The organism is Streptomyces sp. cf386 (assembly GCF_900103585.1).
Classification (GTDB): Bacteria; Actinomycetota; Actinomycetes; order Streptomycetales; family Streptomycetaceae; genus Streptomyces.
On record NZ_FNHV01000015.1, the window covers coordinates 113926 to 227352 of the forward strand.

103 protein-coding genes, 2 pseudogenes and 1 riboswitch (2 of these 106 cut by a window edge) are annotated in these 113427 nt (G+C 70.8%); of the genes and pseudogenes, 35 read left to right on the forward strand and 70 right to left on the reverse strand.

Features of this window, described 5'->3' with window-relative positions:
* The 4 genes from BLU79_RS33110 to BLU79_RS33120 form a co-directional block, all read right to left on the reverse strand.
* Positions 1-163 carry the start of a hypothetical protein gene (locus tag BLU79_RS33110; protein ID WP_093909670.1) on the reverse strand. The gene continues 2003 nt to the left of window position 1, outside the view, so only the first 163 of its 2166 coding nucleotides appear in the window; its start codon is at positions 161-163; the stop codon falls past the left edge of the window.
* Positions 164-405: 242 nt separating this feature from the next.
* The gene (locus BLU79_RS49350) at positions 406-771 is read right to left on the reverse strand and encodes an SCO4225 family membrane protein (protein WP_256333547.1); all 366 of its coding nucleotides are present in this window, start codon (positions 769-771) and stop codon (positions 406-408) included.
* A gap of 35 nt (positions 772-806) precedes the next feature.
* Positions 807-1028 carry an SCO4225 family membrane protein gene (locus BLU79_RS49355; RefSeq protein WP_256333548.1) on the reverse strand — a complete coding sequence of 74 codons (222 nt, stop codon included), beginning with the start codon at positions 1026-1028 and terminating at the stop codon, positions 807-809.
* A gap of 356 nt (positions 1029-1384) precedes the next feature.
* Positions 1385-1852 (reverse strand): winged helix-turn-helix transcriptional regulator, encoded by a 468-nt coding sequence (locus BLU79_RS33120; protein ID WP_093909671.1) that lies wholly within the window; start codon positions 1850-1852, stop codon positions 1385-1387.
* A gap of 92 nt (positions 1853-1944) precedes the next feature.
* Between BLU79_RS33120 and BLU79_RS33125 the strand changes: the two genes are divergently transcribed.
* A complete protein-coding gene (locus tag BLU79_RS33125) occupies positions 1945-2445 on the forward strand; it encodes a PaaI family thioesterase (protein WP_093909672.1) in 501 nt (166 codons plus the stop codon).
* Positions 2446-2508: 63 nt separating this feature from the next.
* On the opposite strand, the gene BLU79_RS33130 is transcribed toward BLU79_RS33125, so the two are convergent.
* Both BLU79_RS33130 and BLU79_RS33135 read right to left on the reverse strand, forming a co-directional pair.
* Entirely contained in the window at positions 2509-3057 is a 549-nt protein-coding gene (locus BLU79_RS33130; RefSeq protein ID WP_093909673.1) for a DUF1062 domain-containing protein, read from the reverse strand.
* A gap of 277 nt (positions 3058-3334) precedes the next feature.
* On the reverse strand, positions 3335-3730 hold the full coding sequence (locus tag BLU79_RS33135; RefSeq protein WP_093909674.1) for a RidA family protein: 396 nt from the start codon (positions 3728-3730) through the stop codon (positions 3335-3337).
* Between the two features lie 137 nt (positions 3731-3867).
* Here BLU79_RS33135 and BLU79_RS33140 point away from each other — a divergent pair, with 137 nt between their 5' ends.
* Positions 3868-4842 (forward strand): helix-turn-helix transcriptional regulator, encoded by a 975-nt coding sequence (locus tag BLU79_RS33140; RefSeq protein WP_093909675.1) that lies wholly within the window; start codon positions 3868-3870, stop codon positions 4840-4842.
* A gap of 15 nt (positions 4843-4857) precedes the next feature.
* Here the strand turns inward: BLU79_RS33140 and BLU79_RS33145 are convergent, their stop codons facing one another.
* From BLU79_RS33145 to BLU79_RS33165, 5 genes are all read right to left on the reverse strand, one after another.
* Positions 4858-5319, reverse strand: coding sequence for a hypothetical protein (locus BLU79_RS33145; RefSeq protein ID WP_093909676.1), 462 nt, complete (start codon positions 5317-5319; stop codon positions 4858-4860).
* Between the two features lie 757 nt (positions 5320-6076).
* A complete protein-coding gene (locus tag BLU79_RS33150; RefSeq protein WP_256333549.1) occupies positions 6077-7036 on the reverse strand; it encodes a chromate transporter in 960 nt (319 codons plus the stop codon).
* A gap of 345 nt (positions 7037-7381) precedes the next feature.
* On the reverse strand, positions 7382-8425 hold the full coding sequence (locus BLU79_RS33155; RefSeq protein WP_093909677.1) for an ABC transporter ATP-binding protein: 1044 nt from the start codon (positions 8423-8425) through the stop codon (positions 7382-7384).
* The gene (locus BLU79_RS33160; protein ID WP_371131988.1) at positions 8422-10032 is read right to left on the reverse strand and encodes an ABC transporter permease; all 1611 of its coding nucleotides are present in this window, start codon (positions 10030-10032) and stop codon (positions 8422-8424) included. The genes BLU79_RS33155 and BLU79_RS33160 overlap by 4 nt, the downstream gene beginning before the upstream one ends.
* A gap of 6 nt (positions 10033-10038) precedes the next feature.
* The gene (locus BLU79_RS33165; RefSeq protein ID WP_093909679.1) at positions 10039-11085 is read right to left on the reverse strand and encodes an iron ABC transporter substrate-binding protein; all 1047 of its coding nucleotides are present in this window, start codon (positions 11083-11085) and stop codon (positions 10039-10041) included.
* A 257-nt stretch (positions 11086-11342) separates the two neighbouring features.
* On the opposite strand from BLU79_RS33165, the gene BLU79_RS33170 reads away from it, so the two are divergent.
* Positions 11343-13910: an AMP-binding protein gene (locus BLU79_RS33170; protein ID WP_218137806.1), complete on the forward strand. Its 2568-nt coding sequence runs from the start codon at positions 11343-11345 to the stop codon at positions 13908-13910.
* A gap of 131 nt (positions 13911-14041) precedes the next feature.
* On the opposite strand, the gene BLU79_RS33175 is transcribed toward BLU79_RS33170, so the two are convergent.
* Both BLU79_RS33175 and BLU79_RS33180 read right to left on the reverse strand, forming a co-directional pair.
* Positions 14042-14683 carry an ATP-binding cassette domain-containing protein gene (locus BLU79_RS33175; protein WP_093909680.1) on the reverse strand — a complete coding sequence of 214 codons (642 nt, stop codon included), beginning with the start codon at positions 14681-14683 and terminating at the stop codon, positions 14042-14044.
* Positions 14680-15417, reverse strand: coding sequence for a class I SAM-dependent methyltransferase (locus BLU79_RS33180; protein WP_093909681.1), 738 nt, complete (start codon positions 15415-15417; stop codon positions 14680-14682). The genes BLU79_RS33175 and BLU79_RS33180 overlap by 4 nt, the downstream gene beginning before the upstream one ends.
* Between BLU79_RS33180 and BLU79_RS50105 the strand changes: the two genes are divergently transcribed.
* A complete protein-coding gene (locus BLU79_RS50105; protein ID WP_371131993.1) occupies positions 15313-15807 on the forward strand; it encodes a MarR family transcriptional regulator in 495 nt (164 codons plus the stop codon). The two genes, BLU79_RS33180 and BLU79_RS50105, sit on opposite strands and share 105 nt — an antisense overlap.
* A 227-nt stretch (positions 15808-16034) precedes the next feature.
* Here the strand turns inward: BLU79_RS50105 and BLU79_RS33185 are convergent, their stop codons facing one another.
* Together BLU79_RS33185 and BLU79_RS33190 are read right to left on the reverse strand one after the other, a co-directional pair.
* On the reverse strand, positions 16035-17018 hold the full coding sequence (locus tag BLU79_RS33185) for an NADPH:quinone reductase (protein WP_093909682.1): 984 nt from the start codon (positions 17016-17018) through the stop codon (positions 16035-16037).
* Positions 17019-17038: 20 nt separating this feature from the next.
* Positions 17039-17617, reverse strand: coding sequence for a PadR family transcriptional regulator (locus BLU79_RS33190; RefSeq protein ID WP_093909683.1), 579 nt, complete (start codon positions 17615-17617; stop codon positions 17039-17041).
* A gap of 124 nt (positions 17618-17741) precedes the next feature.
* Here BLU79_RS33190 and BLU79_RS33195 point away from each other — a divergent pair, with 124 nt between their 5' ends.
* The 4 genes and pseudogenes from BLU79_RS33195 to BLU79_RS49365 all read left to right on the forward strand — a co-directional run.
* Positions 17742-18134: an ester cyclase gene (locus tag BLU79_RS33195; protein ID WP_256333550.1), complete on the forward strand. Its 393-nt coding sequence runs from the start codon at positions 17742-17744 to the stop codon at positions 18132-18134.
* 444 nt (positions 18135-18578) lie between these two features.
* Entirely contained in the window at positions 18579-19649 is a 1071-nt protein-coding gene (locus BLU79_RS49360; protein ID WP_256333551.1) for a hypothetical protein, read from the forward strand.
* 208 nt (positions 19650-19857) lie between these two features.
* Positions 19858-20004, forward strand: a pseudogene (locus tag BLU79_RS50110) (hypothetical protein); the annotation flags it as partial.
* Positions 20005-20169: 165 nt separating this feature from the next.
* Positions 20170-20434, forward strand: a pseudogene (locus BLU79_RS49365) (DUF6233 domain-containing protein); the annotation flags it as partial.
* 91 nt (positions 20435-20525) lie between these two features.
* Here the strand turns inward: BLU79_RS49365 and BLU79_RS33215 are convergent.
* Positions 20526-21428, reverse strand: coding sequence for a helix-turn-helix domain-containing protein (locus tag BLU79_RS33215; protein ID WP_093909685.1), 903 nt, complete (start codon positions 21426-21428; stop codon positions 20526-20528).
* Entirely contained in the window at positions 21425-22165 is a 741-nt protein-coding gene (locus tag BLU79_RS33220; protein ID WP_371131989.1) for a peptidoglycan-binding protein, read from the reverse strand. The genes BLU79_RS33215 and BLU79_RS33220 overlap by 4 nt, the downstream gene beginning before the upstream one ends.
* Positions 22166-22553: 388 nt before the next feature.
* Between BLU79_RS33220 and BLU79_RS33225 the strand changes: the two genes are divergently transcribed.
* The 4 genes from BLU79_RS33225 to BLU79_RS49370 all read left to right on the forward strand — a co-directional run bounded on the left by BLU79_RS33225 (position 22554) and on the right by BLU79_RS49370 (position 25130).
* Positions 22554-23000: a peptidoglycan-binding domain-containing protein gene (locus tag BLU79_RS33225; protein WP_093909687.1), complete on the forward strand. Its 447-nt coding sequence runs from the start codon at positions 22554-22556 to the stop codon at positions 22998-23000.
* Positions 23001-23224: 224 nt separating this feature from the next.
* A complete protein-coding gene (locus tag BLU79_RS33230; RefSeq protein WP_093909688.1) occupies positions 23225-24313 on the forward strand; it encodes a peptidoglycan-binding domain-containing protein in 1089 nt (362 codons plus the stop codon).
* An 86-nt stretch (positions 24314-24399) separates the two neighbouring features.
* Positions 24400-24648 carry a nucleic acid-binding protein gene (locus BLU79_RS33235; protein ID WP_256333552.1) on the forward strand — a complete coding sequence of 83 codons (249 nt, stop codon included), beginning with the start codon at positions 24400-24402 and terminating at the stop codon, positions 24646-24648.
* A 2-nt stretch (positions 24649-24650) separates the two neighbouring features.
* Positions 24651-25130, forward strand: a complete 480-nt coding sequence (locus BLU79_RS49370; protein WP_256333553.1) for a hypothetical protein — start codon at positions 24651-24653, stop codon at positions 25128-25130.
* A 206-nt stretch (positions 25131-25336) separates the two neighbouring features.
* On the opposite strand, the gene BLU79_RS33245 is transcribed toward BLU79_RS49370, so the two are convergent.
* Positions 25337-26665, reverse strand: a complete 1329-nt coding sequence (locus BLU79_RS33245; protein WP_093909690.1) for a class I SAM-dependent RNA methyltransferase — start codon at positions 26663-26665, stop codon at positions 25337-25339.
* 98 nt (positions 26666-26763) lie between these two features.
* A complete protein-coding gene (locus BLU79_RS33250; RefSeq protein WP_093909691.1) occupies positions 26764-28812 on the reverse strand; it encodes an APC family permease in 2049 nt (682 codons plus the stop codon).
* A 483-nt stretch (positions 28813-29295) separates the two neighbouring features.
* Between BLU79_RS33250 and BLU79_RS33255 the strand changes: the two genes are divergently transcribed.
* Complete coding sequence (locus BLU79_RS33255) at positions 29296-29967, forward strand: potassium channel family protein (protein ID WP_093909692.1); 672 nt, start codon at positions 29296-29298, stop codon at positions 29965-29967.
* Positions 29967-30644, forward strand: coding sequence for a potassium channel family protein (locus tag BLU79_RS33260; RefSeq protein ID WP_093909693.1), 678 nt, complete (start codon positions 29967-29969; stop codon positions 30642-30644). The genes BLU79_RS33255 and BLU79_RS33260 overlap by 1 nt, the downstream gene beginning before the upstream one ends.
* Before the next feature lie 94 nt (positions 30645-30738).
* On the opposite strand, the gene BLU79_RS33265 is transcribed toward BLU79_RS33260, so the two are convergent.
* The 8 genes from BLU79_RS33265 to BLU79_RS33300 all read right to left on the reverse strand — a co-directional run bounded on the left by BLU79_RS33265 (position 30739) and on the right by BLU79_RS33300 (position 38576).
* Positions 30739-31506, reverse strand: a complete 768-nt coding sequence (locus BLU79_RS33265; RefSeq protein WP_093909694.1) for a DUF3159 domain-containing protein — start codon at positions 31504-31506, stop codon at positions 30739-30741.
* A 3-nt stretch (positions 31507-31509) separates the two neighbouring features.
* Positions 31510-31908 (reverse strand): OB-fold nucleic acid binding domain-containing protein, encoded by a 399-nt coding sequence (locus BLU79_RS33270; protein ID WP_093747537.1) that lies wholly within the window; start codon positions 31906-31908, stop codon positions 31510-31512.
* A gap of 20 nt (positions 31909-31928) precedes the next feature.
* Positions 31929-32612 (reverse strand): response regulator, encoded by a 684-nt coding sequence (locus BLU79_RS33275; RefSeq protein WP_093909695.1) that lies wholly within the window; start codon positions 32610-32612, stop codon positions 31929-31931.
* A complete protein-coding gene (locus BLU79_RS33280) occupies positions 32609-35197 on the reverse strand; it encodes a sensor histidine kinase (protein ID WP_093909783.1) in 2589 nt (862 codons plus the stop codon). The genes BLU79_RS33275 and BLU79_RS33280 overlap by 4 nt, the downstream gene beginning before the upstream one ends.
* Before the next feature lie 138 nt (positions 35198-35335).
* Entirely contained in the window at positions 35336-36502 is a 1167-nt protein-coding gene (locus BLU79_RS33285) for an alginate lyase family protein (protein ID WP_093909696.1), read from the reverse strand.
* Between the two features lie 172 nt (positions 36503-36674).
* Positions 36675-37433 (reverse strand): DUF3710 domain-containing protein, encoded by a 759-nt coding sequence (locus BLU79_RS33290; protein WP_093909697.1) that lies wholly within the window; start codon positions 37431-37433, stop codon positions 36675-36677.
* 1 nt (position 37434) lies between these two features.
* Positions 37435-37995 carry a dUTP diphosphatase gene (gene dut / locus BLU79_RS33295; protein WP_093909698.1) on the reverse strand — a complete coding sequence of 187 codons (561 nt, stop codon included), beginning with the start codon at positions 37993-37995 and terminating at the stop codon, positions 37435-37437.
* Positions 37992-38576, reverse strand: a complete 585-nt coding sequence (locus BLU79_RS33300) for a PaaI family thioesterase (protein WP_093909699.1) — start codon at positions 38574-38576, stop codon at positions 37992-37994. The genes dut and BLU79_RS33300 overlap by 4 nt, the downstream gene beginning before the upstream one ends.
* A gap of 58 nt (positions 38577-38634) precedes the next feature.
* Between BLU79_RS33300 and BLU79_RS33305 the strand changes: the two genes are divergently transcribed.
* A complete protein-coding gene (locus tag BLU79_RS33305; RefSeq protein WP_093909700.1) occupies positions 38635-39096 on the forward strand; it encodes a DUF3093 domain-containing protein in 462 nt (153 codons plus the stop codon).
* Between the two features lie 103 nt (positions 39097-39199).
* On the opposite strand, the gene BLU79_RS33310 is transcribed toward BLU79_RS33305, so the two are convergent.
* The 4 genes from BLU79_RS33310 to BLU79_RS33325 all read right to left on the reverse strand — a co-directional run bounded on the left by BLU79_RS33310 (position 39200) and on the right by BLU79_RS33325 (position 42746).
* Positions 39200-40126, reverse strand: a complete 927-nt coding sequence (locus BLU79_RS33310; protein ID WP_093909701.1) for a hypothetical protein — start codon at positions 40124-40126, stop codon at positions 39200-39202.
* A 13-nt stretch (positions 40127-40139) separates the two neighbouring features.
* Complete coding sequence (locus BLU79_RS33315) at positions 40140-40436, reverse strand: DUF4193 domain-containing protein (RefSeq protein WP_005481602.1); 297 nt, start codon at positions 40434-40436, stop codon at positions 40140-40142.
* Between the two features lie 405 nt (positions 40437-40841).
* Positions 40842-42086 (reverse strand): sensor histidine kinase, encoded by a 1245-nt coding sequence (locus BLU79_RS33320; protein WP_093909702.1) that lies wholly within the window; start codon positions 42084-42086, stop codon positions 40842-40844.
* Positions 42087-42092: 6 nt separating this feature from the next.
* A complete protein-coding gene (locus BLU79_RS33325; RefSeq protein ID WP_007385219.1) occupies positions 42093-42746 on the reverse strand; it encodes a response regulator transcription factor in 654 nt (217 codons plus the stop codon).
* A gap of 417 nt (positions 42747-43163) precedes the next feature.
* On the opposite strand from BLU79_RS33325, the gene BLU79_RS48405 reads away from it, so the two are divergent.
* Positions 43164-43328, forward strand: a complete 165-nt coding sequence (locus tag BLU79_RS48405) for a hypothetical protein (protein ID WP_177001273.1) — start codon at positions 43164-43166, stop codon at positions 43326-43328.
* A 71-nt stretch (positions 43329-43399) separates the two neighbouring features.
* Here the strand turns inward: BLU79_RS48405 and BLU79_RS33330 are convergent, their stop codons facing one another.
* Together BLU79_RS33330 and BLU79_RS33335 are read right to left on the reverse strand one after the other, a co-directional pair.
* On the reverse strand, positions 43400-44215 hold the full coding sequence (locus BLU79_RS33330; protein WP_093909703.1) for an inositol monophosphatase family protein: 816 nt from the start codon (positions 44213-44215) through the stop codon (positions 43400-43402).
* 8 nt (positions 44216-44223) lie between these two features.
* Positions 44224-45351 (reverse strand): ferrochelatase, encoded by a 1128-nt coding sequence (locus tag BLU79_RS33335; RefSeq protein ID WP_093909704.1) that lies wholly within the window; start codon positions 45349-45351, stop codon positions 44224-44226.
* Between the two features lie 248 nt (positions 45352-45599).
* On the opposite strand from BLU79_RS33335, the gene BLU79_RS33340 reads away from it, so the two are divergent.
* The 3 genes from BLU79_RS33340 (at position 45600) to sepH (ending at position 49615) form a co-directional block, all read left to right on the forward strand.
* On the forward strand, positions 45600-46838 hold the full coding sequence (locus tag BLU79_RS33340; protein WP_093909705.1) for an MFS transporter: 1239 nt from the start codon (positions 45600-45602) through the stop codon (positions 46836-46838).
* Positions 46798-48117, forward strand: coding sequence for a D-arabinono-1,4-lactone oxidase (locus BLU79_RS33345; protein ID WP_093909706.1), 1320 nt, complete (start codon positions 46798-46800; stop codon positions 48115-48117). The genes BLU79_RS33340 and BLU79_RS33345 overlap by 41 nt, the downstream gene beginning before the upstream one ends.
* A gap of 463 nt (positions 48118-48580) precedes the next feature.
* Positions 48581-49615 (forward strand): septation protein SepH, encoded by a 1035-nt coding sequence (sepH, locus tag BLU79_RS33350; protein WP_093909707.1) that lies wholly within the window; start codon positions 48581-48583, stop codon positions 49613-49615.
* 108 nt (positions 49616-49723) lie between these two features.
* Here the strand turns inward: sepH and BLU79_RS33355 are convergent, their stop codons facing one another.
* Complete coding sequence (locus tag BLU79_RS33355; protein ID WP_093909708.1) at positions 49724-50575, reverse strand: sulfurtransferase; 852 nt, start codon at positions 50573-50575, stop codon at positions 49724-49726.
* A 295-nt stretch (positions 50576-50870) separates the two neighbouring features.
* On the opposite strand from BLU79_RS33355, the gene BLU79_RS33360 reads away from it, so the two are divergent.
* Complete coding sequence (locus tag BLU79_RS33360) at positions 50871-51674, forward strand: VOC family protein (protein WP_093909709.1); 804 nt, start codon at positions 50871-50873, stop codon at positions 51672-51674.
* 41 nt (positions 51675-51715) lie between these two features.
* On the opposite strand, the gene BLU79_RS33365 is transcribed toward BLU79_RS33360, so the two are convergent.
* The 4 genes from BLU79_RS33365 to BLU79_RS33380 form a co-directional block, all read right to left on the reverse strand.
* Positions 51716-52363 carry a thymidine kinase gene (locus BLU79_RS33365; RefSeq protein ID WP_093909710.1) on the reverse strand — a complete coding sequence of 216 codons (648 nt, stop codon included), beginning with the start codon at positions 52361-52363 and terminating at the stop codon, positions 51716-51718.
* Positions 52364-52444: 81 nt separating this feature from the next.
* The gene (locus tag BLU79_RS33370) at positions 52445-53638 is read right to left on the reverse strand and encodes an alkaline phosphatase family protein (protein WP_093909711.1); all 1194 of its coding nucleotides are present in this window, start codon (positions 53636-53638) and stop codon (positions 52445-52447) included.
* Position 53639: 1 nt separating this feature from the next.
* Complete coding sequence (locus tag BLU79_RS33375; protein WP_093909712.1) at positions 53640-54236, reverse strand: DUF5998 family protein; 597 nt, start codon at positions 54234-54236, stop codon at positions 53640-53642.
* A gap of 74 nt (positions 54237-54310) precedes the next feature.
* Positions 54311-57157 (reverse strand): bifunctional acetate--CoA ligase family protein/GNAT family N-acetyltransferase, encoded by a 2847-nt coding sequence (locus tag BLU79_RS33380; RefSeq protein WP_093909713.1) that lies wholly within the window; start codon positions 57155-57157, stop codon positions 54311-54313.
* Positions 57158-57334: 177 nt separating this feature from the next.
* Here BLU79_RS33380 and BLU79_RS33390 point away from each other — a divergent pair, with 177 nt between their 5' ends.
* Positions 57335-57616, forward strand: a complete 282-nt coding sequence (locus BLU79_RS33390; RefSeq protein WP_016432192.1) for an HPr family phosphocarrier protein — start codon at positions 57335-57337, stop codon at positions 57614-57616.
* Positions 57617-57793: 177 nt separating this feature from the next.
* On the opposite strand, the gene BLU79_RS33395 is transcribed toward BLU79_RS33390, so the two are convergent.
* From BLU79_RS33395 to BLU79_RS33410, 4 genes are all read right to left on the reverse strand, one after another.
* The gene (locus BLU79_RS33395) at positions 57794-58489 is read right to left on the reverse strand and encodes a GntR family transcriptional regulator (RefSeq protein ID WP_093909714.1); all 696 of its coding nucleotides are present in this window, start codon (positions 58487-58489) and stop codon (positions 57794-57796) included.
* Positions 58490-58742: 253 nt separating this feature from the next.
* The gene (locus tag BLU79_RS33400) at positions 58743-59528 is read right to left on the reverse strand and encodes a M23 family metallopeptidase (protein WP_093909715.1); all 786 of its coding nucleotides are present in this window, start codon (positions 59526-59528) and stop codon (positions 58743-58745) included.
* A gap of 12 nt (positions 59529-59540) precedes the next feature.
* Positions 59541-59705, reverse strand: a riboswitch (cyclic di-AMP (ydaO/yuaA leader).
* 214 nt (positions 59706-59919) lie between these two features.
* On the reverse strand, positions 59920-61308 hold the full coding sequence (locus BLU79_RS33405) for a M16 family metallopeptidase (protein WP_093909716.1): 1389 nt from the start codon (positions 61306-61308) through the stop codon (positions 59920-59922).
* Complete coding sequence (locus tag BLU79_RS33410; RefSeq protein WP_093909717.1) at positions 61305-62648, reverse strand: M16 family metallopeptidase; 1344 nt, start codon at positions 62646-62648, stop codon at positions 61305-61307. The genes BLU79_RS33405 and BLU79_RS33410 overlap by 4 nt, the downstream gene beginning before the upstream one ends.
* Positions 62649-63043: 395 nt before the next feature.
* Here BLU79_RS33410 and BLU79_RS33415 point away from each other — a divergent pair, with 395 nt between their 5' ends.
* On the forward strand, positions 63044-65500 hold the full coding sequence (locus BLU79_RS33415; RefSeq protein ID WP_093909718.1) for a DNA gyrase/topoisomerase IV subunit A: 2457 nt from the start codon (positions 63044-63046) through the stop codon (positions 65498-65500).
* A gap of 48 nt (positions 65501-65548) precedes the next feature.
* On the opposite strand, the gene BLU79_RS33420 is transcribed toward BLU79_RS33415, so the two are convergent.
* The gene (locus tag BLU79_RS33420; protein WP_093909719.1) at positions 65549-66667 is read right to left on the reverse strand and encodes a CobW family GTP-binding protein; all 1119 of its coding nucleotides are present in this window, start codon (positions 66665-66667) and stop codon (positions 65549-65551) included.
* A 321-nt stretch (positions 66668-66988) separates the two neighbouring features.
* On the opposite strand from BLU79_RS33420, the gene BLU79_RS33425 reads away from it, so the two are divergent.
* From BLU79_RS33425 to BLU79_RS33440, 4 genes are all read left to right on the forward strand, one after another.
* Positions 66989-67540: a DUF6082 family protein gene (locus BLU79_RS33425; protein WP_093909720.1), complete on the forward strand. Its 552-nt coding sequence runs from the start codon at positions 66989-66991 to the stop codon at positions 67538-67540.
* A gap of 134 nt (positions 67541-67674) precedes the next feature.
* On the forward strand, positions 67675-67911 hold the full coding sequence (locus tag BLU79_RS33430) for a hypothetical protein (protein WP_093909721.1): 237 nt from the start codon (positions 67675-67677) through the stop codon (positions 67909-67911).
* 344 nt (positions 67912-68255) lie between these two features.
* On the forward strand, positions 68256-68612 hold the full coding sequence (locus BLU79_RS33435) for a hypothetical protein (protein ID WP_093909722.1): 357 nt from the start codon (positions 68256-68258) through the stop codon (positions 68610-68612).
* Between the two features lie 51 nt (positions 68613-68663).
* Entirely contained in the window at positions 68664-69047 is a 384-nt protein-coding gene (locus BLU79_RS33440) for a hypothetical protein (protein ID WP_093909723.1), read from the forward strand.
* 60 nt (positions 69048-69107) lie between these two features.
* Here BLU79_RS33440 and BLU79_RS33445 read toward each other — a convergent pair whose 3' ends face one another.
* Entirely contained in the window at positions 69108-70274 is a 1167-nt protein-coding gene (locus tag BLU79_RS33445; RefSeq protein WP_093909724.1) for a citrate synthase/methylcitrate synthase, read from the reverse strand.
* 108 nt (positions 70275-70382) lie between these two features.
* On the opposite strand from BLU79_RS33445, the gene BLU79_RS33450 reads away from it, so the two are divergent.
* From BLU79_RS33450 to BLU79_RS33465, 4 genes are all read left to right on the forward strand, one after another.
* The gene (locus BLU79_RS33450; RefSeq protein ID WP_093909725.1) at positions 70383-71639 is read left to right on the forward strand and encodes a citrate synthase; all 1257 of its coding nucleotides are present in this window, start codon (positions 70383-70385) and stop codon (positions 71637-71639) included.
* A 60-nt stretch (positions 71640-71699) separates the two neighbouring features.
* Positions 71700-72641, forward strand: a complete 942-nt coding sequence (locus BLU79_RS33455; protein WP_093909726.1) for a sucrase ferredoxin — start codon at positions 71700-71702, stop codon at positions 72639-72641.
* 183 nt (positions 72642-72824) lie between these two features.
* Positions 72825-74501, forward strand: coding sequence for a sensor histidine kinase (locus BLU79_RS33460; protein ID WP_177001274.1), 1677 nt, complete (start codon positions 72825-72827; stop codon positions 74499-74501).
* Positions 74498-75178 (forward strand): response regulator, encoded by a 681-nt coding sequence (locus tag BLU79_RS33465; RefSeq protein WP_093909728.1) that lies wholly within the window; start codon positions 74498-74500, stop codon positions 75176-75178. Before BLU79_RS33460 ends, BLU79_RS33465 begins: the two co-directional genes overlap by 4 nt.
* Before the next feature lie 155 nt (positions 75179-75333).
* On the opposite strand, the gene BLU79_RS33470 is transcribed toward BLU79_RS33465, so the two are convergent.
* The 3 genes from BLU79_RS33470 to BLU79_RS33480 form a co-directional block, all read right to left on the reverse strand.
* Entirely contained in the window at positions 75334-76926 is a 1593-nt protein-coding gene (locus tag BLU79_RS33470) for a solute symporter family protein (protein WP_093909729.1), read from the reverse strand.
* A complete protein-coding gene (locus BLU79_RS33475; RefSeq protein WP_093909730.1) occupies positions 76923-77384 on the reverse strand; it encodes a DUF485 domain-containing protein in 462 nt (153 codons plus the stop codon). Before BLU79_RS33475 ends, BLU79_RS33470 begins: the two co-directional genes overlap by 4 nt.
* Positions 77385-77559: 175 nt before the next feature.
* The gene (locus BLU79_RS33480; protein ID WP_093909731.1) at positions 77560-79683 is read right to left on the reverse strand and encodes a DNA gyrase/topoisomerase IV subunit B; all 2124 of its coding nucleotides are present in this window, start codon (positions 79681-79683) and stop codon (positions 77560-77562) included.
* Between the two features lie 445 nt (positions 79684-80128).
* Here BLU79_RS33480 and BLU79_RS33485 point away from each other — a divergent pair, with 445 nt between their 5' ends.
* Entirely contained in the window at positions 80129-80359 is a 231-nt protein-coding gene (locus tag BLU79_RS33485; protein ID WP_030945102.1) for a DUF7455 domain-containing protein, read from the forward strand.
* A gap of 99 nt (positions 80360-80458) precedes the next feature.
* Here BLU79_RS33485 and BLU79_RS33490 read toward each other — a convergent pair whose 3' ends face one another.
* The 20 genes from BLU79_RS33490 to BLU79_RS33585 form a co-directional block, all read right to left on the reverse strand.
* Positions 80459-81307, reverse strand: a complete 849-nt coding sequence (locus BLU79_RS33490; protein WP_093909732.1) for a serine protease — start codon at positions 81305-81307, stop codon at positions 80459-80461.
* Between the two features lie 133 nt (positions 81308-81440).
* Complete coding sequence (locus tag BLU79_RS33495) at positions 81441-82973, reverse strand: RNA polymerase sigma factor (protein ID WP_093909784.1); 1533 nt, start codon at positions 82971-82973, stop codon at positions 81441-81443.
* Between the two features lie 426 nt (positions 82974-83399).
* Entirely contained in the window at positions 83400-84287 is an 888-nt protein-coding gene (locus tag BLU79_RS33500) for a FadR/GntR family transcriptional regulator (protein WP_093909733.1), read from the reverse strand.
* A 163-nt stretch (positions 84288-84450) separates the two neighbouring features.
* Positions 84451-86487, reverse strand: a complete 2037-nt coding sequence (locus BLU79_RS33505; RefSeq protein WP_093909734.1) for an ABC transporter ATP-binding protein — start codon at positions 86485-86487, stop codon at positions 84451-84453.
* Positions 86488-86628: 141 nt separating this feature from the next.
* Positions 86629-87387 carry an NUDIX hydrolase gene (locus BLU79_RS33510; protein ID WP_093909735.1) on the reverse strand — a complete coding sequence of 253 codons (759 nt, stop codon included), beginning with the start codon at positions 87385-87387 and terminating at the stop codon, positions 86629-86631.
* 162 nt (positions 87388-87549) lie between these two features.
* On the reverse strand, positions 87550-89469 hold the full coding sequence (locus BLU79_RS33515; RefSeq protein WP_093909736.1) for a glycogen debranching N-terminal domain-containing protein: 1920 nt from the start codon (positions 89467-89469) through the stop codon (positions 87550-87552).
* A gap of 851 nt (positions 89470-90320) precedes the next feature.
* Positions 90321-91811: a DUF4192 domain-containing protein gene (locus BLU79_RS33520; RefSeq protein ID WP_093909737.1), complete on the reverse strand. Its 1491-nt coding sequence runs from the start codon at positions 91809-91811 to the stop codon at positions 90321-90323.
* Positions 91812-91887: 76 nt separating this feature from the next.
* Entirely contained in the window at positions 91888-92853 is a 966-nt protein-coding gene (locus BLU79_RS33525; RefSeq protein ID WP_093909738.1) for a Gfo/Idh/MocA family protein, read from the reverse strand.
* Complete coding sequence (locus BLU79_RS33530) at positions 92853-94238, reverse strand: NDP-hexose 2,3-dehydratase family protein (RefSeq protein WP_093909739.1); 1386 nt, start codon at positions 94236-94238, stop codon at positions 92853-92855. The genes BLU79_RS33525 and BLU79_RS33530 overlap by 1 nt, the downstream gene beginning before the upstream one ends.
* A complete protein-coding gene (gene rfbH, locus BLU79_RS33535; protein WP_093909740.1) occupies positions 94235-95539 on the reverse strand; it encodes a lipopolysaccharide biosynthesis protein RfbH in 1305 nt (434 codons plus the stop codon). Before rfbH ends, BLU79_RS33530 begins: the two co-directional genes overlap by 4 nt.
* 72 nt (positions 95540-95611) lie before the next feature.
* Positions 95612-96187 (reverse strand): dTDP-4-dehydrorhamnose 3,5-epimerase family protein, encoded by a 576-nt coding sequence (locus BLU79_RS33540; protein WP_093909741.1) that lies wholly within the window; start codon positions 96185-96187, stop codon positions 95612-95614.
* A gap of 40 nt (positions 96188-96227) precedes the next feature.
* Positions 96228-96827: an NADPH-dependent FMN reductase gene (locus tag BLU79_RS33545; RefSeq protein ID WP_093909742.1), complete on the reverse strand. Its 600-nt coding sequence runs from the start codon at positions 96825-96827 to the stop codon at positions 96228-96230.
* Between the two features lie 5 nt (positions 96828-96832).
* On the reverse strand, positions 96833-97606 hold the full coding sequence (locus tag BLU79_RS33550) for a cyclase family protein (RefSeq protein ID WP_093909785.1): 774 nt from the start codon (positions 97604-97606) through the stop codon (positions 96833-96835).
* Positions 97607-97611: 5 nt separating this feature from the next.
* Positions 97612-98982 (reverse strand): FAD-dependent monooxygenase, encoded by a 1371-nt coding sequence (locus BLU79_RS33555; RefSeq protein WP_093909743.1) that lies wholly within the window; start codon positions 98980-98982, stop codon positions 97612-97614.
* Positions 98983-98992: 10 nt separating this feature from the next.
* Positions 98993-99763: an SDR family oxidoreductase gene (locus BLU79_RS33560; protein ID WP_093909744.1), complete on the reverse strand. Its 771-nt coding sequence runs from the start codon at positions 99761-99763 to the stop codon at positions 98993-98995.
* A 79-nt stretch (positions 99764-99842) separates the two neighbouring features.
* Positions 99843-100109, reverse strand: coding sequence for an acyl carrier protein (locus BLU79_RS33565; RefSeq protein WP_093909745.1), 267 nt, complete (start codon positions 100107-100109; stop codon positions 99843-99845).
* Between the two features lie 52 nt (positions 100110-100161).
* Positions 100162-101445, reverse strand: a complete 1284-nt coding sequence (locus tag BLU79_RS33570; RefSeq protein ID WP_093909746.1) for a ketosynthase chain-length factor — start codon at positions 101443-101445, stop codon at positions 100162-100164.
* The gene (locus BLU79_RS33575) at positions 101442-102710 is read right to left on the reverse strand and encodes a beta-ketoacyl-[acyl-carrier-protein] synthase family protein (RefSeq protein WP_093909747.1); all 1269 of its coding nucleotides are present in this window, start codon (positions 102708-102710) and stop codon (positions 101442-101444) included. The genes BLU79_RS33570 and BLU79_RS33575 overlap by 4 nt, the downstream gene beginning before the upstream one ends.
* The gene (locus tag BLU79_RS33580) at positions 102707-103576 is read right to left on the reverse strand and encodes a thioesterase II family protein (RefSeq protein ID WP_093909748.1); all 870 of its coding nucleotides are present in this window, start codon (positions 103574-103576) and stop codon (positions 102707-102709) included. Before BLU79_RS33580 ends, BLU79_RS33575 begins: the two co-directional genes overlap by 4 nt.
* A gap of 137 nt (positions 103577-103713) precedes the next feature.
* The gene (locus BLU79_RS33585) at positions 103714-104532 is read right to left on the reverse strand and encodes an AfsR/SARP family transcriptional regulator (RefSeq protein ID WP_093909749.1); all 819 of its coding nucleotides are present in this window, start codon (positions 104530-104532) and stop codon (positions 103714-103716) included.
* Between the two features lie 213 nt (positions 104533-104745).
* Here BLU79_RS33585 and BLU79_RS48410 point away from each other — a divergent pair, with 213 nt between their 5' ends.
* The 4 genes from BLU79_RS48410 (at position 104746) to BLU79_RS33600 (ending at position 110316) form a co-directional block, all read left to right on the forward strand.
* The gene (locus tag BLU79_RS48410) at positions 104746-104889 is read left to right on the forward strand and encodes a hypothetical protein (RefSeq protein ID WP_177001275.1); all 144 of its coding nucleotides are present in this window, start codon (positions 104746-104748) and stop codon (positions 104887-104889) included.
* A gap of 78 nt (positions 104890-104967) precedes the next feature.
* The gene (locus tag BLU79_RS33590; protein WP_143052543.1) at positions 104968-107247 is read left to right on the forward strand and encodes a TOMM precursor leader peptide-binding protein; all 2280 of its coding nucleotides are present in this window, start codon (positions 104968-104970) and stop codon (positions 107245-107247) included.
* A 59-nt stretch (positions 107248-107306) separates the two neighbouring features.
* Complete coding sequence (locus BLU79_RS33595) at positions 107307-108890, forward strand: SagB/ThcOx family dehydrogenase (RefSeq protein WP_093909750.1); 1584 nt, start codon at positions 107307-107309, stop codon at positions 108888-108890.
* Between the two features lie 136 nt (positions 108891-109026).
* Positions 109027-110316, forward strand: a complete 1290-nt coding sequence (locus BLU79_RS33600) for a sensor histidine kinase (RefSeq protein ID WP_256333554.1) — start codon at positions 109027-109029, stop codon at positions 110314-110316.
* Here the strand turns inward: BLU79_RS33600 and BLU79_RS33605 are convergent.
* The 3 genes from BLU79_RS33605 to BLU79_RS33615 form a co-directional block, all read right to left on the reverse strand.
* The gene (locus tag BLU79_RS33605; RefSeq protein ID WP_093909751.1) at positions 110258-110863 is read right to left on the reverse strand and encodes a response regulator transcription factor; all 606 of its coding nucleotides are present in this window, start codon (positions 110861-110863) and stop codon (positions 110258-110260) included. The two genes, BLU79_RS33600 and BLU79_RS33605, sit on opposite strands and share 59 nt — an antisense overlap.
* Before the next feature lie 76 nt (positions 110864-110939).
* Positions 110940-111755 carry a 4'-phosphopantetheinyl transferase family protein gene (locus tag BLU79_RS33610; RefSeq protein WP_093909788.1) on the reverse strand — a complete coding sequence of 272 codons (816 nt, stop codon included), beginning with the start codon at positions 111753-111755 and terminating at the stop codon, positions 110940-110942.
* A 46-nt stretch (positions 111756-111801) separates the two neighbouring features.
* Positions 111802-113427: the 3' portion of an acyl-CoA dehydrogenase family protein gene (locus BLU79_RS33615; protein WP_107489323.1), read on the reverse strand. It continues 222 nt past the right edge of the window; the window shows 1626 of its 1848 coding nt (coding positions 223-1848); its start codon lies off the right edge, out of view; it ends in the stop codon at positions 111802-111804.

Below are 113427 nucleotides of genomic sequence, written 5' to 3' on the forward strand. Positions count from 1 at the left end.
GCAACCGCCCCTTGCCCATGCCCGGTCCACCGGTGAGCAACACCACCGGAAGATCGGAGCCGTACAGCGGCTCCCGACCGGCACCCGACGGCGACCGCGCGAACAGCCGCGCGAAAAAGCCCTCCTCGCCGAGGAGTTTCTCGAACCCCAGGTCTTCACACACGGACCCCCCACGAAGAGCTCGCCCGCCCTGGAGCGGATGACCGGTGACCGATGTGCCAGAAAACAACCAGTGGAACACGAGTCCTGCGGCCGGACAACGATGCCTACGTGGAAAAGCAACGGAGCATACGTGGAAGGGGAGTTGAGGCACGATGCACGCGATCCGGGAGGTGCCGCGAACGCCCCCACAGGGCCTCGCCGCACTCCGGCGCCGAGCCCCTCGTCGTATACCGGAAGTGCCTGTCAGGCCGCCGGGTGCGGCTCCCGTGCCGTGAGCCGGTGGGCGAGCAGGCCCAGCAGTACGGCGTTGACCAGCCCGCACAGGGTCGTGCCGGCGGAGAAGAGCAACGGGCTCAGCCAGTCGAGCGAGGAGTCCCACGCGGGGGCCACCGCCATCAAGGGGATGCTGACGAGCATGCTGAGCGGTGCCGTGGCCATGAGCGGCCAGATCCCGGCGAACCCCGGGTCCGGCGACAGGTACACGGCCCACAGGAAGAACCCCAGCGACGCCGCGACCACCGCGAGATAGCCGCGTGCGAGCCAGTTGTCCACGGCGGGCGCCAACAGGGCCCGGACCCTGTGCAGTCGGGGGCGTGCGGATCGCGCCATGTCCGTTCCTTGTCTCTTCGGAGTGGTGTGGGGGTTCACGCGTGCCGGGTGGCACGGAGGTCGCGGACGTGGTGGGCGAGCGCGCCGACCGCGGCGGCGTTCACGAGGGCGCACGCGAGGAGCCAGACACCCGCGACGCCGGAGGCGACCACCACGGCCGGCCCGCCACTGTCCTCGACGATGCCGGGACCGACGGGGAGGACCATGCCCAGGAGGGAGAGAGGTTCCGTGAGCAGCAGAGGGGTGGTGGCGTACACGCTGTCCGGGAACCACCAACGCGACCGGTACGGAGGCGGCGAAGACCGCGAGATAGCCCCGGGCGGGCCAGTTGTCCGCGGCGAGCGCGAGCAGCCGGCGCAGCCGCGGGAGGCGGCGCGGGCGGGAGGCGTTCGGCATCGCGGGTCCTTCGGGTCGGTCCGTGGGTTGTGTTCTCCAAGGTGGACCGGGACGCGCGATCAGGCATGAGTACGGGTGCTCATCTCCGCGGGGACTTCCACCCACGCCGGCACTTCCGCCGTGCTGTCCCGTGGCGCCCGATCACCTCGCGGCCGCCACGGAATCCCGGACCGCTTCCGCCGCGCAACCCCACTCCCCCCACCCTGCGCGGGGAGCCTCACACCCGACGGCGTGCGCCGGGGCCCGGCCGGGCGGAGACGTCCTTGGGGGTCAGGGCGGCATGTTCCTCGGAGCATGCGACGACGACACGGACCGGTGCTCCGCACTCGACGTGGCGCATGTCCAGGACCGGGCCTTCGGGGTCCGGGGTGTACATGTCGCCCCACTGACGCAGAGCGACGAGCACGGGCCACAGGTCCCAGCCCTTGCGGGTCATCCGGTACTCGTTGCGGGAGCGGCTGCCCGGCTCCCGGTAGGGAACGGTGGTGAGGATGCCGACCGCGGTCAGCTTCCGGAGCCGATCACTGAGGACCGCCTCCGACAGGCCGATGTGGCGCCGGAAGTCGTCGAACCGGCGTACTCCGCCCGCGGCATCGCGCAGGATCAGCAGCGTCCACTTCTCCCCGACCAGATCGAGGGTCCGCTGGACGGGGCAGTTCTCCGTGCTGACCTCAAGCCACTCCATCCCTCCATGCTAGGCACTGGCTTCATCTTTGACAGCCAGCGGAACGCAGGGCTAGCTTCAATCAACGAAGTCAGCAGGGAGGATGCCAAGCCATGGGCCGGACACGCACCTACGAGTGGGACGACCCCTCGATCACCGCCACCGCAGTGGGTCGTTCCTCCGGCCTGGACTTCCTGCGCGAGATGCAGGCGGGGCACCTGCCCGGGCCGCCCATCACTGCCACCCTCGACTTCGCCCTCGACGAGGTGGACGAGGGCAGGGTGGTGTTCTCGATGACACCGGGCGAGGAGCACTACAACCCGATCGGCAGCGTGCACGGCGGCGTCTACGCCACCCTGCTCGACTCGGCGGCGGGATGTGCCGTGCAGTCCACCCTCCCGCCTGGCATGGGATACACCTCGCTCGACCTGACCGTGAAGTTCCTGAAGCGGATCACCGCCGACACGGGCAGGGTCCGGGCCATCGGCACGATCGTCAGCCGAGGCCGACAGACCGCCCTCGCCGAGGCCAGGCTGATCGACGCGGAAGAGCGCCTGCTGGCCCATGCCACGAGCAGCTGCATGCTGTTTCCGGTGCCGGCCTCGGCGGTGTGAGGGCGGGCGTGTAGGGCCTGCCCGGCGGATCTTGCCCGGACAGGCCCTGGTCCCGGGGAGGACTCAGCGCTTGAGCATGAAGGTGAAATCCCCGGAGAGCTTGCCGCTCAGCCGGGCCGCCGAAACGATCTTCCCCGCCACGATCAGCCTCTCGACCTCCGCCCGCGAAAGACCGCACCCTTCGGCGATCAGTCGCACCGGCCGGACAGGGATCCGCGCCGCGAAGCGGACCGAGACGTCGATCACGTCGCCGTCCGGGTGATCCGATCCACCGGTGTCGAGGCGCCAGGCGTCGCCCCAGTCGAGGGCGATGCGATTACGGCGCCGCACGACCGGATCCTGGAGCAACTCGGCTGCCAGGCCGGGGTCGTTGGCATGCATCCGGTCCAGCAGCTCGGGCCTTACGGAGCGCACATTCATCCGCTCCAGGACCGTGAGCTTTGCCGTTTCCCCGCAGCCGGTACAGAGCACGAGGAGCCAGGCATCGATGAGCTTGTGGTTCGCGTTGACGCGAAACTTGCCGTTTGCCCGGAAGCGCTCGGACGCGCATGTGTGGCAACGGCGCAGAACGAGCGGCAGGCAGGTGGGCGCGACCACCCAGATTTTGAGCACAGAAGTACACCGGTTTCAGTGAGAAGTCCGCAGCAAAAAGAAGCGCGGCGCACATGCGCGACGCGCGACAGATCAGCGCTTGGGAGGTCTCACAGGGTGTACAACGGCACGTCCTTCGCCAGACGACTCGGTTCGGCAGCACGGTAGTGGCGCACAGCGGAGCTTCTCCACTGGTTTTCGGATGGTTTTCGAACGCCTCTGGGCACGGACGATCACCCACCTGCCTGCTGCTCATACCGGTTCAACCGGCATGAGCAGCAGGGGCGGTGAGGTCGCATCACGCGACGGCGGTGCCCTCGAGCTCGACCATCTGGCCGGGGATCGCCAGTCGCGTCACTCCGAGCATCGTGGTGGTCGGCGCCACCCCTGCGGCGCCCAACCGCGCCGCCAGCACGCCGTAGTGCTGGAACAGCAGATCGACGTCGGTCGTGTAGACGTTGAGCCGGACGAGGTTCGCGAGAGCCATGGCGGCCGCGCCCAGCACGGCCTCCAGGTTGTCGATACTCAGCGTCAACTGCGCCGCCATGTCACCGTCATGCCGGGGCTTGCCGTCACCGCTCATCGCGGTCTGCCCCGAGATGTACAGAGTCCGTGTGTGCCCGGAGACGACCTCACCCTGGTTGAATCCCATCTCCGCCGACCACGTCACCGGGTTGACCGCCGTTCGTTCCACTGCCACGTCAGCTCCATTCGATTCACAGGGCGTCCGTACGTCCATCTGCTCGGTAACCGGCAGCATGTGACGCCTCGTCAACGAGCCTGCCAACAAATCACGACACCCTTAGTCACGTATTTCGATAAAGTTCTCGAATGCGCGCCGACCGCTTGGTCTCCCTGGTGCTACTGCTGCGACAGCGCGGTCGGCTGACAGCGGACACGCTGGCCCGCGAGCTGGAGGTATCCACCCGCACGGTGCTGCGCGACATCGAGGCGTTGTCCGCGGCCGGTGTCCCGGTCTACGCCGAACGCGGCAGGCACGGCGGGTTCGCGCTGTTGCCCGGTTTCCAGACCGAGCTCACCGGACTGAACCACGACGAGGCCCTCGCCCTGCTGACCGCCGGATCGGGGCGCGGCGAGCAGGTCTTCGGCCTCGGCTCGGCGCTCGCTTCGGCCATGCGGAAGGTGGTCGACGCGCTGCCCGAAAGCCACCGGGCCTCCGCGAGCGACGCGGCCCAGCGATTTCTCGTCGACCCGGACACCGACCTGCTCTCGCGCCGGCTGGTCATGGACGAGGTGCCCGACACCACCATGATCGAGGTCAGACGCGCGGTGCTCGCCGGACACAAGCTGCGCATCCACTACGCGGCCACGGGCCGGACAGCACAGTGGCGCACGGTGGACCCGATCGGCCTGGTCACCGTGCGCGACCGGGGCTACTTGCTGGCCACGAGGTCCGGCGCGGACCGCACCTACCGGCTGTCGCGGGTGTTGGCCGCCGAGGAACTCCCCGAACCGGCACAGCGGCCGAACCGCGTCGACCTGGACCGGATCTGGCGGGAACGCTCCGCGCAGTTCCTCTCCGGCGGCGACCACATCACCGTGCTGGTACGGGTGAACCCGACCCGACGGGAGGACCTGCTGGACACCGCGCTGGCAGTCCGCGCGGAAGAACCCGACGCCGACGGCTGGCTGCGACTGGAGGTGACCTTCCAAGACTCCCGACACGCCGAATGGGCGCTGTGGCAGCTCAACATGGACGCGGAAGCCCTGGCCCCGCAGTCGTTGCGCACCTGCCTACGCGACCGCGCCGCCGCGATGGCCGCCCGCTACGGAGACTCATCCTGAGCGGGAGAAGCCAACTCATTTGGCCGGCGGATCATTTCGGAATGACGTGGGTGCACCCGGTTCTGCTGTGGTGGCCGAGATCCCCGTGCTGATACGTCGGTAGGCGGCACGTGCATGGGCGACGCGGGCCAGCACCGTACCCACGAGGGCAGCCGTGAGCAGGCAGGCGAGCCAGAACGGGTCACGGGAGCCGGCCCAAGTGAGCGTGCCTGCGGGTGGGATGGCGAAACCGTTGAGGAACAGCCAGCAGAGTACGGCTGTGCCGGGAGCCGCGCTGAAGCGTGCGCACAGGCCGAGCAGGACAGCCAGCAGGGACAGCGCGGTCAGGGCGAATGAAGGACGGCCCGGGCCCACCACGGTGTTCAGGAGCGCCACGAGGACCAGCGCACCGCCGAAAGCCCCGGCCCATACCAGCGCTGTCGGCGCGGGCGGCGGGACAGGCCTGGCTCCGGCGCCGAGGGACACCCATCGGATCACTCTGATGCTTCCTTCCCGTGCTCCCCTGCCGGCCAACGGGAACAGGACCTCCCGGTTGCCACGGCACATGAAACTGAGCAGGGATTGTCCCACTGGCCCCGCTCCGGGCCTGGCGTCCGGTTCCGGAGCTACTCGTCAGGGTGGGGTCAACGGCTCTCCAGGAAATATGCAAATCAGCCAGTCCACGCCGCCTCGGCCCGCGATGGACGGGAGCCGGCACCGGCGACCGAGATGGGTGTCCACCCCGATGCGCGAGGATGCCGGGGCGCGTGATGGTGAGGTGAAGAGCACCGCCCGTGGCTTGATCAGGACGCTCAGCCTGATTCGCCGTGCCTCTCACCGGGCCTGCGCGCTTGCCGTTGCGGCACGAACGGAGTCCGCGCCGATGACGACCTCAGCTGCTTCCCTCCACCGCCCGCCACGGCCCGTCCGCGCCGGCCCTGAGGCATGGCCGGTTCGGTCATGAGCGTCACGGCGTGGTTGGCGATCGTGGTCTTCGCCGCGGTCTATCTGCTGATCGTGACCGAAGGGGTGCATCGCGTGGCGGCGGCGCTCGGAGGCGCGGTGGCCATGCAGCCCCAGGCATCCGAGCAGTCCGGCCGCCGAGCCTTCGTCCAAGCCGGGGCGTCCGACCTGCAGTTCACGCACCGGCAGGTATCCGGCAGGTCACGTCGTCGAGCAACAGCGCGGAGGAGCGCCGTACGGTCACCCCCTGCAGGACGAGGACAGGACTCTGCTCCCCGGACACGGACACGGATCAGCTTCCGGTCAGCCCGGCAAACGCAGCTACCAGGCCGAGGCCGGCGCACACGCCCAGCGTGCGCAGAACACTCCAGCGCACCCGGAAGATCAGCACGACGGCGACGAGCGCGATCCCGAGGGCGACGGGACGGAAGGACGCAAGGTCCGGCACGGCGAGGTGCAGTGGGCCGAAGGTGTGGTCGTCCACCGTGGTGAAAAGGGTGTGCTCGGCGAAGTAGAGCGCCAGGTTGGCGATGACGCCGACGACGGCCGCGGTGATGCCGCTCAGCGCGGCGGAGACGTGCTTGTTGCCGCGCAGGCGCTCGATGTAGGGGGCGCCGAGAAAGATGAACAGGAAGCACGGCACGAAGGTGACCCAGGTGGTCAGCAGCGCCCCGAGCAGAGCGGCCGCCCAGGGATTGAGGGCACCCGGGTCGCGGTAGGCGCCGAGAAACGCGACGAACTGCACCACCATGATCAGCGGCCCCGGGGTGGTCTCGGCCAGTGCGAGACCGCGCACCATCTCCCCCGCGCTCAGCCAGCCGTACGTCTGCACAGCCTGCTGAGCAACGTAGGCGAGGACGGCATAGGCGCCACCGAAGGTGACCAGGGCCGTGCCGGAGAAGAACACGCCCTGGGTGGTGAAGACACTCCCCGTGCCGGTAAGGACGACGAACGCGGCCACTGGGACGGCCCACAGCAGCAGGCCGACCAACAGGATCCGCGAGGTACGGCGGCGGCTCGGACGCTCGTGGTGCAACGCGTCGTCAGGGATCAGCGGGGCCGGACCGTCGCCGCCGGAGCCGTGCGCGGCGGGCTTGAATACGCCGGGCGCCCAGCGGGCGATCAGCCATCCGGCCACTCCGGCTGCAACGATCACCACCGGGAAGGGGACCTGGAACAAGGCCAATGCCGCGAAGGACGCCACCGCGAGCCCGACCAACAGCCGCCCCGGCCACCGGCGCGGCCCGGCCACGGCTCCGCTCCTGACGCTCCGTGCTGGATGGAGGTGTCCGGCACCGGCTTTGCTCATGAGTTGCCGGTTCTGGCTCGCTTTCCGGATACAGAGCCCGTACTCGCGTACAGAGCCACCGGCACGGTCACGACAGCGCTGATCGCCATGTTCCTCGTGCTGCACCTCACGGGCAGCGGGTTCGAACCCGGCGTGCACGCGGGCAGCGGTGGCGATGGCGCCCGGCCCGCACAAACCGGCGCTTGTGGAGCCAGGTGCCCTCTGCGTGCCCTGAGTCGGGGTGAAACGCCTGCCGAGGCGGCCTTCGGGCTCGAACTCGGGCGGGGCGAAAGCTGTAGTGGACCGTGGCTACGGGTGGAGGGCGGCCTCGCCCACGACGCGGATTCCCGTCTCCTCCCCCGGGTGGACGGACAGGGGGCCCGCGACCCGGATGCCGACCGGCGTGTCATGGCCGTGGACGGCCACGGTGACCATGGCGTCGTGGCCGTAGTACGAGACGTCGGTCACCGTGCCCCTGACCGAGCCCTCGGAGTCCGTGTCGGTCAGCAGGAGTTGTTCCGGGCGCAGCAGGACCGTGCCGGCGCGGAGCCCTTCGGGCGGAGCGGCGAGGGGTACGGCGCCCAGGGCGGTCAGGGCCGTGCGGTCGCCTTCGACGGTGCCGGGGAGTAGCACGGCGTCACCGACGAAGTCGGCGATCCAGGGGTCGGCGGGGTGCCGGTAGAGGTCCTGCGGGGTGGCGCACTGGGCGACTCGGCCGTCTCGTACGACGGCGACGAGGTCGGCGGTGGACAGGGCCTCCTGCTGGTCGTGGGTGACGAGGACGGCCGTGGCGCCGGTCGCTCGCAGCGCGGCCCGTACGTCCGCCCGCACCCCCGCCCGCAGCGCGCTGTCGAGGGCGTTGAACGGCTCGTCGAGCAGCACGAGCCCGGGTCGCGGGGCGAGCGCGCGGGCCAGGGCGACGCGCTGCTGCTGGCCGCCGGACAGCTCGTGCGGCATGCGGTCGCCATAGCCGGCGAGACCGACGAGTTCGAGCATCTCCTCGGTGATGCGCCGCCGTTCGGCCCGGTCGACGCCGGTCAGTCCGAAGGCGACGTTGCGGGCCACACTCAGGTGCGGGAAGAGGGCGCCTTCCTGGGGCACGATGCCGATACGGCGCCGCTCCGGGGGGAGGTGGACGCCGGACCCGCTCAGGAGCCGGTCGCCGAGGCGGACGGTGCCCGCGTCGGCCCGCAGGAACCCGGCGACGACTCGCAGCATGGTGGTCTTGCCGCAGCCGGAAGGGCCGAGGACCGCCGCCAACGCGCCTGCGGGGACGGCAAGTTCGAGGCCGCGCAGGACCGACTCTCCGGCGCCGTAGGACTTGGTGAGCCCTGCGATGTGCAGTTCGTTCATGTCCGGTGCCTGCCTAGGAGGTACGAGGGGACCGCGGCCAGCAGGATCAGTGCGGCGGCGTAGGGAGCGGCGGCCGCGAAGGATCCGGCGCCGGTCTCGGTCCACAGCCGGGTGGCGAGGGTGTCCATGCCGGTGGGGCGCAGCAGGAGGGTCGCGGGGAGTTCCTTCATGCAGACCACGAAGGTCAGCGCGGCCCCGGCGGCCACGCCGGGCGCGGCCAGCGGCACGGTGACCTCGCGCAGCACCTGCCACGGCCGGCGGCCGAGCGAGCGGGCGACGTCCTCCAGGACGGGCGGTGCCTGGAGCACGGCCGCGCGGGTGGCGGCCACCGCGACCGGCAGGAAGAGGACAGCGTACGCGCCGACCAGCAGCGGGAGTTGCTGGTACAGCGGGTAGGCGTAGCGCACGGCGAAGAAGACCAGCGCGAGGGCGACCGTGATGCCGGGCAGCGCGTGGCCGGCGTACGCCGCCTGCTCCAGCAGCCGTGCTCCGCGGCCCTTGTGCCGGGCGGCGATCACCCCGACCGGCAGTGCGAGGGCCGTGGTGAGGCCGGCGCCCGCCGCCGCGACCCCGAAGGTGGCCCAGGCGGTGTCCGCGAGCGTGCCCAGGTCCCAGGTGGCCGAGCTGCCGACGGTCAGCCAGTAGCCGAGGGCGCCCAGCGGGAAGGCGACGGCGACGGCCGTCACCGCCCCGCACCACAGCAGAGCGGGCAGCCGCCACCGGCCGAGGGCGACTGGAACGGCCGGGCGGGCGGTGCCCGTTCCGGTCCTGGCGTGCCCGGCCCGGCCCCGGGTGCGGGCTTCGGCGGCGACGAGCGCGATCGTCATGACGACCAGGACGACGCTGAGGGCGGCGGCCGGGGTTCGGTCGAAGGACGCCCGGTAGGAGGTGTGGATGGCCCGCGTGAAGGTGTCGTACCGCATCAGTGACACCGCGCCGAAGTCGGAGAGCACGTACAGCGCGACGAGCAGTGCACCGCCCGCGGCCGCCGGTCGCAGCTGGGGGAGCGTGACGCGGACGAAGGTTCGCAGCGGCCCGTGCCCGAGGGAGCGTGCCGCCTCCTCCTGCGCCGGGTCGATGCCCCGCAGTGCGGCGGCGACGGGCAGATGGACGTACGGGAAGCTGACCAGGGTCAGGGCGAGTGCGGCGCCCCCGAACCCGGCGAGGTCCGGCTCGGCCGACAGCCAGGCGAACGCGGCCACATAACTCGGCACGGCCAGCGGCAGCGTGGCCAGCACCGACCAGGCGCGGGCTCCGGGCAGTGCGGTGCGCACGGTCAGCCAGGCCAGCGAAACACCCAGCACCAGACATGCCGCCACGACCACGGCGGTCAGGCCGAGACTGCGGCCGAGCAGGTCCAGCGTCCGCTCGTCGGCGACGACGTCCCAGGCGAAGGCCGGGCCGCGTTCCAGGGCGCGGACGGCGAGGTAACCGAGGGGCAGCAGGGCGAAGAGGGCCGCGACGCAGGCGGGGACGAGCAGGACCAGGGGCGGCCTGGTGCTACCCGGCGCCCTGAGCGAACGCGGCACCGCGCGGGCGGGTACGCCCTCGCGCCCGGCCGGGGCAGGGGCTCCGGTCGGGCGCGAAGTGGTCGGCGGTGTGGGCACGGTGGGTCAGACCAGTCCGACGTCCTGGAGCATGGCCAGTGTCTCCTGGAGGGACTCCAGCTTGCCGAGGTCGATGTCAGGGGACTCGAGCGAGTCGAACGGAGGCAGGCCCTCCACGGTGGTGGTGACGCCCGCGGCCAGCGGGTACTCCTTCGTGGTGTCGGCGAAGTAGGTCTGCGCCTCCTTCGACAGCAGGTAGTCCACGGCCTTCTGGGCGGTCGCGCTCTGCCCGCTCTCCTTGAGGATGCCCGCGCCGGCGACGTTGATCAGCGCGCCGGGGTCCTTGCCGGGCAGGAAGTGCAGCTTGGAGTTGACCTTGTCCTCGCCCTTCTCGGCGACCCGCTCGTACCAGTAGTAGTGGTTGACCAGGCCCAGTTCGACCTCGCCGGCCTCGACGGCGTCCAGGGTGGCGAGGTTGTGGGCGTACGTCTTGGCGCCGTTCGCCTTCAGGTCCTCCAGCCACTTGCGGGTGACGTCGTCGCCCTTGAGGACCCGCATGCCGGTGACGAAAGCCTGGAAGGAGGCGTTGGTGGGCGCGAAGCCGACCTTGCCCTTCCACTCCGGCTCGACCACGTCGAAGACGCTGTCCGGCACCTCGGCCTCGGTGACCTTGTCCGGGTTGTAGGCGATCACGCGGACGCGCCCTGAGAGACCCACCCAGTCACCCTCGGAGCCGCGGTACGCCGCGTCGACCTTGTCGAGGGTGGCCGTGGGCAGCTTCTGCAGCACGCCCTCCCGGGACAGGGCGCCCAGCGCGCCGGCGTCCTGGGAGAAGAACAGCCCTGCCTTGGTGCGGTCGCCCTCCTCCAGGATCTGCGCGGCCAGTTCGGCACTTTCGCCGTAACGCACCTCGACCTTGGTGCCGACGGCCTTCTCCAGCTTGTCCAGGAGCGGCTTGACCAGCTTCTCGTTGCGGCCGGAGTAAATGACGAGGGAGGAGCCGCCGCCCTCGCCCTCGGCGTCCTTGTCGTCGGAGCCGCACGCCGCGAGGGCGGGGAGCAGCAGAGCGGCCGCGACCAGCGCGGTCATCCGGCGAACCGAGGGGCGTCGCATGGTGTGTGCCTTCCTGCAGGGCTCGCCTTTACGCCGCCGGTCACGTCGTTGGAGAGCGAGGGACGAAGCGATCCTGTGGCTTTGCTGTGGCTTGATTATGACCATGCTATGAATAAGGTAAAGCTTACCTAATCGTCAAGGGTCATGTGCTAACAGCGGACGTTGCCGCGGAAAGGGCGCGCCCCGTGATCCACCTCTCCGGATCCCTCCCGGCACCTGCCGTCCCCCACTCACCCTCAGCACCGTGGCCGAAAACCGTGCCGTTCACGCGCGGACTCGCGGCGTACGGCGACCGCGTCGCGCTCATCACGCCGGACGAAGAGCTGTCCTATCGTCGGCTGGCCGACCGGGTCACCGCCACCGCCGAGCGCCTCGGGCCCGTACGGCGGCTGGTGCTACTGGCCGGGGGCAACCGCGCCGACGCGCTCGTCACATACTTGGCCGCCCTGTCCGCCGGTCACCCCGTCCTGCTCGTCCCCGGCGACAGCGAGAGCACGATCCGCTCGCTGACCGAGGCGTACGCCCCCGACGTCGTGGCCCGCCCGCACGCCGACGGGACATGGGCCCTCGACGAACGGCACCCCGAGAGCGCCCACACCCTCCACCCGGACCTCGCCCTGCTGCTGAGCACCTCCGGCTCGACCGGCTCGCCCAAACTGGTACGGCTCTCGCACGAGAACCTCCAAGCCAACGCCGAGTCCATCGCCACCTATCTCGGCATCGACGAAACCGACCGCGCGGCCACCACGCTGCCCATGCACTACTGCTATGGCCTGTCCGTCATCCACAGTCACCTGCTGCGCGGCGCCGGCCTGATCCTCACCGAGCGGTCGGTGTCCGAGGCGGCCTTCTGGGAGGAGTTCCGCGCCGGGCGCGGCACGTCACTGGCGGGAGTGCCGTACACCTTCGACCTGCTCGACCGGGTCGGCTTCGAGCGGATGGAACTGCCACAGCTGCGCCGCGTCACCCAGGCCGGGGGCCGACTGGCGCCGGAACGCGTCGCCCGGTACGCCGAGTTGGGGCGCCGCTCGGGCTGGGAGCTGTTCGTGATGTACGGCCAGACCGAGGCCACGGCCCGCATGGCCTACCTCCCGCCGCAACTCGCCGCCGAACGCCCCGAGGCCGTCGGTGTGCCGATACCCGGCGGCTCCTTCCGGCTGCAGCCGGCCGACGGCCACAGCCCGGACGTGGGTGAACTGGTCTACTCGGGGCCGAACGTGATGCTCGGTTACGCCGAGAGCCCGGCCGACCTCGCCCTCGGCCGGACCGTGCAGGAACTGCACACCGGGGACCTCGCCCGGCGCGCCTCCGACGGGCTCTATGAGATCGTGGGCCGCCGCAGCCGCTTCGCGAAGATCCTCGGACTGCGGATCGACCCGCAGCGCGTCGAGTCCCTGCTGGCGGAGCACGGGGTCACGGCGTACTGCGCGGGGGACGGCGAAGCGCTCGCGGTGGCCGCGCTCGGAAGCGCCGGTGAGCAGGCACGGATCCGGCGGCTGGTCGCGGAGGAGTGTGGGCTGCCGTCCCGTGCCATACGGGTCCGCGCTCTCGACCGACTCCCCCGCCTGGCCACGGGCAAGCCCAACTACGAGGCCGTACGAAGACTGACGCGCCCACCGGAGGAAGGGCCACCCGGCCCGGGTCAGGACCTCCGCCGTCTCTACGCGGAGATCCTCGACCACGGCGACGTCAGCGAGGACAGCAGCTTCGTCAGCCTGGGCGGTGACTCACTGTGCTACGTCGAGATGTCCCTGCGCCTGGAGGAGGCCCTGGGCCACCTGCCCACCGACTGGCATACGAGGACGATCCGCGAGCTGCAAGCCATGGCGGCGCCCGCGGCGGAAGGGACGGTAGTGAAGGGCGGGCCGGAGCCGCGGCCCGCCCGGCCGACCTCGGGACTCCGCAGAGCACTACACGCCTGGTCCAACCCTCAGTCCTGGCGGACCCGCCGCACTCTGGAGACCGGCATCGCCCTGCGCGCCGTCGGGATCGTCCTCATCGTCGGCTCGCACGTCCAGGTCTTCGAGATCAAGGGCTTCGCCCACATCCTCATCTGCGTCGCCGGCTACAACTTCGCCCGCTTCCAACTGACCTACGCCGCACGCCGCGAACGTGTCCGGCACATGTGGCGCAGCACCGCCCGCATCGCGGTACCGAGCATGGTGTGGATCACCGGCGCGGTGCTCCTGACCGACTTCTACGACCCGGCCAACGCCGTACTGCTCAACAGCGTGCTCGACCAGGGCAACGACCGCTTCGACTGGGCCTACTGGTTCGTGGAGGCCCTGGTCTACTTCCTCGTCGTCCTCGCCGCCCTCATGGCCGTACCGCTGCTGGATCGGCTGGAACGGCGGTTCGCCTTCGGCGTGCCGCTGGTGCTCATGATCGTCGGCCTGGTGGGCCGCTACGACCTACTGGGCCTGGCATCCACCCGCCCCCAACTGAGCCCCACAGTCGTCTTCTGGCTGTTCGCACTCGGGTGGGCGGCCGCGCGGGCCTGCACCGTGCGGCAGCGGGCGCTGCTGACAGCGATGTTGCTGCTCACCTTGCCCGGCCTGTTCCAGGACCAGCCCCTGCGCACGACCATCGTGCTCGTCGGATTGGGGCTACTGATCTGGATACCAACCCTGCCCAGCCTCGGCCCGCTCAACACGCTCGCCGGCGTCCTGGCAAGCAGTTCCCTCTACATCTACCTGACGCACTACCAGGTCTACCCCTATCTCCAGGAGGACTTCCCTCTCACCGCCCTGTTCGCCTCTCTCCTGGTCGGCGTCGGCTACGCGGCGGTCGTGACCCGGGCAACGCGGACGGTCCGGTGGCTGTGACCGCGACCCTCCGACGCGTCGTGCAGCATACGCGGTGCCAGTCATGATGCGGTGTCGCTAGGTGTATGAGGGCTCGACGTTGGTGACGCTCTCGCGGAGGCGTGCTGCTGGCGGCTTTTCCGGCGGCAGCACTATGCACAAGCCGCCCCTCGATTGATGATGACGACGCGGTCCACCAGCTGCTGCATCTCGGACAGGATGCGGCTGGAGACCCGGACGGTGCGCCCGTCGGCAGCCAGCCCTCGCAGGAACTGCCGCAGCCAGGCGATCCCTTCCGGATCAAGGCCGTTGGCCGGCTCGTCCAGGATCAGCACTCCTGGATCACCGGGCAACGCCGCCGCGAGGGCAAAGCGCTGACGCATACCGAGCGAGTAACCGCCCGCGCGGCGCCGCGCCGCCTCGGCGAGCCCGACAGCCTCGAGAACGTCGTCGGCCCTCCGCCGCGCGAAGCCTCCCACCGTGCACAGGATCTTGAGGTGATCGCGGCCGCTGCGGGCGGGGGGGAACCCGGTGGCCTCCAGTGCCGCCCCGACCACCCGGCCGGGAGCGGGCAGCTCCGAATAGGGCACACCACCGATCGTCGCCTGCCCGGCGTCCGGAGTGACCAGGCCGAGCACCATGCGCAACGTGGTGGTCTTTCCAGCACCGTTCGGGCCAAGGAAGCCCGTGACGGAGCCCGCCTCGACGGTGAAGCCGAGCTCGTCCACCGCCCGCACCCGGCCGAACGTCTTGACCAGCCCCCGGACTTCGACCCGTCCGGCGCTCGCGGTCACGACGCCGCCCGCCGGGCCGAGCCGAGGATATGCGTGGCGGCAGGTAGGGGGATCTTGGTCGCGGGGAAGGCGAACCGGTCCAGTTCGGTGATGGTGAACCCGGCCCTGGTGATGGCCGCGGCGGTGTCGCGTCCCGTGTGGCAGCCACCGCAGAGCAAGGGCCACACGGTGGCGTCCACGAGACGCTGAACCCGCCGCATCGCGCGTGAGTCGGCACGTACGTGCTCGAAGAAGCGCAGCTGACCACCCGGCCGCAGAACGCGGCGTGCTTCGGCGAGCGCGGCATCCGGATCTGCGACCGAGCACAGCAGCATGGACATCACCACAGCATCCACCGAGCCGTCAGGAGCGGGGAGTTGCCCGGCGTGCCCGTCGACGACGTCCACGCGTGCACTGCGCGAGGGCAAAGCCGACGCCGCCGAGCGCAGGCGCGGTTCGGGCTCGACAGCGATCAGCCGGGTGACCTCGGCCGGGTAGTACGGAAAGTTCAGGCCGTTACCCGCGCCGACTTCGAGTACCTCACCGCTCAGCCCGGCCAGCAGCCTCGTACGGTGCTCGTCGATATGGCCGAGCGCGGCTTGACCCTCGCGCGCGCCGGAGTGCTGTGGGGCCTGTTCCACGACGGCCCGATTACGCAGCGCGCCTTGGCCGCATCGCGCGCCGTCACGCCCCGCAACATCACCGGTCTCCTGGACGCGCTTCAGGAGGAGGGCCTCGTCGCCCGGGATGCGCATCCCACCGACCGGCGCGCGACCTTGGTCTCCCTCACCCGCAAGGGCCGGGAGTTCACCTCCGGCCTACGCGGGGGGGCGCGACGAACTGGCCGCTCTGCTGTTCGGGGACCTGTCCGGAGAACAGCTCGAAACTTTCGCCTACACACTGAACCTCGCCATCGAACGCCTCAAGGACATCGACCCCACCACACACGCGTGACCTGCAGCCCGCGCATCGAGGGTGAGCCGCTCTGCGGTGTTGTCGATCGAAGCGGGGCCCGCGATGGTCGCCAGCCTGGGTCGAGTCCGTTGCGACGGAGTCGATCCGTGCCGGCCAGGAGCATTGCACTGGCGTGGCGCCACCCAGGTTCGAAGCGCTGGATCACTGCGAGGAAAAGGCATCGCCCCTGAGACAGAGAAAGCCGTGGCCGCGGTGAGACAAACCAAAAGGCCGCAGGTTACCGGCAGCAGGGGGGTGCCGCTCGAGCTGAGATCCCACACATCCAATCGAGTCGTTTGACAACGAACCCAGTCGTTTCGGCTTCTTTGACAGTGAACCTAGTCGTATGGGGTGAGCGATCCAGCAGCCGTCAATGAGACGGGGGTTGCTGGTGATGGGCCGGTGTTCCGAGTCTGCGCTACTGGGGGAGGGTGACCAGGATGCGACCGTGGACACCGCCGGTGTCGACGTGGTCGTGGGCCTTGGCGATTTCGTCCAGCGGGTAGCGGTCGCGGACGTCGACGGTGAGGGCGCCGACGGCGGCTGCGGAGGTGAGGTCTCGGGCGGCCTGGCGCTTGGCCTCGGCAGGGAAGTCGTCGCTGCCGAGCAGCCGCAGGGTGACGTTGTTGAACAGCAGGGGCCAGAAAGGGATCTCGGTACGGTCCGCGCGTGTGGCGTAGGCGGCGACGACGGCCTCGTTGGCGGCGATGGCGTTGTCGAGGTCGGCGTTGTCGGACAGCGCGACCTCGATGATCCGGTCGACGCCCCGCGGCGCGTACGAGCGGATGGCCGCGGCGGGGTCGCCGGTGTCCAGGGCGACGGCGTGGGAGACGACGGCCGGGTCGACGTGGTCGAGGTCGGCGGTTCGGCGGACGGTGGCAATCACGGTCGCGCCGGCCCAGTGGGCGAGCTGGGCGGCCAGGGAGCCGACGCCGCCAAGGACTCCGTGAACCAGGACCAGTCGGCCGTCGACCGGGCCGTCGGTGAAGACGGTGCGGTGGGCGGTGATGCCGGGGATGCCGAGGCTCGCGCCCAGCTCGTCACTCAGGTGGCCGGGCAGGGGTGCGGCTTGGTGGTCCGGTACGACGGTGTACTGGGCGGCGGTGCCGATGGGGCGGTAGGACTGGGCGCCGTACACCCAGACCCGTTGTCCGACGCGGCGGGCGTCGACTCCGGCGCCCACGGCGTCGATGACTCCGGCGCCGTCGCTGTGCGGGATCACCCGCGGGAAGGGCATGGACGAGCCGAGCCAGCCCCGCCGCTTCTTGGTGTCGCCGGGGTTGACGCCCGAGACGCGGACGCGGACGCGGACCTCGCCGGGACCGGGGAGGGGATCAGGGAGTTCGCCGACGTGCAGGACATCGGCGGCGGGACCCTGGTCGTCGTACCAGGAAGCAAGCATCGAGGTTCCTCCGTGGGCGGTCAGTTCGCGGGAGCAGCGGGCGCATGTGGTTCGCTCTCGGTGCGTGTGGTGTGGAATGCGGGCGGTTTCTCGCCGAGGGTCTCGCGCAGCCAGGTCCGTTCGGCGCGGCTGGTGGCGCGGGCGGTGAGCAGCATGCCGCGCCGGTAGGGGTCGGCGATCTCCTCGGCACGCAGGGGCCGCTCGTTGTCGTAGAAGAAGCTCGCCGGTTCTTCCAGGAACTCCAGCCGTCTGCGCAGCACCGCGTGCTGTTCGGCCACGTCGGGCAGGTGGGAGAGGAATGCCAGGACGATGTAGAACCGGGTGAAGTCGGTGATCTCGTGGTCGGCGGGCTTGCGTAGGCGCTGGAGCATGTCGGCCCGGCCGGCCGCGGTCAGGCTGAGCACGTACCGGGCCGCCCCCGCGGCCGGGTCTGCGCGCCGCTCGATCAAGCCCGCCCTGGTCAGACGATTGATCGCCGGATACAGGCTGCCGTCACTGACCGGCCGCGTGTAGCCGGTCAGCTGTGAGACGCGGCGGCGCAGCTCGTGTCCAGGCAGGGGTCCCTCGGCCAGGAAGCCGAGTATCGCGAGTTCCAGCATGAGTCCATCTTCGCACGCGAACATCGAATCGATGTGGACATCGATTCGATGTAAGCTGCCCGGTATCCACCCACCGTCTTGGGAGAGGCACAGCAAGATGCCGCCACTGTCCAGCGAGTCAGTGATGAACCGCTTCGTGGAGTTCATCAACACGGGCGACGAGGGTCTCGCTCGCGAGGTCATTTCTCCGGACGCGGTGTTCCACGCGCCGAGTCACCCGGAACCACTGCGGGGGCCCGATGGGTACATGGAAGTCCTTGGGATGATGCGCAGCGCCTTCCCGGACGTCCAGTGGACGCTGGAGGAGACGGTCACCGAAGGCGACACGGTCGCCGCGCGGTTCACCATGCGGGGAACCCACGACGGTGAATTCTTCGGGATCCCGGCGAGCGGCAACAAGATCTCGGTGCAGGCCATGAACTTCTACTACCTGGCCGACGGCCGGATTGTCGGCGAACGCGGCCAGCCCGACCTCCTCGGGGTGATGCAGCAGATCGGTGCCGTACCGGCGCCGTGAACCTCGTTGTGCCGCGTGAGCCTGCTATCGCGCGGAACTACCGCTGCCGGGAGGTACGTCGCCGCGGCAGAGGGGGAAGGCTCACACCGGGGCGCGGGCGGCCGACGCGGGTTCACTGCAAGAGGTTGGTCTTCCACATGACGTTCCTTGCCATCCAACCCAGTCGGCGCAGGCGGCCAGGGGGGCCGGGCCGAAGGAAGCGTCACGCGACTGCGTTGACAGCGAAGTTAGTCCGCGCAGGTCAGCGACTTCGGCCCGACTAACTTCGCTGGCAAAGGACAAACTTGTCCGCGTCATCCCATCGAGGCTCATTCCGTTTCGGAACACCAAGGCGGTAACGGAACACCGGGGCCGTTCCGAAACGGAACATGAGACCTTTCGGGAGGTCGGGGTTCCGCCCACGCCTGCCAGGCCACCAAGTCACGGCGCGGATCGGCGTCCTGGATGAGCGACGACAGCGTCTCCAGGGGCACTCTGTCGGAGAACCAGGAATCCATGGCGGTGGTACGAGGCCGAACCAAAGAGCTGCACGGAAGCTGGTGCCGTGACGGCCATGAAATCCGGCTCGTCGACACACCCGCCTGGCGCTTGGCCACGCTGACACCCATTCCGGTACCGGCACGACTCGTGCAGCCGCATCCAGTCGTCAAAGCGCTGCAGGGTCTCCCTCATCCCATGGGGCTGACCAAGTCCGTGCAGAACAGGGCTTTCCGTCTCATCCATGCCCTGCTCACTGCAACTCAGAGGGCGGGGCACACCGTCGCAATCGGCAAAGCGAATGCAGCACCGCTACCGCATCGCCGGCGAAGCGGCCCACCTCACTTCACGATCACGTCACAGGGCCAGACATGCGAATTCCTCCTCCTACAGGAACAGGACCGGGTCGAGCACGCCCCCACACAGAAGGAACTCACCGACACCGAGAAGCACTCCTGGGTCAGGATCCCTCGCTACGACTACTCCCCCGCTGACCGCTTGAGAATCTGTGTCAGCGGTGGGCTGCCGCACCGGGCCAGCGAGTGGGCCGACGTGGCCGCACGCCCTCTCGAAGACCAACTCGCCGAGATCGTGCAGGAGGTCGGTCTCCGCGGACAGGCAGCCGAACACAAGCGTCTGGCTGACCTGGAGGAAGCTCAGCAGAAGCGCCTGCGGTGGGAAGCCGCGAAGCGACAGGCCACGACCGAATACGCAGAGGCATACCGCGTCCGCCACCTCGAGGCACAGCACGCGGCGTGGAGGCGCGCAGCTAGCCTCGTCGAGCACATCGGCGCACTGCGACTTCATGCAGAGGGTCTGCCGCCCGGGCCGGACAGGGACGAAGCCGAGGCATGGATCGCGTGGGCCGAGAGCCACGTGAAACGCCTGAATCCGCTCAACGGTTCACCGCTGCTACCGGAAATCTGTGAACCAAATACACGTGGAAGGAAATGGCAGGTCAGAGCCCTGTGCTCCATAAATCGGACACGGAGTCGATGTGCATTACGTGCAGAGTGGGCGGTACGTGCAAAATGTTGACGCTCAATTTGCCGCCCAAACGTCACTGCGCACGCTCGCGGTCCCGGCGGGCGAGGCGGACGCCAGCCCCTTCGGCGTCAGCGTGATCACCGACCAGATCGGCCTCGACATTGCCGCCTGCTCACCGGCGAACAGGACCCGGCTCCCCTCCCCACACGGGAGTCGAATACCGCCTCACTGCACTGGCCACCGAACCTGCCAAGCCGGCATGGTCCGCGTCGGCCCGAAGGCCGGCAGCGCCATCAGCGACGAACGCTGGGCCCTGCCACCAGCCGCACTCGGCCGTTTCCTCGCGGCGCTGCCCGCCCTCATGTCACTCGGTCGCATCCAACTCGATTCCGGGCCAGCATGCAATCATATCGTCACCACCCGTGCACCCTCCGTCCCGGCCCACAGTGCTGGAGCGGAGATACGTGACATGAAGAGCAGGGGCGCACCGCCGTCATCGGGGCGTCAGCCGCCACGCGAACGCCTCATGCAGGAGGCGCTGTCCCGTGACTGCGGGCACTTCCCACGACCCGTCCCCACGACCCGCCTGCCGCCGCCTCCCCCGCAGGAGCGGATCCTTGGGCCGCGTCGGCCGTCGGGCTGGGTCCTGCAGAAGCTGGACTGCGGCCGAGGTCCCAGCCGGGGCGTCATCCACCGTCGACTGCGCGGAAGCACCCGCCGGGGCGTCGGCGCTCAGCCTGGACAAGGCGCTGGGCGCCGCAGAACTTCCGGGCACCCGGCTGTGCTCTCTGTGCGGCGCGGCCCAGGAGTTGGATCCCCTCTTGCGGGGGTTCGAGGCTGGCTTCGACCACCACCGACGGCGCCCCACCCGCCTACCTCCCACTGAGAATTCCCGACTTCGGCATGGACGCGCCCGAGGGCCGGACGCTACTCGCGAGGGCCTGACGCTACTGGTGGTGAGGGCGGCCGGGTCGTGGTGGCGGCCCCGCCCACGCGGGCCTCGAAGCACTCCCGTTCGCCGTCGGCCGACGCGGGCCGGAAGCAGGCCCGGACGGTGCTGCCGGGACGGACTTCGGTCATCTCGGTATAGATGAAGGTTGCCGCGTCGTCCTTGTTCCTGATGCGCACGCCGTGGGTCGGGCCGCCTGCCGTGACGTCCACCCAGTCGCCGATCTCGGTACCCCAGATCCGGGCCCAGCTCGCGCCGCACTTCTTGTTGTAGCGCAGCTCGACGTGGGCGCCGGTGGCAGTGCGGTACGAGGCGAGGGTGTCGGGGCCGATGCCGCAGATCAGGCGCATCGGGTCCCGGCCCTCGCAGGCGGCTCCATGGCATTGGGGAGCGAGGGAGAACGGGACGGAGGCCGGCAGCGGTTCGTCCTCCTGAGCCTGCGAGTCCGGCAGAAGGAAGAACAGCAGGGCCGCAACACCACCGACGATCACGGTGTACGCCGACGCCAGCACCACCAGGAGCCTGCCCCCGAGCCTGCCCCCGCGCAGGTGCCGCCGCCCGGCTCCGGCGGGCGACGGCGTCTCCTGGGGATCTGGCCGCGGCGACTCGTCCGTGGGAGGGGCGGGCGCGGGGGCCACCGCGCGTCCGCTCCAGTGCGACTCGGAGATCTCCCACAGGGCCAGCAGCCGCCCGTCCGGTTCGTTCGCGAGCCGGCACAGTTCCTGTACGGCCTGGCGAGGAGGCAAGCTCTTGCCGTTGAGGTAACGCTCCCACGAGGACTTGCTGTACGCCGTCCGCTCCGCCAGCGCCGCCAGGCTCAGCCCCGCACCGGCCCGCAGCTCCCGCAGCGCCGCGAACAGCCGGGTGTGTTCCGCGGTCACTTCGGATCCGCCTCCCGCAGGGCCTGCCAGGTGGGCGGGTCGATGACTCCGTTCACGATCAGCCCGTTCCGCTTCTGCATGAGCTCGACCGCCCGCCGCGTCTTCGGGCCGAAGACGCCGTCGATCTCCCCCGGCGCGGTGCCCGCCCGGCGCAGCAGGCACTGCGCCTCGGCCACTTCGAGCCCCACTTGGGTGTTGGACAGGAGGATGTCCGTGGTCCGGCTCAGGCCCGCGGACCAGCGGCCGTCACGCTGCTCAAGCCGGCAGGTGTAGATGACCGGCACCAGGGACTCCGACACGGTGGCCGGGGCCGTCGCGACAGCATCGCCGCGGTCGTGCGCGAGCTGGGCACGGGCCTCGGTGAGCCGCACGGCCAGCAGGAGCGCCGCGGAGACGGACAGCACCGTGACCACGGCTCCCGCCGTGACCGCGGCGCGCAGGTGACGCCCGTACGGCTGCTGCTCCGTCGGGGGGTGTGCCGGTGTCGTGGAGAGGTTCTCGGGGGCGTCGGTGGTGACCACCCGTCCCTCCGCCCAGCGTTGGGCGGCGATCTCGTGCATCACCAGCAGCCGGGACGGATCGTCACCGCCGACGCGGGCCATCGCCTCGACGGCCTCCCGGGGCGGCAGAGACCTGCCGTTCAGATATCGCTGCCACGACTTCGCGCTGTACCCGGTCTTCGCGGCCAGTTGACGGGTGCTCAGTTCGCTGCGGTCCTTCAGTTTGCGCAATCGCACGATCAACTGGTGAACGTGTGGATGCAGTTCAGCAGGCAGCTCTTTCCAACGCGACATGTTCCCCCGCTCGCGCCAGGGCCGCTGGTCCGGCCCCCGTGTCCCGGTCTCATTCTGCATCAGCTGTCACGGGGATCACAGAGCGGGCACGCCGCCCTGGTGCGACCCAGCCCTGGCGCGGAATCAGCCATTCCCTCTCACCGCAGTCCCGGCGCAGTCCCGCCGCAGGGACTCGCGGGCGACATCTCCGCAGGTCAGTGCACGGGACGTCCCGGGATGAGGTCACTTCCGCGTCAGCTGTGGCTGAACACCGCGCCGAACCCGCAGTCTCGTTGCGGAGCCGGCCGGTGCGGTCGGCTCCGACCAACGCACGTCAACGGAGGGGAACAGCATGCGAGCTCTCACCAAGGCACTCGTCAGTGTCACCACCGCCGTCGGGATCGCCGCCGGCGGCCTGGCCACCGCGGGCACGGCCATGGCGGCTCCCGCGCCGGCCCAGCAGCAGGCGGCGAGCGACGAGGTCGTCGCGCCGCTCGCGGTGGAGAACCTGGGGCTGACCCGGGCGGAGGCCAGGAACGTCCAGCGCTGGCTGGCGACGCACTGGGACTACAACGACGCGATCGACGGGTACCTCGGCACCAACAGCTGGAAGGCGTTCCAGCGCTGCCTGGCGAAGTACTGGGACTACAACGACGACATCGACGGCATCGTCGGCCCCAACACGATCAAGGCGCTGCAGCGCCTGCTGAAGGCCAACGGCGACTACAACGGCGCGATCGACGGCATCGCCGGCGCCGGGACCAGGTCGGCGTTCAAGACGTGGGCCAACAGGCTCTGACGGACCAGCCGTCCCACGAACCCACCGCGGCCCGTCCCCTCATGCAGGAAGGGACGGGCCGCGTGCGTCCCTCCGGTCCGCCCGGTGATCCGGACGAAACCGCCTGGCGGGGTCCCGTCCTTCGCCATCACTCCTGCAAGTGAAGATCCGCTGACGACAAGCATTCCAAGCCCTGGTCGGCCCACTCGGCTCGGCGTGCCACAACAAAAGGAATACGGGGAATCATGTCTCTTCGCAGCCGACTCACGCGCCGCGCGCGGGTCACTCTCATAGGCGTCGCCGCCGGAGGTGTCGCGGCCGCAATCGCCGTCGTACCGTCGCTCGCCGACAGCGACTCCTCGGAGCTGGCGACGGTCGCCGCCCAGAAGGAGACCGACTACGGGCCCGAGCCCGAGGCCGACAGCAAGCTCGTCACCCAGGTCAGCGAGCTGTCGACCATGGCCACGTCCACGCTCTCGGGCGACACGATGATCAACCGGGCCCGTACCTGGCTCACGGCAGACAACGGAGGCCCGGTCCCCTACAGCATGGAGCGCACTTGGAAGGACGGCTACCGCCAGGACTGCTCCGGCTATGTCTCCATGGCGCTCGGGCTGGGGCAGCCCGGCCTGAACACCGTCGGGCTGGCCGACTCGCGCGTCACCACGCGGCTCAGCAGCGTGAGTCAGCTCAAGAAGGGTGACCTGCTGATCGACTACAGCACCACTGACGGCGATTTCCGTCACGTGGTGATCTTCGAGAAGTGGGCCGACACGTCGCACAGCGCCTACTGGGCGTACGAACAGCGCGGTACGTACGGCACGACCCACCGGCAGCTCAGGTACGGGATCGGCAGTGACAACTATGACCCCTTCCGCCCGGTCAAGCTGGGTGATGGCGGTGGCGGCGGGCAGCTCCCGTCCCCGGGTGTCTCCTGGCCGATTCTCCAGAGCGGCTCCAAGGGTGCGGACGTGCGGTCCGCCCAGCAGCTGCTGACCGCGCGGGGCTACACGGTCGAGGCCGACGGCATCTTCGGCCCGAAGACCCGCTCCGCGGTGATCCAGTTCCAGGAGTCCCGGTCCCTGGCCGCTGACGGCGTCATCGGCCCGAACACCTGGTCCAAGCTGATCGAGACGGTGCAGTACGGCTCGTCCGGCCAGGCGGTGAAGGCAGCGCAGACGCAGCTGAACGTCTACGGCTACGGCCTCGCGGTCGACGGCGCGTTCGGCTCGAACACGAAGTCGGCGGCGGTCGCCTTCCAGGAGAACCACCACTTGCAGGTCGACGGCGTCCTCGGCCCGGAGACCTGGCGCACCCTGCTCGGCACCCGCTGACACGAGCGGTCCCGGCGGCCGACCGACGGCTCCTTCCCACTGCGCCCACAGCGGGATGGAGCCGTCGCTGTACATCCGTGGAGCCGATGGAAGCGTGGCAGCGTCCCGAGGGCTACTGGCTGGGCACGGCACGCTCGTTCGCCGACTCGCCCATCTGGTCGGAGCAGGAGCAGAAGGAGGTCGCGGTACTGCGGAAGTGCGCACGCGAACTCGTCGGCGCGATCGTCACGCACGCGTTCTGGAGCGAGGTCGATGGACCCGAGCGGCCCGATGCCCGCTCCAAGCTCAAGCACGCCCTCGGCACCGAGGACGGTGAGGGCCAGGAGGCGACGTAGCCGTGGCGGACACGCCGCCCGAGCCACCGAATGGGCCGACACCCCTCGACCGCCCCCTCGAAGACCAACTCACCGAGATCACACAGGAAGTGACCCTCCGCGGAGAAGCCGCCAAAGGCAAGCGACTGGCAGACCTGGAAGCGGCCCGACAGCAGCGACTGCGCTGGGAAGCCGCGATGCAGCAGGCTCGCATCGACTACGCCGAGGCATACCGCGTGAAGCACCTCGAAACCCAGGCGGAAGCGTGGCACCACGCGACCCGGCTGGCCGAATGCGTCCCCGCCCGAGCCCAAGGAGAAGCTCTGCCGCCCGGCCAGGAGAAGAGCACAGCCGAGGCATGGCTCGAGTTCGCCGACGCCCATCTCGAGCGCCTCAACCCTCTGAACACGAGTCCCCAGCTACCCGACGTCCCAGAACCCCGCCCTGACGACCTGCGGCCCTTCCTCCGCCGCTGGAGCCCGCACGGCCCCCACTCCTACTGACTCGGCAAGGTTTCGGTAAGCCCTCAGTCAGATCCCAGCCTTCGCGAGCTACTGACCTGCACCCAAGAGACCTGATGACACGTCAGAACGTGCGTCAAACGTGCGTCAAACATGCGCCGCGTGCGTCAAACGTGCGTCAACCGTGCGTCAAGATATCGCCCATAACGCCCACAGCGCACCTAACGCACATCACCCGAACCTGCAGGTCAGGCGCCCTTTGCCGCAGGCTCAAGGATCGCCACGCACTCAACGTGGTGCGTCATCGGAAACAAATCAAACGCCCGCAACATCCGCACCCGATACCCCCCCTCCCGGAAATACCCCAAATCCCGCGCCAACGCCGCCGGATCGCAAGCGACATACGCAATCCTCCGCGCCCCCAGCGCCGCCAACTGCGCCACCGTCCCCCGCCCCGCCCCCGCCCGCGGCGGATCCAGCACGATCAGGTCCACCTCGGTGATCCCGGTGCGCGGCAGAACCGCCTCCACCTTGCCCTGTTCGATCCGTACCCGGTCGAAGGCGGCGAGGTTGTGGCGGGCGTCCTCGACCGCGCGCTTGCCGGACTCGATGCCGAGGACCGCGCCCTTCTCGCCGAGACGGTCGGCCAGGGCGCCGGCGAAGAGACCCACGCCGCAGTAGAGGTCGAGCGCCATCTCGCCCTTGCGGGGCAGCAGGCCCTGCATGACCGCCGTCACCAGGGTGTCCGCGGCCTTCGGGTGGACCTGCCAGAAGCCGCCGCTGCCGACCCGGTGGGTACGGCCGTCCGCGCGCTCGCGGACGAAGGGGCGGCCGTGGACGCGGTGGGTCCCGCCGTCCTTCTCGCCGATGCGCATCACCGACACCGGCCGGTCCAGCTCGACGATCGGGAGGCGGGCGCCCGGCCGGGGCGTCAGGATCACCTGTCGGTCCTGTGATCCCGTCGCAGCGATCGCCTCCACCGAGGCCATGCCCGTCCAGTCCCGCTTCTCGATGCCTAGTTCGCTGACACCCTCGGCGGCGATCATGCAGTGGTCGACCGGCTCCACCTCGTGCGAGCGGTGCCGACGCAGACCCGCACGGCCGTCCGCGTCGACCGCGTACTGCACCCGCGTCCGCCACTGCGGCACCTGCCCGGCCGGCAGCTTGTCACCCTCGGCCGGCATCACCGTGCCGTCCCAGCCGACGTCCTCCGGCGAGAGCCCCGCAAGCCGCTGGAGCTGCTCGACGATGACCTCGCCCTTCATCCGGCGCTGCGCCCCCGGCTTGGCGTGCTGCCAGTCGCAGCCGCCGCAGCGGCCGGGGCCGGCGTAGGGGCAGGGCGCCTCGATGCGGTCCTTGGACGGCGACAGGACCGTCACCGCGTCCGCCCGCAGGAAGCGGTCGCCCTCCTCGCCCTCGGTCACCCGGGCCACGACCCGCTCACCGGGCAGCGTGTGCCGGACGAACAGCACCTGGCCCTCGTCGGTGCGGGCGATGCAGTGCCCACCGTGGGCGACGGGGCCGATCTCGACCTCGTACTCCTCCCCCACCAGCGACTTCTTCTCTTCTGCCTGCATGGTGGGGTGACTCCAGATCGAGAGGGGGGCGCGGCCCTCACCAGAGGTCTCCGGAGGGCCTGACAACAGCCCACCAGTCTACGTGCTCCCGACCCCCGTCATTTCCGGGCTTCGGTCTCCTTGGCCCGCTCCTGCGCCGGCCCCCGTCGCACCGCGCCCGGCGCGTTCCACTCCCCGCGCTTGCGGGCGCGGACCTTCGCGGCCTCCGAGGACTGGAGCTGGTAGGGCACCGAGGTGACCATGATGCCGGGCGTGAACAGCAGCCGGCCCTTCAGCCGCAGCGCGCTCTGGTTGTGCAGCAGATGCTCATACCAGTGGCCGACCACGTACTCGGGGATGATCACCGACACGGCGTCGCGCGGGGACTCCTTGCGCAGCCCCTTCACGTACTCGATGATCGGCCGCGTGATCTCGCGGTACGGCGAGTCGAGCACCTTCAGCGGTACGTCGATGCCGCGCCGCTCCCACTCCTCGCGCAGCGCCTTGGTCTCCGCCGGGTCCACGTTGACGCTGAGCGCCTCCAGGGTGTCCGAGCGCAGCAGCTTGGCGTAGGCCAGGGCCCGCAGGGCGGGGCGGTGGATCTTGGAGATCAGGACGACGGAGTGCACGCGGGACGGCCGTACGCTGTCGTCGCTCGGGCCCTCGGGGGCGGCGAGTTCCTCGGAGACGTGGTCGTAGTGGCGGCGGATGGCCGTCATCGTCACGTAGAAGATCACCATGCCGAGCAGGGCGACCCACGCGCCGTGCGTGAACTTGGTGACGAGGACGACGACCAGGACCAGCCCGGTGAAGAAGGCGCCGAAGGTGTTGATCGCGCGGGAGCGGATCATGTGGCGGCGCTTGGCCGGGTCCGTCTCCGTCGCCAGGTGGCGGTTCCAGTGGCGGACCATGCCGGTCTGGCTGAGCGTGAAGGACACGAACACGCCGACGATGTACAGCTGGATCAGGCGGGTGGAGTCGGCGCCGTAGATCCACACCAGCAGGATGGCCGCGCCCGCCAGGAGCACGATGCCGTTGGAGAAGGCCAGGCGGTCGCCTCGGGTGTGCAGCTGGCGCGGGAGGTAGCGGTCCTGGGCGAGGATCGAGCCGAGCACCGGGAAGCCGTTGTAGGCGGTGTTGGCCGCCAGGAACAGCACCAGCGCGGTGGCCGCGGCGAGTACCAGGAAGAAGAAGCTGCCCTTGCCGAAGACGGCCTCGGCGACCTGGGTGATCACCGGGTTCTGGACGTAGTCCGCGCCGACCGCGACACCGTCCTTCAGCAGGTCGACGGCCGGGTTCTCGGCCATGCGGACCTTGGTCACCATGGCGAGCCCGATGATGCCGCAGAACATGGTGACGGCCAGCAGGCCCATCATCGCGAGCGTGGTCGCGGCGTTCTTCGACTTGGGCTTGCGGAAGGCCGGGACACCGTTGGAGATCGCCTCGACACCTGTGAGCGCGGCACAGCCGGAGGAGAAGGCGCGCAGGAGCAGGAAGACCAGCGCGAAGCCGGCGAGGCCCTCGTGCTCCGCCTTGATCTCGTACGACGCCGTGGGCGCCCGCATGGTGTCGTCCAGGACCAGCCCGCGGAACGCGCCCCACGCGATCATGATGAAGACGCCCGCGACGAAGACGTACGTCGGGATCGCGAAGAGGTTGCCGGACTCCTTGACGCCGCGCAGGTTCATCAGCGTCAGCAGCACGATCACACCGACCGCGCACTCGACCTTGTGCTCGACGACGAACGGGATCGCGGAGCCGAGGTTCTCGATACCGGAGGAGATGGAGACGGCGACGGTCAGGACGTAGTCGACGAGCAGGGCGCTCGCGACCGTCAGGCCCGCCTTGGGGCCGAGGTTGGTGGTGGCCACCTCGTAGTCGCCGCCGCCGCTCGGATAGGCGTGCACGTTCTGCCGGTAGGAGGCGACGACCGTGAACATCAGCACGACGACCGCGACCGCGATCCAGGGGCTGAAGTGGTACGCCGACACGCCCGCGATGGAGAGGACCAGCAGTACCTCTCCGGGCGCGTACGCCACGGAGGACAGCGGGTCGGAGGCGAAGACGGGGAGTGCGATGCGCTTCGGCAGGAGCGTTTCCGCGAGCCGGTCACTGCGCAGCGCGCGCCCGATCAGAATCCGTTTGGGCACGTCGGTCAGTTTGGACACAACAGTGAATCGTAGGCCCCCTGCCTGGAGCGGAGCACATCCGGGTGAAATCGCGCGAGGCGCGGGGGTGAATTCCGTGCCGCGCTCGCGCCGGGCACCGGTCCGGACGGCGCGCGCGTGCCTCCATGACGTGCGTCGGTACGCTCATCACATCCGGGAGACCTCATGTCGCAGACGACCGCTCAGCTCGTCGGAGCCCTCGTCTCGCTCGCCGGACTCGGCGGCCTGGTACTGGCCAGTCTGCGCAGCTTCAACCGCCGTTGAGGGCTCGTACGGGACACGGCGGGCCGAACGTTACGGTGGACCGAGGCATAGGCGAGCCCACGATCCGAACCGCGAGGGATCATCCGCGGAATTCCCCGGCATGATGTTGCCCAGCGGTCCGCGACCGGCCCGCGCCTGTTGCCCGGCGAACCGAGAGAAGGATATGAGCACCACGTTCACGCAAGTCAGACGCCTCACGAGGAGTGCGGGGTAAGCGCCGTGCACATCGTCATCATGGGTTGCGGAAGGGTGGGCTCCGCTCTGGCGCAGACCCTGGAGCAACAAGGGCACACGGTCGCGGTGATCGACCAGGACCCCACCGCGTTCCGCCGGCTGGGCCCCGGCTTCGGGGGCCGTCGGGTCACCGGCGTCGGCTTCGACCAGGACACCCTGCGCGAGGCGGGCATCGAGGAGGCGGGCGCCTTTGCCGCCGTCTCCAGCGGTGACAACTCGAACATCATCTCCGCGCGCGTGGCCCGCGAGATGTTCGGCGTGGAGAACGTCGCGGCCCGTATCTACGACCCCCGCCGCGCCGAGGTCTACCAGCGCCTGGGCATCCCCACCGTGGCCACGGTCCGCTGGACGGCCGACCAGATGCTGCGCCGTCTGCTGCCCTCGGGTGCCGAGCCACTGTGGCGGGATCCCACCGGTGGCGTCCAGCTCGCCGAGGTGCACGCGTCCACCGAGTGGGTGGGCCACAAGATCAGCAGGCTTCAGGAGGAGACGGGCGTCCGCGTGGCGTTCGTCACCCGGCTCGGCGAGGCGATCCTGCCCACCTCGCAGACGGTGTTGCAGGAGGGCGACCTGGTGCACGTCATGATGCGCACCGACGAGGTCGACAAGGTCGAGGCGTCCTTCGCCAAGGGTCCCGAAGAGGAGGGCGGTCACTGATGAGGGTCGCCATTGCCGGTGCCGGTGCGGTGGGTCGCTCCATCGCGGGCGAACTGCTGGAGAACGGCCACGAGGTCCTGCTCGTCGACAAGGCGCCGACCGCCATCTCGGTCGAGCGCGTCCCGCAGGCGGAGTGGCTGCTGGCCGACGCCTGCGAGATCACGTCGCTGGACGAGGCGGCCCTGCAGCGCTGCAACGTGGTGATCGCCGCGACGGGCGACGACAAGGTCAACCTGGTCGTGTCCCTGCTGGCGAAGACGGAGTACGGCGTCCCGCGCGTCGTGGCCCGCGTGAACAACCCCAAGAACGAGTGGCTCTTCAACGAGTCCTGGGGCGTGGACGTGGCGGTCTCCACCCCCCGCCTGATGTCGGCCCTGGTCGAGGAGGCGGTGAGCGTGGGCGACCTGGTCCGCCTGCTGCGCTTCAGCCACGGCGACGCCAACCTCGTCGAGCTGACCCTGCCGGAGGAGTCGGCCCTGGCCGGCACCACGGTCGGTGACGTGGAGTGGCCGGAGGACACGTCCCTGGTGACGATCATCCGCGGCACCCGCGTCCTCACCCCGTCCCGCGAGGACTCCCTGGAAGCGGGCGACGAGCTGCTGTTCGTGGCCGCCCAGGCCCGCGAGGAGCAGCTGGAGGACCTGCTGTCGGTGCGGCGCGAGGACACGGCGGGCTGAGCCCTTCGGGGAGTACGACGCCAAGCCCTTCAGGGGGTACGACGACGGAGGGCGCCCCGCGTGTGCGGGGCGCCCTCCGTCGTCGTACGGGAATCTAGGCCTCTCGGCGGTGCCGGGCGCCCGCGGCCTCCTCGCGCTCCGCGGCCAGCGCCGCCTTGCGCTCTTCCTCGGCCTTCTCCTCCGCCTCCATCTCCGCGAACACGTCGATGGGAGCCGGCGCCTTCGCCAGGAACACCCACGTCAGCCACACGGCCAGCAGGAACGGCGGGATCTTCAGGGTGACCAGGACCCAGCCGAACTGGGTGGTGTCGGCCCACCAGTACAGCGGGAAGAGGATCGCGCACTTGGCGAGCAGGATCAGGCCCCATGCGTAACTGGCCTTCGCGTACGCCTTCTTGCGGCCCGGATTGCGCGTGCGCCAGGAGAGGTTCTCCTTGAACACCGGCCCGAGGATCAGGCCGATCAGCGGTACCCCGCAGAGGGTCGTGATGATGTACGCGAGCCCCAGCCCCAGCGTGTAGAGCATGCCGGGCAGGTAGAAGTCCTTCGCGTTGCCGGTCATCATCGCGAACACGACACCGAAGGCGACGCCGAAGACACCGCTGAACGCGTGCTTGACGGTGTCCCGCATGACCAGGCGCACCACCACGAGCAACAGGGACACCCCGAGCGCGGCGATGGCCGACAGGTGCAGATCCTTGTTGATCGTGTAGATGGTGACGAAGAGCAGACCGGGCAGCACCGTCTCGATCATGCCGCGCAGGCCGCCGAAGGCCTCGAACAGCGCGGCCTCGGTCACCGCCCGGGCATCGCGCTCGGCGTCTGCGGTGGTGTCTTCAGTCGGCTTGTCGAGCGACGTCACCGGCTACTCCCGTCCGAGGGGTCTCAGTTCGTATTTCGGGTTGAACAGCACCCGGCGGCCCCGGCTCATGGAGATCCGGCCCGATGCGATCAGTCGGCGCCCCGGCTCTATGCCGACGATGGAGCGCCTGCCGAGCCACACCACGTCGAGGGCGGCGGAGCCGTCGAACAGCTCGGCCTCCAGGGCCGGCACTCCCGCACGCGGCCGCAGGGTGACCGTGCGCAAGGTACCAGTAACCGTCACTATCTGTCGGTCACGGCAGTCACCGATCTTGGTACAGCCGGCCGTCTCGGCGTCTTCGCGCAGCTCCTCGGACTCCAGGTCCTCCTGCGACGAGGAGAGCCGGTCTAGCATGCGCCGGAACCGGCCCACCGACTTTTCGGAACGAGGAACAGCACTCATGCCTTGAAGCCTACCGGGCATCACTTCTCGAACCGATAGCCCATCCCCGGCTCCGTGATGAAGTGCTTCGGGTGCGACGGGTCCGCCTCCAGCTTTCTGCGCAGCTGGGCCATGTAGACCCGCAGATAGTTCGTCTCCGTCCCGTACGACGGACCCCACACCTCCTGCAGCAACTGCCGCTGGCTGACGAGACGCCCCGTATTGCGGACGAGCACCTCCAGCAGATGCCATTCGGTAGGTGTCAGCCGGACGTCCTTCCCGCCCCGGTTGACCTTCTTCGCGGCCAGGTCGACGGTGAACTCCTCGGTCTCCACCATCACGTCGTCCTCGCCGCCCCCGGTGGGTTCGGCCCGGCGGACGGCGGCCCGCAGCCGGGCCAGCAGCTCGTCCATGCCGAAGGGCTTGGTGACGTAGTCGTCGGCGCCGGCGTCCAGCGCCTCGACCTTCTCGTCGGAGGAGTGCCGGGCGGACAGCACCAGGATCGGCACCCGGGTCCAGCCGCGCAGCCCCCGGATCACCTCGACGCCGTCCATGTCGGGCAGGCCGAGGTCGAGGACGACCACATCGGGGTGGCGGGCGGCGGCGAGTTCGAGGGCGGTGGCCCCGTCGTGGGCCGCGTCGACCTCGTACTTGCGGGCCTTGAGGTTGATCACGAGGGCGCGCACGATCTGCGGCTCGTCGTCGATCACCAGCACCCGGGTCATGTGGTCTGCCTTTCGGGTCGTACGGATTGCGAGAACTCGTCGGAGTGAAGAGGCCGGTCGAAGGGGCCGGGTTCCCCGCAGGGCGATGCCGCCGCCCGAAGGGTCAGCACCATGGTGAGGCCGCCTCCGGGTGTGTCCTCGGCGTTGAGCGTGCCGCCGTTGGTCTCGGCGAAGCCGCGCGCCACCGCGAGTCCGAGGCCCACTCCGGCGCCGCGCGGGGCGTCACCGTAGCGCTGGAAGGGCGCGAAGATGCGTTCCTTCGCCTCGTCGGGTACGCCCGGCCCGCGGTCCACGACCCGAACCTCGACCCGGTCGGCGATGGCGCTCGCGGAGACGAGGACGGTGCTGTCGTCCGGGCTGTACTTGACGGCGTTCTCGACCAGGTTGGCCACCGACCGCTCCAGCAGTCCCGGGTCCACGGCGACCATGGGCAGCGTCTCCGGAATGTCCAGCTCCACGCTGTCCTCCGGCACCCCGCCCAGCGCCATCGGCACCACCTCGTCGAGGTCGATGTCGCGGATGAGAGGCGTGACCGTGCCGGTCTGCAGCCGGGACATGTCGAGGAGGTTCCCCACGAGGTGGTCGAGCCGGTCTGCGCCCTCCTCGATGCCCTCCAGCAGCTCCGCCTCGTCCTCCTCGGACCAGGCCACGTCGTCGGACCGCAGGGAGGAGACCGACGCCTTGATGCTCGCGAGAGGGGTACGGAGGTCGTGGCTTACGGCGGCCAGCAGGGCCGTGCGGATGCGGTTGCCCTCGGCCAGTTCCTTGGCCTGGCCGGCCTCCCGTTGCAGCCGCTGGCGGTCGAGGACGACGGCGGACTGCGCGGCGAAGGCGGCGAGCACCCGGCGGTCCTCGGCGGGCAGCACCCGGCCGGTCAGCGCGAGGGCCATGTGGTCGCCGACCGGTACATCGACGTCCGCCTCCTCCGGACGCGCGAGCTCGCGTCCCAGGCCGACCCGGCCCGCGCAGGTCCACGGGTCCACGTCGCTCGCCCGCTCCAGCAGGGCCGCCGACTCCATGCCGAAGGTCTCCCGGACGCGTTCCAGCAGCTCCTCCAGGCCGGTCTCGCCGCGTAGCACGTTGCCCGCGAGGAAGGAGAGGATCTCCGACTCGGCGCGCAGCCGGGCCGCCTGCTGGGTGCGGCGGGCGGCGACGTCGACCACGGAGGCGACCGCCACCGCCACGAACAGGAAGATCACCAGCGCGAGGAGGTTCTTCGGGTCGGCGATCGTGAGGTGGTGCACCGGTGCGGTGAAGTACCAGTTGAGCAGCAGCGAGCCGACCGCCGCCGCGGCCAGTGCGGGAAGGAGCCCGCCGAGCAGGGCCGCCGCCACCGTCAGGGTCAGGAACAGCAGCATGTCGTTCGCGAGCCCGAGATCGGCGTCGACGTGGGTCAGCAGCAGGGTGAGCAGCACCGGGCCGCCGACGCCGACGAGCCAGCCCCACAGAATCCGGGACCGGCCAAGGCGCGCCCCTCTGGCCACGGGCAGTCCGCGCCCCTTGGCGATCTCCCCGTGCGTGACGATGTGCACGTCGAGGTCGGGGCCCGACTCCCGGGCGACCGTGACGCCCACGCCCGGTCCGAGGACGTACTGCCAGCTCTTGCGGCGGGAGGAGCCGAGCACTATCTGGGTGGCGTTGGCACCGCGTGCGAAGTCCAGCAGCGCCGCCGGGATGTCGTCACCGACGACGTGGTGGAAGGTTCCGCCGAGGTCCTCGACGAGGGTGCGCTGGACGGCCAGTTCCTTGGGTGAGGCGGAGGTGAGGCCGTCGCTGCGGGAGATGTAGACGGCGAGCACCTCACCGCCGGCACCCTTCTCGGCCAGCCGGGCGGCCCGGCGGATCAGCGTCCGCCCTTCCGGGCCGCCGGTCAGCCCGACCACGATCCGCTCGCGCGAACCCCAGATCTTCGACACCCGGTGATCGCTGCGGTACTGCTTCAGGTACTCGTCGACCCGGTCGGCGACCCACAGGAGCGCCAGCTCGCGCAGGGCGGTGAGGTTGCCCGGGCGGAAGTAGTTCGACAGGGCCGCATCGACCTTGTCCGACTTGTAGATGTTGCCGTGCGCCATGCGCCGCCGCAGCGCCTGAGGCGACATGTCGACAAGCTCGATCTGATCGGCCCGGCGCACCACCTCGTCGGGCACGGTCTCCTGCTGCCGTACGCCGGTGATGGACTCGACGACGTCGCCCAGCGACTCCAGGTGCTGGATGTTGACGGTCGATATCACGTCGATCCCGGCGGCGAGGAGTTCCTCCACGTCCTGCCAGCGCTTGGCGTTGCGCGAGCCGGGGATGTTGGTGTGGGCGAGCTCGTCGACGAGCGCCACCTGCGGGCGCCGGGCCAGGACGGCGTCGACGTCCATCTCGGTGAAGGCGCTCCCCCGGTACTCCAGTTTCCGGCGCCGTGTCTGCTCCAGCCCGTGGAGCATCACCTCGGTGCGTGGCCGGTCGTGGTGCTCCACGAAGGCGACCACGCAGTCGGTGCCGCGCTCGGCACGGCGGTGCGCCTCGGACAGCATCGCGTACGTCTTGCCGACGCCCGGTGCCGCACCGAGGTAGATCCGAAGCTTGCCGCGTCCCATGGTCCCCATTGTGTTCCGGTCACTCCTGCCTACGCAGCGTCGACCTTACGACCAAGAATCGCGACAAATGGGGCCGGGTACGGCGGCGGGGCCGTCTTTGACAGAACTCTGACGCTCCCGCCGCCGCTCCACCCCGCCTCAGCTGGGGTTGTCGCCGTGGGTGAGGGTCTCCCAGGCCACGAAGAGGTTGTTGCTGCCGGCCGGGCGGTTGCGCTCGTTCAGCGCCCCGGTGTTGGTCATGGCATGGCCGAGACGATTGGCCAGGGCGTTGTGCCCGACCTCGGTGATCGGACCGAGCCCGAGCTTCAGCGAGCCCCGGCACAGCCAGCTGGGCACGGCCCCGCCGAGCTCGTACTTGGCCTGGAACCCGAGCGCGTGCCGCAGCCGCTCGCCGACGTCGGTGCCGTACAGGTCCTGCCCCTGGATCCTGCTGGTCTCCGCCACGTGCGAGATCGCGGAGATGCCGTATCCGGTGTGCGTGAGATCGCGGCAGGTCTCCTGAGTGAGGCCGTTGACGAAGGTGGACTGCCCCTGCCAGTAGTTGACGATCTTCTCGCGGGTGTCGAGGTTCTGGCTCGGCACGGTCTTCGGCAGGTCGCCGTCGGAGGACAGATAGACGTAGGCGGCGGTGCGGGTGCGGAACTTCGCCATAGCCTTGTCGTACGACGCCTTGTCCTCCAGGAAGACCGAGATGCCGACGGCGGCCTCCATCATCGACAGCTCCCAGTTGCCGTTGGAGTTGGAGCCGTTGATGATCTCGGGCAGATAGACGGTGCGGAGCATGGTGGCGAACCGGCCGGAGTTCGCCCAGTTCCCGGTGTACGTGTACTTGATGATCTCGGCCGCCTTGGGCCAGGAGGAGCCGGCCCAGCCCGTCTGCAGGGGCGCGTTGCTGTTGGTGTGGTCCCTGATCACCGCGGACCAGGCGTCCATCAGCTCGATGGCCTTCTTCGCGTGCCGCTCGTCCCGGGTGATGTACCAGGCGAGGGCCTGCGTGTAGGCGGCTATCGCGTCCTCGCGCTCGTCGGTGCAGCCGTAGTTGGGGTTCGAGTACGAGCCGCACTCGACGACCGCACGGGGCTTGGGGGCGCGGTTCAGATCGGCGTACTTGCTCGCCATCATCCGGTCGAAGGCGCCCTTCCAGGGCTGGGCGCCGGCATCGACCTTGGAACGGGTGAAGTCCAACTGGCCCTTGGAGACGGTGACTCCGGGGTGGACGAAGGTGGTGGGCGCGGCGTCGGCGGGCCAGGCGAGAACACCGGCGACGAGGGCGGCCGAGGCGGCGAAGAGTGCGGTTCTGCGCATACGTGGGGGGCCTTCCGTTCTCATATATGAACGCGAAGCGCCTTTATGAACAGACGCGTTGGCCGGAGACAGTAGGTACAGACCAATGCACCGTCAAGAGTTCACACACGAGAAAAGGCATGAGAAAGGGCCGCACCCCTGAGGGGTACGGCCCTGGTTGTCTCTACGAAGCTCAGCGCACCTCGGTGATCTCCGGCCCGCGCTGGAGCTGGCCCATGCCACCGGAGAAGCGCGAACCGGCCTCCTCCTGCTGGACGCCCTCGGGCACCATCTGGGCGTCGTTCGGCAGCTGCAGGACGATCGGGTCGCGGGGAGCCATCGGACCCTCGCCGCGGAGCACGACCGTGTCCCGGAAGATCTGCTCAAGCAGACCGGCCGCCTGCGGCTGCACCGCGCCCTGGCCCGAGATCACACCACGCAGGAACCAGCGGGGACCGTCCACACCGACGAACCGCACGACCTGGAAACCACCCGTGCCGTCCGGCAGCTGTACCGGCACCTGGGCCCGCAGCTCCCAGCCCAGCGGCCCCTCGACCTCGTCGATGATGCCACCCTGCTGGGTGATGCCGGAGCCGATCTCCTCGCGCACCTCGCCCCAGATGCCCTCGCGCTTGGGGGCGGCGAAGGCCTGCAGCTGAATGGCGCTGTCACGCAGCACCACGGTCGCCGCGACGATCGCGTCGCCGGCGACCTCGACGCGCAGTTCCATGCCGTCGACTCCCGGCACGAGCAGGCCGCCCAGGTCCACCCGGCCCTCGCCGGGATCGCGGACCTCTGAACTGTCCCAGGGCCCGTCGGGCCGCGGTTCCGGCTCGAGCCGTACGCGCTCGCGCGTGCCGTCGTCGTCCGCCTCGGTGTCGATGTCGACGACCTGCTCGGGCTCGCCGGCCGCGTCCTCGGCGGCACCCTTCTTCTTGCGACGTCCGAACACGTCACTGTCCTTCCCGGTCGGATACGACCGAAGCGTATCGATTCCCGCCCGCCCGGCCGCCGTCGGCGGCCTGACCGCTTGTGCTGCTTGCGCCGCCCACCGCGGCATGGCCACCGGAGGACCCGAAGCCCCCTTCGGCCCGTACCGAATCGGGAAGCTCCGCGACCTCCTGGAAGCGAACCCTCTCGACTTGCTGGACGACCAGTTGGGCAATCCGGTCGAAGCGCTCGAACCGCACGCTCTCGTACGGGTCGAGATTCACCACGATCACCTTGATCTCCCCACGGTACCCGGCATCAACCGTCCCCGGGGCATTCACGAGGGCGACACCGAGGCGGGCGGCGAGACCGGAGCGCGGGTGCACGAAGGCCGCGTACCCCTCCGGCAGCGCCACAGACACCCCGGTGGGCAGCACGGCCCGCTCCCCCGGCTTGAGTTCGCGGCTCTCGGTGGTGCGCAGATCGGCTCCTGCGTCACCGGGATGCGCGTACGTCGGAAGCGGTACGTCCGGGTCGACGCGGCGGATCAGCACGTCGAGTTCTCGACGGGGCTCTCGGCTCACGGGTTCACCTCGAAGGCACGGGCACGCCGGACCTGGTCCGGGTCGTCCATGGCGGCCCGGATCTCCTCCGGGCGGCCGTTGTCGATGAAGTGGTCGACCTTCACCTCGACGAAGAGGGCGTCGGCGCGGACGGCGACGGGCCCGTCGGGGCCGCCGATCCGCCCGGTGGCGGAGGAGTAGATCTTGCGGCCGGCCACCGCCGTCACCTCGGCCTCCAGATACAGCACCGTGTCCACCGGAACCGGCCGTACGAAGTCGGTCTCCAGCCGCCCGGTCACGGCGATCGTGCGCAGCAGCCAGTTGAGCGAGCCGAGGGTCTCGTCGAGGGCGGTCGCGAGCACACCGCCGTGCGCGAGCCCGGGTGCGCCCTGGTGAGCGGGCTGCACGGTGAACTCGGCGGTGAGGCTGACACCGTCCCCCGCCCGCGCCTCCAGATGCAGCCCGTGGGGCTGCTCGCCGCCACAGCCGAAACACTCGCCGTAGTGGGCCCCGAGAAGCTCTCCGGGCGCGGGAGCATCCGGGTGCCGCACGGGTTTCACGGCGTCGGCCGGGGGCTTAAGAGCTGCGGAAGTACCTCTCACAGCCGCAGACCTTACCCGCGCGTCGGACGTAACCGGACACCGTGCCAAGCTTGGCTCCATGCAGCTCTCCGCCGCCCCGTACGAAGAACGTCTCACCGCCCCCCGCTCCTGGTGGCTGGTCTCGTTCCTGGCCGGGGTCTCCCTGGCTCTGATCGTCCTGCCCTTCGGCACGCTGCCGATGATCGCCGGCCTGGTCGGCGGCACCGCCGCGGCGGCCGTCGTGGCCAGCTCGTACGGCTCGCTCCGCATCCGTGTGGTGGGCGACTCGCTGATCGCGGGCGAGGCGAAGATCCCGGTACGGGCGCTGGGCGAGGCGCATGTCCTGGACCCGGAGGAGGCCCGCGCCTGGCGCACCCACAAGGCCGACACCCGGGCTTTCCTCCTGCTGCGCGCATACATCCCCACGGCCCTGCGCGTGGAGGTCACGGACCCCGAGGACCCGACCCCCTACCTGTACCTGTCGACCCGCGAGCCGGAGCGGCTGGCGGAGGCGATCAAGGCGGCGAAGGCGTCGCTCTAGCACACCCGAACGGGCCGTCACCGGTCCGGTCAAGACTTGGCCTGCCGGTCGCAAAAACTTCGCCGCGCCACTAAAAACGCATGGCCTTTCGGCTGCCGGAATCTCAGCGGCCCCCGAGTCCCTTGCGTCTGCGCGGCCGCATGATCTCCCCCATCTCCAGCGGTTGTGCGGGGCGCTCCAGCGGGGGCAGCTGCGGCAAGTCGTCCCACGGCACCTGGACCTTCCGCAGGTCCGCGCGGATCCGCGCCGCGAGTTTCTTGGTGTCCCGGCGGTTCATGACCGCTCCCACGGCGGCGCCCACCAGAAAGGGCATCAGGTTCGGCAGGTTCCGGACCATCCGCTTCATGATCTGCTGACGCAGCTCCCGCTTCATCTGCCCGCCGAGCGCGGCGTTGACCGTCGCCGGTTTCCTCGGGTCGATTCCGCGCTCCTCGGACCACGAGGACAGATACGCGGTGCTGCGGTCCTTGAGATTGCCGGGCGGGCGTACGCCGTACACCTCGTGCAGCTCGGCGATCAGCTTCAGCTCGATCGCCGCCACACCCGTGATCTCGGCGGCCAGTTCCGTCGGCATCGCGGGCGGCACCGGCAGCATCGCCACCGCGCCGACTCCCGCGCCGACCGTCGAGCTCGCGTTCGCCGCACCCGCCACCAGCTTGTCCGCCAGCTGCTCGGGCCCGAGGCCCGGGAACTGCCGGCGAAGCGTCGCGAGGTCGCGTACGGGGATACGCGGGGCGTTCTCGATGATCCGGTCCGCCAGGTACCCGAGACCCGCCCTGGCGCGGCTGCCGCCCTTACGGACGCCTTCCCGGGCCTTCTCCCGGATCACCGCGCCCCTACGCCTGACGACGGGCGCGGGCACCTCCGCCTGCGCCTGGAGGTCGGCCCGGCCGGACATCGGTTCGAGCGAGGCTCCCGCATCGGGTGAGCCCCGCCCGTCGTCACGCGCGCCGTGCGGGCCGTCGGACGGCCCTGGGTCCGCTTCCCTGAAGGGGAAGCGGCGCTTCCGAGGAGGGGTCGAGCCAGTCATGCCCGACCCGACCTCAGTCGCAGTCGCGGCAGATCGGCTGACCGTTCTTCTCCCGGGCCAGCTGGCTGCGGTGGTGCACCAGGAAGCAGCTCATGCAGGTGAACTCGTCCTGCTGCTTGGGCAGCACCCGGACGGCCAACTCCTCGTTCGAGAGGTCCGCGCCGGGCAGCTCCAGGCCTTCGGCAGCCTCGAACTCGTCGACGTCCACAGCGGACGTCGACTTGTCGTTCCGCCTGGCCTTCAGCTCTTCAAGGCTGTCCGAGTCGACGTCGTCGTCGGTCTTGCGTGGGGTGTCGTAATCCGTTGCCATGTCGCTCTCCCCCTCTGGGTGTCTGCGGTGTCTCCAGCGCACGTAACGCGTGAGAGGCCGGACTTGTGCCCGACCCGAGGCGGAGATTTTGCCTCACATCAAGGTCTGTTACTCAATCGACACCCAACCGGACTCCTCAAGAGTGATCGGCTTGGATGGCGAACGGGACCGTACACGGTCCTAATGCCGCAGTTCAAAGGCGTCTCACCGTGTACTTCCCGTGATCAAGACCCCCGAAAACCCGGATTTTCCCGGCTTTCCGGCTGGCCACATGATCACGGAGAGTAGATGGCCGGAAATTCGCCCTTGTGATCGATCACACACGGGGGTGCTCGATGATTGCCCAGAAAATTCCGCGCAAAGCGAACATCCCCGTGCGCCCGGCATGTGTCGGCGCACATGGTCTCAGATCGGGAGGGTGACCCGCATCACGAGTCCTCCGCCCTCACGTGGCCGCGCCGAGATGTGCCCGCCGTGCGCCCGCGCCACGGACCGCACGATGGACAGTCCCAGGCCGACACCCTTGTCGCTGCCCGTGCGCTCGGTACGCAGGCGCCTGAACGGCTCGAAGAGGTTGTCGATCTCGTACGCCGGCACCACGGGCCCGGTGTTCGACACGAGCAGGACCGCCTGTCCGTGCTGGACCTCGGTGGTGACCTCGACCCAGCCGCCCTCCGGAACGTTGTACCGGACGGCGTTCTGCACCAGGTTGAGCGCGATCCGCTCCAGCAGCACGCCGTTGCCCTGGACGACCGCGGGTTTCTGTTCGCCGCGGATCACCACACCCTTGGCCGCCGCCTCCGCGTGCACCTGGTCGACGGCCTGCTCGGCCACCTCCGCGAGGTCCACCGGTTTGCGCTCGACGATCTGGTTGTCGCTGCGGGCGAGCAGCAGCAGGCCTTCGACGAGCTGCTCGCTGCGCTCGTTGGTGGCCAGCAACGTCTTGCCGAGTTGCTGGAGCTCCACCGGCGCTCCCGGGTCGGACAAGTGGACCTCGAGAAGCGTCCGGTTGATCGCCAGTGGTGTGCGCAGTTCGTGCGAGGCGTTGCCGACGAAGCGCTGCTGGGCGGTGAAGGCCCGCTGCAATCGCTCCAGCATGTCGTCGAAGGTGTCGGCCAGTTCCTTCAGCTCGTCGTCCGGTCCGTCCAGCTCGATACGCCGGGACAGGTCCGAGCCCGCCACGGCGCGCGCGGTGCGGGTGATCCGGCCGAGCGGCGACAGGACCCGGCCGGCCATGGCGTAACCGAAGGCGAAGGCGATGATCGCCAGGCCCAGGAGGGCGAGGAGAGAGCGGCTGAGGAGATCGTCCAGCGCGATCCGGCGCTGGTCGTCGATGCAATTGCTGATCGCCTCGTTGAACTGGGAGATCGTGAGGCCTGCCTTGATCGCGGGGCAGTCCTCGCTACTGACCTGGAGTTCCCTGCCGTCCACGATCTTGAACAGGGGTTCATTGCCCGTGTTGATCGCCTGCGCGGCCAGCAGATAGATGATCGACAGCAGCAGGATGCCTGCGATCAGGAACATGCCGCCGTACAGCAGGGTGAGCCTTATCCGGATGGTGGGGCGCAGCCATGGGAAGTTGGGCTCCACCCTCCGGGGGTCCCAGGTGGGCTTGGGGGGCGCCTGCGGAGGCGCGGGAGTCGCTGCCATGGTCGATCAGATCCGGTACCCGGAGCCGGGCACGGTGACGATGACCGGCGGCTCGCCCAGCTTGCGGCGCAGCGTCATGACAGTGACCCGGACGACGTTGGTGAACGGGTCGGTGTTCTCGTCCCAGGCCTTCTCCAGGAGTTGCTCGGCCGAGACGACCGCGCCCTCGCTGCGCATCAGCACCTCCAGGACGGCGAACTCCTTGGGCGCGAGCTGCACCTCCTTGCCGTCGCGGAAGACCTCGCGGCGGTTCGGGTCGAGCTTGATGCCGGCGCGCTCCAGGACGGGCGGCAGGGGCACGCTCGTACGGCGGCCGAGGGCACGCACACGTGCCGTCAGCTCGCTGAAGGCGAAGGGCTTGGGCAGATAGTCGTCGGCGCCGATCTCGAGCCCTTCGACACGGTCGCTGACATCGCCGGAAGCCGTGAGCATCAGCACGCGGGTGGGCATGCCGAGTTCGACGATCTTGCGGCAGACGTCGTCGCCGTGCACCAGCGGGAGGTCGCGGTCGAGGACGACCACGTCATAGTCGTTGACGCCGATGCGTTCCAGGGCGGCCGCACCGTCGTACACGACGTCGACGGCCATGGCCTCCCGGCGCAGTCCGGTGGCCACCGCATCGGCGAGCAGTTGCTCGTCCTCGACGACGAGTACGCGCACGTCGCTTGTCCTTCCTGTGTCCACCCGCGTAGCGCTGGTCCGGCGCGCGGGCAGGGTCTTGTCGGTGTGGTTCTGGCCTCCATCCTGCCCTTTTCCGCCATAAGTCGGCGGTAAGACGGTGGGCGGGCAATGAAGGGCGGGTGTGAAGCCCGGGAATGCGAGATTTTCTCGTCCGGTTGAGGTTTCCGCGGAAGGGAGCGGGGGGAGGACGGCTTGTACACCCCGCGATCACTCTCTGCATGTACCGCACCACCATGCGGTACGGCGCAATCCGCTTTCCGCAGAGTGGCTGTGGGTGTCCGGCACCGTCGCCGCCCAGCACGGGCAGCGCTGGGCATCTACTGGAGACGTGATCGCCCCTTCCGAACGGCACACCCCCGTGCCACCGACCCACGACCCAGGACGAGGGGGCGCAGCATGGACGCATTCACCGCAGGACTTCTGCAGCGCATAAAGGCGACCGAATCCGACCTGACGCGGGCTCGTGACGAGGGCGACGACTTCCTCGTCGAGGTGGAGCAGGGCGAGCTCGACGACCTGCGCCGCCTCGCCGCCGAGCACGGTGTGGAAGTCAGCGTCTAGCGTCTGACCGGCGTGTAAGCACTGCAGCGGGGTCCCGGTGAATCCAGCGCCGGGGCCCCGCTCTTTTGCGCTCAGTCGTGCCAGGCGCCGAAGTCCTCCAGGAGCTGCTGGAGGGGCTCGAAGACGCCCGGGGTGGCCGCGACCGCCAGGTCGGTGGACGGGCGCTCTCCGGGGCGTCCACCCGTGAGCGCGCCCGCTTCCCGTGCGATCAGGTCGCCCGCGGCCATGTCCCAGGCGTTCAGTCCCCGCTCGAAGTAGCCGTCCAGGCGGCCTGCCGCGAGGTCGCACAGGTCGATCGCGGCCGAGCCGCCCCGGCGGATGTCGCGCAGCAGCGGGATGAGCCGGCGGGCCACGTCGGCCTGGTGGGTGCGGACCTCGGTGACGTAGTTGAAGCCGGTCGAGACCAGGGCCTGCTCCAGGGGTGCCGTGGGGCGGCAGCTGAGTCTGCGTTCGCCGTCCCAGGGTCCCGTGGCCCAGGCACCGCCGCCACGAACCGCGTGGTACGTCTCACCGCGCATCGGCGCCGCCACGACCCCGGCCACCGCCTCGCCGTCCTGCTCGGCGGCGATGGAGACGGACCAGGTCGGCAGTCCGTAGAGGTAGTTCACCGTGCCGTCGAGCGGGTCGATCACCCAGCGGACGCCGCTCGTGCCCTCGGTGGAGGCGCCCTCCTCACCGAGGAAGCCGTCGTCCGGGCGGTGCTCGGAGATCAGGTCGGTGATCAGCTTCTCCGCCGCGATGTCCATCTCCGTGACCACGTCGATCGGGCTCGACTTGGTCGCGGCGACGGCCAGGTCGGCCGGGCGGCCGTCGCGCAGCAGCTCACCCGCGCGACGGGCTGCCTCCTGGGCCAGTCCGAGCAGTTCCGTGTGCAGGGCGTCGGTCACGGGGCTCCTCATGCGTAGGGGCTGTCGGCGCCCGCGGCGGCGGGCCTGGGCGCGCGGGCCGGGCAGCAGCCCACCGGGCAGAGGTTGTGGCTCGCGCCGAGCCCGCCGAGGACGCACGGCGTGACCTCCTCGGCACGCTCCACCGCGGCGCGCTCCAGGACGAGGTCGCGGATCGCCGCGGCGAACCGCGGGTCGTCGCCGACGGTGGCCGAGCGGCGCATCGGCAGCCCGAGCTCCTCGGCCTTGGCCTTGGCCTCGGTGTCGAGGTCGTAGAGGACCTCCATGTGGTCGGAGACGAAGCCGATGGGCGCGATGACGACGGCCGGTGCGCCGGCCTCGTGCCGCTCCTCCAGGTGGTCGCAGATGTCGGGCTCCAGCCACGGGATGTGCGGGGCGCCGGAGCGGGACTGATAGACGAGCTGCCAGGGGTGGTCGACGCCGGTGCGCTCGCGGACGGCCTCGGCGATCAGCCGGGAGACCTCCAGGTGCTGCTCGACGTACGCGCCGCCCTCACCGTGGTCCTCGACGGGGCCGGAGGCGTCCGCGGAGGCATTGGGGATCGAGTGGGTCGAGAAGGCGATGTGCGCGCCACCGCGGACGTCCTCGGGCAGGTCGGCGAGGGACTCCAGCACGCCGTCGATCATCGGCTCCAGGAAGCCGGGGTGGTTGAAGTAGTGCCGCAGCTTGTCGATCTCGGGGAGCTCCAGGCCTTCGGCCTCCAGGGCGGCCAGCGAGTCGGCGAGGTTCTCGCGGTACTGGCGGCAGCCCGAGTAGGAGGCGTAGGCGCTGGTGGCGAGGACCAGGATGCGGCGCCGGCCGTCGGCGACCATCTCGCGCAGGGTGTCCGTCAGGTACGGCGCCCAGTTGCGGTTGCCCCAGTAGATCGGCAGATCCAGGCCGTGCTCGGCGAAGTCCTTGCGGAGGGCGTCGAGCAGGGCGCGGTTCTGGTCGTTGATGGGGCTGACTCCGCCGAACAGGAAGTAGTGTTCGCCGACTTCCTGCAGGCGTTCCTTGGGGATGCCCCGCCCACGGGTGACGTTCTCCAGGAACGGGATCACGTCGTCCGGGCCCTCGGGGCCGCCGAAGGAGAGCAGGAGCAGGGCGTCGTAGGGGGTGGCATGGCGCGCGTCTGGCATGGATCGATCCTGTCATCCGGTACTGACAGCCGGGAAACGGCGGGGTGACCACCCGGGTTCCCGATTCGTCCGGACAGGTGCGTTAGGGTCACCTAACTCGTAAGCTGTATCGGCCACCCACGCGCCTTACCGAGTCGCCCCTGAACTGCCGTTGCGCTGCCCCGAGTTGCTTCTGATGTGCCCTCGTTGTGCCCCTCATTCGCCTGAGCCGCCGCCGTCCAGCTGCTTCCGCCCGACCGGAGACCCCCGTGCCCAGCCCCTACCGCGCCCTGTTCGCCGCCCCCGGCAGCAAGGCCTTCTCCGCCGCGGGTTTCCTCGGCCGGATGCCGCTGTCGATGATGGGCATCGGCGTGGTCACGATGATCTCCCAGCTGACCGGGCGGTACGGCCTCGCCGGTGCCCTGTCGGCCACCATCGCGCTCGCCGCGGCGGTGGCGGGCCCTCAGGTCTCGCGACTGGTCGACCAGTACGGGCAACGGCGGGTGCTCCGCCCGGCGACGCTGATCTCGCTGCTCGCGGGGGCGGTGCTGCTGTTCGCCGCGCACTACGGGTGGCCGGATTGGGTGCTGTTCGTGGCCTGCGTCGGCATCGGCTGCGTGCCCAGCGTCGGGGCGATGACCCGGGCCCGCTGGGCCGCGCTGTACCGGGGGACGCCTCAGCTGCACACCGCGTACTCGCTGGAGTCCGTGGTGGACGAGGTGTGCTTCATCTTCGGGCCGATCATCTCCATCGGCCTGTCCACGGCGTGGTTCCCGGAGGCCGGGCCGCTGCTCGCCGGCTGCTTCCTGGCGGTCGGCGTCTTCTGGCTGACCGCGCAGCGGTCCACCGAGCCCGCGCCGCATCCGCGTGAGCGAAACAGCGGCAGCTCCGCCCTGCGCGCCCCGGGGCTGCAGGTCCTGGTGGCCACCTTCGTGGCGACCGGAGCGATCTTCGGGTCGGTCGACGTGGTCACCGTCGCCTTCGCGGACGAGCAGGGGCACAAGAGCGCCGCGAGTGTGGTCCTCGCGCTGTACGCGGCGGGCTCCTGCGCGGCGGGACTCGTCTTCGGGCTGTTGCGCTTCAAGGGGGCGCCCGAACCTCGCTGGCTGCTGGGCATATGCGCGATGGCCGTGAGTATGATCCCCCTCCTACTGGTCGGAAACTTGCCGTTTCTGGCCGTGGCGCTGTTCGTCTCGGGCATGGCCGTCGCTCCCACGATGATCACCACCATGTCCCTGATCGAAGAGCACGTACCACGCGCGCAACTGACCGAGGGCATGACCTGGGTGAGCACCGGGCTCGCGGTCGGGGTCGCGCTCGGCTCCTCCGTGGCCGGCCTGGTGATCGACGCGGCCGGTGCGGACGCCGGGTACGGGGTTCCGGCGGTGTCCGGTGCCGTCGCGGTCGCGGTCGGTTTCCTGGGGTACCGCCGGCTCAGCAGGCCGGCGCCGGGTCGGGGAGGCACCGTTGAGCAGCACAGCGAGCGGGAAGAACGGCACGTGGCGTAACTGGGGCGGCAATGTCGCCGCCCGCCCCGCGCGGGAGGTCACTCCGGCCTCGGTCGACGAGTTGTCGGCGGCGATACGCCGGGCCGCCGAGGACGGCCTGAAGGTGAAGGCGGTCGGCAGCGGGCATTCCTTCACGTCCATTGCCGCCACCGACGGCGTGTTGATCCGCCCTCAACTGTTGACCGGCATCCGCAACATTGACCGCGAGGCCATGACCGTCACGGTCGAGGCCGGCACTCCGCTCAAGAGACTCAACCTGGCCCTGGCGCGCGAGGGCCTGTCGCTCACGAACATGGGCGACATCATGGAGCAGACGGTCTCCGGCGCCACCAGCACCGGTACGCACGGCACCGGCCGCGACTCGGCCTCGATCGCCGCCCAGATCAAGGGACTGGAGCTGGTCACCGCCGACGGCTCGGTACTTGCCTGCTCCGAGAAGGAGAACCCGGAAGTCTTCGCGGCCGCCCGCATCGGCCTCGGCGCACTCGGCATCGTCACCGCGATCACCTTCGCGGTGGAGCCCGTCTTCCTGCTCACCGCGCGTGAGGAGCCGATGCCCATCGACAAGGTCCTCGCCGAGTTCGACGAACTCTGGGCCGAGAACGAGCACTTCGAGTTCTACTGGTTCCCGCACACCGGCAACACCAACACCAAGCGCAACAACCGCAGCGCGGGCCCCGAGAAGCCGGTATCCCAGCTCCAGGGCTGGTTCGAGGACGAGTTCCTCTCCAACGGCGTCTTCCAGGTGGCCCAGTGGGTCGGCCGCGCGGCGCCCGCCACGATCCCCGCGATCGCCCAGATCTCCAGCAAGGCCCTGTCGTCGCGGACCTACACCGACATCCCGTACAAGGTCTTCACATCGCCGCGCCGGGTGCGCTTCGTGGAGATGGAGTACGCCGTCCCACGCGCGGCCGTCGTCGAGACGTTGCGCGAGCTCAAGGCCATGGTCGAGCGCTCCGGCCTCAGGGTCAGCTTCCCGGTCGAGGTGCGCACCGCCCCCGCCGACGACATCACGCTGTCCACCGCCTCGGGCCGCGACAGCGCCTACATCGCCGTCCACATGGTCAAGGGCACCCCGTTCCAGCGGTACTTCACCGCCGCCGAGCGGATCTTCACCGCGCACGAGGGGCGGCCGCACTGGGGCAAGGTGCACACGCGGGACGCCGAGTACTTCGGCCAGGTGTACCCACGCTTCGGCGAGTTCGCCGCCCTGCGGGACCGACTGGACCCCGACCGCCGGTTCCAGAACGACTACCTGCGAAGGGTGTTGGGGGCATAGCGCCGGACCGGCCCGATCCAGCCGTTCGACCAACCGCGCGGCAGGGGGACGTACGCACGAAACCATTAGTTCCGTTTCTGCGGATTGCGTGAAGTGCGCCACGTAAAAGATCGGATAACCGCTCAACGGACGGCCGAGTCACGCTTCTTGCCAGAAGTTGGGCGGCGTGCCAATCCACGCACGTGGCCCAAATGGAGTACTGTTGCGAGCCCTGGGTCCGGTCTCCCGCCAGGGCGTCCGTGGCCTTCAAGGACCGCCGGGAGGGGGCTAGTTGCACAGGGTGACGGAGTTGGTCACTTAGCGTTGCGAATAGGTAACCGTGCCATAACGGCGATCCAGGGCCCGTGCCCGACACGCCGGGCAACTCGGCAAGGTTGTGGCAGGCTGCACCCGGGCAGGCCACACTCGACTAGCGGAAGCAGCGACGCACGTGACGTCGGCAGGCACCACCCGGGAGGTCCCCATGCCCGAACTGCGTGTCGTGGCCGTCTCGAATGACGGCACACGGCTGGTGCTCAAGGCTGCCGACGCGACGGAGTACACCCTTCCGATCGACGAGCGGCTGCGCGCCGCTGTGCGCGGCGATCGGCCCCGCCTCGGCCAGATCGAGATCGAGGTGGAGAGCCATCTCCGCCCGCGTGACATCCAGGCGCGTATACGAGCGGGTGCGACGGCCGAGGAGGTCGCGCAGCTCGCCGGCATCCCTGTCGACCGGGTACGTCGCTTCGAGGGCCCCGTCCTCGCGGAGCGGGCCTTCATGGCCGAACGCGCCCGCAAGACGCCCGTCCGCCGGCCCGGTGAGAACGCCGGTCCGCAGCTCGGCGAGGCCGTCCAGGAGCGGCTGTTGCTGCGCGGCGCCGACAAGGACACCGCCCAGTGGGACTCGTGGCGCCGCGACGACGGCACCTGGGAGGTCCTGCTGGTCTACCTGGTCGCGGGCGAACCGCACTCGGCCAGCTGGACGTACGACCCGCCCCGGCGGCTCGTCCAGGCCGTCGACGACGAGGCGCGCTCGCTGATCGGCGAGTCCGACGACCTCGCCGCGCCGGAGCCCAGCTTCCCGTTCGTGCCACGGATCGCCCGGCTCCCGCGCGAGCGCTCGATGGACCGCGCTCTCGAGACCGCGCGGCCGAGCCTGCCGGCCCAGGCCTCCGAGCCGGTCGAGGAGACCACGGAGGAACGGGACTCGCTGACCAGCCTGCTGGAGGCGGTGCCCAGCTTCCGTGGCGACCTGGTGGTACCGGAGCGCCCCGCGGAGCCGGTCGCGGAGGAGCCCCCCGCCGAACCGGAGGCGGAGGAACCTCCCGCCCCCGCCGCCTCGGCCGGTTCCGCCTACGCGGACGTCCTCATGCCCCGCTCCGTCGGCAGCCACCGCGACCGCCTCATCGGCTCCACGGACCGTCAGGCAGAAGCGGACGGCGTCCGCCCGGGCCGCCGGGCCGCCGTCCCGAGCTGGGACGAGATCGTGTTCGGGACGCGCAGGAAGAAGCAGGAGTAGGCAGCAGAAGGAGTGGGTCGTACGGCTGTGGATTCGGCCGTACGACGACGAGGGCCGCGTTGTTCGCAACGCGGCCCTCGTGCCGTTCGGGCCGTGTGGCGCCCTGCCCTACTGCGGATCCGGCCCCACAGCCACCGGCCGGGACGCATCCGACGACCACTCCGACCAGGAACCGACGTACAGCGCCGCCGGAATCCCCGCGACCGCCAGGGCCAGCACCTCGTGAGCGGCGGAGACACCCGAGCCGCAGTACACGCCGACCTCGGTGCCCTCGGAGGCGCCCACCGCCTTGAAGCGGGACCGGAGTTCCTCGGCGGCGAGGAAGCGGCCGTCGGCGCCGACGTTGTCGTTCGTGGGTGCGGACACCGCGCCCGGGATGTGGCCGCCCACCGGGTCGATCGGCTCGACCTCACCGCGGTACCGCTCCCCCGCACGGGCGTCCAGCAGCACCCCTGAACGGGCGAGCGCCGCGGCGCCGTCGGCGTCGAGCAGACCCGTCGGTCCCGGCGCGGGATCGAAGTCGCCCTCCGCCGGAGTCGGTACGGACGTCTCCCGCGGCCCCTCCCAGGCCGCCAGCCCACCATCGAGGACCCGCACATCCGGGTGCCCCGTCCAGCTCAGCAGCCACCACGCCCGGGCCGCCGCCCAGCCCTGCCCACCGTCGTACACGACGACCGGCGTCCCGGACGACACGCCCGCGCGCCGCATCGCCGCGCCGAATTCGGCCAGGTCCGGCAACGGGTGACGGCCGCGCGCACCGGGGGCGGAGGCCAGTTCGCGATCCAGGTCGACATAGACCGCGCCGGGGATGTGCCCGGCCTCGTACGCGGTGCGGCCGTCGAACGGCGGCTCGCCGGGCGTCTTGGCCAGGCTCAGCTGCCAGCGGACGTCGAGGAGCAGTGGCGGGTTCTCGCCCGCCAGCGCGCTCGCGAGTTCGGATGCGGAGATGATGGCGTTCATGGCCACCATCCTTGCGCACGGGGTGGCCGCATCGGCCCGCTCCGGATACTCTGCCCGCCGGACAGGCCCGATCACGAGGCGTACGGGACCGGGCACATGCTGTACAGCCGATCGACGTCCGTCGTCAATCGCACGGAAACGGGCGGTAAATCGCACACCGGGCATCCTCCGGGCACCGGCCGTCCTGCGCGGCGCGCCCGCAGCGCGCGCGGCCACGGCTGGTGCGAGCATCGGCACGGGGGTCCGGACAGCGGAAGCGACACGGCCACCGCGAGGGACCGAGGAGAGAGTGACGATGACCGAGGCACGGGGGTCGGCCGGCCCGAACGGCGCGACGCACGCCCGGCACGCGCCCGGCACGCCCAGCTGGGTGAGCCTGATGGTGCACGGGCTGGCCGCGACCGAGGACTTCTACGGCGCGCTGTTCGGCTGGGAGTTCCAGCCCGGCCCCCAGCAACTCGGCCCCTATGTGCGGGCCCTGCTGAACGGCCATGAGGTGGCCGGCATCGGCCAGTTGCCGCCCGACCGCCACCTCCCCATCGCCTGGACGCCGTATCTCGCCTCGAACGACGTGGATCTGACCGCCGAGACGGTACGGCTGTGCGGCGGCACGGTCGGGGTGGGGCCCCTGGACGCCGCCGAGGCAGGCCGGATGGCGATCTGCTCCGACCCGGCCGGCGCGGTCTTCGGCATCTGGCAGGCGGCGGCCCATCTGGGCACGGCGGTCACGGGCGTGCCCGGCACCCCGGCCTGGAACGAGCTGCTGACCTTCGAGTCCGTGAACGTCGCCAAGTTCTACGAGAGCGTGTTCGCCTATGAGGAGGAGCCGGTGGTCTCCGCCGACTTCGACTACGTCACCCTGCACATCGGCGGCCGGCCGGTCGCCGGCATCCACGGCGTCGGCAACGCCCTGCCCCGCGACCGGGGCCCGCACTGGGTGACGTACTTCGAAGTCGCCGACACGGACGAGACGGTGGCCCGGATCGTCGACCTCGGCGGTCACGTCATCAAACCGGCCCACGACAGCGCCCATGGCCGCGTGGCGACGGTGTCGGACCCGGAGGGGGCTCGGTTCTCCCTCATCGAGAATCCGCGTTGACGCGCCCGGGAGCGGGGCCGGCTGCCGGACGGAACGGCGGTTCAGGCCGGCTGCACCGGCAGGACGTCGGGTGACAGCGCCGCGGCGCGTGCGCCGGCCGCCGTCATACGGCGGAGATGGTGACGGCGGCACAGGACCTCGTAGCCGACCGCGTCCGCCTGGTTGACGTCGCCGACGACCACCTGGGCGCCCTCGACGACCATCTCGCCGCCTATCGTGCGGGCGTTGTGGGTGGCGCGGGCGCCGCACCAGCACAGGGCCTCGACCTGGAGCACCTCGACGCGGTCGGCGAGTTCCACCAGGCGCTGGGAGCCGGGGAACAGCTTGGTGCGGAAGTCGGTCGTGATGCCGAAGGCGTAGACATCGAGGCCCAGGTCGTCGACCACGCGCGCGAGTTGGTCGATCTGCTGCGGCGCGAGGAACTGCGCCTCGTCGGCGATGACGTAGTCGGCGCGGCCGCCTCGGGAGAGGTGGTCGACGATGTAGGCGTACAGGTCCCTGCCGTCCTCGACCTCCACCGCGTCGGTGACCAGGCCGAGCCGGGAGGACAGCTTGCCCTCCCCCGCACGGTCGTCCCGCGTGAAGATGATGCCCTGCAGACCACGCGCCGAACGGTTGTGCTCGATCTGGAGAGCCAGCGTCGACTTCCCGCAGTCCATCGTTCCGGAGAAGAACACCAGCTCGGGCATGTTGAGTTGAGCACCTTTCGGCAACCGGGAGGACTGAACGGAGCGGACTTGGCAGGTGGGGCGGAGGGACTGAGGGACGCTTCAGGAGCGTACTTCGAGCAGGGGGACGAACTGCTCGGCGGGGGTCATCGAGCCGTGGTTGCCGACCATCGCCGACTCCTTCGGCTCCCGCTCGGACGCGATGATCAGGACGTCGTCCCGCGCGGCCGCGACCACGTCGCCCAGGCGGTCGTAAACCCGCTCGTCGATCCGCGGCCCGAACCAGCCCGCCGCGATCGCCTCGTCCCGCGAGGCCACCCAGAACTGCTCGCCGAGCACCTCGCGCCAGCAGGTCAGGACGTCCTGCGCGGCGCCGGGCACCGCGTACACGTGCCGCGCCCGGCCCTCGCCGCCCAGCAGGGCGACGCCGGCGCGCAGCTCCCAGTCCTCGTCGAAGTCGATGCGGTGCTCCTCGTCGAAGGGCACGTCGATCATGCCGTGGTCGGCGGTGACGTAGAGCGCGCTGTGCGGCGGGAGCTGCTCGGCGAGGCGCTGGACGAGGCGGTCGACGTACATGAGCTGGCCGCGCCAGGTGTCCGATTCGACGCCGTAGCGGTGGCCGGCGCCGTCCAGTTCGGCGTAGTAGGTGTAGACCAAGGAGCGGTCGCCCTCGGCCAGTTGTTCGGCCGCGAGATCCATGCGGTCCTCGCCGGTCAGCCGCCCGTGGAACGTTCCTCCACTCAGCGCGACCTTGGTCAGCGGGGTGTTCTGAAAGGTGGGCGACGACACCTGGGCCGCGTGCACACCCGCCTGCTGTGCCAGCTCGAAAACGGTGGGATAGGGCTGCCAGACATGCGGTGACGTCCACGGCTTCCAGCGCAGCTGGTTCATCAGCTCGCCGGTCGCCGGGTTGCGCGCGGTGTATCCGGGCAGGCCGTGCGCGCCCGGTGGCAGGCCGGTGCCGACGGAGGCGAGGGAGGTCGCGGTGGTCGCCGGGTAGCCGGCGGTGATCGGGCGTCCGGTGCCGCCGCGGGAGCTGCTGAGCAGCGAGCTCATGAAGGGGGCCTCGTCCGGGTGCGCCTTCAGCTGCTCCCAGCCGAGGCCGTCGATCAGGAACACGCAGTTCCGGTCGGCGGGGGTCAGCTCGGGGATCGCGGCGGTCATGCCCGGTACGGCCATGCCGGCGGCCAGTGTGGGCAGCAGGTCGGCGAGTGAGCCGCTGCCGTACTCGGGGGGAGGCGCGGAGTCGACGGCGAGAGGTTCCGGGTGGGAGTCCCAGGCGGTGGATTGGATCATCTCAGTGGGCGACGTCCGCCGTCGCCTCGGAGAGCGACTGCGCGAAGGCGAGCGTCTGGCGCACCGTCTCCGGGCCGTCACCGGCCTCGCTGACACGCAGGCTGAGGTCGTCCGCCGTGGAGCTGCCCGTGTAGCCGTGGTCGGCCTCGCAGTTGGGGTCGCCGCAGGCGGCGGGCTCCAGGTCGATACGGGAGACGGCACCCCAGCCGATGGTCAGCACGACCTCGCGGGGCAGCGTGCCCGGGCTGTACTGCTCCGGGTTGGCGACGACACGGCTGACCACGACCGACGAGATCCGGCCGAGCTTCACGGATTCCGTGGACGTCGTGGCGTACGGCGTCGGGGAGGTGCTGTCCGCGGCCTGCTCGTCGGTGTGGCTGACGATGAAGCGGTTGCCGGTGAGGACGAGGACGGTGACGTGCCGCCGCACCTCGTTCTGGTCGAACGTCGTCTCCTGGTGGACCAGGTACGACCGGATGGCGTCGCCGCCTACAGCGGCCTCCACCGCCTCGGCCACGAGGGCCGGGTAGTAGCCGCTGCGCTCGATCGCCGCTCGCAGCCCCTGGGTCGTCGTACTGGTCTTGGCCATGACGTCCATCCTACGGGGGCGCACTGACTGCGAGGCACCGCTCGGCGCTGTCCGCGCGGACGTCTCAGGGGACGGGCAGCGGGTCAGTAGACGGGCAGCGTGCGCGGGCCCAGGTCGTCGCGGGCGGGCGGCGGTGCGAGCCGCACGGAGGCACCGAGCACGCTCAGGCCGTGCGTGGCGACGACGACCGGCTCCAGGGTGACCGCGACGACCTCCGGGTGATCGTCGACCAGCCGCGACACCCGTAGCAGCAGTTCCTCCAGGGCGGGGGTGTCGACGGGTGCGGAGCCGCGCCAGCCGAACAGGAGCGGTGCCGTCCGGATCGACCGGACGATCGAGGTCGCCTCGCGGTCGGTGACCGGAATCAGCCGGTGCGCCGTGTCCCCGAGCAACTGCGAGGCCGCTCCGGCGAGCCCGAAGGACAGCACGGCGCCGGCCGCCGGGTCGATCACGGCCCGTACGACGGTGTCCACGCCGCGTGGCGCCATGCTCTGCACGACCGGGCGCAGTTCCTCCGGCTTCCCGAACAGCGCGGTCAACTCTGCGTACGCCCGCCGCAGTTGCTCCTCGTCCGTGAGATCGAGCCGGACGCCGCCGAGGTCGGCGCGGTGCCGCAGATGGGGGGCGGTGGCCTTGAGGGCGACGGGGTAGCCGAGGGTGCGGGCGGCGTCTGCGGCGGCGTCGGGGGTGGGTGCGTGCAGGGCGCGGTGCACCTGGATGCCGTACTTCCCGAGCAGGTCACAGGTCTCGTCGGTGCCGAGCGTGAGCCCCTGCCCGCGCGCGAGCAGCCCGTCGATCAGCTGGGCGGCCCCCCTCTCGTCGATGTCCTCGTACTCGGGCACCTTGCCGGGGTCGGCCGCCTCGCGTCGCCACTGGGAGTAGTTGACGGCCTCGGCGAGGGCGCGGACGGCGCGCTCGGCCGCGGGGTAGGCGGGGATGAGGCGCGTGGGGCTCTCCGAGGTGTCCGGCTGCTCGGGCGGTGTCTCGGGCAGGAAGTCGAGGGGGCGGAAGGGGTGGGGACGGAGGGCGGCGCCGGGTGACTTCGCGCTCACCCGTGGTGCGGTGCTGGCCGCGGCCGACAGGGCCTCGGCGAGCCCGCCCAGCTCCACGTGCACCACCAGCACCGGCTTGCCCGGCATCCGCTCGGCCGCCGACCTCAGGGCCTCCGCCAGCTCGGCGTCACCGGTCGTGGCATCGCCGATCGCGGGTATGGCGGTGACGACGACCGCGTCACACGTCTCGTCGGCGAGCGCGCGCGACAACGCCGCGTGGAAGTCCGCCGCCGACGCCCCCGTGGTCAGATCCAGTGGCGGCAGCGGGCGCAGCCCCTCGGAGAGGCAGGCGTCGTAGGTCAGCAGCCCCAGCGACTCGGAGTTGCCGAGGATCGCCACGCGCGGTCCGGCCGGCAGCGGCTGACGGGCGAGCAGCAGCCCCGCGTCCACCAGCTCGGTGATCGTGTCGACCCGGATCACCCCGGCCTGCCGCAGCAGCTCGGACACCGTGGCGTGCGGCAGCCGCGTGGCCCGTACGGCGTGCCCCTGCGGCGCCGCGCCGCCGTGCCGCGCGCCCTGGACGACGACCAGGGGTTTCGCCGCGGCGGTGCGCCGGGCGAGGCGGGTGAACTTGCGCGGGTTGCCGATGGACTCCAGGTACATCAGGACGACTTCGGTGTCCGGGTCGTCGTACCAGTACTGAAGGACGTCGTTGCCGGACACGTCGGCCCGGTTGCCGGACGAGACGAAGGTGGACACACCGGTGACCCCGGTCACCCCGCCGCCCCGTCGGTGCAGCCGCGACAGCAGCGCGATCCCGATCGCTCCGGACTGCGCGAACAGGCCGATCCGGCCCGGGCGGGGCATCTGGGGCGCCAGTGAGGCGTTCAGTCGGACATCGGCGGCGGTGTTGATGATCCCGAAGGCGTTCGGCCCGATGATGCGCATGCCGTACGCACGCGCGTGCCGTACGAGTTCGCGCTGCCGCTCGCGGCCGTCGGGACCGCTCTCGGCGTACCCGGCGGAGACCACGACCAGCCCCTGCACGCCGTGCTCGCCGCACTCGGTGACCACCTCGGGGACGTACTCGGCGGGCACGGCGACCACCGCGAGGTCGACGTGCTCCTCGATGTCCCGCACGGAGCGGTGCGCGGGCACCCCGTCGAGCTCCTTGAGGTCCTCCGGGAACGCCCTGTTCACGGCGTACACCCGCCCCGTGAACCCGGCCTCCCTGATGTTGCCCAGGACGCCGCGGCCCACCCCGCCGGGCGTGCGGCCGGCTCCGATGACGGCGACGGAACCGGGCACCAGCAGCCGCCGCACGGACCGGGCCTCGGCGCGCTGCTCGCGCGCGTACTGCACGGCGAGCGAGCGGTCGGTCGGCTCCAGGTCGAACTCCAGGCGGACGACGCCGTCCTCGAAGCTGCGTTTCTGGGTGTATCCGGCGTCCGTGAACACCTTGATCATCTTGGTGTTGGCGGGGAGCACCTCGGCGGCGAAGCGGCGGATGTCACGCTCGCGTGCGACCGCGCCGATGTGTTCGAGGAGGGCGGAGGCGACGCCGCGCCCCTGGTGGGCGTCCTGGACGAGGAAGGCGACCTCGGCCTCGTCGGCGGGTGCCGACGCGGGCATTCCGTCGGCGCCGATCCGGTCGTAGCGTACGGTTGCGATGAACTCGCCGCCCACCGTGGCCGCGAGTCCCACCCGGTCCACAAAGTCGTGGTGCGTGAAGCGGTGGACGTCCTTCGCGGACAGTCGCGGGTAGGGCGCGAAGAAGCGGTAGTACTTCGACTCGTCCGACACCTGCTCGTAGAAGCTGACCAGGCGCTCGGCGTCATCAACGGTGATGGGGCGGATGCGCGCGGTGCCGCCGTCGCGCAGCACCACGTCGGCTTCCCAGTGGGCGGGGTACTCGTGCCGGTCCGAGGCGCTCTGCATGGGGCCCAGAGTACGGCTCGCGTACGACAACGGCGCGAGGCAGTCTGTGGAGGACGTATGACGGGTCGAGGCCGCGACCCGACAGTCACCTGAGGGGGACGATTTGTCCCTCCCGGCATGCTTCACGGGTGTGGGAAACTGGTCTAGACAACCCTGAACACCGAAGGGCAGCATCACATGGCTGAGCGCCGCGTCAACGTCGGCTGGGCCGAGGGCCTCCACGCCCGCCCCGCTTCCATCTTCGTCCGGGCCGCCACGGCCGCAGGTATCCCGGTGACGATCGCCAAGGCCGACGGCAACCCCGTCAACGCGGCCTCCATGCTGGCTGTTCTGGGCCTGGGCGCCCAGGGCGGCGAGGAGATCGTCCTCGCCTCCGACGCCGAGGGCGCGGACGCCGCGCTCGACCGCCTCGCGAAGCTGGTCTCCGAGGGCCTCGAGGAGCTGCCCGAGACGGTCTGAATGACCTGAGCGGGTCTCCGTAGCAAACGGTGAAGCCGCGTCCGCCTTTCCGGCGGGCGCGGCTTCAGTGTTTTCAGGAAGCTCCCATGGAATTCACGACGCGAGGCCGCACACCTGAAAAAGGGCAGCAGAAATTCCCCGCCACCGAATTTCTCCTCTTTGTATACGGCGCCCTTGTTAATGCCGCAGGCTCGGCATGTTTACGGGATGTTGCGAATTCCTCACACGCTCCGCGCGATCACCGCCGGAGCCGAACCGCAGCCGGTGGGCGGAGGTCGCGCGCTCGGTATGCAGCGCCGTGATCGCGCGGGCTCGTTCACTGTCGCCGCGCGCCACCGCGTCCACGATCGCGCCGTGCTCGGTCCAGGACTCCGCGGGGTTGGCCGACGAATCCACGGCGTACATCCAGGCGATCTTGTGGCGCAGCTGGGTCAGCATCGAGGTCAGCGCGGGGCTGCCGGAGGCCTGGGCCAGCGTCTCGTGGAACCAGCCGCCCAGGGAGCGCAGATCCTCGCTGTTTCCGCGCCTGGCCCGCTCCTGGCCCAGCCTGACCAGGCCGCGCAGCACCTTCAGATGGGCCTCGGTGCGCCGCTGTGCGGCCCGGGCGGCGCCGAGCGGCTCCAGGAGGGTGCGCATCTCCAGCAGGTCGGCGGCCTCCTGCTCGGTCGGTTCGGCGACGCAGGCGCCCGCGTGCCGCCGGGTCACCACGAAGCCCTCCGCCTCCAGGGTGCGCAGGGCCTCCCGGACGGGGACGCGGGAGACGCCGTAGCGGCGCGCGAGGAGTTCCTCGGTGAGCCGGCCGCCACGCTCGTAGACACCGGCGACGATGTCGTCCCGGATCGCCGTGCACACCGAATGCGCCGGAATACGCATGACCGACCTCCGCCTTAATCCCCGTGAAACGTCGACGAATGACGTGTGTTCAGTGACTCTATTGCAACCGGCCGGAATTTCCGACGGCGGGCCGGAATCCATGGATATTTTTTGGACAGCAAGTGGTGCGAAACGCCGAAAGCCCCGGCTCGGGGAGCCGGGGCTTCTGGGAGCGGAGTGCGCTTGGCGGAGCCGAGTGTCCGTCGTCAGACGATCACGGGGGCGTCGAGCGCCGCACGCGCGCGTGGAGGCGTCAGAGGTTCACGCCGTGCGAGCGGAGATAGGAGACGGGGTCGATGTCGGAGCCGTACTCCGCCGTGGTGCGGGCCTCGAAGTGCAGATGAGGTCCGGTGACGTTGCCGGTGGCGCCGGACAGGCCGATCTGCTGGCCGGGGGTGACGGTCTGGCCCACAGAGACGCCGATGGACGACATGTGGCCGTACTGGGTGTACGTGCCGTCATTCATCTTGATCACGACCTGGTTGCCGTACGACCCGCCCCAGCCGGCCTCCACGACGGTGCCGGAGCCGACCGCGTGGACGGACGTGCCACTGGCGGCGTGGAAGTCGACGCCCGTGTGGCTGCCGGAGGACCAGACGGCGCCGCCGGCCTTGTAGCCGGTGGAGACGTACGAGCCGGAGATCGGGGCGATGTAGGACAGCAGGCGCTTGCGCTCGGCCTCGCGGGCGGCGCGCTCCTTGGCCTCGCGCTCCTGCTCGGCCTTCTCGGCCGCCTTCTTGCGCGCGGCCTCCTGGGCGGCCTTCTTCAGGGCCGCGGCCTCCTTGGCGGCCTGCTCCTGCGCGGCCGCCTGGGCGTCGATCTGGTCGGCGATCGAGTTGTCGACGCTGATGACGGGGATGAGGCCGGTCTGCTCGGCGGCGGGCTCCGCGGCGAGCGCGGGGGCGGCCAGGGTGCCTATGACGCCGGTCGCGGTGAGAGCGGCGACTCCCGCCGCACGGGCCGTGGAGCGCTCGATCCGGCTGGGACGACGGTGCTTCCCGGTGGGACGACTCGTCCCGGTGGCGCAGCTGAACGCCATGAAGTGGCTGGTCCTTTCCTTCCCTCTCGCCTACCGGGTTAGCTGACGGGTTCGGAGCAGGAAGGTCTCCTACGGGCCCCCTCGCGTTCGCGCGGGCGTCCGATTCACCCCAGGGACTACGGGTGGGTCCCCGGCTCCCCTGGCTCGCGCCATAGGGGGACTCGGCGATGGCTGTCCGGTGCCGCGGACGCGGCGCACTGCCTGACGGACAGCCCGGAAGACGCTAAGCGGGACATCTTTCAATCCCCAAACGGATCCCAGCTTTTGTAGCGCATCCCACAGACCAGACAGGCAACCTCTCCCTCAATTCGGGCATAAGGGAGCCCTGGTGACTCTCCGGTCACCAGGGCCCCTACGCGCGCGTGCCGTCGCCCGGCGCTGTGTCGGTCCTCTACTCGGCCGACACGACGGTGACTTCACCGATACCGAGGGCCTCGACGGGCTCCCGGATCTCGGCCGCGTCGCCGACGAGGATCGTCACCAGACGGTCCGCCGGGAAGGCGCTCACGGCCGCGGCGGTGGCCTCGACGGTGCCGGTCGCGGCGAGCTGCTGGTACAGCGTCGCCTGGTAGTCGTCGGGCAGGTGCTGCTCGACCTGGTCGGCCAGCGTGTTCGCCACGGAGGCGGCGGTCTCGTACTTCAGCGGCGCCACCCCGACGAGGTTCTGCACGGCGAAGTCCCGCTCGGCGTCGGTGAGGCCACCGTCGGCGACGCCCCGCAGCACCGTCCAGAGGTCCTGCAGCGCGGGACCGGTGTTCGGAGTGTCGACGGAGCCGCTGATGGCCAGCATCGCCGCGCCCGTGCCGTCCGGGGCGGAGCGCATGACCTGCCCGAACGCGCGCACACCGTAGGTGTAGCCCTTCTCCTCGCGCAGGACCTTGTCCAGGCGGGAGGTGAGGGTGCCGCCGAGGCAGTACGTGCCGAGCACCTGCGCGGGCCACACGCGGTCGTGCCGGTCGGCGCCGATCCGGCCGATCAGCAGCTGCGTCTGGACGGAACCGGGGCGGTCCACGATGACGACGCGGCCGGTGTCGTCCGCGATCACCGGCGGGACGGGCCGCGGCTCGGCCGGGGAGCCCGTCCAGGCGCCGACGGTGTCGCCGAGCAGGGCGTCGAGATCGACGCCGGTGAGGTCGCCGACGACCACGACGGTGGAGGTGGCGGGGCGGACGTGCCGCTCGTAGAAGGCGCGTACGCCCGCGGAGTCGATGCCCGAGACCGTCTCCTCGGTGCCCTGGCGCGGGCGGGACATCCGCGAGGTCGCCGGGAACAGCTCCTTGGAGAGCTCCTTGGCGGCGCGGCGCGAGGGGTTGGCCATCTCGTGCGGGATCTCGTCGAGCCGGTTGTTCACCAGGCGCTCGACCTCGGCGTCGTCGAACGCGGGCGCCCGGAGGGCGTCGGCGAGCAGGCCGAGTGCCTTGGGCAGGCGGGAGACGGGCACTTCGAGGCTGACGCGGACGCCGGGGTGGTCGGCGTACGCGTCGAGCGTGGCGCCGCAGCGCTCCAGCTCCGCGGCGAACTCCTCCGCCGTGTGCTTGTCGGTGCCCTCGGAGAAGGCACGCGCCATGATCGTGGCGATGCCGTCGAGGCCCTTCGGCTCGGCGTCCAGGGGTGTGTCCAGGAGCACCTCGACGGCTACGACCTGCTGGCCGGGGCGGTGGCAGCGCAGGACCGTCAGGCCGTTGTCCAGCTTGCCCCGCTCGGGTGCCGGGAACGCCCAGGGCCGGGCCTCGCCGGCCTGGGGCTGCGGGTGGAACTCCATGCTGGCGAGCTCGGTCACTGCGCCGACTCCTCGTTCTCGTCGGTGGTCTCGGCGTCCTCGGCCGGGGTCGGCTCGTACACGAGCACCGCGCGGTTGTCGGGGCGCAGACGGGCCTTCGCGACCGCCTGGACCTCCTCGGCGGTGACGTCGAGGACGCGCTGTACGGCGGTGAACGCGAGCTGCGGGTCGCCGAACAGGACGGCGTACCGGCACAGTTCGTCGGCGCGGCCCGCCACGGTGCCGAGCCGGTCCAGCCACTCGCGCTCCAGCTGGGCCTGCGCGCGCTCCATCTCCTCGGCGGTGGGGCCGTCCGCCGCGAAGCGGGCGAGCTCCTCGTCGACGGCGGCCTCGATCACGGGGACCTCGACATCGCCGGAGGTCTTCACGTCCAGCCAGCCCAGGGAGGGCGCACCGGCCAGGCGCAGCAGACCGAACCCGGCCGCCACGGCCGTACGGTCGCGGCGTACGAGCCGGTTGTAGAGGCGCGAGGACTCGCCGCCGCCGAGGACCGTCAGCGCGAGGTCGGCCGCGTCGGACTCGCGCGTGCCGTCCTGCGGGAGCCGGTAGGCGGCCATCATCGCGCGCGCGGGGACGTTCTCCTCGACGACCTCGCGCAGCTGTTCGCCGATGATCTCGGGCAGCGAGCCGTCGCGTGGCTCGGGCTTGCCGTCGTGGGCCGGGATGGTGCCGAAGTACTTCTCGACCCAGGCGAGCGTCTGCTCCGGGTCGATGTCGCCGACGATCGACAGGACGGCGTTGTTGGGCGCGTAGTAGGTGCGGAAGAACGCGCGGGCGTCCTCCAGGCTGGCCGCGTCCAGGTCGGCCATCGAGCCGATCGGGGTGTGGTGGTACGGGTGTCCGTCCGGGTACGACAGCGCGGTCAGCTTCTCGAAGGCGGTGCCGTACGGGACGTTGTCGTAGCGCTGGCGGCGCTCGTTCTTGACGACGTCCCGCTGGTTCTCCAGGCCCTCCTCGTCGAGCGCCACCAGGAGGCTGCCCATGCGGTCGGCCTCCAGCCAGAGCGCGAGCTCCAGCTGGTGGGCGGGCATGGTCTCGAAGTAGTTGGTGCGCTCGAAGCTGGTCGTGCCGTTCGGCGATCCGCCCGCGCCCTGGACGAGCTCGAAGTGGCCCGTGCCCTTCACGCTGCTCGAGCCCTGGAACATGAGGTGCTCGAAGAGGTGGGCGAGTCCGGTACGGCCCTTGACCTCGTGGCGGGAGCCGACGTCGTACCAGAGGCAGACCGCGGCGACCGGCGTGAGGTGGTCCTCGGAGAGCACCACGCGCAGGCCGTTGGCCAGGCGGTGCTCCGTCGCGGTGAGGCCGCCGGATTGTGCCTCCGGTGTGGCCGTGTGACCCATGGGCAAGGTGTCCTTCCGGTCGCGTGCGCTGCGTTGTGTCGAGCAGTTCGACTTAAGCTCCTGCCACTGTATGCAGCGTCCGAAGGGTCGGCGAAGTTCCCGGTCAGAACGCCGTGCCTATACGAGGGTGAACATGGGCGGGTGCGGCCCGGGCAGAACGGCGCTCGATCACTCCGGCGAGTGAACGGCCGCGCGGCGCGGGCTTGCCTTCGCCGAACGGCCGCCGCACACGTCGGTCCGCGCACCCTCGGTCGCAGGTCGGTGCGTGCGTCGGTGACACTTCTCGGACGCCGGGTGGGAACCCAACATCGGGTCCTGGTCGGTGGTTGTCAGTGCCGCGGTCCACAATGGTCCGCGTCAGATCCCGTCAACGCTTCAGCAAGGAGCCGGCAGCGATGGCCCGCCGCAGCACGAAGACCCCGCCGCCCGACGACTCGTTCGAGGAGCGGATCCTCGACATCGACGTCGTCGACGAGATGCAGGGCTCCTTCCTCGAGTACGCGTACTCGGTCATCTACTCCCGAGCCCTGCCCGACGCCCGGGACGGCCTCAAGCCGGTGCACCGCCGCATCGTCTACCAGATGAACGAGATGGGGCTGCGCCCCGACCGCGGGTATGTGAAGTGCGCGCGCGTGGTCGGCGAGGTCATGGGTAAGTTGCACCCGCACGGCGACGCGTCGATCTACGACGCCCTGGTGCGCATGGCCCAGCCGTTCTCCATGCGCGTGCCGCTCGTCGACGGCCACGGCAACTTCGGCTCGCTGGGCAACGACGACCCGCCGGCCGCCATGCGGTACACCGAGTGCCGGCAGGCCCAGGCGACGAGCCTGATGACCGAGTCGATCGACGAGGACACGGTCGACTTCACCCCCAACTACGACGGCCAGGAGCAGGAGCCGGTGGCCCTGCCCGCCGCCTTCCCGAACCTCCTCGTCAACGGCGCGTCCGGCATCGCCGTCGGCATGGCCACGAACATGCCGCCGCACAACCTCGCCGAGGTCATCTCGGCGGCCCGCCATCTGATCCGCTACCCGAACGCGGATCTGGACACCCTGATGAAGCACGTCCCCGGCCCCGACCTGCCCACCGGTGGCCGGATCGTCGGCCTCTCCGGCATCCGGGACGCCTACGAGACGGGCCGCGGCACCTTCAAGATCCGCGCCACGGTCGAGGTCGAGACGGTGACCGCCCGCCGCAAGGGCCTGGTCATCACCGAGCTGCCCTTCACGGTCGGTCCGGAGAAGGTGATCGCCAAGATCAAGGACCTGGTCGGCTCGAAGAAGATCCAGGGCATCGCCGACGTCAAGGACCTCACCGACCGCGCGCACGGCCTGCGCCTGGTCATCGAGATCAAGAACGGCTTCGTGCCGGAGGCGGTCCTGGAGCAGCTGTACAAGCTGACGCCGATGGAGGAGTCCTTCGGCATCAACAACGTCGCGCTGGTCGACGGCCAGCCCCTCACCCTGGGTCTCAAGGAACTCCTGGAGGTCTACCTCGACCACCGCTTCGAGGTCGTCCGGCGCCGCAGCGAGTTCCGCCGCGGCAAGCGCCGCGACCGCCTGCACCTGGTCGAGGGCCTGCTCACGGCGCTGCTGGACATCGACGAGGTCATCCGTCTGATCCGGTCCAGCGAGAACTCCGCGCAGGCGAAGGAGCGCCTGATGGAGCGCTTCTCGCTGAGCGAGATCCAGACGCAGTACATCCTCGATACTCCGCTGCGTCGTCTCACCAAGTACGACCGCATCGAGCTGGAGGCGGAGAAGGACCGGCTCAACCAGGAGATCGCCGAGCTGACCCGGATCCTGGACTCGGACACGGAGCTGCGCAAGCTGGTCTCCACCGAACTGGCCGCGGTGGCCAAGAAGTTCGGCACGGAGCGGCGTACGGTCCTGCTGGAGTCGGCGGGCGCCCCGGTCGCCGCCGTGTCGCTGCAGGTGGCGGACGACCCGTGCCGGGTGCTGCTGTCCTCGACGGGTCTGCTGGCCCGTACGGCGAACGGTGACCCCTTCGCGGAGGACGGCGCGGCGCGGCGTACCAAGCACGACGTGATCGTCTCGGCCGTATCGGCCACGGCTCGCGGCGAGGTGGGCGCAGTGACCTCCACCGGCCGTCTGCTGCGCATCAACGTCATCGATCTACCCCAGCTGCCGGAGACGGCGTCGAGACCGAACCTCTCGGGCGGCGCTCCGGTGTCGGAGTTCATCTCCCTCGAGGACGGCGAGACTCTGGTCTGCCTGATCACGCTCGACGAGTCCTCCCCGGGCCTGGCGCTCGGCACGGAACAGGGCGTCGTCAAGCGTGTGGTGCCCGACTACCCGTCCAACAAGGAGGAGCTGGAGGTCATCACCCTCAAGGAGGGCGACCGCATCGTCGGCGCGGTCGAGCTGCGCACCGGTGAGGAGGACCTGGTCTTCATCACGGACGACGCACAACTGCTGCGCTACCAGGCAGCGCAGGTCCGCCCGCAGGGCCGTCCCGCCGGTGGCATGGCAGGAATCAAGCTCACCGAGGGCGCGAAGGTCATCTCCTTCACCGCGGTCGACCCGGCGGCCGACGCGGTGGTGTTCACGGTCGCCGGCTCGCGCGGCACGCTGGACGACTCCGTCCAGACGACCGCCAAGCTGACCCCGTTCGACCAGTACCCCCGCAAGGGCCGCGCCACGGGAGGCGTGCGCTGCCAGCGGTTCCTGAAGGGCGAGGACTGCCTGTCCGTGGCCTGGGCGGGTGCCGCCCCGGCGCGGGCCGCGCAGAAGAACGGCACCCCTGCCGACCTCCCGGAGATGGACCCGCGCCGCGACGGCTCGGGCGTGTCACTGCCGAAGACGGTGGCGGTGGTGGCGGGGCCGTTCTAAGCCACTTCGAAGGCCGACCGTCCTGGGCTTCGGCACAGGTCGGCCGTCCTAGGCCTCCTCGAAGACCGCTGCCTCCGGGTCCCGCACATAGCGCAGAACGCCCCACATGCCCTGCTCGTCGGCGTGTGGGGCGTCGCTCTTGCAGGCCTCCAGCTCCTTGCGGAGAGCGGACGCGTCGATGCCGGAGCCGATGAGGACGAGCTGGGTGAGGCGTGTGTCGGCGGGCGCCCAGGGCTCCGGGTAGAAGCGGAGGAACCGGCCCACGGCGTGGACGGCGTACCGGTTGCGCACGTCGTTCGGCCCGAAGTCGACGTACCCCTTGATCCGGTACAGCCCCTCGGGCCTGGTGTCGAGAAAGGCGATCAACCGGCGGGGGTCGAGGGCGACTTCGGAGGTGAAGGACAGGCTGTCGTAGCCGGTGTGCAGATGGCCGGTGTGAGCTTTCCGGGCCTCGTGAGCCTCGTGGTCACCGTGAGGGTCGTGGTCACCGTGAGGGTCGTGGTCATCGTGGTGCTCGTGCAGGTCGTCGAAGGACAGCTGCCCGATGCGCTCCTCGCTGGGCCTGCACTCGAAGAGGAACTCGGGGTCGATCCGGCCGTAGGTGGCGGGGACGACGGCGGCGCGGTCGGTGAGCTCGCGGACCAGCCGGAGGACGCGCTCACCGTCCGCCGTCCGGTCGAGCTTGTTGACGACGACGAGGTCGGCAAGGGCGAGGTGCCGGTCGATCTCGGGGTGCTTCGCGCGCGTGTCGTCGAACTCGACGGCGTCGACGACCTCGACGAGCCCGCCGTACACGATGCCCGGATGCTCACTGGCGAGCACCATGCGCACGAGTTCCTGCGGCTCGGCGAGCCCGCTGGCCTCGATGACGATGACGTCGATGCCGGTGGACGGCCGGGCGAGCCGCTCCAGGTAGACGTCCAGCTCACTGGCGTCGACCGCGCAGCACAGGCAGCCGTTGCCGAGGGAGACGGTGGAGTCGCCGAGCGCGCCGGCGACGGCCATGGCGTCGATCTCGATGGCACCGAAGTCGTTGACGACGGCGCCGATGCGGGTGCCGCCGCTGCGGTGGAGGAGGTGGTTGAGGAGCGTGGTCTTGCCGGAGCCCAGGAATCCGGCGAGTACGACGACCGGAATCTGCTGCGGCCCCTGGCTCGGCTGACTCAACGTGCGACCTCTCTCACGCCGACGGGTGCACCGGCTCGCGGCTCGGCACATGTATGAGGATTGAATGCCGACCCAGGATACGAGCCGGAAGAATCTCCGCGAAGTGAACGATTGTTAGCAGCACTTGCCGGGCAGACGTTGGGCAAGGCGCCGGAGTGTGCGACCCTCGCTTCCCTCCGTGCGCCTCCTCTCCGCCTCCCCCGCCGATCAGAGCCGCTCGGCACTCTGGGAGACGGCAAGCGCCGCCCATCGCTCGCCGGTCCCCTCCAGTCGACCCGCACCCCGACGACCGGCGGACGGCCGCCTGATTCGGGGGTTGACATGGCCACAAAGAAGAACGCCGCGAGGAGGCTGGGCTCCGCCGCGGCCGGTCTGATGCTCGCCACCGCCGGTCTGACGCTGGCCGCGCGCCAGCGGCGCCTTGAAACGGAGCGGCTGCAGGTGAGGCGTCTGGAGCTCGAGGAACTCGCCTCCCGGCGCAGGGCTCTGGCACACCAGCAGCGCATGCATTGGGAGTTGCTGTCCCGGGCGATCGACCACCCTTCCCTGGCCGCCGTGATCGACACCTACGACCCGGGCATTCCGGCGGAGAAGCGGCGGCAGTACTTCTATGCCAACGCCTGGTACATCAACCTCTACCACCTCTATCGAGCGGGACTGCTCGACCAGGAGGAGTTCTACGGGCACGCGCGCGAGCTCTTCCAGAATCCGCTGATGCGCGAGTACTGGGAGGCGTCGAAGGGGCAGCGCGCCACCCTGAAGCACTCGTCCGACGAGGCTCGGATCGGGCGTATGGTCGACGGCCTCATCAAGGATCTCGACGAGGCCGATACGGAGGAGTGGTGGGTGGTGGGCAACCCGCCGCCGGCTTGATCAACCAAGCGATGAAGGCACCGGTCAATGCACCGACACGAGCAGAGTGACTTTTGCCGACGCATAGGCTCGGGCCCCTGCAATCCCAGTAACGTGCTGCCGAACACCAACCTCTCGTAAGGATCGGTAGCCCCTTGAAGATCGTGCGCCGCATCGGTGTGCCTCCCAGTGCCCGTGGCAGTGCCTCGGGAGCCAACTGCCCGGACCTGTTCGAGCTGAGCGACGGCAACTTCGCCGTCATCGGCACCGAGGCCACGGAAGCTCTGGAGCAGGAACTGCCCGCCGACGCCTCCCGCGCCGACTACGAGCGCATCGTCATCGTCAGCCGGGAGACTCTTATCCGCGCCAAGGCAGACATCCCCGACGCCTGAGTCCACCGCACGAGCACGCGTCCACCCAGACTCGTACCGTAACGCTCCCCGGCCGCACGCAACCGTTGAGCGAGCCGGACCACTGACCCGGCGAGCAGCCGGCACCCCGTCACTGCTCGATCTCCACCGATGAGGCCTGGCGCCAGAACGGCACCAGGCCACACGCGTCTCTCAGGCCGCCCGCCTGCGGCATCTTCAAGATCGTTGGTGAACCGCCAGCCCCGATCACGGACTTCTCGCGCTACCGCACGGCGACACAAGACAGCCGCCGCTCCCCAGGTTTCCTAGGCCTGACGGGGAGCGGCGGGAGTACACCAGCATCTCCCTTACCAGGAGCCAGTCCAGTGCAGATCAAGCATGCCATCTCCCAGATGGCCACCGGCGGGCCCACTCCCGATCCGTCGCGCAGCAGCACCGCCCTGAGCTGCACCGACTCCTTCCCTCACGGCGCGACGCGGAGGCGTTCTCTGCCCGTACGGGTGAGCCGGTCGACCGCGGCCATCGCGCTCGGGGCGGGGTTGCCGCTGTTGCACGCCCACAGTGCCGCCGCCCTGTCCCCTCAGCGGCCCGTCACGACCCGCGCACGCGCTGCGGCTTCCATGACGCCGGCTTCCGGGGCGGAGCACATGCCGCACTCCCTGCGGCCCTACCCGCTGCTCCACGCCGCGGGCACCGCCGAGGGCGGCTTGAACACCTCATGAACTTGGGCCGCGGTCTTCGCCGGCATCGGCCTCGTCATCGCTCTGATCGGTGTGGGCATCAACATCGTCCACCGCCGACGTGACAAGGAGGCCCAAGTTCTCGCCCCGATCGACCGCTTGCTGGACGACCTGGCCGTCTGCCTCGACAGGCTGGCGACCCTCTCTGCCACCAAGGCCGACATGGCCGTCCTTGGGGAGCTGCGCAGGCGCATCAAGCAGGCCGCGAAGGCATCGCCCCTTCCGATCGGCACCGTTGTGGCAGCCATCGAGGCCTACGAGAGGACCGCACTGCCCGACGACTATGTGACGAAGCTGGCCGCGGACACCTCGGGTGAGATTCTCCAACTCTGCCGTCAGCAAGGCGCCGGAGTCGAAGCCGTACGCGCCGCAATCGACGCCGTCCAGGGGCTCATCAAGCCGCTCCTCAACAAGTGAAATCACCCAGCTCGCGGCCAGTCGTGCGGTGGTAGGGACTTCTCCCGGACCGGGCACGTCTCACGCCACTGCCGGCACCACCACCGGTGCCCCCGGCCCCACATACCGAGCCACCGGCCTGATGATCTTCGAGTCCTGCGCCTGTTCCAGGACGTTGGCACTCCAGCCCACGACCCGCGCCGCGGCGAACGTCGGCGTGAACATCTCGCGCGGCAGACCGCACAGTTCCATGACCACGCCCGCGTAGAACTCGACGTTCGTGTGGAGTTCGCGGCCGGGCTTCAGCTCGGCGAGGATCGCCTCCACGCGGTGTTCGACCTCTACGGCGAACTCGACGCGCGGACCGCCGAAGCTCTGGGCGATCTCGCGGAGCATTCGGGAGCGGGGGTCCTCGGTGCGGTAGACCGGGTGGCCGAAGCCCATGATGCGGTCGCCGGCGAGAACGCGTTCGCGGATCCAGGCGTCGATGCGGTCGGGGGTGCCGATCGCGTCAAGGGTGTCCAGCGCGCGGCTGGGCGCACCGCCGTGCAGCGGTCCCGACAGCGCGCCCACCGCCCCGACGAGGCAGGCTGCGACATCCGCACCCGTGGATGTGATGACGCGGGCCGTGAAGGTTGACGCGTTGAATCCATGGTCAATGGTTGAGATCAAGTATTGCTCGATCGCTCGCGTCCGCCTCGGATCGGGTTCCGAACCGGTCAACATGTACAGGTAGTTCGCCGCGTACGAGAGATCCTCGCGCGGCTCAACAGGGTCTAGCCCTCTGCCCAGCCGATGCAGTGCGGTCAGCAGGGTGGGAACGACCGCGGCCGCTATCAGGGTGTCCCGGCGGCGCTCGTCGGCGTCGATGTCGTACACCGGCCGGAAGCCCTTCGCCGCGCCGAGCAGGGACAGCGCGGTACGCAGGCCGGCCAGCGGGCCGGAGCGTCCGCTTGCCGCCGCGATCGCGGGCAGGGCCGCCCCCACCTCGTCGGGCAGCCTCCGCAGGGCGGCGGTCTCGGCGGCGAAGGCGGCGGCGCGTTCGGCGTCCGGCAGTTCGCCGTGGACCAGGAGATACCAGACGTCCTCGAAGGGGCGGGCCTGTGCGAGTTCCACGGCCGAGTACTGGCGGTAGTGGTAGAAGCCCTCAAGCCCTCGGACGTCGCCGACCTCGGTGTCGGTGACGACGACGCCCGCGAGTCCACGTGGCACCTCGACGAGCCCGGCTGCTGACCTGTTGACGGACATGATTCCTCCCTGGACTTGATTTGACTGTCCATGCTTGACTCATTCCCTGTCAATGTTGATTGAATCAATGCAAGGATCAATATTCAGCGTTCTGGATACGGTGACCCCATGCGCGATCAAGAACCCGGCCCCGGGCCCGCGGGGCGGCGACTGACCACCCGGGAAGCCGCCGAGCTGCTCGGCGTGAAGCCCGAGACCGTGTACGCGTACGTGAGTCGCGGTCACCTCAGCAGCCGCCGTGCGCCCGGCGGCCGGGGCAGCACCTTCGACGCGAAGGAAGTGGAGACGCTCGCCCGGCGCAACAAGCGGGAGAGTGCGGGCGGTTCGGGATCCGGCGGTGAGCTGTCGGTGCGGACCCGCCTGACGTTCATCGACACCGACCACTACTACTTCCGGGGCGTGGACGCGACCGAACTGGCCGCCCGGTACTCCTACGAAGAGGTCGCCGAGTGGCTCTGGACCGGCCGGTTGCGCCGCGGCGTCACCTTCCTCGCCCCCGAGAAGTCCGTCGCCGCCGCCCGCCGTGCCGTCGACGCCCTGCCCGAACACGCCGGTCCCACCGACCGGTTGCGGGTCGCCGCGATCGCCGCCGCGTCGGTGGACCCGCTGCGCTTCGACCTGTCCGAGGAGGCCGTGCTCGGCACCGCCCGCACCCTCATCCCGACCCTCGTCGCCGCCCTCACCCCTGCCGGGTTCACCTATCGCGACGAGGGCTCACTCGCCCACCGTCTCTGGAGCCGGCTGAGCGGGCGGCCCGCCGACGAGGCCGCGCTGCGCGTCCTGGACACGGCGCTCGCCCTGCTCGTCGATCACGACCTGGCCGCCTCGACCCTCGCCGTGCGAGTCGCCGCGTCGGCCCGCGCGCACGCCTACGCGGCCGTCTCCGCCGGGCTCGGCGTGATCGAGGGCCCTCTGCACGGCGCCGCCAGCGGCCTCGCCCACAAGCTGATCATGGAGGTTCTCGACCGGGGCGACGCGGGGCCCGTCATCGCAGAGGAGCTACGGGCCGGCCGACGCATTCCGGGGCTCGGTCACCGGCTCTACCCCGGCGAGGACCCACGCGCGCGCGTGCTGTTCGCGCTCCTGGAGGAGATCCCCCACTCCGCGCCCGCCCTCGCCGCGGCCCGCGACATCGTCGCCACGGCCGCCCGCCACACTCCGCTGCACGCCAACGTCGACCTGGCCCTGGCCGTGTTCACGGCGTCCTCCGCCATGTCCGCCACGGCAGGAGAGACGATCTTCGCCGTGGCCCGTACGGCGGGCTGGATCGCCCACGCCCTGGAGGAGTACGGGGAGCGACCGCTGCGCATGCGACCGAGTGGGCACTACACGGGCCCGAAGCCACCTCAGCCGCTGCCCGAGTAGGGATCACCACAGGGCCCCTCGGGAAGTCGCCTCGACTCAAGTCAGGTTAGGCTCACCTCTGTGAGTACGTGCTCAACCGTCTCGCAGGACCTCGACGAGCCCATCGCGGGGACCGCGGCGACCGCGACGACCTGGCTGCTGCTGGAGCAGCCCGGTCCGTGGGGTGCCAAGGCGCTCACTCAGAGCCACCTGGATCCCGCGCTGGGCCACGCCCTGGAGGCCGCCGCGAAGGGCACGGGTGTACGCGTCGCGCTGATCCGCCGCCCGGGCCGGCACGCCGACTGCGGGGCCCCCGCCGAACGCCAGGTCTACGTGGCCCACACCGTGCCCGGCAACGTGTGGCTGCACGCTGCCACGAGCCGCGACCCCGAGCAGTTGCTCGGCCTGGACTTCGCCGCGCTGGGCATGGGTGACCCACACACCTTCGACTCGGTCCTCCAGGGGCGTCCCCACACGGGCGACCCGCTCGCCCTCGTCTGCACGAACGGCAAGCGGGACCGCTGCTGCGCACTCCTGGGCCGGCCTCTCGCGGCCGAGCTCACCGCCTCCGGCGTCGACGGCGTCTGGGAGGTCACTCATCTGGGTGGACACCGGTTCTCACCGACGCTGCTGGTGCTGCCGTACGGCTACGCGTACGGCCGGGCGCAGGCCCACGCCGTCAAGGAGGTCCTGCACAGCGTCCAGGACGGCCGGATCGTCGTCGAGGGCTGCCGCGGGAACTCGGCCTGGGAGCGGCCGGGCCAGGCGGCCGAGCTGGCCGTGCGCCGGGCCACCGGAGAGGACGCCGCGGAGGCGCTGAGCGTCGTACGGACGGACGGTGCTGCCCCGCGGTGGGAGGTGACCGTCGCCCACGTGGACGGGCGTCACTGGCGGGTCGAGGTGGCACAGGGCGCCTCGCTGCCGCCCCGCCCCGAGAGCTGCGGGTCGGTACTCGGCTCGCCCGCCCGGATGGACGTGGCGGCGATGCACGCGCTCACGAACGCGACGGCCCTCGCGAGCTGACCCGGGCGGCTCGCCGGTCACCCCGGATACACCGGCCCCCCAGGTGAAGCTTCCACCCGACACCCCTGAGGGAACCGGCCGCCCCACGCCACCCGCGTGCCCCACTCCTGCCCGACATCGATCAGGAGATCCACCCCACACCCCTCTACGGGACTTCCCGCCCGCCCACGTACCGTCATGGGTATGAGCCCCACTCCCCCCGCCCGCCGCCTGCGCCTCGGTCTGCCCCGGCAGATGTTCGCGCAGGTGCTGCTGATGCAGGTGGCGATCGCCGCGGGAGTCGCGGTGCTCGCGACCGGACTGTTCCTCGCACCGCTCAGCGACCAGCTGGACGACCAGGCGATGCGCCGCGCGCTGTCGATCGCGCAGACCACCGCGGCCCAGCCGCAGATCGCCGAGGACCTGCTGAGTACGCCCGCCACGGCCGGCGGTCCGGTCCAGCGGGAGGCCGAGCGGATCCGCGAGGCGACCAAGGCCGAGTACATCGTGGTGATGGACCGGCGTGGGGTGCGCTGGTCCCACCCCACGTCGAGCGAGATCGGCAGAACCGTCTCGACCGACCCGGGCCAGGCCCTCGCCGGCCACGAGGTCATGCAGATCGACAGCGGCACCCTGGGCCGCACCGCCCGCGGCAAGGTGCCGCTGCGGGACGGCGACGGGGAGATCATCGGGGCGGTCTCGGTCGGAATCGCGTACGACAGCGTGCGGGCCCGCCTGCTGCACGCCATCCCCGGGCTGTTCGCCTACGCGGGCGGCGCCCTGGCGGTGGGCGCGCTGGCCGCCTGGCTCATTTCCCGCCGAGTCCAGCGGCAGACCCGTGACCTGGCCTTCTCCGACATCTCGGCGCTGCTCTCGGAGCGGGAGGCCATGCTGCACGGCATCCGGGAGGGCGTGGTCGCCCTGGACCGCGGCGGCCGTATCCGCCTCCTCAACGACGAGGCGCGACGTCTGCTCGGCATCGGTGACGAGGCTGTCGGCCGCTCCCTCGACGAGGCGCTCGGCGAGGGCCGTACGACCGACGTGCTGGCCGGCCGGGTCACCGGCACCGATCTGCTCACCGTCCGCGGCCAGCGCGTCCTGGTCGCCAACCGCATGCCCACCGACGACGGCGGCGCCGTCGCCACCCTGCGCGACCGCACCGAGCTGGAGCAGCTGGGCAGGGAGCTCGACTCGACGCGCGGCCTGATCGACGCCCTGCGCGCCCAGGATCATGAGCACGCCAACCGGATGCACACCCTCCTCGGGCTACTCGAACTGGAGATGTACGACGATGCCGTGGAGTTCGTCGGCGAGGTGGTCGGCGACCACCGGGCCACCGCGGAGCAGGTCGCCGAGAAGATCCAGGACCCGCTGCTCGCCGCTCTCCTGGTCGGCAAGGCGACCGTCGCGGCCGAGCGCGGCGTCGCGCTGCGCCTGGCGGACCGCACGGGGCTCCCGGACCGGCTGATCGACCCCAGGGGGCTCGTCACGATCGTCGGGAACCTCGTGGACAACGCGCTGGACGCCGTCGCGGGCACGCCGCACGCGCGCGTGGAGGTCGAACTGCGCGCCGAGGCGCGTACCGCGATCCTCAGGGTGCGCGACACGGGCCCGGGAATCCCCGAGGAGCAGCGCGAGTTGATCTTCACGGACGGGTGGTCCACCAAGAAGCGCCCGGCCCACCGCGAGCGTGGCATCGGTCTCTCCCTCGTACGCAGGCTCGCCGAACGCCAGGGTGGCAGTGCGACGGTGGGCGAGGCGGCCGGCGGGGGCGCGGAGTTCACGGTCGTCCTGCCCGAGGCACTGGCCGAGCCGGACCTGGAGCCCGCCCTCACCGCGCCGTCAGATGCGCAGCCCGTCGCCGAGGAGGAGTCGCGATGATCGAGGTCCTGGTCGTGGACGACGACACGCGCGTGGCGCGGGTCAACGCCGCCTACGTCGAGAAGGTGCCGGGCTTCCACGTCGCGGGCGAGGCGCACAGCGCGACGGAGGCGCTGCGCAAGGTGGAGGAACTGCCCGAGCTCGATCTGGTCCTGATGGATCACTATCTGCCCGACGGGACCGGTCTTTCGGTCGTCCAGGAGATGCGGCGACTCGGCCACCAGGCCGACGTGATCATGGTGACGGCGGCGCGGGACGTGTCCACGGTGCAGGCGGCGATGCGGTACGGCGCGCTGCAGTACCTGGTCAAGCCGTTCGCCTTCGCCGGCCTGCGCGCCAAGTTGGAGGCGTACGCCGAGCTGCGCCGCACCCTCGACGGCGGCGGCGAAGCGGAACAGGCCGAGGTGGACCGCATCTTCGGCGCCCTGTCGGCCGCCTCGGAGCCCGACCTGCCCAAGGGCCACTCCCCCACCACCGCGGAACTCGTACGCCGCTCCCTGATGAACGCCGAAGGCCCTCTGTCGGCCCAGGAGATCGCCGAGCGGACCGGGGTGAGCCGCCAGACCGCCCAGCGCTATCTCAAGCTCCTGGAGCGCACGGGGCGGGCCCGCCTCACCCTCAAGTACGGCGACGCGGGTCGCCCGGAACACCGTTACGTATGGGCGACCCGCGCCTGAGGCACGGCCCGTGGGGGCGGGGGAAGGAACCGTGCCCGCCCCTTCATACGGATGCGGGCCTCCCAAACGTCAGCCGTCCTGTGAACGTACGGCGGTGAAGGCGCCGCACGCGCCAGGGCGCACGCCCCCCGGCGGCATGGTCCGCAAGGCGCCCCCTAAACCGCCCCCGCCCCCGTCAGCGACCGCACCTCGGTCTCCGCGTGCTTGGCCTCGTCGGGGACCTCGGCCGAGGTGACGGTGCCGAGCCAGCCGGCGACGAAGCCCAGCGGGATCGAGACGAGGCCGGGGTTCTGCAGGGGGAAGTACTGGAAGTCGACCCCGGGGAACAGCGAGTCGGGGCTGCCCGACACCACCGGCGACAGCAGCACGAGCGCCACGGCCGGGATCAGACCGCCGTACACAGCCCATACGGCACCGCGTGTGGTGAAGTCCCGCCAGAACAGCGAATAGAGCAGCACCGGCAGGTTGGCGGACGCGGCGACGGCGAAGGCGAGGCCCACCAGGAAGGCGACGTTGAGGTCGCGGGCCAGCAGCCCGAGGGCGATCGCGACCACGCCGATGCCGACCGCGGCGACGCGTGCCACGGCCACCTCACTGCGGGGCTTGGCGCGCCGGCGCCGTAGCGAGGCGTACAGGTCGTGGGCCACCGAGGCCGAGGACGCGAGCGTGATACCGGCGACCACCGCGAGGATCGTGGCGAAGGCGATGGCGGCGACGAGGGCGAAGAGAACCGTTCCTCCGGTGGAGTCCGCGCCGCCGCCCAGATCGAGGGCGAGCAGCGGAACCGCCGTGTTCCCGGCCGCGTTGGACCCACGCACGGCCTCGGGCCCGACGATCGCGGCCGCGCCGAAGCCGAGGACGATGGTCATCAGATAGAAGCCGCCGATGAGCCCGATCGCCCAGACCACGGAGCGCCGTGCCGCGCGGGCGGTGGGCACGGTGAAGAAGCGGGACAGGATGTGCGGCAGTCCGGCGGTGCCCAGCACCAGCGCGAGGCCCAGGCTGATGAAGTCGAACCGGGACGTCCAGTCACCGCCGTACTTCAGCCCGGGCGCCAGGAACGCGTCACCGTGACCACTGCGCTCGGCCGCCGTGAGCAGCAGCCGGTCGAAGTCGCCGTGGAAGCGCAGCAGGACGAGCACGGTCAACGCGACGGTGCCGCTGAGCAGCAGGACGGCTTTGACGATCTGGATCCAGGTGGTGGCCCGCATCCCTCCCAACGACACATAGATCACCATCAGTGCGCCGACGCCGATGACGGTCCAGGCCTGCGCCGCCTCGCTCCTGCCCCCGAGCAGTAGGGCGACCAGCGTGCCCGCACCCACCATCTGCGCCACCAGATACAGAACGGACACGGTGACCGAGGAAGTTCCCGTCGCGATCCGCACCGGGCGCTCCCGCATCCGCGCGGCGACCACGTCGGCGAGGGTGAACCGTCCGCAGTTGCGCACCAGTTCGGCGACGAAGAACAGCACCACCAGCCAGGCCACGAGGAAGCCCACCGAGTACAGCAGCCCGTCGTAGCCGAACAGGGCGATGAGCCCGGTGACGCCGAGGAAGGAGGCGGCCGACATGTAGTCACCGGCGATGGCAAAACCATTCTCCATGGGCGTGAAGAGCCGACCGCCCGCGTAGAACTCCTCAGCGGAACCACGCCGGTTGCGGCTCGCCCACGTCGTGATCGCCAGCGTGATCGCGACGAACACGCCGAACAGCAGCAGCGCCAGGGTCTGGTGATCGACCGTCACGAGGCACCGCCCTGTGTGACGCGCGTCAACTCCTGTGTTTCCCAGCGCAGTTCGAGCGCGGCCCGGTCCCGGCGCAGCCGTGCGTGGCGGGCGTAGGCCCAGGTGAGCAGGAAGGTGGTGAGGAACTGCCCGAGCCCCGCGACCATGGCGACGTTCACGGCCCCCGTGACGGGCCGGGCCATCAGCCCCGGCGCGGCCGTGGCGGCCACGACGTACGCCACGTACCAGCAGAGGAACACGGCAACCGCCGGAACCACGAACCTCCGATAGCGGCTGCGCACCTCCCGGAAGGCCGCACTGCGCTGCACCTCGAGGTACACGTCGCCGACGACAGGCGGGGTGCTCTCGGGAGCGTGCGTATCGTCCGACTCCCCCCATCCGGAGGCGAGGGCGTCGTACCAGGGATCGTCGAGCCGCGCACCTCTGGCTCCGCGGGGACGACCGTCGCTTGAGTGCATGCCCAAGCATGGACAGAACGGAAAGATCCCCGACTCTTCTTCTTTGTGCGCTTCACCCCATCAGGTGACGCACCCCACAAAGCCCCGATACCGGATACCGTCCGGCAGCCGCCGACGGCGGGAGGCCCTCAAGGGGCCACCCGCACCCGACGACCGGCGCCGCTCAGTCCAGCGACTACGCGTCGATACGCGACCGGTCCAACGTCGCCGCCGAGCTGGAGATGAACTCCTTGCGCGGTGCCACGTCGTTCCCCATCAGCAGATCGAAGACCCGCTCGGCGGCTTCCAGATCGGAGAGGGTGATCCGGCGCAGCGTGCGGTGGCGCGGGTCCATCGTCGTCTCGGCCAGCTGATCGGCGTCCATCTCGCCGAGACCCTTGTAGCGCTGGATGGAGTCCTTGCAGCGCACGCCCTTGCTCTCGAACTCCATGAGCTTGTCGCGCAGCTCACGGTCCGAGTACGTGTAGACGTACTTGTCCTGCCCCTTCTTGGGCTGGACGAGCTCGATCCGGTGCAGGGGCGGCACCGCGGCGAACACCCGGCCCGCCTCGATCATCGGCCGCATGTAGCGCTGGAACAGCGTCAGCAGCAGCGTCCGGATGTGCGAGCCATCCACATCGGCGTCGGTCATCATGATGATCTTGCCGTAGCGCGCCGCATCGATGTCGAAGGTCCGGCCGGACCCCGCCCCTATGACCTGGATGATCGCGCCGCACTCGGTGTTCTTGAGCATGTCGGTCACGGACGACTTCTGGACGTTCAGGATCTTGCCGCGGATCGGCAGCAGCGCCTGGAACTCGGAGTTCCGGGCGAGCTTGGCGGTGCCGAGCGCGGAGTCCCCCTCGACGATGAACAGCTCGCTGCGGTCGACGTCGTCACTGCGGCAGTCGGCGAGCTTGGCGGGCAGCGACGAGGACTCCAGGGCCGTCTTCCGGCGCTGCGCGTCCTTGTGCTGGCGGGCCGCGATACGCGTACGGGCGGCCGCGACGGCCTTCTCGAGGACCACGCGCGCCTGTGCCGCGGCGTCCCGCTTGGTGGACGTCAGGAACGCCTTGAGCTCCCTGGCGATCACCGTGTTCACGATGCGCCGGGCCGCCGAGGTGCCGAGGACCTCCTTGGTCTGGCCCTCGAACTGCGGCTCGGCGAGGCGCACGGTGACGACCGCGGTGAGCCCCTCCAGGGCGTCGTCCTTGACGATGTCGTCCTCGGCCACGCGCAGCATCTTCTTGGTGCGCAGCACCTCGTTCATGGTGCTGGTCACGGCCGTCTCGAAGCCCGCGACGTGGGTGCCGCCCTTGGGGGTGGCGATGATGTTCACGAACGACTTCAGGGTCGTGTCGTATCCCGTGCCCCACCGCATGGCGACGTCGACGTCGAGCTCTCGGGTGACCTGGGTGGGGGTCATCTGACCGTGCTCGTCCAGGACCGGGACGGTCTCCTTGAAGGTGCCCTGACCGCCGAAGCGGAGGACGTCACAGACCGGCTTGTCGGCCGCCAGGTACTCGCAGAACTCGCTGATGCCGCCGTCGAAGCGGAAGGACTCCTCGCCCTTGCTGCCGCCCTCGCCGAGGCCGAACTCGTCACGGACGACGATCGTCAGGCCGGGCACCAGGAAGGCGGTCTGGCGGGCGCGCTGGTGCAGGTTCTCCAGGGATAGCTTGGCGTCCTTGAGGAAGATCTGGCGGTCGGCCCAGTACCGCACGCGCGTGCCGGTGCGGGTCTTGGGGATCTTCCTGCCCTTGCGCAGACCGCCCGTGGCCTCGAACTTCGCGGTCGGGCCGTCGGCGGCGAAGGCTCCGGGCACGCCGCGCCGGAAGCTGATGGCGTGCGTGTTGCCGTTGCGGTCCACCTCGACGTCCAGCCGCGCGGACAGGGCGTTCACCACGGAGGCGCCCACGCCGTGCAGACCGCCGGAGGCGGCGTACGAGCCGCCACCGAACTTGCCGCCGGCGTGCAGCTTGGTCATGACGACCTCGATGCCGGACAGACCGGTCTTGGGCTCGACGTCGACCGGGATGCCCCGGCCGTTGTCCCGGACCTCCACGGAGCCGTCGTCGTGGAGGATCACCTCGATGTGGTCGCAGTAGCCACCGAGGGCCTCGTCGACGGAGTTGTCGATGATCTCCCACAGGCAGTGCATCAGACCGCGGCTGTCGGTCGAACCGATGTACATGCCCGGGCGCTTGCGTACGGCCTCGAGTCCTTCGAGGACGAGCAGGTGCCGCGCGGTGTAGTTGGACCCGTCCCGGTCTGCTCCTGCCAGCAGCGCTGTGGACGGCACGGACGTCTCGGCGGTCACGCGGTTCGCTCCTCGCTGAATTTCAGGTGACGCCCTGATGGGTAAGGGCGCGGCTTCGGTCGCCGTCAAGAGGGTACCGAGGCCTGGTAGAGCCGTTGTAACGCCACCCTCGTGCGAAACACAGACTAGTCCAGAGTCGCATGCGTGTTCGATCCCTCGATGGGGTGAAGTACATATCACGTTCCCTTCCAGGCATGAACCATTTAGGCTCCGGGCACGTCCTCATGAACAAACCGGCAAGCCAGCCGGGAGGACCTGACCTTGACCGACCGCGCGAAACCGTAAGCAAGACAGAGACGCAATACGGCACATTCGCCGCCAAGCCGGCAGCAGCCGGCCGCCCCGGAAAAATTTCACTCTGGGAGAAGCCACGAGCGGGAACGTTTTGGGGCTGGTTGGATGTTGACCCTGGTACGACAGCTCGTCGAGCTAGAGAAGAGGCGACGTGACTACTGTTCTGACCCCCGCGAGCCCGCTGACGGCCGCTGACCGCTGCGACCGTTGCGGCGCCCAGGCGTACGTGCGCGTCGTCCTGCTCAGCGGCGGTGAACTGCTCTTCTGCGCCCACCATGGTCGCAAGTTCGAGCCGGAACTCAAGAAGATCGCCGCTGAGATACAGGACGAGACGGAGCGGCTTACGTCCGTTCCCGCATCGGCGTCCGAAGAAGAGCGCTGACACCTCGCATACACGACGAGCCAGCTCCGGCGCAGGCCGGCTGACGGGCGGCTGTCCCTGGCGTCAGGGACAGCCGCCCGCGCTCATAACCGCGGCTCCTCAGGCCCGGTCGGCAGCCCGGACGGTCCAGCGCAGAGTCCGTGTGATCTCGGACACCCGCGTGTAGACGCCGGGACTGCCCGCACGACCGCAGCCGGTGCCCCAGGACACCAGCCCGATCAGCTTCCCCTGAGCGACCAGCGGCCCTCCGCTGTCCCCCTGGCAGGCGTCCCGCCCTCCGAGCGGTTCCCCGGCACAGACCATGCTGTCGGCCAGGTACCTGCCTTCACCGCCGCCCGGATACGCCTTCCTGCACAGAGCGTCGGGCAGCACATGCACACGCGCCGCCCGCAGCCCTCGCGCGTAGTCACCCGCGCCCGTGATGTCCCCCCACCCGTAGACCAGGGCCGCCGCCCCCGGCACATAGGCGGGATCGCCGGGGCCCGCCATCCCGATCACCGAGCGGGACGGAAGCGGCTGGGCGAGGGTGAGCACGGCGAAGTCGCCCGCGTTGGTGGCGCTGTCGTAGTCCGGATTCACCCAGGTGCGCCGGACGCGGATCTCCTGACCACCGCTCGACAGCAGATCCGTACGGCCCGCGATGACACTGAAGTCGCTCAGTTGGTCCGGCGTGGTCCCGAGGACCTCCTCGCTCATGCAGTGGGCCGCGGTGAGGACGGTGGTACGACTGACCGCCACACCGACGCAGAACTGACCGGCCCGGGTACCTCCGAACCGGTCACGACTGGACAGCGCGACGGTCCAGGGACTGTGTGACACATCGACAGGGAATCCGCCGATGACGACCCTGTCGGCAGCCGCAGGGGCGGCGGACATCAGTGGTATGGCGGCGGCGGCCGCCGCCAGCACCAGCGGCCGGGCCAGCGCCCGGGCAAAGGTACGACGCATGACGCTCCTCACTCTCGGGTGGTCATGGGAAACCCAGAGTGAGTCAGGCCGCCGCACCCCGCACCTGCGGCGACAGCGCGAAGGCCCGGTCTCCACGCGGGAGACCGGGCCTTGTGTGTCGTACGGCTGCGACCTAGTCGAGGTAGTCGCGCAGCACCTGGGACCGCGACGGGTGGCGGAGCTTCGACATGGTCTTGGACTCGATCTGGCGGATGCGCTCGCGCGTGACGCCGTACACCTTGCCGATCTCGTCGAGGGTCTTCGGCTGACCGTCGGTGAGACCGAAGCGCATGGAGACGACGCCCGCCTCGCGCTCGGACAGGGTGTCGAGAACCGAGTGCAGCTGCTCCTGGAGGAGCGTGAAGCTGACCGCGTCGGCCGGGACGACGGCCTCGGAGTCCTCGATGAGGTCACCGAACTCGCTGTCGCCGTCCTCGCCCAGCGGGGTGTGCAGGGAGATGGGCTCGCGGCCGTACTTCTGGACCTCGATGACCTTCTCCGGGGTCATGTCGAGTTCCTTGGCCAGCTCCTCCGGGGTGGGCTCGCGGCCCAGGTCCTGGAGCATCTGGCGCTGCACGCGCGCGAGCTTGTTGATGACCTCGACCATGTGCACCGGGATACGGATGGTGCGGGCCTGGTCGGCCATGGCACGGGTGATCGCCTGGCGGATCCACCAGGTGGCGTACGTGGAGAACTTGTAGCCCTTGGTGTAGTCGAACTTCTCGACCGCGCGGATCAGACCGAGGTTGCCCTCCTGGATCAGGTCCAGGAAGAGCATGCCGCGGCCGGTGTAGCGCTTGGCCAGGGAGACCACCAGACGGAGGTTGGCCTCCAGGAGGTGGTTCTTGGCGCGGCGGCCGTCCTCGGCGATGATCTCCAGCTCGCGCTTGAGCTTCGGTGCGAGCTTGTCGGCGTTGGCCAGCTTGTCCTCGGCGAACAGACCGGCCTCGATGCGCTTGGCGAGCTCGACCTCCTGCTCGGCGTTGAGCAGCGGGACCTTGCCGATCTGCTTGAGGTAGTCCTTGACCGGGTCGGCGGTGGCACCGGCGGCCGCGACCTGCTGCGCGGGCGCGTCGTCCTCGTCCTCGTCGGACAGCACGAAGCCGGCGCTCTCGGCACCCTCGGGCTCGTCGCCGGGCTTGGCGTCCTCGAGGACCTCTTCCTCGACCAGCTCGGCGTCGTCCTTCTTGGCGGTGGTCTTCTTGGCCGCCGTCTTCTTGGCGACGGTCTTCTTCGCGACGGCCTTCTTGGCGGTCGTCGCCTTCTTGGCAGCGGTCTTCTTGGCGGCGGCCTCGTCCTCGACAGCGGATTCGGCGGCGGGCGCTGCCGGGGTGGCGGTGGCGGTGGCCTTCTTGGTGGTCACCGTCTTGGCCGCGACCGTCTTGGTGGCGGTGCGCTTGGCCGGACTCTTAGCTGCGACGCTCTTTCGGGTGCGCTTGGGCTCCGCGGCACTGACCATCAGCGTCACACCCTCTTCCTCGAGGATCTGGTTGAGGCTGCGCAGTACGTTCTTCCACTGAGTGGCCGGAATCTGGTCGGCTTCGAAGGCCCGACGCACATCGTCGCCGGCGATCTGCCCCTCAGCCTTTCCCCGCTCGATAAGAGCCATGACAGAGACGGACTCGGCGATCTCCGGCGGGAGCGTACGGGATGTGCTGGCCGACACGAACAACCTCTCGGAACGTTGGAAAACGGCTTCCGGCCCCGTCCACGGCGGACAGGAGCCGACCACCGACCTGGGGATGGGCCGACGGTGCGGGCGGGGGCCTGGAGGATGCACAGCGCCTTGAGCGGCGTCTGTATTCCCTCCTCGGCTGTCACCTCTTAGGTCATCGCGCTGTTTCCCCGAGCGTTACGCCCAATCTGCGTGGCCCGAGTCACATCCCGTAATCGATCAAAAACGGACAGACAAGGGCAGAAGAGGTCACCCACAGCTGTGGACCATGCACTGTACTGCGATTCCGCGGCCTCGTTGCACCGTCGGACCCGCAGGATCCGTGGGGATCCTGCGGGTCCGACGGGAGGATGCACAGACCGAAGCGGCGCCCAAGGAGGGGGAGGCGTCGTCCTCAGTCGCGCACCGGGTGTGCGGTCAGTGCTCGCGGGGTGCGGGCACCACGCGCTCGACCTCGGGATGAACGGTGAGCAGCTGGCGCATGGCCGTCTCGGCGGCAGCGCCGTCGCCGGCGGCGAGGGCGTCGACGATCCTGCTGTGCTGCGCCAGCGACGCTTCGTTCGGCCGGTCACAACCCGTGACAGGGCCGCCGGAGACCTGAAGGGCGGCCGAGACGATCCCCGACAGGTGCTCCAGCATGCGGTTGCCCGCCACCTGGATGAGCAGCGAGTGGAACTCGGTGTCGGCGCGGGAGAAGGTGAGCACGTCGCCCTGGCCCATCGCGTGGCTCATGATCTCGACCATGTCGGCGAGCCGCTGCTGGACGTCGTCACGCCCGTGCCCGGCCGCGAGGCGGGCGGCCAGCGGCTCGATCGTCCAGCGCAGCTCGCTCAGCTCCCGGCGCTGATCGTCGCGCTGCGGCCCGAAGGCACGCCACTCGATGATGTCCGGGTCGAGGAGGTTCCAGTCGCTGACGGGACGCACGCGCGTGCCGACGTTCGGGCGGGCGCTGACCAGGCCCTTGGCCTCCAGGACGCGGAGCGACTCACGGACGACGGTGCGGGAGACCTCGAAACGCTGGCCGATCTCCTCGGGCACGAGCGGACGGTCGGCGCCCAGGTCGCCGGAGACGATCATCTGGCCGAGCTGCTGGACGAGTTGGCCGTGCAGCCCGCGTCCGCGGCTGCCGGCGGCGCGCCTGCCGACACGGCCCAGGTCCGGGTCCGCGCCTTCCCAGACGGGGGATCCGACGCGGTCGGCGACGGGGGCCTCGGCGTAGGGGTAGCGGTCGAGTTCGCCCGGGCCGGCGAGACCGGAGTCGGCGGCGCGGGCGGCGGTCATCATGGTGTGCGCAAGGGTACTCACGGATCCTTTGTCGGCGCCGTCCCCAACTCCCTTGAGGTCTTTGGTGAAAAGCACACGAAAGGGTGATCGCTCACCCCATCGCAATTGACGCCTTATCGGAAAGAAATGGGCTTTCCCCGGGGAGTTGTGGGCACGACGGATCCGGGAAGGGCAGGGACGGTCGTCATCGAACCCTGCTGCGCGTGGTCGTGAGCAGATAGGCGGCGAGCAGCGTGGCCAGCGACAACGTCAGTGCGCCTCCGACGGGTTGGGCGATCACACGCGTGACGGCGGCCAGATAGCGTTCCCCGCCGAACGGCCACTGGGACAGGAGCACTTCGCGCAGCCGCAGCGGAAATCCGGCCGCCGTGCGCACCGACGGCCCTTCCATCGCCTTCTGTACGAGGGGCATGAGGAGAACGGGTACGGCGACCACCGCCGCGAGCCCCGCCGTGGTCGACCGGAAGAGACCCGCGGCCAGGACGCCGGCCCAGGCGCAGCCCACCATGAGCCCGATCCAACTCGCGCTCAGCGAAAGCCAGTCGGCGGGAACCTCCGCGAGTTCCCGTCCGTAGACGAGATAGAGCACTTCGATGTCGCAGCCGACGGTGAGGAAGGCCAGCACCAGCGCGGTGGCCGAGGCGACGAGGAGTTTCGCGGCCAGCAGCCCCAGCCGGCGGGGGACGGTGCCGCGATCCGCCGCCAGGGCGGGGTGGCGGAACTCCTCGCCGAACGCGATCGCCCCGAGCAGCCCGGCCCCGAGCGCCGCGGGCGGCAGCGGAAGCTCCCGCGGCCAGGCGACCAGCAGCCGCGGATGCGGCGTGTGCCCGACCCGGGCGAGCAGTACGGCGGTGAGGGCGGAGACCACGAGTACGGCGCCGGCGGTGAGGAAGCCGGTGCCGACTCCGGCGGCGCGACGGAGTTCGTAGCGGAGGGGGCGGAGGGGGCTGGGGGCGGGGCGGACCGAGATGGGGGGTGGGAGGTCGGGAAGGTGGTCGGGAGAGGAGGCGGGGAGGCGCGAGCCGGCTGACTGCGGGCTCGCTTGCGAGGAAGGCCCGTGGCCCGCGGTCGGCGCGTCGGCCTGTCGTGGCTCGCCGGCGGGCGTGTGGAGCGCGGTCGGCCTTCCGTCCGGCGTCGGTGATGCCTCGCGCGGCGCGGGGAGGTCATCGGCCGAGGCTGAGGCTGATCCTTTGTGCCGCACCGACACCCGCACCGGCGGCGTGGCCGCCCACTCACGATCACGTGCCGCCATGGCTTCACGGGCGGGCTTGAGCGGCGCCTCGTCGGCTTGCCGCTCTGCAGAGAGGTCCGCTTGCCGCTCCACCGAGAGGTCCGCCGCGGCAGCCGGCCCCATGTCCCCGATCTCGTCGGCGAGTTGGTGGACGAGGATGCCGTGGCGGTAGGCGATATCGCCGATCACGGCGCATGTACTGCCGTACACGGAGAGGCGGTTGCCGCTCTCGCGCACGACCTCCACCGAGCGCTGAGTGGTGCGCGCCTCCTTGGTGAGGAGGGCGGCCAGGCGGGATGCGTGCGGGGTGCGGACGGCGACGCGGGGGCGCAGCCGGGTGCGGGCGAAGTCGGTGGCCTCCTGGTCGGCCACGAGCCTGCCCCGCTCCAGGGTGACGACCCGGTCGGCGGTGCGTGCGGCGTCCTTGGGGTCGGCCGTGGTCAGCAGGACCGTGCCGCCCTGGGCCGCGTGCGCGCCCAGCATGCGGTGCAGCCAACGGCTCTCGCGGGTCGAGAGCCCGTCCGCGGGTTCGTCGAGCACGAGGGTGTGCGGGTCGGCGAGGAGCGCGCAGGCCAGACCCAGGCGGCGGTCCATGCCGCGCGAGAGGGTGCCGAGGCGTTCGTCGCGCAGGCTGACGAGACCGACCACCTCCAGGACTTCGTCGGCGCGCCGTGCCGGGACGCCCGCGGCGGCGCACAGCATGCGCAGATGGCCGCGGACGGTGCGGGCCGGGTGCCCCGGGACATCGCCCAGAACCACACCGACCTCGCGCGACGGATGGGCGATGCGATGCAGGGGACGACCTCTGAAGTAGGTGATCCCACGGCCGGGTTGGAGTTCGAGCATGAGTCTGAGCGCCGTCGTCTTGCCCGCTCCCGCCGCCCCGAGCAGCGCGGTGACACGGCCCGCGCACGCCTCGAAGGACACGTCGTCGACGGCGGGGGGAAGCTGCTTGCGAGGGTCGCTGGTCAGTCCGATGGCCTGGATCACCCTCAGCAAGATAGCGCGTTATGTCCGTTTTTCCGGGCAGCGCAAGGCCCGTAGCCCGGGCGGCAGTCGACCGGACCGGATCCTTGTTCGCCTTTGCTCGCCCGTACTCGCCCCTCGTGCCTGCTGTTCCAGGCGCGCGGGTCAGACCTCGGGGCGCAGCATCGGGGGGTTGAGGAGCGTGGCTCCGCCGGCCCGGAAGAGCTGGGCGGGGCGGCCTCCCTGGCGTGTGGTGGTGCCGCCGGTGGGGACGAGGAAGCCCGGCGTGCCCGTCACCTTGCGGTGGAAGTTGCGGGGGTCGAGCGCCACGCCCCACACGGCCTCGTAGACCCGGCGCAGCTCGCCGACCGTGAACTCGGTGGGGCAGAACGCCGTCGCCAGCGACGAGTACTCGATCTTGGAGCGAGCACGCTCCACCCCGTCGGCCAGGATCTGCGCATGGTCGAAGGCGAGCGGTGCGACGGGTTCGCCGTCGCGACCGTGGGCGCCCTGCTGCAGCAGTTCGTCGACCGGCGCCCAGCGGGCGTTGCTGGCGTCGCCACCCGCGCGGGGCGCGGGCAGGTCGGGGGCCAGCGCGAGGTGGGCGACGCTGACCACGCGCATCCGAGGGTCCCGCTTGGGGTCGCCGTAGGTCGCCAGCTGCTCCAGGTGGGCACCGTTGTCCTGTGCGGGAACGGCCGGGTCGTGGGCGCGCAGCCCGGTCTCCTCTGCCAACTCGCGTGCCGCCGCCTGCGCCAGGTCCTCGTCGGCCCGTACGAACCCGCCGGGCAGTGCCCAGCGCCCCTGGAACGGCGGTTCGCCCCTGCGCACCGCCAGCGCGCACAGGGCATGGCGGCGCACGGTCAGCACGACCAGGTCCACGGTGACGGCAAAGGGCGGAAAGGCTGACGGGTCGTAGGGCATGCGGCGATCATAGTCGTCTGCTTGACGATAAACACTCCCTTCACCGGTCCCATCGACGGTTGATCCAATTCGGCCGGAATGCACCTCACCGACGTCCCGCATGGCGTGCCACGTGGCGTCGTCCGAGGTCACGCAGGTCGTGCCGGATCGCGACGTCCGAGGTCACGCTCGCAGCTGGAGTCCGTCGGCCGCCTCCTCGACCATGGCGAGGCCCAGCCTGCTGACGCGTAGCGAGAAGGGGGCACCGGCGACGCGCAAGCCCGTCAGGACGATCTCGCCCAGCGGGGCGCTGCGCATCGGCCGCAGGGTGATCGTCCCTCCGGGAGCGTCCGGGCGGATGCCTGCGAGCGTGGTCAGCAGGAGCACTCCGGCCGCCGCCGACGTGGCTGCGGGGCGGCAGGCCGCGGGGTGTGGGACGGGAGCGCTCCCGTCAGTGCGCTGCACCCCCGCGTACATCTCGGGGAGCCGGTGGCCGAACGCCTCTGCCGCCGCCAGGACGCCCCGCAGCAGCGCGCTCGCCTCCTTCTCGTAGTCGGCCGCGGCCAGGCCCGCGACGGCGAGCGCGGTCGCGTGGACCCGCACGGCGCCGCTGCGGTGACCGAACGGGTTGTGCCCCGCCTCCTTCGCGCCCAGCCCTCGAAGGCCCCAGCCCGAGTCCATGGCCGGAGCGCCGAGCAGTCGGGCGAGTTGTTCGGTCCGCACCTTGTCGAGCAGGCCGGGCGCCAGTTCTCCCCCACCCAGCAGGCCGGTGTCGAGGAGATGGACGGCTGCGGCGCCCAGATGTGGCACAAGGCGTCCGTCCGGGGCCAGGGCGGCGGCGGGTCGCCCACCGCCCACGTCGTCGATCCAGAGATCCGCACGGAACGCCGTCCGCAGCGCCCCGGCCCACTCCCGCAGCCCAGCGCCGCCCGGTCTGCCGCAGGCGTCGAGGAGATCGGCACCGAGCAGTGCCGCACGATGGGCGTGGGCCTGGGTCTCGCAGCGGACGGGACCGCCGGGGTGCGGGTCGCGCAGATACGTACCGTCGCCCACGGTGGTCCGCAGCCAGGTCAGGCACCGCTCGGCCACCGGGAGGAGCTCCTGCGTCTCGGCCTCGGGCATGCCCCAGCGTCGGGCTTCCGCGAGCAGCGCGGGGAAGAGCAGCGTGGCCTCCGTGCCGGTGCAGCCCGGGGGCAGGTGCGTGCCCGCGTCCCGGATCGGGCCGGGGATCATGCCGAACCGCGCTCCCTGGCCCCGGAGTTGGGTGCGGGCGAGCGTGCGCAGCGTGCCCACGGCCAGCCGAGTGCCCAAGGGCAGGGTCATCCGGGCCGCGGCCAGGGTGTCGGCCGGGGCCGGACCGCAGCGCCAGGGCACTCCGGCGGCAAGGTGGGTGTCGGAGGGGAGGGCGGGGTCACGCAGCAGAAGGGCCTGGAGGTCCTCGATGCTCGTCCGCAGCAGGCCCCGCACTCCGGGGTCGTCGCCGGACGCCCGCGCGGACGCCAGCGGGCTGGTCGCCGCGCGCCCCACGGCCCGCAGGGGTCCCGCGCCGTCCGGCCGCACCCGCAGCTCGATGCTCGCGCTGCCGCCCGGGGGCAGTGCGAACTCCCAGCGCAGCAGCCCCGCGGAGGCCAGCGCGTCAGTGGGCGGCGGGTCGGCCGTCACCGTCGAGTTGCCTCTGGGGGACGACCAGCGCAGCCCGGAGTCGTGGACGCTGGCGGGCAGTTCCGGTCCCGGGTTGCCGCACGCGATCGCACCGAGGTCGGCCAGGTCCGCGCCGAGGGCGACCTCGACCGGCACCCGCAGGGGGCGAACGGCCGCGCTGGTCAGCGTGATCAGCTCGGTGCCGTCCGCGTGACGGGTTCGCTCGACGACGACGTCCGGGTCGGGGCCGGTCTGCGGAGAGACGCGCAGCGTGCCGACGAAGCGGGCGCGGTCTGCGGACGTCATCCGGGCCTGTAACGCCAGTGGTTCGCGTCCGGCCACACGGAGTTGGCAGCGGGAGAGCACACGCCGGCCCGCGCGGTAGAAGCCCTCCAGTCCCCGGCCGGTCAACTGCCCCTGGTTCGTGGAGATGGCGAGGCCCGGCAGGGCGACGCAGATCATGGCGTCGTGGGTGGGAGGGAGGTCGGTGGGCCGGAGTGCTGAGGAAGGTGGTGTCGGTGAGGGGGCCGTTGGCCGAGTCGGCGAGAGGGCGTCTTGAGGTGGGCGGGAAGACGGGCGGGAGCGCCGCGCGGGGTCGGCATGCGGCGGCGATGTCGAGCCCCGGTCGACGGGCGACGCGGGCGCGGGGCTCGGGCTCCGGTTTGTCGGCCTCCCCCGCGGTGTCGGCCCTGTCGGCTGCACGGGGAGCTCGGCCCGTCCGGCCCACGGGTATGTGCGACCGCCCTGGTCTGCCGTCGGCAGCCGAACAGGGGGTGGGGTCCGGTCCGCTGACAGGGCAGCGGGTAGGCCCTGACCCACCGGGTCCGGAGGGGACGAGCCACCTGGAGAGGGCCGCCCGCGGCTGCTCGGTGGGGAACTGCGAGCGGCGTCGCTCGGAGGTCGGGGCGCGACCCGCCCCGAGCCGAACTCGCCCGGAGGCGGACCTTCGTCCAGCCCGAAGGACGGCAACGGTCCATCGGCTGTCGTGCGATCGTCGGCGGCCGGGGACGTCGGAGTGGGCTGTGGCATGGCGGCTTCCTCTGTGCTCAGTGCGCCTCGGGTGGGTGCGGCGCCGGCCGGGGGATCCGGAGTGACAGGGGCGGTGGGGCGGCCCGGCCGGTCGAGCCGTTCCGCCACTCAGGTGAACGGGGAGGGACTCCCCCGGGTCACGCCCGGGACGGGGTGACCCCGCCTGAAGGGAGCCGCGTTCAGCGTGTTCACCAGGAAGGTTGAGGCGGTGCGGGCGCCGACGCGCAGTCTGCGCCGATCGCATCCGACAGAGCACGGCCTGCCGCAGCCTCCATGACGGCGGCTCACGTATCCCCCTCGGCACCCGCGTTCTTGGCACGCACCCTGTCCGGACGGGTCCCACTCCGACCCACGCCTGCCTTTTTCTGGGTGCGCGGAGCCGTGCTCTTCCGGGTCCGCGCACCCGAACCCGCGGGGTGCCGACCTCGGCGACGAGCACCCGCAGCAGACGTCCGCCCAGTGCTCACCGCCCCACTCCCCATCGGCTCTTCGACGTCCTCCGGCTCTCCGACTCCCTCCGGTTCTCCGACACCCTCCGTCAGGTCGAGCCGCCCGGCGTCCCGCTGGTCGCGGCCCACGCGTTCCGCACGCAGGCAGCGGCGGATCGACTCGGGGTCCAGACCCTCATTGCAGGCCTGATGCAGGAGGCGGGCGAAGAGGTAGTCGGAGTCGGCGCCGAGTGCCATGGCAAGGGCTTCTCGGGCCTCCAGGTCGTCGCCGGTGGACCAGGCGACCCAGCCGACGAGTGTGAGGGGTGCCGCGGCGTGCTCGCCGTACGGTCCGACACAGCGGCGGGCCAGCGCTCGCCAGAGCCGGAGGGCGGGATCGGCCTCGTCGCCCTCCATCCACTCGGCCGCCCGGTCACGGGTCGCGCGGTCCTGCAGGCCCAGAATGAGGCTCGCGGCTTCGTCATGGCCGAGCAGTTCGTCGTCGCGGAGATCCGCGGTGAAGGTCCCGGACGCGGGCGGTACCTCGGCGAACCGGCTCATGAGGCGCTCGGCCAGCCGCAGCGTGTCCTCTGCCACGCCCGCGCGGGTCGCCTCGTCGAGGATCCTGGGGACCAGCGCCATGCCCGCGGTGTCCAGGGCGATCTCCTGCTCCAGGGCGGCCGCGGTCTCCCAGGGCAGCAGCCTGGCCCGCAACTCGCGCAGCGTGCCGCGCACCTGAACTCCGGCGTAGGTGGCCGCGGCGGCCAGCACGGACGTACCAGGAAGGCCCATCGGCCGGCCCTCGGGCGGGCAGCACTCCTCCCTGTCGCAGCAGTAGGACCAGTAGCGCCCGTCCGAGATGCACAGGGCCTCGATCACCGGTACGTCCAGGCTGCCGCAGGCGATGCGCATCTTCTGGGCCAGTGGCCGCAGCCGTTCCCTGACCTGCCGGCCCGTCTCCCCCGTCGCCGGTTCCTGGCAGAGGAAGGCGACCATCTGCTCGGGCCGGGCTCCTCTGCGCTCGCTGCCCCTCACCAGGCCGTCGGCCAACTGCCCGGCGGCCGAGTCCCAGTCGTCCGCGCTCGCGGGAATGCCGAGCCGTGCACGGCCGCCGAACCGGCCGCGGCCGTCCCTGTCGTGCAGGGCGACGAGCACGATGCTGTCCTCGGGGCGGTACCCGAGGAGATACGGCAGCGCGTCGGCCAGTTCGGCCGGGGTGCGCAGGGTGACCTGGTGCTCGGCGGGGTGCCCGTCGTACGCGGTGCGGTCGGGGCGGTCGGCCTGGTGTTGGTCGGTGCCCCTGGTGTCGTCGTTTTCGGGCGATCCGGTCGTTTCGTGATGCGTCATGCGCAGACGATCTCGCGGATCGCGAAGTTCCGGTTCGCCCTGTGGATAAGTCCGACCAGGGACACGACAACGCGAGTTACTTCGGCCGTCGAGCCCGGCGACGTACCTCGTCGAGCAGGACCGCCTGGCACAGGCAGTCGCCGTCGGTCGGGTCGCCGCGCCGTACCGCGGTGACGAAGGCGCTGACGGTGTTGGCGACCTGATCGTCCGGCGCGAGCCGGAGTTCCTCGGCGCCGAAAGGCCGCTCGACACGTACGAGCGGATGGTGGTCGGCGGGCGGTGTGAAGGCATGGTCCAGGACGATGCGGCCCTCGCTGCCCCACAGTTCGTAGCCGGAACGGTAGGCGTGCTCCAGGCCGAAGGAGAGCTGGGCGCTCACCCCGGCGCGGGTGTGCAGCAGTACGGCACCGGATGTGTCGACTTGTCGTCCCGGCCCGTGGGTGAGCACGGCACCCGCCACCTCCAGATCGGGGCCGAGGAAGTGCAGGGCCGCACGCAGCGGATACACACCCACGTCGAACAGCGCGCCACCGCCCAGTTCCGGCTGGTGGCGGATGTCACCGTCCGGTCGGCGCGGGACGGCGAAGCAGGCGTGAAAGGCACGTAGTGGGCCGATCGCCCCGGAGTCCACGAGGCGCCGTACAGCGGCGTGCTGCGCGTGGTGGACGAACATGACGTTCTCCATGAGGACCAGACCGCGGGCCCGGGCGAGCGCCATCAGCTCCTCGGTGCGGGCTCGTTCGGTCGTCAGGGGCTTCTCCGCGAGCACATGCTTGCCGGCCCGCAGGGCTGCCTCGACCCATTCGGCGTGCAGCGCGGCGGGCAACGGCACGTACACCGCCTGCACGTCGTCCAGCTCCAGCAGCTCCGCGTAGCCGCGCACCGGCCGACAGCCGTACGCCCTGGCCACCTCCGCGGCCTTCGTCCCGTCCCGGCTCGCCACGGCGGCGACCTCGACGCCGGACGCGGTCGCCATCGCGGGCAGCATGCGGCGCAGCGCGATGTCCGCGCAGCCGATGACGCCGATGCGCACAGGGTCCATCAGAGCCTCGACCCCATGGCGTTCAGGCAGGCGAGGAGCGTACGGGCCTGGACATTGACGTAGTGGCCGTGCCGTACCAGGGCGGTGAGCTGGCCCGGTGTCACCCAGCGGTAGCCGGGCGGCGGATCGAGCGGCACCTGCGTGTCGTCGACCTCCAGCACCAGGTAGCGGCTCTCGGCCCGGAGGAACCGGCCGCCCTCCTCCGAGTGCACCGCCTCGTAGCGGATCCGGCGTGGATCGGCGGCGGTCACCAGATCGAGGAAGGGCGGGCGCCGCGCCGGGGCGAGATGGGTGTAGTTGCTCGGCGTGTACTGGACGGTCGGCCCGAGCTCGACCGTGTCGAGGAAGCCCCCCTCCACCCTGGCGTGCGCCAGGACGTGCGGGACGCCTCCGATCCGGCGCGTGAGGAACGCGGTGACACCGAGTCCGCGCGGCTCGAACAACGGCTGTGTCCAGCTCCCGACCTCCCGGTTGCCGGCCTCGACCGACACCGCCACCACCCGGAAGTAGCGGCCGTGCTCGTGCTCGATGCTGTCCGTGCCGCGTACCCAGCCGGACACGCTGCCGAGGGGCATCGGTTGCGCCCGCACCTCGTGCCGGGACCGCTCCGCGGTGATCCAGGACAGCAGTTCGGTGTCGGAGTGCAGCGCCGTCGGCTCGCGGTCCGCGAACGGCAGGCAGGCCAGGACCGTGCGGGAATCCATGTTGACGACGTTGTCCCGGTGCAGGAGTTCGGCGATCCGGCCGAGGGTGAGCCAGCAGTAGTCGTCGAGCAGGGGGACCTCGCCGTGTGCTTCGACGATCATGTTGCGGTTCGCCTTGCGGTAGAACCAGGACCCGTGCTCGGACTGCAGGACGTCGGCGAGCACCCTGCCACGGGCCGGTTCGGTGAAGTACTCGACGTATTTGACGTCGGCGCCCCGGTGCACCTTGGTGTAGTTGCTGCGCGTGGCCTGCACGGTCGGGGAGAGCTGGAGCAGCGGGCGGTTTCCCGGTTCCATCTTCGCCTGCATCAGAAAGTGCAGTACTCCGTCGAATTCCTTGGCGAGGATGCCGAGGATGCCGACCTCGGGCTGTCTGATGATGGGCTGCTGCCACGCGCCGTCCCCGCCCTGGCCGAGGGTGACGTGCAGTCCCTCGACCGTGAAGAAGCGCCCGCTGCGATGTCCCAGGTTGCCGGTGCCCGGGTCGAACGACCAGCCGTCGAGGTCGGCGAAGGGGATCCGGTCGACCCGGAAGGCGTGGGCCCCGGCCCGCTCGGCGAGCCAGGCGTCGACGTCCCGGCCGTCGAGCCCCACGCTGCTGTGCGTGGCCGCCGACCGGGCGAGGCGGGCGGAGAGTGCGGTGTCCTCGCGGGGAGCGAGAAGGGGGGTCGCGACGGTCATCCGCGCTCCCCCACGAACTCCTTGATGGAGGAGACGACGTAGTCGATCATCTCGTCGGTCAGGCCCGGATAGACACCGACCCAGAAGGTGTGCTCGGTGATGATGTCGCTGTTGGTCAGATCGCCGACCACTCGGTGCGGCTGGTCCAGGTAGGCGGGGTGCCGGGTGAGGTTGCCGGCGAACAGCCTGCGGGTGCCGATCTTCCGGCCTTCGAGGAAGTCGACCAGTTCCCGCCGGGCGAAGGGGGCCGCGGGGTCGACCGTGAGGGCGAAGCCGAACCAGCTCGGATCGCTGCGCGGGGTCGCCTCCGGCAGCACGAGGTGCGGCAGCCCGTCCAGTCCCTCGCGCAGCCGACGCCAGTTGTGCCGTCGCGCCGCGCAGAACTCGTCGAGCCGGGCGAGCTGGGTGAGGCCGAGTGCGGCCTGGAGGTCGGTCGCCTTCAGGTTGTAACCGACGTGCGAGAAAATGTACTTGTGGTCGTAGCCGTCCGGGAGCGTGCCCATCCGGTAGTCGAAGCGCTTGAGGCACTTGTTGCTCTCACCGGGCTCGCACCAGCAGTCCCGTCCCCAGTCGCGCAGCGACTCCACGATGCGGGCCAGCGCCAGGTTCGAGGTGAGCACACAGCCGCCCTCCCCCATGGTGAGGTGGTGGGCCGGGTAGAAGCTCACGGTCGACAGGTCCCCGAAGGAGCCGGTGGGCTGTCCGTCGTACGTCGAACCCACCGCGTCGCAGTTGTCCTCGATGAGGAACAGATCGTGTTCCGTGGCGAGCCGGGCCATCTCCGCCACGTCGAAGGGGTTGCCGAGGGCGTGCGCGATGATGATGGCCCGGGTCTTGGGGCCGATCGCCCGCGCGACGCGTTCCGCGGTGGTGTTGTACGTCCGCAGGTCGACATCGACGAAGACGGGGACCAGGCCGTTCTGCAGAATCGGGTTGACCGTGGTGGGAAAGCCCGCCGCGACGGTGATCACCTCATCGCCCGGACGCAGCCGGCTGTCGCCCAACTGCGGCGAGGTGAGCGCCGACACGGCGAGCAGATTGGCGGATGATCCCGAGTTGGTCAGATGCGCCTTGCGGCGGCGCAGCTTGCGGGCGAAGAGCGACTCGAACCTCCGTGAGCTGCGCCCGGCCGCGATCCGCAGGTCCAGTGCCGCCTCGACCAGGGCCGTCCGGTCGCTCTCGTCCAGCACCGCACCGGACGGCCAGATCTCGGTGACGCCGGGCACGAAGCCGCCGTCGCCCTGTTGTTCCCTGTGGTACGCGCGGACCCCATCCAAGATCAACGCTCTGCTGTCGCTCATCCGCGACTCCCTCCTGTTCCGGTGTCCTGTTCCGGTCCTGTTCCGGTCCGTTTCCGTGGCCCGTGCACCGCTTCAGCGCACGTCCTGCCACCTGGCGAGCAGCCCCGCGGCTGCCGCGTCCGCCGCGGTGGGCGCCCCGGCGTCCTTGGCCGACATCACCGGCGGCTCGTCGAAGCCCCAGGGAAGCGCCAGTTCGGGATCGAGCGGGTCGATGTCGATCTGGGTTCCGGGTACGTGCGCGCTGGACAGCACGTAGCAGATGCAGGTGTCGTCGCTGAGGGCGAGGAATCCGTGTCCGACGCCCTCGGGTACGTAGACGCACCTTCCGGATTCCGCGTCGAGGTCGTTGCTGGCGTACTCGCCGTAGGTGGGTGACCCGAGACGCAGGTCGACCACGATGTCCCGGAGGGCACCGCGTACGCATGAGACGTATTTCGCCTGGCCGGGCGGCACGGACACGCTGTGAATGCCGCGGAGCGTGTTGCGCCGTGACACCGAGAAGTTGATCTGCCGTACCGCGAAGGGGCGGCCGGTGACCTTCTCCAACTCGTCGACGCGCAGGGCCTCGTGGAAGGATCCGCGGTCGTCCCGGAAGGGCTCCGGGGTGATCAGGAAGGCACCCGGAACGCTCAGCTCTTCGGCGTGCATGGAATCTTCGCTCCGGTTCTCCGGCTCTGCGAGATCGGCATCAGGCTTCGTACGGGCGCCGCGCCCTGGCCTCGCGCAGCGCGGACGCCCACCAGGCGAGCTGGTCGAGCAGTTTCTTGGCCGCGGCCTCGGCCCCGGTGGGGTCCTTCGGGCCGCCGTCGACGTCGAAGCACTCCCAGACGTTGTGGAAGCTGACCCCGTCCCGGACGGTCGTGGCGTGCAGTTCCGCGAACACGAGACGGAGTTGTTCGACGGCTCGCAGGCCTCCCGACATTCCGCCGTACGAGACGAATCCGACCGGCTTCGCCCGCCACTCGGCGCGGAAGCGGTCGACGGCGTCCTTCAGCGGTGCCGGGAAGCTGTGGTTGTACTCGGGGGTGACGACGACGAACGCGTCGGCTCGGTCCAGTCGTGATCCCAGTGCGGTGGTGCGGGGCCCGGGTGCCTGGCCGGGCGCCGGGAACTCCTGCTCCAGCCGGACCTCGGCGAGGTCCACCACATCGATCTCGACATCGGTGCGCCCGGCTGCCTGGGAGGCGAACCAGCGGGTGACTCCGGCGCCGAACCGGCCGGTGCGCGTGCTGCCCACGATCAGCACCAGCCGGAGCGGGGCCGCAGGGGACTCAAGGTCCTGTGTCATCGCGCTCACTCCTCGACCAGGGCCACGGCGCGGGCCCAGCCGGCGCCGGAGCCGACCAGTTTCACGGGGAGGCAGGAGACGGTGTATCCGAAGTCGCCGGGCAGCGCGTCCAGGTTGTGCAGCCGCTCGATCTGGCAGTACTCACGGCGGCGTCCGGCGAAGTGGGCGGGCCACAGCACCGATCGGTCCCCGGTCTCCTGGTAGCGACGGATCATGTGGCCGAAGGGCGCGTCCAGGCTGAAGGCGTCGGTGCCGATCACCTTCACTCCGAGGTCGAGCAGGAAATCGGTCGCCTCCCCGTCGAGCCCGGTGAAGTCGGTGAAGTACTTCTGTGTGCCCACGTAGGCCGAGGCGCCGGTGTTCAGCAGCACGATGTCGTACGGCTGCGGGGTGCGCCCGATCCGGGCGATCGCCTTCTCCAGCACCTCGACGCCCGCGGCACCGACCGGCTGGTCGCGCAGGTCCAGGCGGACGGCCGGGCGGTGGAACCAGTCGAGCGGCATCTCGTGGATGTGCCGCGGGGTGCCGTAGGAGGCGGTCGATCCGTAGTGCGAGGGGGCGTCGACGTGGGTGCCCGTGTGGCTGGTGAGGGTGAAGGTGTCCAGCGAGAGCAACTCGCCGTCGGGCAGCACCGAGGGGTCGAAGTCGATGCCGAAGTGCGCCTTCATCTCCTCGCTCATGTGCCGGGCGCCCTCGGCCGGGGTGAGGATCTTGTGCTCCACCGGATCGGGTTCCCACGCCGCGGCGTCCACCGGGGAGGAGAGGTCGATGAGGTGCATGGGGGTCATCCCTTCCTTGGTGCCGTCTTGGCCGGGTCCGTCGGGGACGCCGGTCGTGCGGCTCGTGCGGTTCGTACGGCGGTTTCCGCCGGGCGCGCCGCGGGGGTGGTGGTGAACAGGTCGGTCCGCACCTCGACCGGGGTGCGGCCGAAGGCGACCTTGTCGGTGATCCGCACGCCGAGGGGGCTGTGCCGGATCAGCCGGGCGACAGTGGAACGCAGCAGGTCGGCCGCCGGCCCGCCGGCCCCGAACATGCCCTTGGCCTGCATCTGCTGCATCTTCATCACGGAGTTCACGGCGGGCGTCCGCGCGTCCACGAAGGGGGCGAACCGCTCCTTGGAGGTGTCGCCGTCCGCAAGCGCCCGCAGCAGTACGGGGTGCAGCACCGCGGCGTCCTGGAGCGCCAGGTTGATGCCCTGCGCGCCCAGCGGGCTGTGGGTGTGGGCGCTGTCGCCGACGAGGACGAGCCCGTCCCGCGTCCACTCGTCCGCCTTGCCGGCGAACACGTCCAGCAGCGAGAGGTCGGAGAGTCGGCCGATGCCGTCCTCGATGAGGTCCGCGAACTGCGGCAGGGCGGCGGCCAGTTCGCGTTTGACCTCGTCGACGCCCCGCGCGGCGATCCGCGGCCAGCTCTGGTGCGGCAGGGTCCAGCCGATCTGCAAACGGTCGGGGTGGGAGTCGTGCACGAGCACGGGGCTGTGTCCGGTGCGGTGCACCCGGACCCGGCGGGTCTGCCGCTCCGGCGCGTCCAGCTTGAACCACAGCACGTCGTGCCGGAACGCCTCGACGCGCCCGGCGTCGATCCCGGCCAGCGCACGTGTCTTGGAGAAGCGGCCGTCGGCGGCGACGACCACCGCGGCGCGCACCCGACGGCGCCCGCCCGGTCCCGCGGCGACGGCTCCGGTGACCCGGCCCGTGTCCTGGATCAGCCCGCTGACCCGGTGGCCGTCGAGGTAGTGGAAGCCGGGCAGGGTGCGGCAGGCCGCCAGCAGCGCTTCCAGCACATGGCGCTGCGGCACCGCCAAAAGATGGTCGTACGGGGGCGGCAGGCGCCGGTAGTCGATGTCGAGCAGCACGCGGTCGCGGTCGACGAGCTGGAACCCGTCGAGCTCGCAGGCGCCGGCGCTGCGGATCGCGGCGAGCACGCCGAGGCTGTCGAGGATGCTCTGGCCGCCCGGCTGGAGGATTTCCCCGCGGAACTCCCGTTCCAGGCGGGTGGACTTCTCCAGGAGCGTCACCCGTACGCCCGAGCACAGCAGCATCAGGGAGAGCGCCAGACCGGCCGGGCCGGCGCCGACGACGCAGACGTCCGTCTCCGGGAGGTCGTCGACCGGTGCTCCGGGGTCGCGGGGCGGATGCGGTTCCGGTGTCGTCATGACGGCCCCCTCACCCGGCCACCAGGCCGAGGCCGCCGTCGGTGACGAGGACCTGGCCCTGGAGCCAGGCGGCCTCGTCGGTGCACAGCAGCGCGACGGCGTCGGCGAGGTCCTCGGGGGTGGTCAGGCGTCCGCCGGGGGTGCGCCCGACGATCGCCTTGGCCACCTCCGCCGGTACGCTCCCGTCGCCCTTGTCGACCTTCGCGGCCGACACCGCGTTGACGGCGACGCCCCGGCCGGCGAACTCCACCGCGAGGTAGCGCACCAAGGACTCCAGTGCCGCCTTGGCGATGCCCGCCGAGACATAGCGCGGCACGACACGGCGGGCACCCGCGCTGGAGATCGCGACGATGCGGCCGGGGCGGCCGGCCATCAGCTCGGCGAGCCGGGGCGCCCCGGCGAGCAGCGGACGCAGGGCGACGGCGAGTGAACGGTCGACCGTGTCGGGCGCGGTGCCGAGGGTCGCCGACGGCCGGAAGTACGAGGTGTTGTGCACGAAGATGTCGAGGCCGCCGAGGCGTCGCTCGGCCTCGTCGAACAGGCCGTCGAGCGCGGCCGGGTCGGTGATGTCGGCGCGTACCGCGGCCGCGGTGCCCGGCAGTCCGGCCAGTGAACGGACGGCTTCGGCGGCGCGCGCCTCGTCGTGGGCGTAGTTGAGCAGCACAGTGGCACCGCAGGCGGTCAGCTTGCGGGCGACGGCGAGCCCGATGCCCCGGGTGGCCCCGGTCACCAGGGCGGTGCGGCCCGTGAGGTCCGGTGCGGTGGGATGGTGCGTGGTCACGCTGCGACTCCTCCGGCTGGGACGGTCGTGGATGCGGCGGGCAGGTCCTTCGGCGGGCCTGCCCGGTGCGCCGTTCGGGTCAGGCGGTCTGCTGGGCGCTGAGCGCCCCGTTGACCAGGTCGAGGTACTGGCGGGGGGTCTCGACCTCGGTCACGGCCTCCTCGTCGAGCAACAGGTCGTGGGTGACCTCGATGCGTCCGGTGGTCTGGAGGATGGCCAGCGAGTCGTAACCGAGTTCGACGAAGGGGACGTCCAGCACGTTGGCGGACAGATCGACGGTCTCGTCCTCGCCGGCGCATTCGCGCAGCAGGGTGGTCAGGTCGTCCAGGGTCAACTGCAGGGGCATGGTGTCGGTTTCTCCTTCTCGCGTGCGGTGCGCGGGGCGGTTGCGGGCAGGGTCAGCTGGCGGCGCGGACGACCGCGGCGGCGTTGAATCCGCCCCGGCCCCGAGCCAGTACGAGGGCGGTGCGCAGGGCCAGCGGGCGCGGGCGTCCGGTCACCAGGTCGATGGGGCAGTCCTCGGCGGGCGCGGTCACGTTCACGGTGGGCGGCACCACCTGGTCGCGCAGGGACAGCAGGGCGGCGGCGAGGTCCAGGGACGCTCCGCCCGCCGAGAGCCGGCCCGTCATGGTCTTGGGCGCGGTGACGGGAACGCCGTTCGGGCCGAACAGGTCGGCCAGCGCCACCGCCTCGGCACGGTCCTGGTCCCGCTCGCCGGCCGCGTCGGCGAAGACGACGTCCACCTCGTCACCGGCCGCTCCCGCGTCGGCGAGGGCGAGTTCGGCGGCCCTGCGCAGCCCGGAGGGGTCGCTCGGGTCCGGGTCGAAGGTGGCCGCGTATCCCGCGACGGCGCCGTAGGGCCGGGCGCCGCGGGCGTGGGCCGAGTCCGCGTCCTCCAGGACGAGCAGGGCTCCGCCCTCGCCGACGACATGGCCGTCGGCGTCGGCCGAGAAGGGCAGATAGGCACGGTCCGGGCGGTCGCCGGTGCTCATGCGGCCTCCCGCGATGTGGGCGGCCCAGCCCCACGGGCACAGCGCCGAGTCGACCCCGCCGGTCACCACCAGCCGTACTCCGCGCCGCAGTTGGCGGCGCGCCTGGGCGACCGCGTCGAGGCCGCCGGCCTGCTCGGTGACCAGCACGCCGCTGGGTCCGCGCAGGTTGTTGCGGATGGAGATCTGACCGGTGTTGACGGCGTAGAACCAGGCGAAGGACTGGTAGGCGCTGACGTGCTGACCGCCCTTGCTCCACAGGGCTTCGAGCTCGCGCTGGCCGAACTCGAACCCGCCGGCCGAGGCGGCGGTGATGACGCCCGCGCCGTACTCGGGGAGCTCTTCCAGGCCGATGCCGCTGTCCCTCAGGGCCTCCTCGGCGGCGACGAGGGCCAGCCGTGTCATGCGGTCGGTCTGGGGCAGCAGCCGGCTGGGGATCAGGTCGGCGTCGACGAAGCCGGGCACCTCGCCGGCCAGCGACGAGGGATAGCGGCCCGACTCGAACCGGCTGACCGGCCGGATGCCGCTCTCGCCGCGCAGGACGGCCTCCCACCAGACCGGTGTGGACAGCCCGTTGGGGGCGGCGACGCCGATCCCGGTGACCACGGCGCGGTCGGCGGGTGTGCCCCGGCCGCTCGGCGCGCTCCCGTGCGGCGCCGCGGACGGGAGGTGTGCGGGGGCGGTGGTGCTCATGCCGTCTCCTTCGAGCGGGGGCTGGTGAGGACCATGGCGCTCTGGAAGCCGCCGAAGCCGCTGCCGACGCTGAGGACGGTGTCGATGCGCTGTTCCCGGGCGGTGATCGGGGTGTAGTCCAGGTCGCAGGCCGGGTCGGGTTCGTGCAGGTTGGCCGTGGGCGGCACCGTGCCGTGCTCGATGGCCAGGGCGCTCGCGGCGACCTCCAGCGAGCCGATGGCGCCCAGTGAGTGGCCGATCATCGACTTGATGGAGCTGACCGGCACCCGGTGCGCGTGCTCGCCCAGGCTCCGCTTGAACGCCGCCGTCTCGTGCCGGTCGTTCTGCTTGGTGCCGGAGCCGTGGGCGTTGATGTAGTCGATCGCCGTCGCGTCCAGCCGGGCCTCGTCGAGTGCGACGCGGATCGCCTCGGCCATCTCCCTGCCGTCGGGGCGCAGACCGGTCATGTGGTACGCGTTGCAGCGGCTGGCGAAGCCGGAGATCTCGGCGTAGATGTGCGCGCCCCGGCGGCGGGCGTGCTCGATGTCCTCCAGGACGAGGACCGCGCTGCCCTCGCCGAGGACGAACCCGTTGCGGGTGCGGTCGAAGGGCCGGGACGCCGTGGCGGGGTCGTCGTTGCGGGGCGAGGTGGCCTTGATGGCGTCGAAGCAGGCCACGGTGATGGGTGAGATGGGTGCCTCGGTGGCCCCGGCGATCATCACGTCCGCGCTGCCCTCGCGGATCAGCTCGGCGGCGTGCCCGACGGAGTCCAGACCCGAGGTGCATCCCGTGGAGATCATGGAGACCGGTCCGCGGGCGCCGGTGAGCACGGCGACCTCGGCCGCCATCGAGCTCGGTACGAAGTAGTCGAAGAGGTGCTCGACGGCGAGCGTGTGGTCCACGTGCCAGTCGGATCCGCCGCGGCTGACGCGGTTGTACTGGACGTCGAGCCCCATGGTGCAGCCGACCGCGCTGCCCAGCGCGACGCCGGTGCGCAGCGGGTCGAGGTCCGCGTCCAGCCCGCTGTCGGCGACCGCCTCGCGGGCACTGGTGAGGGCGAACTGTGCGGCCCGGTCGAGGCGTTCGGCCTCCTCGGAGGTGAAACCGTGCTCGGCCGGGTCGAAGTCGACCTCGGCGGCGATCCGGGAGCGGAACGGCGAGGCGTCGAAGAGGCTGATGCCCCGGGTCGCGGTGCGTCCGGCGGTCAGCTGCTCCCAGAACGCCTTGGTGCCCACCCCTCCGGGGGCGACGACGCCTATTCCGGTGATGACGACACGACGGTTCATCGGCTGTCCCTTGTGGCTGTCCCCATGGGCATGGGTGATCTCCTGCTGGTTCCGGTGTGGTGGGGGCCGCGCGGAGCGCCGTGCGCCGGCCGGTCCTGCGGGATCGGTACGGGCACCGGTGCGGTGCGCCCCGCGAAACGGGTGAGGGTGCGACAGGCCCGGCCGAGCAGACGGGGCAGTTCACGGTCGCGGAGGAAGAAGTGGTCGCCGGGAAGCACGCGCTCGACGAACGCGTCCGTCGTCCACTCCCGCCAGCCGGCCATGACGCCGGGTCCGGCGATCGGGTCCCGCCGGCCCGCGACGGCCAGCAGCGGGACGCCGAGGGGCCGGGTCGCGGCGCCGCGCAGGGCGCGGGCCAGCCGCAGGTCGTCACGGAGGACGGGCAGCACGGCCCGGTACCAGGTGCCGCCGGGCCGGGCGCCGGGCGGTACGGCACCGAACGACGAGAGCATCGCGACCAGTTCGGTGTCGGAGGCCTCCGCGCTGTCGGCTAGGGGGGTCACGGCGTCGGGCGGCGGGCAGGCGCCGACGGCGACCAGGGCGGGTGCGGGAAGTCCGGCGTCGGCCAGTGCGCGGGCCAGGCTGTAGGCGACGAGGCCGCCCAGGCTGTGTCCGTACAGGATGTAGGGGCGTGGTGGGACCGGCAGCGGGCCGAGCGAGCGCAGCAGGTCGGCGATGAGTGCGGGGCGTTCGGTGAGCCGGGGCTCGTCCCGGCGCTTCTCCCTGCCGGGGAGCAGCACCGGCCGTAGCCCCATCGCGGGGTCGGGCCGCTGCCGCCACCGGTGGAAGGCGGACACGCCTGCCCCGGCGTGTGCGAAGCAGTACACCGGCACGGGCTCGTGGTCCCTCGCCGCTTCCCCCGTCATGAGTCCTCCTCGGCCTGCCGGTTCTCGTGTGCTCCGGATACCGGCAAGCCTGGTCGACGGGCCTCGAACGGCACTTGAGACGCTCAGGACCTGCGCGGCCTCCGCCCCGTGCAGGTCCTGGTCCGCGGGCCGGTCACTCAGGCGGCGAAGGGCTGGAAGGCGGGTGCCTGCCGGACGCCGGGGACGTCGAGCGCCGGGTCGGCGGTGAGCACCGCGTGGTGCACTCGCTGCAGCTGGGTGGAGGGTTCGAGGCCGAGTTCCTCGACGAGCCGGCCGCGCAGGGCGTGGTAGACGTCCAGCGCCTGGGCCTGGCGCCCGCAGCGGTACAGCGCCACCATGGCCTGCGAGTGCAGTCCCTCGTGCAGCGGATGGCGGGCGACGAGCGCCGTCAGCTCGGTGAGCAGCGCGGCGTGCCGGCCCCTGGCGAGGTCCGCGTGGATGCGCAGTTCCAGTGTGCCGAGCCGGCTCTCCTCCAGCCGTACGGTCTCGACCTCCAGGATCGTGCCGGCCCGTACGTCCACCAGCGCCGGGCCCCGCCACATCTCCAGCGCCTGCCGCAGCAGGCAGGACGCCCGCTCGTTGTCCCCCGCGTCGAAGGCCGTGCGTCCCTGCTCCACCAACTGCTCGTACACGTGGGCGTCCAGCGCGTCCGGCGGGGTGCGCAGCAGATAGCCGCCGTGGCTGGTGACCAGGATGTCCTTGGCCGTGTGCGGGGAGTCAGGTCCGAGTGCCGCGCCTATGCGGCGGCGCAGCTGAAGGATGTAGGTCTGCAGGGTGGTCAGCGCGCTGCGCGGGAGCTCCGTTCCCCAGATCTCCTCCATCAGTGTGGGGACGGGCATGATCCGGTTCCGGTGGAGGGCCAGCAGCGCGAGGATCTGCCTCGGCTTGCCGGCGGTGGGCACGATCGAGCTCCCGGCGAGTTGAGCGTCCAGCGGTCCAAGAACCTTGATTTCCACGACGTTTCCTCCTGCTTGAACGGTGGATCAACGCTGACACCGGGGCCGGAACGACCACCAGTGCGGGCGTCCTCAAGGCGGAGTGAATGTCGCCATGGGTGACCCATGAAGACTTCATGGACGACGCGTGACGACCGCACTGGCCGCACCGACGGCCTGCTGGGGATGCTTCTGCTCGTCGCTTTCCCCACCTCGTCACTCAGGAGCACACCCATGAACAGGACGACCACCGCCCCCACCTCCGTGTCCCCCGCCTGCGGCGACGACCTGGTCCTGGAAGACCTGGCGCCGCAGGCCACGGAGGAGTTCCAGCCCGGTACCTGCATCTGCTGGGTCGAGGACCGGTTCGACGCCTGACGCCGGCCCACCGCCCACCGCAGAACGGGCGGTCCGGTCTCAGCGCAGTGAACTCGTCCGGGCTTTTCAGGGGGGAACGTGAACAACTCGCCGGCCACCGCACCGTGCCTCGCCTTCAAACCGCATCTGACGGCGGAGGTGGTCCCGGACGAAGGGGCGTACCTCGTGTCCGAGCGCGGGGTGAGCGCGCTGCGCGGAACCGGGGTGACCGCCCTGGTGCCGCTGCTGGACGGGACCCGCACCCGGGACCAGGTGATCGCCGAGGCCTCCGCCGCAGTGCCCGAGCAGACGGCCCGCACGGTCCTCGACCGGCTCGATGACGCCGGTCTGCTCGCGCCGTGGGAGTCCGCCTGCCAGGACCGCGCCTCCGAACTGGCCTTCTGGGAACTGGCCGGCATGGACGCCCCCGCCGCCGTGCGGCAGACCCGCGCCGGTACGGTCGGCGCCCTGGCCGCCCGGGCCGGGGCGGCGGAGGTGCCGGAACTGGCCGACGCGCTGAGGGCGGCCGGGCTGCGGCTGCACTCGGGCAGCGGACGGCCCGAGCTGGCGGTGGTGGTCTGCGACGACTACCTCGACCCCGCGCTGGCGGAGGTGGACGCCGCGCACCGCGCCGCGGGCACCCCCTGGCTGCTGGTCCGCACCGGGGGCGACAGTCCCTGGATCGGCCCGGTGTTCCGGCCGGGCGAGACCGCCTGCTGGCACTGCGCCGCCCACCAGCTGCGCCGCAACCGGCCGGCCGAGGCGCACGTGGACCGGTCGCTGGGCCGACGCGTGGTGCTGCCGCGCTCCTCGCTGGCGGCGGGCCGTGCCCTCGGCCTGCATCTGGCCGCGCTGGAGGCGGTCAAGTGGCTGGCCGGCTACCGCTATCCGGGCCAGGACGCCATCTGGACCCTGGACAGCCTGGGCCTGAACGGGCGGCGCCATCCCCTCGGACGCCGCCCGCAGTGCCCGAGTTGCGGCACCCCGGACCTCGTCACCCGGCGCACCGACGCCCCGTTCGTCCCCCGCAGCCGTGCCAAGGCCGACCAGGACGCCGCGGGAGACCGGGCCCTGACACCCGCACAGGTCATGGCCGAGTACGGGCATCTCGTCGACCCGCTGACCGGGGTCGTCAAGGAGATCCGCCGGGACCGGCGCGGTCCCGAGTTCCTGAACTGCTTCCACGCGGGCCACAACCCGGTGGCCCGTCCCAGGGGTCTCTCGTCGGTCCGGGCCGGGCTGCGCAGCCACAGCTCGGGCAAGGGCACGAGCGAGCTCAACGCCCGGGTGAGCGCGCTGTGCGAGGCGCTGGAGCGGCACAGCGGCTACTTCCAGGGCGACGAGCCGACGCTGCGGGCCAGTTGGCGGGAGCTCTCCGGAGAGGCCGTCCACCCGGACACGGTCCAGCTGTTCCACCCACGGCAGTTCGCCGACCGGGAACAGTGGAACGCCGCCCATGCCCCGGCGCACCGGGTGCCCGAACCCTTCGACCAGGACGCTCCGCTCGACTGGACGCCGGTGTGGTCGCTGACCGCGAACACCCGCCGGCTGTTGCCGACCGCCCTGCTGTACTACGACGCGCCGGGCGGCCCGGGTGCCCGGTCCTGCCTGGCGAACTCCAACGGATCGGCGGCGGGGAGCAGTGCCGAGGACGCCCTTGTGCAGGGGTTCCTGGAACTCGTCGAGCGGGACGCCGTCGCGCTGTGGTGGTACAACCGCACCCGTCAACCCGGCCTGGACCTAGGCGCGTTCGGCGACGCCTGGGTGTCCGGGGTCCGCGACGCGCACGCCCGCCTGGGCCGCGAGGTGTGGGTGCTCGACCTCACCAGCGACCTGGGGATTCCGGTCTTCGCCGCGTTGTCCCGCCGTACCGGCACCCGCACCGAGGACATCTCGCTCGGGTTCGGCGCCCACTTCGACCCACGGATCGCGCTCCGCCGGGCGGTGGCCGAGCTCAATCAGATGCTGCCGCCCGTCGTGTCGGCACCCGGTGACGGCACGGGGTACGCCTGCGACGAGCCGGCCGCGCTCGACTGGTGGCGGACGGCCACGGTCGACGGCCACCCGTACCTGGTGCCCGATCCGCGCGCGGCGGTGCGCGCCCCCGGCGACTTCGTCCACCACGACCGCCGCCCCGACCTCCTCGACGACATCCGCACGATCGAGGACCTGACCCGCGCCCACGGCCTGGACCTGCTCGTGCTCGATCAGACCCGGCCGGATCTCGGCCTGCCCGTGGTGAAGGTGATCGTGCCCGGACTGCGCAGCTTCTGGGCACGGTTCGGTCCCGGCAGGCTCTACGACGTCCCCGTGCGCCTGGGCCGCCTCGACACCCCCATCCGCTACGAGGACCTCAATCCCGTTCCGCTCTTCCTGTGACCCATCTCCACCCGGCTCTCCCCTCGCCCGCTCCCCCTGTCGTACAGATCGGTCCCTCCATGCCTGGCAGCCGCACCTCGCACCCGCTCCGGACGCACTACGACGTCGTGGAGTTGTGGTCGCTGCGCCAGGACACGCTGGTGGAGTTTCCCGACGACGGCGAGGGCGACCTGGTGCTGATGACCCGCTGGGGAGACGTACGTCTGCCGGGCCCGGACGACACCCTGTGCCAGACCGTGGAGCGCATGTCCTACGGGCCGGTCTCCCTGGGCAACGTGGTGCCCGGGTTCGGGACGCCCGGCAGCGGCGCGGAGGCGGCCCGGCTCGCCCGGGCGCTCGACACCCTGCAGTCCGTCGTCGTCAGATCCCTGGCCACGGACACCGGCCGGCTGCTGTTGTCCGTGGTGCCGATCTCCGCCGACGCGCGTTTCGTGCCGCGGGAGCCGCGGGACGACGTGGTGCACCGGCTCTCCCGTTTCGCGTCGCTCCGGGTGGAGGAGGGCGGGCTGTGCATCGAGTCCCCGCTGTCCGCGGTGCGGGTGTCGCTGCACGACGTCCTGGCCGCGTGGCTCGCGGTCTGCTTCTCGCGTCCGACCTCGGTGCGCGAGGCGACCGCACTGCTGGGGGTGCCGGTGAGCACGGTGCGCTCCGCGGTGGGGTATCTGGCCGAGGCCGGACTGCTGGTGCGCGGGGAGCCGCAACAGTCGGGCGACGGCTGGGAGTTCGCGGAGGACCGGGATCCGGCGTTGGTGGACTGGTCCCCCTTCGACCTGATGATGCACGCGCGCAGTCGGCTGGGCCGGCACGACGGCCCGTCGGGCGCCACCTACGAGCCGGGCGCGACGACGAGCCCCGAACCGGCCGTCCTCCCGCCCCGCCGGGCGGGCACCACCGCACTCCCCTATCCCCGCCTGGAACAGGTCCTGGCCGAGGATCCGCCGGTCACGCTGGCGCTGGAAGCACTGTCGATGGTGCGCAGTTACGGTGACCATCCCCTGACACTGGCCCAGCTGGGCAAGCTGCTGTACCGCTGCGCCCGGGTCCGGTCGCTGGTGGCCGACCCGGCCGGCGACCCGTACGCGCCGCTGGTCACCGACCGCCCCTACCCGAGCCTCGGGGCCACGTACGCGCTGGAGCTGTATCTGACGGTCAGCCGGTGCGAGGGCCTCGACCGCGGTTCGTACCACTACGACCCGGTCCACCACACGCTGCGCCGGGTCGAGGCCGAACCGGTCCTGGTGGACTCACTGCTGGCCCAGGCGCAGGAGACCGCGCAGCTGACCGGCGAACCGCCGTTGCTCATCACCACGACGGCCCGGTTCCGCCGCGCGACCCGGAAGTACAGCGGCTTCGCCTACAGTGCGCTGCTCAAGGACGTCGGCGCGCTGCACCAGACGCTGTATCTGGTGTGTACGGCCATGGGGCTGGCCCCGTGCGCCCTGTCGACCGGCGACAGCGATCTGGCGGCGCGTGCCCTGGGCCTGGACTGGCGGACCGAGTCGAGCATCGGCGAGTTCGTCCTCGGCACGCTGCCGACGGCCCGTGAGGACCGGCAGGAACGGGTGGTCCCGGTCAACGGATCGGACTGGCGCCGGCGTTGTGTGGAGGCTTTGCGGCGCATCGTCGAGCAGGTGGCGCGGTGACCCGTACGCGCTCTCCATAATCCCTGCGCAGGACACTAAGCTCCCCCTTGGGCTTTGCACAGGGGGTGGGCGAGCGCGGTGGGGCCGTATTCGGCCGGCACGTGTCGGGTCCAGCTCGTAGGGATTTGGGGGACTGATGAGCATGCCTTCCGAGCGGGTCAGCCATGACTCCTTGTCCGCGGAGGAATCCCCTCCGGGGGCGAGACCAGCCGGCCGGCAACGGGCGACCGACATGGCGCCCCGGCTGGCGACGACCATCACGCTCGTGGTGCTCCTCGGCTTCGCCGCCGTGGCCCTCTCCTACATCCCGGAGTCGTCGTACTCGACGACCGGACTGGTCGAGTTCACCGGCACGTTGGCGCTGCTGTGCACCTTGCAGCTGTGCCATTCGTTTCCGCATCTGATCGAGCGGCTGGTGCCGTACCGGTACTGGACACTGGCGGCGCAGACCCTGCTCACCTTCCTGCCGTTCGCCTTCTTCCATGCCGCCTGGCTGGGGATGCCGGGGCTGCTGAGCGCGTCCATGCTGCTGGTGCTGCCGCGGGTGTTCGCCTGGCCGGCCTTCGGGGCGGTCGCGGCGCTGACGGGCCTGATCCAGTTCGCGGTCGGCTACCGGTACGAACAGTTCGCGTACAACGTTGTCGCCACCTGCCTGACCGGGCTCGTGCTGTACGCGCTCAGCCGGCTCACGGAGCTGGTGCGCGAGGTGCAGTCCGCGCGCAGCGAGCTGGCCCATCTGGCGGTCACGCAGGAACGTTTGCGCTTCGCCCGCGACCTGCACGATCTGCTCGGCTACAGCCTGTCGACCATCACGCTCAAGTGCGAACTGACGCTCCGCCTGATGGACCCCCAGCCCGACCGGGCCGAGCGCGAGCTGCGGGAGGTGCTGCAGACCGCCCGGCAGGCGCTGAGCGACGTGCGGTCGGTGGCCAGCGGCTACCGGCAGATGAATCTCGTCCCGGAGATCGCCGCCGCCGAGTCGATGCTGAACGACCTGGGGATACGGACCACGGTACGGCTGGAGGAGGCGGCCCTGCCGCTGGCCACCGACACCGTGCTGGCCACGGTGCTGCGGGAGGGCATCACGAACATGCTGCGCCACAGCAAGGCGCAGCAGTGCGTGATGGAGACCACCCGTCAGGGCCCGGACCTGCGTCTGCGCATCGCCAACGACGGTGTGGGGACGGCCACCTCCCTGCTCACCGCCGGGGAGCGCGAGGCCGGGGGCAGCGGGCTGAGCAACCTCCGGACCCGGGTGGCCGCCCAGGGCGGACGGCTCACCGTGGGCGTGCCCGCCGAGGGGTGGTTCGAGCTGGTCGCCACGGTTCCCCTGGAGGCGGTGGAGTCCGGCCCGGTGCCCCGTCCGGTCACAGCCAGCCCGATTCCCGCGCGATCCGGATCGCGTCCACGCGATTACGTGCGTTGAGCTTGGTCACGATCGCCGTCAGATAGTTGCGGACGGTCCCCGCGGACAGAAACAGCTTCCGGGCTATGTCCGCTATGTCGTCACCGTCCGCCGCCAGCCGCAGCACCTGCCCCTCGCGCGGTGTCAGCGGGCTCTCCGCGGCCTGCAGCGTGGCGACGGCCAGGTGCGGGTCGATGACCTGCTGTCCGGCGGCCACCGAACGGATCGCGTCGGCCAGTTGGGCCGGGTCGTGGTCCTTCAGCAGAAACCCGCTGACGTGCGCCTCCAGGGCCCGGCGCAGGTTTCCGGGCCGGCCCAGGCTGGTGAGGATGACGGTTCTGCACTCGGGCAGTTCCTCATGGAGCCGGGCCGCGGCGCGAATGCCGTCGATACCGGGCAGGTCTATGTCCAGGACGGCGATGTTCGGCCGCACCTCCAGCGCCTTGGGCACGATGTCGTCCCCCGAGTCCACCTCGGCCACGACATCGATGTCCTCTTCCAGCTCCAGCAGCGACACCAGTGCGCGCCGGAGCATGAGCATGTCCTCGGCAAGCAGAACCCTAAGCATGCGTCCCCCGTTCGTCCGCTTCCAGCCGCCGATCCTAACCGTCCGCATGTGCGAGTGCCGGGGACTAAATCGGGCGCTACGGGGACCAGTCCGCCACGGCCGCCATGAACCTCTCGTCGAGCATGCTGTCCACATGGATGTCCGGATCCGGATCGAGACCGGCGTCATGGCCCGCCACGCTCAGCAGCCAGCGGCCGAAGACGGTGAAGGTGGCGAACGCCCACTCCCCGCGCTCTCCGCGCGAACCCTGGGGCGTGCGCAGCCCACCGCGGCCGTCCGGGCCGAACCCGAACTGGGTGAACCCCAGCCGCATGCCCTGCCCGAGCGCCTTCGTGTACGCCTCCTTCAACGTCCACAGACGGCGAAGTTCCCGCTCCCGGACGTCGGTGGGCAGCCCCGCCAGCGCCGTCCGCTCGTCCGGTGTGCACACCAGGTGCTCCACGTCCCGGTGGAGCGTCCGCCCGAGCGGCTCGACGTCGACGCCGATGCGGCCGCGTCGGTTCAGTCCGACGGCGATCACCTCTTCGGTGTGCGTCAGGCTGATCTCCAGCTGGTCGAAGCCACGCAGATACGGGCGTCCGCCGGGGCGGTAGGCCAGTTCGAGGGACTCGGGCGTGGTGCCGAGCGCGGCACCCGCGGCGTACTTGACGATCATCCGCGAGGCCGCGAAGCGGGACCGCACCGTGGGCTCCGGGGTGCGGACGAAACGGTCCCAGTCCCGGCCCAGCAGCGAGCGCAACGCCGGGTCGTCCTGCACGGCGGGCAGCCACTGCGGCCAGGTCGCGCAGACGACGGCGATGCCGCGTCCCGCCACGAGGGAGCGGACGTCGTCCCAGGGCCCCTGCGGGCCCACCGCGTGTACCGGATCGCCGATCCGGTCGTCGTACGTCATGTTCGTGCCCTTCTCCACCACACGGCGGCGCGGACGCCGGCGACGCTCACCGAGCCGCGTCCGCCAGCACGTCGCCGTGCAGGTCGTAGCCGCGTCCCCGGGCGAAGCGGGACAGCACCTCGTCGAGCATCCTCGGCACGCACTCCGGCGGCAGTTCGGGGACCGGCAGCCCGAGCCTGCGCACCAGCCTGCCGAGGCAGAGGACCGGCCACTCGGCGCCGGCGAGGAACGGATCCCGCCCGTCCTGCCGTTCCCACACCCCCAGGCAGGCCGCCGCGGCGAGCAGCAGCGCATAGCGGTCCACCGCGGCGAGTGCCTCGGGGCCGGGCGGGGCGCCGCGGTCGAAGGCGGGCCGGGTGCGGAACTGCTCGCGCAGCACGAGCAGTTCGCGGGCGCAGCTGTCGGCCAGCTCGCCCAGGGCCCGCCCGGTCGGGCCCGCCGGGGCAGCTCCCTCGGCGAGCCTGGCCGCCGCTCCCCGCAGGGTCGCGGCCAGGGCGTCATGGCCGCCCGCGGGCCGCAACGCCGTGAAGTCCAGCGGGGGCAGGGACACCTCCGGGGCGAACAGGGCGGCGGGCGGCTCGTTCGACAGGGTCCAGGTCCGCGCGGCACCGCGCAGTTGCGGCATGATCACCGCCTGGCACGCCGCCGTACCCGCGTGGCCGAGCCCGGCCATCGGCAGGTCCCGGACGAGTTTCTCGAAGCCGCCGAAGTCGCCGCCGCGGTGGTAGCCGCGCGCGCCGAGCACACCGGACAGCTCCTCCACGGCCTCCCGCAGCAGATCGGGGACCAGGTACTTCACCACGGCGGCCAGCACACTGGAGCCGTCCGGCACGAGGTGCAGCGTCCGAAGCCCGGCGCGGATCAGGCAGTCCGCGGTGAGCAGGTCGGCGAGGACACCCGTAAGCGGGGTGTGGAGGCGGCGTGCGAGCGACCCGCTACGACCGGCGGTCGCCGCCCGGACCGCCATGCGCAGCGCGGTGTCCACCCCCGCGTGCACGGCCGCCGGGACGAGGCAGCGGTTCAGCTGGAAGGCCCGCAGCGCCAGCTCCACCCCGGCGCCCGGCTCGCCGACGAGGGTGTCCGCGCCCACCTCGCAGCCGGTGAACTCCACTCCGGTGTACGAGCATCCGCGCATCCCGTGGGTGAGCCGACGGGGCAGCCGGGACCAGCGGTCGGCCGGGAGCGCGTCGGGCTCCAGCAGCAGCACGGAGTGGCTGCGCGGGCCGGGTGCGGGTTCGGTGCGGGCGTAGACGACGAGTGCGCCCGCGCGGTCCGCGTTGAGTACGGCCTCCTTCGCGCCGGTCAGGGAGAACCCGGCCGGGACTCGGGTGGCGCGTACCTCGTCGCGGTAGATGACGTTGGAGTGCGCCAGGGAGTGGTGGGCGATCGCCGCGCGGCCACCGCCGAGCAGCAGCCGCGCGGCGTCGGCGCGCTGTCTGTCGCTGCCCGCCGTCCACACCGCCCCGGCGGCGAACAGCGAGGGCAGTCCGAGGCCGAAGCCCAGGGCGAGATCGCGGCGGAAGACCGGACGCAGCACCCGCGCCAGGGTGTCGGCCCGGGCCAGCCGCCCGCCGTGCCGCACGGGCACGAACTCGGCGGTCAGCCCGGCCGAGACCAGCAGTTGCCCGGTCGGGCCGGGCGGCCGGCGCGCCTCGTCGGCGGCGAGCAGCGC

Excerpts from the sequence above, each read along its gene's own strand:
- BLU79_RS33365 (WP_093909710.1), bottom strand. The coding sequence starts at position 52,363 with ATGCCCGAGCTGGTGTTCTTCTCCGGAACGATGGACTGCGGGAAGTCG.
- BLU79_RS33400 (WP_093909715.1), bottom strand. The coding sequence starts at position 59,528 with ATGGCGTTCAGCTGCGCCACCGGGACGAGTCGTCCCACCGGGAAGCAC.
- BLU79_RS33520 (WP_093909737.1), bottom strand. The coding sequence starts at position 91,811 with ATGACGCATCACGAAACGACCGGATCGCCCGAAAACGACGACACCAGG.
- BLU79_RS33445 (WP_093909724.1), bottom strand. The coding sequence starts at position 70,274 with ATGTCCGTCAACAGGTCAGCAGCCGGGCTCGTCGAGGTGCCACGTGGA.
- BLU79_RS33285 (WP_093909696.1), bottom strand. The coding sequence starts at position 36,502 with ATGCGCAGAACCGCACTCTTCGCCGCCTCGGCCGCCCTCGTCGCCGGT.
- BLU79_RS33595 (WP_093909750.1), top strand. The coding sequence starts at position 107,307 with ATGCCTGGCAGCCGCACCTCGCACCCGCTCCGGACGCACTACGACGTC.
- BLU79_RS33415 (WP_093909718.1), top strand. The coding sequence starts at position 63,044 with ATGGCCCGCCGCAGCACGAAGACCCCGCCGCCCGACGACTCGTTCGAG.
- BLU79_RS33155 (WP_093909677.1), bottom strand. The coding sequence starts at position 8,425 with ATGAACGAACTGCACATCGCAGGGCTCACCAAGTCCTACGGCGCCGGA.
- BLU79_RS33605 (WP_093909751.1), bottom strand. The coding sequence starts at position 110,863 with ATGCTTAGGGTTCTGCTTGCCGAGGACATGCTCATGCTCCGGCGCGCA.
- BLU79_RS33120 (WP_093909671.1), bottom strand. The coding sequence starts at position 1,852 with ATGGAGTGGCTTGAGGTCAGCACGGAGAACTGCCCCGTCCAGCGGACC.
- sepH (WP_093909707.1), top strand. The coding sequence starts at position 48,581 with ATGCCCGAACTGCGTGTCGTGGCCGTCTCGAATGACGGCACACGGCTG.
- BLU79_RS33530 (WP_093909739.1), bottom strand. The coding sequence starts at position 94,238 with ATGACCGTCGCGACCCCCCTTCTCGCTCCCCGCGAGGACACCGCACTC.
- BLU79_RS33125 (WP_093909672.1), top strand. The coding sequence starts at position 1,945 with ATGGGCCGGACACGCACCTACGAGTGGGACGACCCCTCGATCACCGCC.
- BLU79_RS33375 (WP_093909712.1), bottom strand. The coding sequence starts at position 54,236 with ATGGACGTCATGGCCAAGACCAGTACGACGACCCAGGGGCTGCGAGCG.
- BLU79_RS33540 (WP_093909741.1), bottom strand. The coding sequence starts at position 96,187 with ATGCACGCCGAAGAGCTGAGCGTTCCGGGTGCCTTCCTGATCACCCCG.
- BLU79_RS33370 (WP_093909711.1), bottom strand. The coding sequence starts at position 53,638 with ATGATCCAATCCACCGCCTGGGACTCCCACCCGGAACCTCTCGCCGTC.
- BLU79_RS33515 (WP_093909736.1), bottom strand. The coding sequence starts at position 89,469 with ATGATCTGCGTCGCCCTGCCGGGCCTCGCCATCTCCACGAACCAGGGG.
- BLU79_RS33450 (WP_093909725.1), top strand. The coding sequence starts at position 70,383 with ATGCGCGATCAAGAACCCGGCCCCGGGCCCGCGGGGCGGCGACTGACC.
- BLU79_RS33320 (WP_093909702.1), bottom strand. The coding sequence starts at position 42,086 with ATGGCAGCGACTCCCGCGCCTCCGCAGGCGCCCCCCAAGCCCACCTGG.
- BLU79_RS33550 (WP_093909785.1), bottom strand. The coding sequence starts at position 97,606 with ATGCACCTCATCGACCTCTCCTCCCCGGTGGACGCCGCGGCGTGGGAA.
- BLU79_RS33575 (WP_093909747.1), bottom strand. The coding sequence starts at position 102,710 with ATGAACCGTCGTGTCGTCATCACCGGAATAGGCGTCGTCGCCCCCGGA.
- BLU79_RS33570 (WP_093909746.1), bottom strand. The coding sequence starts at position 101,445 with ATGAGCACCACCGCCCCCGCACACCTCCCGTCCGCGGCGCCGCACGGG.
- BLU79_RS33600 (WP_256333554.1), top strand. The coding sequence starts at position 109,027 with ATGAGCATGCCTTCCGAGCGGGTCAGCCATGACTCCTTGTCCGCGGAG.
- BLU79_RS33555 (WP_093909743.1), bottom strand. The coding sequence starts at position 98,982 with ATGACGACACCGGAACCGCATCCGCCCCGCGACCCCGGAGCACCGGTC.
- BLU79_RS33360 (WP_093909709.1), top strand. The coding sequence starts at position 50,871 with ATGACCGAGGCACGGGGGTCGGCCGGCCCGAACGGCGCGACGCACGCC.
- BLU79_RS33460 (WP_177001274.1), top strand. The coding sequence starts at position 72,825 with ATGAGCCCCACTCCCCCCGCCCGCCGCCTGCGCCTCGGTCTGCCCCGG.
- BLU79_RS48410 (WP_177001275.1), top strand. The coding sequence starts at position 104,746 with ATGAACAGGACGACCACCGCCCCCACCTCCGTGTCCCCCGCCTGCGGC.
- BLU79_RS33275 (WP_093909695.1), bottom strand. The coding sequence starts at position 32,612 with ATGACCCGGGTGCTGGTGATCGACGACGAGCCGCAGATCGTGCGCGCC.
- BLU79_RS33195 (WP_256333550.1), top strand. The coding sequence starts at position 17,742 with ATGAACCGCTTCGTGGAGTTCATCAACACGGGCGACGAGGGTCTCGCT.
- BLU79_RS33580 (WP_093909748.1), bottom strand. The coding sequence starts at position 103,576 with ATGACGGGGGAAGCGGCGAGGGACCACGAGCCCGTGCCGGTGTACTGC.
- BLU79_RS33180 (WP_093909681.1), bottom strand. The coding sequence starts at position 15,417 with ATGCGCATCCCGGGCGACGAGGCCCTCCTCCTGAAGCGCGTCCAGGAG.
- BLU79_RS33305 (WP_093909700.1), top strand. The coding sequence starts at position 38,635 with ATGCAGCTCTCCGCCGCCCCGTACGAAGAACGTCTCACCGCCCCCCGC.
- BLU79_RS33565 (WP_093909745.1), bottom strand. The coding sequence starts at position 100,109 with ATGCCCCTGCAGTTGACCCTGGACGACCTGACCACCCTGCTGCGCGAA.
- BLU79_RS33355 (WP_093909708.1), bottom strand. The coding sequence starts at position 50,575 with ATGAACGCCATCATCTCCGCATCCGAACTCGCGAGCGCGCTGGCGGGC.
- rfbH (WP_093909740.1), bottom strand. The coding sequence starts at position 95,539 with ATGAGCGACAGCAGAGCGTTGATCTTGGATGGGGTCCGCGCGTACCAC.
- BLU79_RS33545 (WP_093909742.1), bottom strand. The coding sequence starts at position 96,827 with ATGACACAGGACCTTGAGTCCCCTGCGGCCCCGCTCCGGCTGGTGCTG.
- BLU79_RS33280 (WP_093909783.1), bottom strand. The coding sequence starts at position 35,197 with ATGGGACGCGGCAAGCTTCGGATCTACCTCGGTGCGGCACCGGGCGTC.
- BLU79_RS33190 (WP_093909683.1), bottom strand. The coding sequence starts at position 17,617 with ATGCTGGAACTCGCGATACTCGGCTTCCTGGCCGAGGGACCCCTGCCT.
- BLU79_RS33230 (WP_093909688.1), top strand. The coding sequence starts at position 23,225 with ATGTCTCTTCGCAGCCGACTCACGCGCCGCGCGCGGGTCACTCTCATA.
- BLU79_RS33390 (WP_016432192.1), top strand. The coding sequence starts at position 57,335 with ATGGCTGAGCGCCGCGTCAACGTCGGCTGGGCCGAGGGCCTCCACGCC.
- BLU79_RS33410 (WP_093909717.1), bottom strand. The coding sequence starts at position 62,648 with ATGGGTCACACGGCCACACCGGAGGCACAATCCGGCGGCCTCACCGCG.
- BLU79_RS33475 (WP_093909730.1), bottom strand. The coding sequence starts at position 77,384 with ATGCACTCAAGCGACGGTCGTCCCCGCGGAGCCAGAGGTGCGCGGCTC.
- BLU79_RS33140 (WP_093909675.1), top strand. The coding sequence starts at position 3,868 with ATGCGCGCCGACCGCTTGGTCTCCCTGGTGCTACTGCTGCGACAGCGC.
- BLU79_RS33395 (WP_093909714.1), bottom strand. The coding sequence starts at position 58,489 with ATGCGTATTCCGGCGCATTCGGTGTGCACGGCGATCCGGGACGACATC.
- BLU79_RS33235 (WP_256333552.1), top strand. The coding sequence starts at position 24,400 with ATGGAAGCGTGGCAGCGTCCCGAGGGCTACTGGCTGGGCACGGCACGC.
- BLU79_RS33315 (WP_005481602.1), bottom strand. The coding sequence starts at position 40,436 with ATGGCAACGGATTACGACACCCCACGCAAGACCGACGACGACGTCGAC.
- BLU79_RS33310 (WP_093909701.1), bottom strand. The coding sequence starts at position 40,126 with ATGACTGGCTCGACCCCTCCTCGGAAGCGCCGCTTCCCCTTCAGGGAA.
- BLU79_RS33260 (WP_093909693.1), top strand. The coding sequence starts at position 29,967 with ATGAGGGTCGCCATTGCCGGTGCCGGTGCGGTGGGTCGCTCCATCGCG.
- BLU79_RS33425 (WP_093909720.1), top strand. The coding sequence starts at position 66,989 with ATGGCCACAAAGAAGAACGCCGCGAGGAGGCTGGGCTCCGCCGCGGCC.
- BLU79_RS33510 (WP_093909735.1), bottom strand. The coding sequence starts at position 87,387 with ATGCCCTACGACCCGTCAGCCTTTCCGCCCTTTGCCGTCACCGTGGAC.
- BLU79_RS33490 (WP_093909732.1), bottom strand. The coding sequence starts at position 81,307 with ATGCGTCGTACCTTTGCCCGGGCGCTGGCCCGGCCGCTGGTGCTGGCG.
- BLU79_RS33525 (WP_093909738.1), bottom strand. The coding sequence starts at position 92,853 with ATGGACCCTGTGCGCATCGGCGTCATCGGCTGCGCGGACATCGCGCTG.
- BLU79_RS33465 (WP_093909728.1), top strand. The coding sequence starts at position 74,498 with ATGATCGAGGTCCTGGTCGTGGACGACGACACGCGCGTGGCGCGGGTC.
- BLU79_RS49350 (WP_256333547.1), bottom strand. The coding sequence starts at position 771 with ATGGCGCGATCCGCACGCCCCCGACTGCACAGGGTCCGGGCCCTGTTG.
- BLU79_RS48405 (WP_177001273.1), top strand. The coding sequence starts at position 43,164 with ATGGACGCATTCACCGCAGGACTTCTGCAGCGCATAAAGGCGACCGAA.
- BLU79_RS33245 (WP_093909690.1), bottom strand. The coding sequence starts at position 26,665 with ATGCAGGCAGAAGAGAAGAAGTCGCTGGTGGGGGAGGAGTACGAGGTC.
- BLU79_RS33380 (WP_093909713.1), bottom strand. The coding sequence starts at position 57,157 with ATGCAGAGCGCCTCGGACCGGCACGAGTACCCCGCCCACTGGGAAGCC.
- BLU79_RS33165 (WP_093909679.1), bottom strand. The coding sequence starts at position 11,085 with ATGCGACGCCCCTCGGTTCGCCGGATGACCGCGCTGGTCGCGGCCGCT.
- BLU79_RS49360 (WP_256333551.1), top strand. The coding sequence starts at position 18,579 with ATGAGCGACGACAGCGTCTCCAGGGGCACTCTGTCGGAGAACCAGGAA.
- BLU79_RS33225 (WP_093909687.1), top strand. The coding sequence starts at position 22,554 with ATGCGAGCTCTCACCAAGGCACTCGTCAGTGTCACCACCGCCGTCGGG.
- BLU79_RS33335 (WP_093909704.1), bottom strand. The coding sequence starts at position 45,351 with ATGCCAGACGCGCGCCATGCCACCCCCTACGACGCCCTGCTCCTGCTC.
- BLU79_RS33610 (WP_093909788.1), bottom strand. The coding sequence starts at position 111,755 with ATGACGTACGACGACCGGATCGGCGATCCGGTACACGCGGTGGGCCCG.
- BLU79_RS33185 (WP_093909682.1), bottom strand. The coding sequence starts at position 17,018 with ATGCTTGCTTCCTGGTACGACGACCAGGGTCCCGCCGCCGATGTCCTG.
- BLU79_RS33270 (WP_093747537.1), bottom strand. The coding sequence starts at position 31,908 with ATGAGTGCTGTTCCTCGTTCCGAAAAGTCGGTGGGCCGGTTCCGGCGC.